This is a genomic window from SAR324 cluster bacterium (genome assembly GCA_015232315.1).
Lineage (GTDB): Bacteria > SAR324 > SAR324 > SAR324 > NAC60-12 > JADFZZ01.
In genome coordinates this window covers 57672-173014 of the sequence record JADFZZ010000003.1, presented here as the reverse complement: position 1 = coordinate 173014, position 115343 = coordinate 57672, and the positions used below count along the sequence as shown (strand labels likewise).

90 protein-coding genes and 1 pseudogene (2 of these 91 cut by a window edge) are annotated in these 115343 nt (G+C 45.2%); 50 read left to right on the top strand and 41 right to left on the bottom strand.

All coding sequences use genetic code 11. From position 1 onward, the window contains the following. Together HQM11_03705 and HQM11_03700 are read left to right on the top strand one after the other, a co-directional pair. Nucleotides 1-575: the 3' portion of a rod shape-determining protein gene (locus tag HQM11_03705; protein MBF0350106.1), read on the top strand. It extends 463 nt beyond the left edge of the window; 575 of the gene's 1038 nt are visible here — the last part of the coding sequence; the start codon falls outside the window, past its left edge; its stop codon occupies nt 573-575. Then, a complete protein-coding gene (locus tag HQM11_03700; GenBank protein MBF0350105.1) occupies nt 568-1002 on the top strand; it encodes a hypothetical protein in 435 nt (144 codons plus the stop codon). The genes HQM11_03705 and HQM11_03700 overlap by 8 nt, the downstream gene beginning before the upstream one ends. Nucleotides 1003-1337: 335 nt before the next feature. Here HQM11_03700 and HQM11_03695 read toward each other — a convergent pair whose 3' ends face one another. Next, entirely contained in the window at nt 1338-1961 is a 624-nt protein-coding gene (locus HQM11_03695) for a cation transporter (GenBank protein MBF0350104.1), read from the bottom strand. A gap of 269 nt (nt 1962-2230) precedes the next feature. Here HQM11_03695 and HQM11_03690 point away from each other — a divergent pair, with 269 nt between their 5' ends. Genes HQM11_03690 through dmeF form a run of 3 tightly spaced genes read left to right on the top strand, consistent with a single transcriptional unit; the run spans nt 2231 to nt 5935 of the window. Next, complete coding sequence (locus tag HQM11_03690; GenBank protein ID MBF0350103.1) at nt 2231-4231, top strand: ferrous iron transporter B; 2001 nt, start codon at nt 2231-2233, stop codon at nt 4229-4231. Nucleotides 4232-4248: 17 nt separating this feature from the next. Further along, nucleotides 4249-4917, top strand: coding sequence for a metal-dependent transcriptional regulator (locus HQM11_03685; GenBank protein MBF0350102.1), 669 nt, complete (start codon nt 4249-4251; stop codon nt 4915-4917). Between the two features lie 37 nt (nt 4918-4954). Then, nucleotides 4955-5935 (top strand): CDF family Co(II)/Ni(II) efflux transporter DmeF, encoded by a 981-nt coding sequence (gene dmeF, locus HQM11_03680; protein MBF0350101.1) that lies wholly within the window; start codon nt 4955-4957, stop codon nt 5933-5935. A gap of 362 nt (nt 5936-6297) precedes the next feature. On the opposite strand, the gene nth is transcribed toward dmeF, so the two are convergent. Together nth and HQM11_03670 are read right to left on the bottom strand one after the other, a co-directional pair. Continuing rightward, nucleotides 6298-6924 (bottom strand): endonuclease III, encoded by a 627-nt coding sequence (gene nth, locus HQM11_03675; protein MBF0350100.1) that lies wholly within the window; start codon nt 6922-6924, stop codon nt 6298-6300. Next, nucleotides 6921-8315 (bottom strand): aspartate kinase, encoded by a 1395-nt coding sequence (locus HQM11_03670; GenBank protein MBF0350099.1) that lies wholly within the window; start codon nt 8313-8315, stop codon nt 6921-6923. Before HQM11_03670 ends, nth begins: the two co-directional genes overlap by 4 nt. 88 nt (nt 8316-8403) lie before the next feature. Between HQM11_03670 and HQM11_03665 the strand changes: the two genes are divergently transcribed. The 6 genes from HQM11_03665 (at nt 8404) to HQM11_03640 (ending at nt 15135) form a co-directional block, all read left to right on the top strand. Continuing rightward, entirely contained in the window at nt 8404-9015 is a 612-nt protein-coding gene (locus HQM11_03665; GenBank protein ID MBF0350098.1) for a dephospho-CoA kinase, read from the top strand. 7 nt (nt 9016-9022) lie between these two features. Beyond that, on the top strand, nt 9023-9934 hold the full coding sequence (locus tag HQM11_03660; GenBank protein ID MBF0350097.1) for a hypothetical protein: 912 nt from the start codon (nt 9023-9025) through the stop codon (nt 9932-9934). A 58-nt stretch (nt 9935-9992) separates the two neighbouring features. Beyond that, entirely contained in the window at nt 9993-11735 is a 1743-nt protein-coding gene (locus tag HQM11_03655) for an amidohydrolase family protein (GenBank protein MBF0350096.1), read from the top strand. Between the two features lie 327 nt (nt 11736-12062). Further along, nucleotides 12063-13397 (top strand): ergothioneine biosynthesis protein EgtB, encoded by a 1335-nt coding sequence (gene egtB / locus HQM11_03650; GenBank protein ID MBF0350095.1) that lies wholly within the window; start codon nt 12063-12065, stop codon nt 13395-13397. Between the two features lie 2 nt (nt 13398-13399). Further along, nucleotides 13400-14152, top strand: a complete 753-nt coding sequence (locus HQM11_03645; GenBank protein ID MBF0350094.1) for a putative 4-mercaptohistidine N1-methyltransferase — start codon at nt 13400-13402, stop codon at nt 14150-14152. Then, complete coding sequence (locus HQM11_03640; GenBank protein MBF0350093.1) at nt 14137-15135, top strand: TIGR04348 family glycosyltransferase; 999 nt, start codon at nt 14137-14139, stop codon at nt 15133-15135. The genes HQM11_03645 and HQM11_03640 overlap by 16 nt, the downstream gene beginning before the upstream one ends. A 39-nt stretch (nt 15136-15174) precedes the next feature. On the opposite strand, the gene HQM11_03635 is transcribed toward HQM11_03640, so the two are convergent. Next, on the bottom strand, nt 15175-15576 hold the full coding sequence (locus tag HQM11_03635; protein MBF0350092.1) for a hypothetical protein: 402 nt from the start codon (nt 15574-15576) through the stop codon (nt 15175-15177). 351 nt (nt 15577-15927) lie between these two features. Between HQM11_03635 and HQM11_03630 the strand changes: the two genes are divergently transcribed. Then, nucleotides 15928-16833: an EcsC family protein gene (locus HQM11_03630; GenBank protein MBF0350091.1), complete on the top strand. Its 906-nt coding sequence runs from the start codon at nt 15928-15930 to the stop codon at nt 16831-16833. A 211-nt stretch (nt 16834-17044) separates the two neighbouring features. Here the strand turns inward: HQM11_03630 and HQM11_03625 are convergent, their stop codons facing one another. The 5 genes from HQM11_03625 to HQM11_03605 all read right to left on the bottom strand — a co-directional run bounded on the left by HQM11_03625 (nt 17045) and on the right by HQM11_03605 (nt 22622). Further along, nucleotides 17045-17824: a PhzF family phenazine biosynthesis protein gene (locus HQM11_03625; protein MBF0350090.1), complete on the bottom strand. Its 780-nt coding sequence runs from the start codon at nt 17822-17824 to the stop codon at nt 17045-17047. A 30-nt stretch (nt 17825-17854) separates the two neighbouring features. Further along, complete coding sequence (locus tag HQM11_03620; GenBank protein MBF0350089.1) at nt 17855-18934, bottom strand: CofH family radical SAM protein; 1080 nt, start codon at nt 18932-18934, stop codon at nt 17855-17857. A 22-nt stretch (nt 18935-18956) separates the two neighbouring features. Continuing rightward, a complete protein-coding gene (gene mnmG / locus HQM11_03615; protein ID MBF0350088.1) occupies nt 18957-20849 on the bottom strand; it encodes a tRNA uridine-5-carboxymethylaminomethyl(34) synthesis enzyme MnmG in 1893 nt (630 codons plus the stop codon). 207 nt (nt 20850-21056) lie between these two features. Beyond that, the gene (locus HQM11_03610) at nt 21057-22166 is read right to left on the bottom strand and encodes an alpha/beta fold hydrolase (GenBank protein ID MBF0350087.1); all 1110 of its coding nucleotides are present in this window, start codon (nt 22164-22166) and stop codon (nt 21057-21059) included. A gap of 147 nt (nt 22167-22313) precedes the next feature. Beyond that, nucleotides 22314-22622: a DUF1640 domain-containing protein gene (locus HQM11_03605; GenBank protein ID MBF0350086.1), complete on the bottom strand. Its 309-nt coding sequence runs from the start codon at nt 22620-22622 to the stop codon at nt 22314-22316. Between the two features lie 234 nt (nt 22623-22856). Here HQM11_03605 and HQM11_03600 point away from each other — a divergent pair, with 234 nt between their 5' ends. Both HQM11_03600 and HQM11_03595 read left to right on the top strand, forming a co-directional pair. After that, complete coding sequence (locus HQM11_03600) at nt 22857-23288, top strand: hypothetical protein (GenBank protein ID MBF0350085.1); 432 nt, start codon at nt 22857-22859, stop codon at nt 23286-23288. A gap of 484 nt (nt 23289-23772) precedes the next feature. After that, complete coding sequence (locus HQM11_03595) at nt 23773-26583, top strand: Hpt domain-containing protein (GenBank protein MBF0350084.1); 2811 nt, start codon at nt 23773-23775, stop codon at nt 26581-26583. Nucleotides 26584-26639: 56 nt separating this feature from the next. Here HQM11_03595 and HQM11_03590 read toward each other — a convergent pair whose 3' ends face one another. The 4 genes from HQM11_03590 to HQM11_03575 form a co-directional block, all read right to left on the bottom strand. Continuing rightward, nucleotides 26640-28922, bottom strand: coding sequence for a diguanylate cyclase (locus HQM11_03590; protein MBF0350083.1), 2283 nt, complete (start codon nt 28920-28922; stop codon nt 26640-26642). Nucleotides 28923-29044: 122 nt separating this feature from the next. Then, nucleotides 29045-29437: a hypothetical protein gene (locus tag HQM11_03585; GenBank protein ID MBF0350082.1), complete on the bottom strand. Its 393-nt coding sequence runs from the start codon at nt 29435-29437 to the stop codon at nt 29045-29047. 142 nt (nt 29438-29579) lie between these two features. Then, complete coding sequence (locus HQM11_03580) at nt 29580-30353, bottom strand: ribonuclease Z (protein MBF0350081.1); 774 nt, start codon at nt 30351-30353, stop codon at nt 29580-29582. 129 nt (nt 30354-30482) lie between these two features. Then, entirely contained in the window at nt 30483-30938 is a 456-nt protein-coding gene (locus HQM11_03575) for a hypothetical protein (GenBank protein ID MBF0350080.1), read from the bottom strand. A 103-nt stretch (nt 30939-31041) separates the two neighbouring features. On the opposite strand from HQM11_03575, the gene HQM11_03570 reads away from it, so the two are divergent. From HQM11_03570 to HQM11_03560, 3 genes are all read left to right on the top strand, one after another. Continuing rightward, complete coding sequence (locus tag HQM11_03570) at nt 31042-31509, top strand: hypothetical protein (protein MBF0350079.1); 468 nt, start codon at nt 31042-31044, stop codon at nt 31507-31509. 14 nt (nt 31510-31523) lie between these two features. Next, nucleotides 31524-32960 (top strand): dihydrolipoyl dehydrogenase, encoded by a 1437-nt coding sequence (locus HQM11_03565; GenBank protein MBF0350078.1) that lies wholly within the window; start codon nt 31524-31526, stop codon nt 32958-32960. A 338-nt stretch (nt 32961-33298) separates the two neighbouring features. Then, entirely contained in the window at nt 33299-37810 is a 4512-nt protein-coding gene (locus HQM11_03560) for a GAF domain-containing protein (protein ID MBF0350077.1), read from the top strand. 136 nt (nt 37811-37946) lie between these two features. On the opposite strand, the pseudogene HQM11_03555 reads toward HQM11_03560, so the two are convergent. From HQM11_03555 to HQM11_03520, 8 genes and pseudogenes are all read right to left on the bottom strand, one after another. Beyond that, a pseudogene (locus tag HQM11_03555) lies at nt 37947-38084 on the bottom strand (acyl-CoA dehydrogenase). Between the two features lie 66 nt (nt 38085-38150). Beyond that, nucleotides 38151-40658 (bottom strand): response regulator, encoded by a 2508-nt coding sequence (locus HQM11_03550; GenBank protein MBF0350076.1) that lies wholly within the window; start codon nt 40656-40658, stop codon nt 38151-38153. Continuing rightward, complete coding sequence (locus tag HQM11_03545; GenBank protein ID MBF0350075.1) at nt 40651-42678, bottom strand: response regulator; 2028 nt, start codon at nt 42676-42678, stop codon at nt 40651-40653. The genes HQM11_03550 and HQM11_03545 overlap by 8 nt, the downstream gene beginning before the upstream one ends. A gap of 66 nt (nt 42679-42744) precedes the next feature. Further along, on the bottom strand, nt 42745-43107 hold the full coding sequence (locus tag HQM11_03540) for an STAS domain-containing protein (protein ID MBF0350074.1): 363 nt from the start codon (nt 43105-43107) through the stop codon (nt 42745-42747). Nucleotides 43108-43186: 79 nt separating this feature from the next. Then, on the bottom strand, nt 43187-43705 hold the full coding sequence (locus HQM11_03535) for a hypothetical protein (GenBank protein MBF0350073.1): 519 nt from the start codon (nt 43703-43705) through the stop codon (nt 43187-43189). Nucleotides 43706-43809: 104 nt separating this feature from the next. Further along, nucleotides 43810-44058, bottom strand: coding sequence for a hypothetical protein (locus HQM11_03530; GenBank protein MBF0350072.1), 249 nt, complete (start codon nt 44056-44058; stop codon nt 43810-43812). A gap of 179 nt (nt 44059-44237) precedes the next feature. Next, nucleotides 44238-45107: an OmpA family protein gene (locus tag HQM11_03525; GenBank protein MBF0350071.1), complete on the bottom strand. Its 870-nt coding sequence runs from the start codon at nt 45105-45107 to the stop codon at nt 44238-44240. Between the two features lie 316 nt (nt 45108-45423). Further along, nucleotides 45424-49491 carry a diguanylate cyclase gene (locus HQM11_03520; GenBank protein ID MBF0350070.1) on the bottom strand — a complete coding sequence of 1356 codons (4068 nt, stop codon included), beginning with the start codon at nt 49489-49491 and terminating at the stop codon, nt 45424-45426. Between the two features lie 172 nt (nt 49492-49663). On the opposite strand from HQM11_03520, the gene HQM11_03515 reads away from it, so the two are divergent. The 3 genes from HQM11_03515 to HQM11_03505 all read left to right on the top strand — a co-directional run bounded on the left by HQM11_03515 (nt 49664) and on the right by HQM11_03505 (nt 52214). After that, on the top strand, nt 49664-51139 hold the full coding sequence (locus HQM11_03515) for a DUF3336 domain-containing protein (GenBank protein ID MBF0350069.1): 1476 nt from the start codon (nt 49664-49666) through the stop codon (nt 51137-51139). Nucleotides 51140-51442: 303 nt separating this feature from the next. Continuing rightward, the gene (locus HQM11_03510; protein ID MBF0350068.1) at nt 51443-51715 is read left to right on the top strand and encodes a hypothetical protein; all 273 of its coding nucleotides are present in this window, start codon (nt 51443-51445) and stop codon (nt 51713-51715) included. Further along, a complete protein-coding gene (locus tag HQM11_03505) occupies nt 51708-52214 on the top strand; it encodes a GNAT family N-acetyltransferase (GenBank protein MBF0350067.1) in 507 nt (168 codons plus the stop codon). Before HQM11_03510 ends, HQM11_03505 begins: the two co-directional genes overlap by 8 nt. A gap of 42 nt (nt 52215-52256) precedes the next feature. Here the strand turns inward: HQM11_03505 and HQM11_03500 are convergent, their stop codons facing one another. Further along, entirely contained in the window at nt 52257-57308 is a 5052-nt protein-coding gene (locus tag HQM11_03500) for a hypothetical protein (protein MBF0350066.1), read from the bottom strand. A 728-nt stretch (nt 57309-58036) separates the two neighbouring features. Here HQM11_03500 and HQM11_03495 point away from each other — a divergent pair. From HQM11_03495 to HQM11_03485, 3 genes are all read left to right on the top strand, one after another. Beyond that, the gene (locus HQM11_03495) at nt 58037-60628 is read left to right on the top strand and encodes an MMPL family transporter (protein MBF0350065.1); all 2592 of its coding nucleotides are present in this window, start codon (nt 58037-58039) and stop codon (nt 60626-60628) included. A gap of 127 nt (nt 60629-60755) precedes the next feature. Then, entirely contained in the window at nt 60756-61574 is an 819-nt protein-coding gene (locus HQM11_03490; protein ID MBF0350064.1) for an outer membrane lipoprotein-sorting protein, read from the top strand. A gap of 35 nt (nt 61575-61609) precedes the next feature. Beyond that, nucleotides 61610-63238 (top strand): hypothetical protein, encoded by a 1629-nt coding sequence (locus HQM11_03485; GenBank protein ID MBF0350063.1) that lies wholly within the window; start codon nt 61610-61612, stop codon nt 63236-63238. Between the two features lie 82 nt (nt 63239-63320). Here the strand turns inward: HQM11_03485 and HQM11_03480 are convergent, their stop codons facing one another. Then, complete coding sequence (locus HQM11_03480; protein MBF0350062.1) at nt 63321-65771, bottom strand: heavy metal translocating P-type ATPase; 2451 nt, start codon at nt 65769-65771, stop codon at nt 63321-63323. Nucleotides 65772-66311: 540 nt separating this feature from the next. Here HQM11_03480 and HQM11_03475 point away from each other — a divergent pair. After that, nucleotides 66312-67265 (top strand): SPFH/Band 7/PHB domain protein, encoded by a 954-nt coding sequence (locus HQM11_03475; GenBank protein ID MBF0350061.1) that lies wholly within the window; start codon nt 66312-66314, stop codon nt 67263-67265. Then, complete coding sequence (locus HQM11_03470) at nt 67262-67765, top strand: NfeD family protein (GenBank protein MBF0350060.1); 504 nt, start codon at nt 67262-67264, stop codon at nt 67763-67765. The genes HQM11_03475 and HQM11_03470 overlap by 4 nt, the downstream gene beginning before the upstream one ends. A gap of 41 nt (nt 67766-67806) precedes the next feature. Here HQM11_03470 and HQM11_03465 read toward each other — a convergent pair whose 3' ends face one another. Continuing rightward, nucleotides 67807-68625 carry an acyltransferase family protein gene (locus tag HQM11_03465; GenBank protein ID MBF0350059.1) on the bottom strand — a complete coding sequence of 273 codons (819 nt, stop codon included), beginning with the start codon at nt 68623-68625 and terminating at the stop codon, nt 67807-67809. A gap of 303 nt (nt 68626-68928) precedes the next feature. Here HQM11_03465 and HQM11_03460 point away from each other — a divergent pair, with 303 nt between their 5' ends. Beyond that, nucleotides 68929-70356 carry a serine/threonine-protein phosphatase gene (locus HQM11_03460; protein MBF0350058.1) on the top strand — a complete coding sequence of 476 codons (1428 nt, stop codon included), beginning with the start codon at nt 68929-68931 and terminating at the stop codon, nt 70354-70356. A gap of 20 nt (nt 70357-70376) precedes the next feature. Next, nucleotides 70377-70745, top strand: coding sequence for a response regulator (locus HQM11_03455; protein MBF0350057.1), 369 nt, complete (start codon nt 70377-70379; stop codon nt 70743-70745). A 257-nt stretch (nt 70746-71002) separates the two neighbouring features. On the opposite strand, the gene HQM11_03450 is transcribed toward HQM11_03455, so the two are convergent. The 5 genes from HQM11_03450 to HQM11_03430 form a co-directional block, all read right to left on the bottom strand. After that, complete coding sequence (locus HQM11_03450) at nt 71003-73540, bottom strand: response regulator (GenBank protein MBF0350056.1); 2538 nt, start codon at nt 73538-73540, stop codon at nt 71003-71005. A gap of 521 nt (nt 73541-74061) precedes the next feature. After that, complete coding sequence (locus tag HQM11_03445) at nt 74062-75261, bottom strand: phosphoglycerate kinase (protein ID MBF0350055.1); 1200 nt, start codon at nt 75259-75261, stop codon at nt 74062-74064. A gap of 115 nt (nt 75262-75376) precedes the next feature. Beyond that, nucleotides 75377-75520, bottom strand: coding sequence for a hypothetical protein (locus HQM11_03440; protein ID MBF0350054.1), 144 nt, complete (start codon nt 75518-75520; stop codon nt 75377-75379). Further along, a complete protein-coding gene (locus HQM11_03435) occupies nt 75517-77169 on the bottom strand; it encodes an alpha-D-glucose phosphate-specific phosphoglucomutase (GenBank protein MBF0350053.1) in 1653 nt (550 codons plus the stop codon). The genes HQM11_03440 and HQM11_03435 overlap by 4 nt, the downstream gene beginning before the upstream one ends. 238 nt (nt 77170-77407) lie before the next feature. Beyond that, a complete protein-coding gene (locus HQM11_03430; protein ID MBF0350052.1) occupies nt 77408-78739 on the bottom strand; it encodes a bifunctional folylpolyglutamate synthase/ dihydrofolate synthase in 1332 nt (443 codons plus the stop codon). A gap of 232 nt (nt 78740-78971) precedes the next feature. Between HQM11_03430 and HQM11_03425 the strand changes: the two genes are divergently transcribed. The 3 genes from HQM11_03425 to mqnE are packed head-to-tail and all read left to right on the top strand — an operon-like array spanning nt 78972 to nt 83336. After that, the gene (locus HQM11_03425) at nt 78972-79955 is read left to right on the top strand and encodes a CPBP family intramembrane metalloprotease (GenBank protein MBF0350051.1); all 984 of its coding nucleotides are present in this window, start codon (nt 78972-78974) and stop codon (nt 79953-79955) included. Nucleotides 79956-79992: 37 nt separating this feature from the next. Further along, nucleotides 79993-82215, top strand: coding sequence for a hypothetical protein (locus tag HQM11_03420; GenBank protein MBF0350050.1), 2223 nt, complete (start codon nt 79993-79995; stop codon nt 82213-82215). Nucleotides 82216-82217: 2 nt separating this feature from the next. Next, nucleotides 82218-83336, top strand: a complete 1119-nt coding sequence (gene mqnE / locus HQM11_03415) for an aminofutalosine synthase MqnE (GenBank protein MBF0350049.1) — start codon at nt 82218-82220, stop codon at nt 83334-83336. A 25-nt stretch (nt 83337-83361) separates the two neighbouring features. Here mqnE and HQM11_03410 read toward each other — a convergent pair whose 3' ends face one another. Beyond that, nucleotides 83362-83946: a hypothetical protein gene (locus HQM11_03410; GenBank protein ID MBF0350048.1), complete on the bottom strand. Its 585-nt coding sequence runs from the start codon at nt 83944-83946 to the stop codon at nt 83362-83364. Between the two features lie 355 nt (nt 83947-84301). Between HQM11_03410 and HQM11_03405 the strand changes: the two genes are divergently transcribed. Next, complete coding sequence (locus HQM11_03405; GenBank protein ID MBF0350047.1) at nt 84302-85510, top strand: adenylate/guanylate cyclase domain-containing protein; 1209 nt, start codon at nt 84302-84304, stop codon at nt 85508-85510. A gap of 21 nt (nt 85511-85531) precedes the next feature. Here the strand turns inward: HQM11_03405 and HQM11_03400 are convergent, their stop codons facing one another. Further along, nucleotides 85532-85930, bottom strand: coding sequence for a helix-turn-helix transcriptional regulator (locus HQM11_03400; GenBank protein ID MBF0350046.1), 399 nt, complete (start codon nt 85928-85930; stop codon nt 85532-85534). Nucleotides 85931-86294: 364 nt separating this feature from the next. Here HQM11_03400 and HQM11_03395 point away from each other — a divergent pair, with 364 nt between their 5' ends. From HQM11_03395 to HQM11_03325, 15 genes are all read left to right on the top strand, one after another. Then, nucleotides 86295-87422, top strand: a complete 1128-nt coding sequence (locus HQM11_03395; GenBank protein MBF0350045.1) for a cytochrome b/b6 domain-containing protein — start codon at nt 86295-86297, stop codon at nt 87420-87422. 60 nt (nt 87423-87482) lie between these two features. Further along, nucleotides 87483-87875 carry a DUF1924 domain-containing protein gene (locus HQM11_03390; protein ID MBF0350044.1) on the top strand — a complete coding sequence of 131 codons (393 nt, stop codon included), beginning with the start codon at nt 87483-87485 and terminating at the stop codon, nt 87873-87875. A gap of 154 nt (nt 87876-88029) precedes the next feature. Then, a complete protein-coding gene (locus HQM11_03385) occupies nt 88030-88578 on the top strand; it encodes a diheme cytochrome c (GenBank protein ID MBF0350043.1) in 549 nt (182 codons plus the stop codon). A gap of 128 nt (nt 88579-88706) precedes the next feature. After that, nucleotides 88707-90047, top strand: a complete 1341-nt coding sequence (ffh, locus tag HQM11_03380; protein MBF0350042.1) for a signal recognition particle protein — start codon at nt 88707-88709, stop codon at nt 90045-90047. A gap of 72 nt (nt 90048-90119) precedes the next feature. Then, nucleotides 90120-90365, top strand: a complete 246-nt coding sequence (gene rpsP / locus HQM11_03375) for a 30S ribosomal protein S16 (GenBank protein MBF0350041.1) — start codon at nt 90120-90122, stop codon at nt 90363-90365. A gap of 1 nt (nt 90366) precedes the next feature. Next, nucleotides 90367-90936: a 16S rRNA processing protein RimM gene (rimM, locus tag HQM11_03370; protein ID MBF0350040.1), complete on the top strand. Its 570-nt coding sequence runs from the start codon at nt 90367-90369 to the stop codon at nt 90934-90936. After that, nucleotides 90926-91612 carry a tRNA (guanosine(37)-N1)-methyltransferase TrmD gene (trmD, locus tag HQM11_03365; protein ID MBF0350039.1) on the top strand — a complete coding sequence of 229 codons (687 nt, stop codon included), beginning with the start codon at nt 90926-90928 and terminating at the stop codon, nt 91610-91612. The genes rimM and trmD overlap by 11 nt, the downstream gene beginning before the upstream one ends. 48 nt (nt 91613-91660) lie before the next feature. Beyond that, nucleotides 91661-92044, top strand: a complete 384-nt coding sequence (rplS, locus tag HQM11_03360) for a 50S ribosomal protein L19 (protein MBF0350038.1) — start codon at nt 91661-91663, stop codon at nt 92042-92044. Continuing rightward, on the top strand, nt 92007-92657 hold the full coding sequence (locus tag HQM11_03355; GenBank protein ID MBF0350037.1) for a ribonuclease HII: 651 nt from the start codon (nt 92007-92009) through the stop codon (nt 92655-92657). The genes rplS and HQM11_03355 overlap by 38 nt, the downstream gene beginning before the upstream one ends. Nucleotides 92658-92695: 38 nt before the next feature. Beyond that, nucleotides 92696-93007 (top strand): YraN family protein, encoded by a 312-nt coding sequence (locus HQM11_03350; protein MBF0350036.1) that lies wholly within the window; start codon nt 92696-92698, stop codon nt 93005-93007. An 11-nt stretch (nt 93008-93018) separates the two neighbouring features. Further along, nucleotides 93019-93306 carry a 30S ribosomal protein S20 gene (gene rpsT / locus HQM11_03345; GenBank protein MBF0350035.1) on the top strand — a complete coding sequence of 96 codons (288 nt, stop codon included), beginning with the start codon at nt 93019-93021 and terminating at the stop codon, nt 93304-93306. 261 nt (nt 93307-93567) lie between these two features. Further along, complete coding sequence (locus HQM11_03340; GenBank protein ID MBF0350034.1) at nt 93568-95712, top strand: nitrite/sulfite reductase; 2145 nt, start codon at nt 93568-93570, stop codon at nt 95710-95712. Nucleotides 95713-95768: 56 nt separating this feature from the next. Continuing rightward, nucleotides 95769-96317 carry a hypothetical protein gene (locus HQM11_03335; protein ID MBF0350033.1) on the top strand — a complete coding sequence of 183 codons (549 nt, stop codon included), beginning with the start codon at nt 95769-95771 and terminating at the stop codon, nt 96315-96317. Nucleotides 96318-96373: 56 nt separating this feature from the next. Beyond that, nucleotides 96374-96727: a DMT family protein gene (locus tag HQM11_03330; protein MBF0350032.1), complete on the top strand. Its 354-nt coding sequence runs from the start codon at nt 96374-96376 to the stop codon at nt 96725-96727. Between the two features lie 4 nt (nt 96728-96731). Then, entirely contained in the window at nt 96732-97469 is a 738-nt protein-coding gene (locus tag HQM11_03325; GenBank protein ID MBF0350031.1) for a hypothetical protein, read from the top strand. Nucleotides 97470-97711: 242 nt separating this feature from the next. On the opposite strand, the gene HQM11_03320 is transcribed toward HQM11_03325, so the two are convergent. Then, complete coding sequence (locus tag HQM11_03320) at nt 97712-101905, bottom strand: DEAD/DEAH box helicase (GenBank protein ID MBF0350030.1); 4194 nt, start codon at nt 101903-101905, stop codon at nt 97712-97714. A 231-nt stretch (nt 101906-102136) separates the two neighbouring features. Between HQM11_03320 and HQM11_03315 the strand changes: the two genes are divergently transcribed. Together HQM11_03315 and HQM11_03310 are read left to right on the top strand one after the other, a co-directional pair. Further along, nucleotides 102137-102952 carry an SDR family oxidoreductase gene (locus HQM11_03315; GenBank protein ID MBF0350029.1) on the top strand — a complete coding sequence of 272 codons (816 nt, stop codon included), beginning with the start codon at nt 102137-102139 and terminating at the stop codon, nt 102950-102952. Beyond that, nucleotides 102949-103695, top strand: coding sequence for a helix-turn-helix transcriptional regulator (locus HQM11_03310; protein MBF0350028.1), 747 nt, complete (start codon nt 102949-102951; stop codon nt 103693-103695). Before HQM11_03315 ends, HQM11_03310 begins: the two co-directional genes overlap by 4 nt. Before the next feature lie 44 nt (nt 103696-103739). Here HQM11_03310 and HQM11_03305 read toward each other — a convergent pair whose 3' ends face one another. The 5 genes from HQM11_03305 to HQM11_03285 form a co-directional block, all read right to left on the bottom strand. Then, complete coding sequence (locus HQM11_03305) at nt 103740-104276, bottom strand: DUF3015 family protein (protein MBF0350027.1); 537 nt, start codon at nt 104274-104276, stop codon at nt 103740-103742. Then, nucleotides 104251-106155, bottom strand: a complete 1905-nt coding sequence (locus HQM11_03300; protein MBF0350026.1) for a DUF4105 domain-containing protein — start codon at nt 106153-106155, stop codon at nt 104251-104253. Before HQM11_03300 ends, HQM11_03305 begins: the two co-directional genes overlap by 26 nt. Nucleotides 106156-106291: 136 nt before the next feature. Continuing rightward, nucleotides 106292-106645, bottom strand: a complete 354-nt coding sequence (locus HQM11_03295) for a four helix bundle protein (GenBank protein MBF0350025.1) — start codon at nt 106643-106645, stop codon at nt 106292-106294. A gap of 135 nt (nt 106646-106780) precedes the next feature. After that, nucleotides 106781-107893, bottom strand: a complete 1113-nt coding sequence (locus tag HQM11_03290) for an NAD(P)/FAD-dependent oxidoreductase (protein MBF0350024.1) — start codon at nt 107891-107893, stop codon at nt 106781-106783. A 69-nt stretch (nt 107894-107962) separates the two neighbouring features. Continuing rightward, nucleotides 107963-108895, bottom strand: coding sequence for a response regulator (locus HQM11_03285; protein ID MBF0350023.1), 933 nt, complete (start codon nt 108893-108895; stop codon nt 107963-107965). A 226-nt stretch (nt 108896-109121) separates the two neighbouring features. Here HQM11_03285 and HQM11_03280 point away from each other — a divergent pair, with 226 nt between their 5' ends. Beyond that, complete coding sequence (locus tag HQM11_03280) at nt 109122-110543, top strand: hypothetical protein (protein MBF0350022.1); 1422 nt, start codon at nt 109122-109124, stop codon at nt 110541-110543. 217 nt (nt 110544-110760) lie between these two features. Continuing rightward, nucleotides 110761-111012: a type II toxin-antitoxin system prevent-host-death family antitoxin gene (locus HQM11_03275; GenBank protein MBF0350021.1), complete on the top strand. Its 252-nt coding sequence runs from the start codon at nt 110761-110763 to the stop codon at nt 111010-111012. 170 nt (nt 111013-111182) lie between these two features. Here HQM11_03275 and HQM11_03270 read toward each other — a convergent pair whose 3' ends face one another. The 4 genes from HQM11_03270 to HQM11_03255 form a co-directional block, all read right to left on the bottom strand. Then, a complete protein-coding gene (locus HQM11_03270) occupies nt 111183-113291 on the bottom strand; it encodes a hypothetical protein (protein MBF0350020.1) in 2109 nt (702 codons plus the stop codon). Between the two features lie 71 nt (nt 113292-113362). Continuing rightward, entirely contained in the window at nt 113363-113626 is a 264-nt protein-coding gene (locus HQM11_03265; protein ID MBF0350019.1) for a hypothetical protein, read from the bottom strand. A 9-nt stretch (nt 113627-113635) separates the two neighbouring features. Then, nucleotides 113636-114037 carry a response regulator gene (locus HQM11_03260; GenBank protein MBF0350018.1) on the bottom strand — a complete coding sequence of 134 codons (402 nt, stop codon included), beginning with the start codon at nt 114035-114037 and terminating at the stop codon, nt 113636-113638. Nucleotides 114038-114183: 146 nt separating this feature from the next. Further along, on the bottom strand, nt 114184-115343 hold the 3' portion of the coding sequence (locus HQM11_03255) for a hypothetical protein (GenBank protein ID MBF0350017.1). The gene runs 544 nt beyond the window's last position; only the last 1160 of its 1704 coding nucleotides appear in the window; its start codon lies beyond the right edge, outside the window — the gene reads right to left on this strand; it ends in the stop codon at nt 114184-114186.

The window sequence follows — 115343 nt, the reverse complement described above, 5'->3', positions numbered from 1 at the left end:
ATATTGGTGCCGGCACGACGGATATCTGTGTTTTGACAGGAAAAATTCCTGAAGACGAGGAGCAATTAACGATTGCCCAGGGAGGGGATTATATTGATCACATATTAAAAAAATTGATTTCAGAACACTTTCCCGAAGTTCAAATTTCAAAAAAACAGGTACAATCGATCAAAGAGCAGCATGCCTTTGTCGGTAAACCCGAAAAATCGGTGATTGTGACGTTAAGGGTAGCGGGGAAACCTCAACAGTTTGACCTTACCAGAGAAATCAGAACAGCCTGTGAAACCTTGATCGAACCGATCCTGGATTGTATGGAAACACTGCTACAACGGATTGATCCGGAAGATCAGGATGATACCTTGAATAACATCTATCTTTCAGGACGTTGTTCCAGGATAAAAGGGCTGGATAAAGTTTTGCAGGAACATCTGAGGGATTATGGGTCGGTCTATGTGACAGGTGTTGAAGATCCTGATTTTGCGGGATGTCATGGAGCTTTGAAAATTGCGATGGAGGTTCCAGTTGAAAACTGGAATGAATTAGGCGAAGTCATTGAAGGAGGAGTTAATGCATAAAAAATTCAAAAAATTGCCGGAAAATTCAAAAATGAATAGAAAACTGATTGCTGTTTCTACAGTGGGGAAAAACGCTCAGCGGCAGGAAAAAATTGAAACTGTGCCAATTGTCATTACACAAAAAACGCATAAAACAAATGAGCTTGAACAAGCAAAACCAATCGTCATCACAGAAGAAACCTTTAAGCGGAAACGTAAGCAGATTCCAGTCTCTTCCTTAGGTTTCTCCCTTAAAAAGATGACTCAGGTCGATGAAGAATTCAAAATTGAGTGGACCAGCCCCGATTATAAAAAAGTTGAACTGTTGTGGGGCTTGTTTACACATGAAAAAGGAGAGCGTAAAACCTTTCTTATCAGAGGAAAACAAGGGTTTTGCCAAACGGTCCTCAGGGATTTGGAGGCCAAAGGACATGTTCATTTCGTATAAAACCCATCATCGCCTCAGGCCTCTGGATTTTTAAGCAGAGGCGCCCCTTTCATTAATGGCCCGGATTTTATCTTCCAAATAAATCAATGTCACAACCCGAAATACCTTGCTGAAGAACTGAGACACTTTTGTGAAAAAAATGTATCCAAAATAGATTGTCGCAATAACAATTATTATTTCCGAAATCATAAACCCCTGCCTTTCAAGTTGTTTCATTTGGAGATGTGTCGTCTCCTGTTAATAAAAAATTACCTTATGAAGTGAATAATCTTCTTATATACGAATTAAATTACTTTTCAAGAGGTAATTTTTATATTTATAGTCCAAATAAAACATCATGCATTTTGGCTTTCGGGGACTACAGCCAGGGCTTCTTTAATGACATGAAACGAAGTTTGTAAAAAGAGGGTCGCAATTCCAAGCCCCACAACAATATCGGGCCACTGTTCGTGAGTCAGCCAAACACCCACCCCGGAAGCTAAAACTGATACATTGGCAATGATATCATTTCGGGAGCAAAGCCAAACAGAACGCATGTTGATGTCTTCAGATCTATGTTGCCACAAAAGGAACAGACAATAAGCATTTGCGACCAGAGCTAGAAGACCAATCGCACCAACGGTTTCATAGGTTGGAACGGTTGGATACAAAATCTTGTAGACGGCTTCTCCCAACACAAACACTCCGAAGCTGGCCATGATCCCGCCTTTCAATAGCGAGGCTTTTGCTTTCCACAGCATTGATCGGTTGACCACATACAAGCTGAAACCATAGGTAATGGCATCACCCAACATGTCCAATGAATCGGCAAGGAGGGCTGTCGAATGAGCCATGATTCCCGCGGTCATTTCCACCAGAAACATGGTTGCGTTGATGATCAATACCCATTTTAAAGTTCCATATTGCCGCTCTCTGAGTTTTTCAATTTCGCATCCCGCGTTACTGCAACAATCGCCCATAATGTTCCTTTTATTGAAGTGTCATGTTGTCCAAAAAACAAATTACCAAAGCTCTGGCAATTCTCAAATTTCTCAATTTAACCAATTGACTTTGCACAATATTAACCATATACGAAATGACCAATTTGCTATTGGTGAGCATTAGTTTTCCCCTACACAATAGCAAGATAATTTGTGCTTTGGAACGTTGAACGTATCACCTGTAAAGTTCTGGCGAACACACGTTTCCGCAAGCCAGTCAATCCGTTGAACCCCTGAGTTTGTGATTTATGACTAAATGTAAAAAATGCCATTCTGATCAACACGATGCCTGCGAAACGTCGACCCTGGCTGCGTCTAACGCGGTCATCATTGGAAACATGAATGTTGGTAAATCAACCTTGTTTTCCAGACTGTCTGGTTCTCAGAATTTGAGTGTTAACATTCCCGGAACAACCGTTTCAGTGTCGAGGGGGCAGATAAAAGGTCTGGACAGTTCCATTTATGACACGCCGGGCATTTATTCTCTTTTTTCGCAAAATGAAGATGAACGCGCCTCACGAGATGTGTTCTTAATGCCTGGAATTGAAGACCATCAGCCTTGCATCATATTGTTAGCAGACGCTAAAAAATTGAAACAATCACTGGCCCTCACATTACAGTATGCGGAGTATGGTCTGCCGATGGTGTTTGTAGTGAACATGGTGGATGAAGCACCCTCGAGAGGCATTTCGATCAATTATCACAAACTTTCAGAAAAATTAGGGATACCTGTTTTCACCACCATTGCCCGGGAAGGCATCGGAGTTCCGGAATTAGTCGCAGGATTAGGACACGCCAGAAAACCGAAGGCTTTACTCCACTATTCCGATAAGGTTGAACAGTACCTGGAGTTGGTAGAAAAACTGCTATCGCCGCAACAACTGTCATCCCGTGCGATTGGCCTGCTTCTGCTGTCAGGAGACATCGGGATTGAAACCTATGTTGAACGAAAATACGGATCCGGAATGCTACTACAGTTACAACAGTTGGCTGAAGAATACCGGCAAGAATCCCCAACCACCTTTGAAATTCCCCTCAGTAACCTTTACAACAAAGAAGCAACAAAACTTGCTGAAGAGGTGCAAACCAAAGAACCCCCTTCAGAAAATCCCTTGGTTTTACGCTTTGGTGACTGGTGTACCCAGCTCAGCACTGGTATTCCCATTGCGTTTGGGGTGGTGACCCTGATGTATTATTTTGTGGGGGCGTTTGGCGCGACGTTTCTGGTGGATACCATCAATGGCACCCTGTTTGATGGATTCCTGATCCCCTGGACAACACAACTTGTTTCTTACCTTCCCAGTGAATTTTTCAGAGATATGCTGGTTGACCCGGATTTTGGCGTGTTGCCCACAGGGGTTTTTCTGGCGTTAGGGTTGGTATTGCCCGTCATATTCTGCTTTTACATCGCCTTCGGGATTTTGGAAGATTCCGGATATTTACCTCGTATTGCCATTTTGCTGGATCGCATTTTCAGAAAAATGGGACTCAACGGTAAGGGCGTCATTCCATTAACCATGGGTTTTTCCTGTGTCACCATGGCAATCCTGACAACCCGAGTCCTGAATACCGATAAAGAAAAGAACATTGCTTCTTTTTTACTTTTTCTCTGTATGCCCTGTGCCCCATTGATCGCGGTGATGTTTATTATTCTGGACAGCCTGCCGGTCTCAGCGACAATTACAGTGTTTTTCTTCATTTTTTCACAACTGATTTTCGCGGGGATGGTGGCCAATAAAATCATGGTTGGCGGCAGCAGTTCCATGGTGTTTGAAATACCAACCATGCGTGTTCCCAAATTGATGGATGTAGTCAAGATGTCAGCCATCAAAACTTATTTTTTCATGAAAGAAGCCGTCCCGGTTTTCATATTTGCCGCGATTGTTGTTTTTCTGTTTCAGCGATTTGGGGGATTGAGATTTGTTGAGACAGCCTTTGGGCCAATGATCGACAGTGCTTTGGGGTTGCCTGAGCAAAGTATCCAGGTTTTTATCAAAACAATGATTCGTAGAGAAAGTGGTGCCGCTGAGCTTGAACACCTGCGAGGACTTTATACCAACCTTCAGTTGGTTGTGAATCTGTTACTGATGATTTTTCTGGCTCCTTGCATCAACGCGATCATTGTTCTGTTCAAGGAAAGAGGTAACCGCGCCGCCTCTACGATTATGATTGCTGTCGTGGCGTATGCCATTATCCTGTGTAGTATCGTGAATCATGTTTGCCGTTGGCTGGGCGTAACGTTTGTCTAAAAAAAAGGAGTTTCTTAATGACTGAGATGCAATTGAGAATCAATGAGCGACAGGAAGAAGTCCTGGAAGCCATTTGGTGTGCGGGAGAAAATAAAAAATATTCTTTAACCGACATTCAAAAAAAATGTTCCACAGACATCATTGCTGAGGATCTGTTAGCCTTAGAACAACAAGGCATGATTGTGAAGACGACCGACAAGGTGGTTTTTTCGAGCAAGGGAAAAGAACACGCGGAGGCCATTATCCGACGGCACCGGCTGGCGGAAGTGCTGGTTACCAGCATCCTGAAACTGAAAAAAACGGAAATGGAAAGAATCGCATGCCAGGTTGAACACAGTCTGCTTCCTGAAGTCGAAGAATCCATTTGTACCCTGCTGGGACATCCCGAAGTTTGCCCTGATGGAAGGCCGATCCCCCAAGGCCCCTGCTGTAAAAATGGTCATCGGACTGTCAATAAAACCGTGACACCGTTGAATGAACTTGAGCCAGGTGAGCAAGGGAAAATTACCTACATCAAACCCGGAAGTCACTCGAATTGGCACCAGTTGATGTCTTTTGGACTCATGCCGGGTGTGGTGGTCGCGATGCATCGTAAAAAACCCGCTTTCTGTATCAAGTTTGAACAAATGGAACTGGCGCTGGACGAAGAAATTGTCAAAAATATCTTTGTCTGGAAAATTGGATAATTTTTCATTGATGAACCCCTGTTGAAGGATGAGAAAAATGCACACTCAAACGCTTGAAAAATGGCAGCACTCCCATGATTTTGCATCCATCCAGGAACAGGGAGAAAAAAGAACGAAACAGGTTCTGTTCCTGACCGCCACGACCATGGTTCTTGAAATCACCGCCGGTATCGCTTTTGGCTCCATGGCACTGTTGGCAGATGGGTGGCATATGGGCACCCATGCGGCCGCGTTTTCGATCACCATCTTCGCCTATCAATATGCGGCCAGGAACGCTCAAAATCCCCAATTTACTTTTGGAAGCGGAAAAGTCAGCGTCCTTGGCGGATTTGCCAGCGCTGTCGCCCTGGCAGTTGTCGCCCTGATCATGGCAATCGAATCGGTGCAACGTCTATTCACGCCTCAGGAGATCCATTTCAATGAAGCCATCGGAGTCGCTTTTTTTGGTCTGTTGATCAATCTCTTCAGCGCCTTTCTGTTGCGGGGACACCATGGCCATCATGAACACGGGCACCACCACCACCACGATCATGATGCCCACCACCATGACGATGACGATGACCATGACCACCACGACCACAATCTCAAGGCCGCATACCTCCATGTGCTTGCGGATATGATGACCTCCCTGCTGGCGATGATCGCTCTGTTGTTCGCAAAATACCTTGGCTGGAACTGGCTGGATCCCGTCATCGGAATCGCCGGTGCCGGCGTTATCACCGTTTGGGCTGTTGGATTGTTGAAAGAAACAAGCCCCATCCTGTTGGACAGCACTATGGAAGAAGGTCAAAAAATTGAAATAAAAAAGACAATTGAGGCGGACTCGGATAACCGGATTTCTGATCTGCATTTATGGAAAGTAGGGCCTGAACACTGCGGATCGATCATCTCGCTTGTCACCCATTTTCCCAAACAGCCTGAGTATTATAAATCACTATTGAGTCACATGAAAAATTTGTCCCATCTGACTGTTGAGGTCTACACTTGTTTTGATGATCCTTGTATCAAGAATGAGTAGACAGTTTTCCGCGATATCCGGCACAGCGTCTTCGGAGGGAAGCATTGAACGCTTCGACATGATTGGCATGAATTTGCTGGGAATCCAGGTTCTGTTGGGTCTGAGGATGCTCTGGTTACAGATTTCAAACAGTAAATTGCCACAACGTCGCTCTCCGTCCGTTAACAGGGACAAATCTCCTGTTTTTCGGATCATTTGTTTGAGTTTTTTCTTTGCTTTCTTGAATAGTTTCCGATCTTTGCGGCCACATTCCAGGGCCCACAAAAAGTGCGAAGATCGTTCCCTCAGGACCAACGTCCAACCCAGAGATTCCACGGGGAGCGTGTTTTTTCCAATTTTAGTATACAGTTCATCCCCTTCGATCAAATCTCATGATGTTCACATTCCAGCGAAACAGCGCAGGTGTCACATGTGGGATTTCTGGCTTTGCAGACATAACGTCCGTGAAGGATCAGGTAATGGTGGGCATCTTGTTTCCAGCGTTCGGGAACAAACTTCATCAGGTTTTCTTCTACCTCCAGCGGCGTTTTTCCGGGGGCCAGTCCGGTTCGGTTTGAGACCCTGAAAACATGGGTGTCCACCGCGATCACTGGTACATGAAACGCTGTGTTCAGAATCACGTTGGCTGTTTTTCGACCCACACCGGGAAGGGCTTCCAAGGCGTCACGGTCTGCCGGCACTTCTCCCTGATGTTTTTCTACAAGAATCCGGCAGGTTTTTATAATATTTCGGGCCTTGGTTTTTGCCAATCCAATGGTTTTTATTTTTTCCAGAAGGGCGTGTTCGCCTGCCTCTGCCATCAAAGCCGGTGTTGGAAAACTCGCAAAGAGCGCTGGCGTGACCTGATTGACGGACTTGTCTGTTGCCTGGGCACTCAACATGACAGCGACCAGCAATTCAAAATGATTGTTATGAACCAATTCCGTGGTCGGATCTGGAATGGCTTCGCTCAGTTTTATGAATAGCTGGTCAATCTGTTGTTGTTTCATCCGTTATTTTCCAGAAATGTCTTATGGATCACATTCAACGCTTTCTCAGCATCTTCCTGACGGATGACACAGGAAATATTGATTTCAGACGCGCCCTGGGAAATCATTTCAATATTGATGTTATGTTGCGCCAGCGCCGTGAACATTTTACCAGCCGTTCCGGGAACATATTTCATGCGTTCGCCCACCAGACTTAGAATAGCTTTGTTCCTGGAAATCGTAACATCGGCCAGTCCCTCCAGATCCCTGATCACCTCTTCCAGATGGTCCGCGTCATCTAAAGTGCAGGAGATATTGACTTCGGAAGTCGCGATCAGATCCACGATCACTCCGAATTTCTGAAAAGTGCTGAACACTTTGGACATGAATCCTGACGCATGCAGCATCCGGTTGGAGTGAATGTTGATAATCACTACGTCTTTTTTTGTGGTCACAGCGACAGCGGTTTGTTTCTGGTTCGTCTGTGCAACAGTTTGAGAAGACGGTAAAATAACGGTTCCCGGTTTTTCAGGCGTGAAGGTGTTTTTGATTCGAATCGGCACAGACGCTTCAATAGCCCGTTCCATGGTGAAGGGATGCAACACTTCCGAACCGAAATAGGTCAATTCAGCAGCCTCTGCCGGAGTGATGTAATCCAGAACTGTGGCGGTGGGTACTTTTCTGGGATCCGCGGTGAAGATTCCATCCACTTCTTTCCAGATTTGTAATTCCTCAGCCTTGAGTTCCGCGGCGATCAGTGCGGCTGTCAGGTCTGAATAGCCACGTCCGATACTGGCAACGATGCCACCATAAACAAAACCAAAAAAACCTGTGACAATGGCTACAGTTTTCCGATTTTCGGGAAGATGTTCTACAATCAGTTTCTGCAGATCTCTGTAATAGCTTTTATCCAGCACGTTGCGGGTTCCCGGTAAAATCTCGGAAAGATCAACATACACCGCATCCACATTCTGATCTCTCAACACCCCTGACATCAGCCTGGCAGACAGCCGTTCGCCGGTTCCGACAATCACGTCATGCGATCTGGGTGAAATTTCCCGAATCACATGGATCGCTTCGAGAAAAGACTTGAGAGATCGAAGTTCATGATGAATATATTCCTTGATTTCTTCGCGGATCATCGGATTTTTGATGGATTGTGTCAATGCCGTCAAATGGGTGTCTTCAATCAGATCAATCACCTTGGAAAAATCTCCGCCCTGAATGGCAAGTTGTCCTGCCTGCAATAACCGGTTGGTGGTTCCTTCCGCTTTGGTATAACTGCTCAGCGCTGAAACTACCACAACCAGATCCCGGGAGGTGATGGTATTTTTGATAATTCCCGCGACATTCTTCAATCGGTCACTGTTTCCCAGACTGGTTCCTCCAAATTTTTGAACAACGATACTCATGGTCTCTCTCATAACAGGTTTATCATAAAAAAATTCAGCGCATTATGCTGTTGCTTTATTAAAATTCAAGTCGGCTGATAAAAACAATATGCTCCCTCATCCCTCAAGCCCTAAAATTATTGGCATCACAGGAAGTATCGCCTCAGGCAAGAGCGCGGTTACACAATATTTAAAACAAAAAAATCTGCCTGTCATTGACGCGGACCAGTTGGGACATCGGGTATTGCACCCCGAACACGAAGGCTACAGAAAAATAGTAGCAATATTTGGGCCGGATATCTTGAATGAAGACCAGACCATCAACCGCAAGGCACTTGGAAATGTAGTGTTTGCCGATCCGGAAAAACTGAAACAGCTCAATGCTATTTCCCGTCCGCAGATTGCCCGGATGTTTGCTGAAGAAATAAAACAACTTTCCGGGCAGAAAATTGTTTTTCTTGAAGCCGCGATACTGATTGAAGCCGGATGGCATAAGTCCTGTCATGAAGTGTGGGTGGTGACCACGGATGAGAATCATGCCATTAGACGTCTGGTTGACTATAAGAATTATACTGAAGATCAGGCAAGAGCCCGCTTGCAGGCTCAGCTAACCCATGAAGAACGGAAGGCTTACGCTCATTGTGTGATTACCAACAATGGCTCACTGGAAGAACTTCATGATCAGGTGGAACAGGCGCTTCAGCCATTGACGCAATCTTGAGAATGCCATGAAACTTTCTACGTGCTTCATCATCGACAGTTTTGACAATCAGCCGATTTCGCTGTTTTGGAAACAGCACCAGTCGCTGTTTGAAGAACACTGTGTGCCTCTCACCTTTGTGTGCACAACACCTCAACTGTCGATTGCTGACCTGACGTCCCAGATGATCTCTGACGGGTGGAAAAAAATCATTTATCTGGGCAATTCTCTCACCATGTTCCATGCGCTGAACGCATTGATGAAATGCCCTGATGAGTTGCGGCAAAACCTGAGTCCGGGATTCTGGCCCTTGAGTCATTTTGAAATTTTTGGCTCTTTGATCCGTCCGCAATCCCTGAATCATGCCATGCAGGTTTTCAAGGCAGGCCATACTTTTACCTTTGATCTGGCTCGTGCTGATTATGAATATCGTTCCAGAGAAACAATCTATTTCTGGAAAGATGCCCTGATCACAATTCCAGAGGGGGAACGCCGGTTTTCAGTTTGCCTGGACCATCAACCACTACCCGATCGGACTTATTGCCACAAAGTGTATTTGCATCCCACGTCACTGAATTCCATGAGCATGACACTGAATGAAATCCACAATGACAGCAGATTACGCCTGCAACCTGCAAAAAACGGATTAAAAAACTGGAAACCCTGGTTGGAATCCTTATACAAAAAGCGGCCGAAAACAGTGGGGAACTCTGAAGAAGTGATGGCTGAATCACTGATCAACCCGTTGGAGTTTTCCATTCTGGATTTTCATACCAAAGCACAAAAAGTATCTGTCAGCATTGTGAGACATGCCCTGCCGGTGATCATTCCCCTTGCGACAGAGCGTTCTTCCGAAGCAGTAAACGGAACACTCCGTTCTCTCAATGCGGGAAAAATAGTGCCAACCCCCACATCCTCCTCATCACTGCGTGAAGAATGAGTATTCTTTGAAGCGATCTTCATGCACTATTCCTTGAACCCTGGTGGAAATACCCTTTATGGAATTTGATATCATTCTGGAAAATGGACTCATTCATGACGGCAGTGGGAAAGCACCTTATGTCGCTGATGTTGGCATACGTGATGACCGGATCGTGGATATTGGCGATTTACGGCATGCCGAAGCGGCACAACGCATCAACACCGGCGGAAATGTCGTGTGTCCCGGATTCATTGATGTGCACAGCCATGCGGATCTGGTAATTCACATGCCGCATCATCCGGATATTCTTGAACCGCTTTTGCGTCAGGGAATCACGACCTTCGTGGGTGGCAATTGCGGAATGGGAATGGCTCCTCTGTCAAAAAATCATGTTGCTGCCGCCTTCACCTACATGGAAGCGATGATCAGTCAGGATGCCAATTCGTTCATCCGTTGGGAAAAATTCGGGGAGTTTATTCAGGCCCTGGATGCGGATGGTGGACTTGCCCTGAACTGCGGTTTGCTGGTTCCTCATGGAATGTTGCGGATTGCCGCGCAGGGATTAAAAAATGAACTGCCATCTCCTGACGCCATGAAGACCATGCGCTATGACCTCGAAGAAGGACTGGAAGCCGGAGCACTGGGAATGAGCACGGGACTCATGTATTTCCCGGGGGTCTCTTCCGACGAACAGGAGTTGGAAAACCTGGCTGAAATTCTGGTACGCAATGACGCGGTTTTCACCAGTCATTTGAGAAGCTATTCCAACACATTGCCCCAAGCCATTGAAGAAGTGCTTGAGATCAGCCGGAAAACCAATGTCAAAGTCCAGATTTCGCATTTTTTCTGGTTGCCGCATGTCAGTCAAATGGTTGATGCTGTCACCAATTCCGCCGCTCGGGCCATGGCGCAGTTGTATAAAAAAGTTAAAGTTCCGCTACCACTTGATCTGCCGCTCAAAAAACAATTGAAGACCATCACCCGTGAAATTGCCCGGGGACTTCCCCTTGGCATTGACGCCATGCCGACCGGAACAGGATTCACGCATGCCCTGGCGTTTTTTCCTCCGTGGGTGCTCACCGGAGATCAGCAAAAAGTGCTACAACGCATTGCGGACAAGGATATTCGCCGGATCATCTACCGTGCCATTCGTAGTGGAAAATCAGAATGGCCTCATCGTGAGGGAAACACATGGTCCATGAATTTTTTCAAGGTGATGGGATTTAAGTCCATATTTTTAATGAGTGTGGTGAGTGCACAGAACAAACAATATGAAGGCAAACATTTTGTACAGATCGGCAAGGAACGGGGACAACATCCGTTTGATGCCATTTGTGACATTCTGGTTGAAGAAGACGGAAATGTGCTGGTCTTTGAAACCCCGACTTTTCCCGGCGATGAATTCACAGAACGGAGCGTCTATGCGGCCATTCAGGATCCCAACGTGTCCATTGTCACAGATACCATCCTGATGGGCTTCGGGAAACCCAGCCATTTGTTTTATGACACCTATCCCAAAATTCTTTCAAAATATGTCAGGGATGAAAAATTACTGACTCTGCCTGAAGCGATCCGGAAATCGACCAGTTTGCCCGCCAGACAACTTGGCATCAAAAAACGGGGCCTGGTCAGAAAAGGATATTATGCCGATCTGGTGGTGTTTGATCCTGCAACCATCCGCAGTAACAGCACCCCTGAAGTTCCGAATCAATATCCGTCAGGAATTGAGTATGTTCTCGTCAATGGAAAAGTCGCGGTGACACCAGCCGGTTTTTCCAAAAATACGCATTCAGGCAGAGTGGTCAAACGTTGGGATTAGAGCCGTCATTACAACCATTGAAATTGATTCTGGCAATTATTTTCCACCTGTGCAGGTGGTTTGAAAATGAGCCGCTAAGAACGCTAAGAACACGAATAAAAAGGTTTTTATATAAATGAAGACCTCAGTAAAACCCTGATTTTCAAGTTTTCTGGTGCATATTCCCTTTTTTACTTTGTGTTCTTTGTGTACTTCGTGGCAAAAAAGTACCTGCACAGGTGAAAATAATTTGGTCGGAGGGGCACCTTTCAATAAGACTGAATTTTAGTTTTCAGTTTGCCCTGCTCAAATTGCTGTTCAACCCTGTCTTTTAATTCTGGAAATCTGATGGATGATAAAAAAATATTACTGAATGCCTTTGAGCAAACTTTAGAAAGAACACGTTCATTGCTGGACACACTGACGGCACAACAACGGAATGTTCCCTATCATCAGGGAATCAATCCACCTGTCTGGGAATTGGGACATTCCGCGTTTTTTTATGAGGTGTTTATTTTACGCGCACTGGATCATAACCCGCCATTGATGCCCGGGTTTGATAATATCTGGGATTCTTTTGACATTGATCATGAAGATCGATGGATCCCGGGATTGATTCCTTCTCGTGAAACCACAATGTCATACATGGCCGCGGTGTATGAACTCATTCGGAACAGAATTGACCAGAAACCCTTGACGCCGAAAGATCTCTATCTTTATAAATACGCGATTTTTCATCAGAACATGCATATCGAATCCTTGATCTGGTGTCGTCAAACATTGGGATATCCCAAACCGGATTTTTCACAAAATTCTGCTGTTGAATTCCGTTTTGAAACATCAGCAGGAGACACCGAAATCCCCGGAGGCGCCTATCACATTGGTATGCCTGCCGAGCATAAGGATTTTGCCATGGAGTACTTTGCCTTTGATAACGAAAAACCGGGCTTCATTCATCATCTTGAACCGTTCCGCATCTCAAAAACACTGGTCTCCAATCAGCAATATCAGGAGTTTGTCGAAGACAGAGGCTATGAACGTGAAGATCTCTGGAGTTGGGGTGGAAAAAAATGGCTTCAAACCAGACTGAATTCCCCACTCCAGGTGCAGGGTGCGGATATAAAAGTTCCTCATCCTGTCTACTGGAAAAAACAGGAGGGGCGCTGGTGGGAAAAACATTTTGACCAGTGGCTTCCGCTGGAACCTGATTATCCAGTCAGACATGTCAGTTATTGGGAGGCTGAAGCCTGGTGCCAATGGGCCGGTAGACGACTGCCCACCGAATTTGAATGGGAAGCCGCCGCACTGGACAACAGGGAGGCGCCTGCATTTCGCCGATATCCCTGGGGAAATATCATGGATGAAACCAACGTGGATATGGACGCAACCCGGTTGGCAAGACTTCCTGTTTATGCCCTGAATACCAGCCCAAGTCCATTTGGTTGCATTCAGATGATTGGAACTGTCTGGGAATGGACTTCCTCTCAATTCTTACCCTATAACGGTTTCAGTGTGGATATGTATCCCTTCATGTCCACGTTACAGTTCGGTTATCATAAAGTGACCCGTGGAGGCTCCTGTGCGACGTCCTCATCGCTCATTCGGGGCACTTATCGGCAAGCCTATCTTCCTCACCGCAATGATGTTTTTGTGGGATTCCGAACCTGTGCCAGAGAGTCATGAATATGTCTGATTCTGATCAGGTCTATGAAACCTCAGAAACGCTTTCCATGTATCTCGAATTTCATTATGGACCATCCTGTTTGAATGTAGATAATTTTCCTCAACGATGTGTGTCTTATGCACGGAAATATGTTGCTAACGCGGATAAGGGACTTGCGCTTGATCTGGGATGTGCGGTGGGACGTTCCTGCTTTGAGTTGGCTCGTGATTTTAAACATGTAACGGGTGTTGATCTTTCGTGTTCCTTCATTAACACCTGCAAAACCCTGCAAAAAACAGGAACGTTTTCATGGAGTGTTCAGGAGGAAGGTTTGTTGCGGTCACAGCGTTCGATCAACCTTGAAAATCTTGGATTATTTCAAAATAGCGCGGAAATTGATTTCGTTCAGGCAGATGTACAGTTTCTGGAGTTTTTACCGAAAAATTATAATCTGGTTCTTGCCTGTAACCTGATTGACCGGCTTTCGTCTCCAGCGAAGTTTCTTCAACAAATCCAACAACGTCTGGTTTCAGGAGGCATTTTATTCATAACAACCCCCTGCACCTGGCTGGAAGAATTCACTCCACGTGACAAATGGCTTGGAGGTTTTCATGAGGATGGACGATTTTTCAATACGTTCGAGGCGATGTCCCGAATTTTTGAATCATCTTTTCAATTGCTGGCACCACCTGAGCCGCTGGAATTTGTCATACGAGAAACCAGTCGAAAATTTCAACATACTTTTTCAGAGATGACGGTATGGAAAAAGCGCTGAAGGTATTGATCGTCACACCGGCTTCCGCGGGTTCCCGCAAAGGCAACAGGATCACAACGCTCCGCTGGGGCAGAATCCTGCGGGAACTGGGATGCCGGGTTGCGATCTCAGAGCGTTATGAACGGCAATCGTGTGATGTGCTGATTGCCTTGCACGCTTTAAAAAGTCATGAATCCATCCTTAAATTTCAAACCCTGCGTGGAGGTCGTCCGCTTATTCTGGTCTTGACTGGAACCGATCTGCATCATGACATTCACCATTCCGCTGAAGCCAGGCTCTCAATGGAATGGGCTGAACGGATCGTGGTGTTGCATGAATTGGGAATTCCGGCGCTCTCTCCTGAAAATCAGGTCAAAACACGATTGATTTATCAGTCTTGCATCCCCTTGACGCAACAGCCTGTAAAAAACCGTGAGTGGTTTGACATTTGTGTGGTGGGGCACATGAGGGCAGTCAAAGATCCCTTCAGAACAGCGGACGCTTCAAGACTGGTGGCACAGGATATTCCCTTGAGAATTCTTCATGCGGGTGAACCTCTTTCCGCGGACATGGAACAGCGATTGTTTAAGGAAACACAAGAAAATCCCCGCTATCAATGGCTCGGCAATTTACAATCATGGAAAACCCGTCGGTTGATAGCCAAAAGTCAGGCAATGGTGATCTCTTCCTTGATGGAGGGAGGCGCTAATGTGGTGTCGGAAGCATGTGTTCTAGGCACTCCTGTGCTGGCATCCCGCATTGATGGAAATATTGGTTTGCTGGGATCGGATTATCAGGGATATTTCCCCGCACAGGATACGAAGGCTCTGGCCGTTCTGATGGAAAAAATATTCAGGCAACCTGATTTCCTGCAAAACTTGAGAGAACATGTCACCCGCCGGAGTGCATTGTTCACACCCGAAAATGAAAAAAACGCCCTAAAAAATCTCTTGAATGAAGTATACTTCAAACGGGTAAAAAGTTCATTTTTCTCATATTTTTAAAATTCCATGATAACAATGAGTTAATCTTTTTTGAATGGTTTATAGGAGCCTGCTCAATACAGTCATTAATCGCATGAGAAACATCATCAAAATGGTCATAGTATTTGGAATATAAACATTGAATTTGGTTTCATCGAGGTTTTTACCAGGAAAACAACCTGCTTTGCGATAATCAAAGCCTTCTCGATGGAGAAATTCTCTCACTTGAGAGGGACTCCGTTTAATTCCTGTGAGTTCCTCGATTTTTTCCTGGGCTTCTCCACTGGTACGGGGAGGATTATTTTGAAAATAAGTTTTTATATCAGTGGTATGATGATTGAGTTTACTGGGTTGCCCACGCCCTCCAAATTGTTTAAGCCTTGATAATCCACCCGTTTGATACAAATTCAACCATTTACTTAAACTTTTTGTCACTAATTTGACATAATCGACAAATTTCACGGTGAGAAAGATTTTTACTTTTTAGATAGATGGCCTCTATCCTTTGTTGAACTCGGGGATGGGGATAATGGTACCTTTCATATTGAAGTTCTTGAATGTCTTTTTTGCTGAATGCGATAGATATCATAATACTCTCGATGAAGAAGTGGGGTAATTTTTGTCTTCTTCGAGAATACACAAAAAATGAATTTTTCACCCGTTCAAAGTATACGTTTTCTGAAACGACTTAGGGTGTGCCCTCATAAATAAAGCAATATTTTTTACCCGATTTGAGGTGGGTTGTATTTAGCAACCGTTTATGACCAAATCAGTGAATATGACAGTAAACTATTGATTATCAGGAGGTTTATTATGGAAAAGACTGAAAAAAATAAGGGCAATATGCGTAAACAAGTTCCTGTGAGATCCATAGGGGATTTGTTTACTAGAAAGGATAAAAACAAAGATGGCCTGATGATTCGTTCTCTGGAATGGACCTATGCCTTCGCGTTAGAACCTGGAGTGAGCGGATTAAAGTCTGCTGACGATTTAGCCCAAAAATATCTTCAAGGAAATGGAAGCTTAGACCAAAAAATAAATGACCTGATTCTTGCTGAAGATGCCAAAGCCGGTTTTTCAGGCTTTGCGACGGGGTTCGGGGGATTGATTACCTTGCCTATAATGATTTCACTCAACATTGTGAGTGTGTTATTCATTCAAGTCAGAATGATTATTGCCATTGCCCTTATGGCAGGCTTTGATGTTAATGATGAAAAAATAAAAATGCTGATTTTTGCGTGCCTGTTTGATGCCGTGGAAGAACAGGGGGGCGAGGAACCTGAAGAGAAATCTGGAATCACCCTTGAAAACAAAGGGACCGAACTAATAGCTATAGATCTTGCGATTGAACTGGGTCTCACAGGACTTGATCAAGGTGTGAGGTTGGGAGTGAACGAAGGGACAAGACTAGGATTGAAAGAAGGGACAAGACTAGGATTGAAAGAAGGGACAAGACTAGGATTGAAAGAAGGTCTAAAACAATCTGTGAGTCAAGGGGCCAGGCATGGAATGAAGTTCATCAATCAAGATCCCCTGAAAACAACACAAATGACTGTGGGAGGCAATATCGCAACACAAATGGGCAATCGAACAGCGGCGAATTATTCGTCATTGATCCCCGTTCTTGGTGGAATTATCGGCGGTACCATTGACACCTTTTTCACGCACCATATCGGAAAAATCGCAAAAAAAACATTTTTGAGAAAAAAGAGAGACTAAATGCAGAATGCTGGTGATCCTTCCCTGAATATTTTCTATCACCAAAGAGTCGCGTTTTTTCAGGAAAAGAACACAGGCTAAGGATTTTTAGCCAGAACATGAGCGATTACTATAGATTTCGGTTTGCCAAAAATGACTATTTTTGTTGCAGAACCCATAATTTAGTTGCTGTCGCTTGATTATGTTGTAAGTATATCCAGAATCGTGGATTTCAGATACTCAGTGTGCCTTCCAGATATTTCACAGCCTGTCCAGAAATCAAAACACGATCACCATGATCTTCACAAAACAACTCGCCACGACGGTCGGATATCTGAATGGCCTTCAAACGGGTTTTGCCCAGTTTTTTGCTCCAGTATGGTGCCAGGGTGCAATGTGCTGAGCCTGTGACCGGGTCTTCAGGAATGCCATATTTGGGTGCAAAGAACCTCGATACAAAATCACAATCTGTCCCGGGTGCGGAGACAATCACACCACGCAAATCAACCTGGCGCAAGAGTTCCATATCGGGTTCAAAATCAGCCAGTTCTGCCTCGCTGGAAAAAACCAGCAGATAATCGTCAGCTTTCAAAATTTCGAGCGGTGTCACACCAAACGCCTTGATCAATGGTTCCACAGGATGACACGGCACTGGTGGCAACGAAGGAAAATCCATCACGATGAGTCCATTCTGACGCACAACTTTCAGTTTGCCGCTACGGGAATTAAAAATGATTTCGGATTTTTGCAGTTGGAGTTCATTAAAAATCACATACGCAGAAGCCAGCGTCGCATGTCCGCACAGATCAACTTCTGTGACCGGCGTGAACCAGCGAATGTGATATTCATCACCCTGCCGAATAAAAAACGCGGTTTCGGAAAGATTGTTTTCCGCGGCAATTGATTGAAGAATTTCATCCTCCAGCCATTGCTCCAAAGGGCATACCGCCGCAGGATTTCCAGAAAACAAACGGCTGGTAAAGGCACCAATCTGATAGAGAGAAATTTTCATGCGACCTTATGGAAAATTTTAGAGAAACGTTCAAACACCCGCAGGAGATGGTGTTTGGGTCAAGAAAGTACCTTGTATTTGATAGTTGAAATCTCGCCGTTGTGGAATAAAACCCGCTTCACGCAAGTATTGATGCACTTCTGTTTCAGATCTCAAACCATAGGATTTCAAAACATTTTCTTCCAATACCGCGGAACTGACATCATTTGCGCCCATTCGCAAACCAATTTTGCTTAAATCTTTGCCAAGCACCATCACACTGATTTCAATGTTGTCGATATTGTCCAGATACAACCGGGAAAACGCCAGAATCTTTAAAAATTCATCCGGGCGCATTTTAGTAGCTTTGAAGCGTTTGGTCTGTTGCTGATACAACCAAGGAATGAAGGCATGAAACCCGCCGGTGTGATCCTGAATGGTTCTCACCGCATCCAGATGTTGAACCACTTCTTCCAGCGTTTCGCCACCGCCAACCACCATCGTGGCAGTGCCATGCAAGCCGTGACGATGACATTGTTCCATGATCGAACACCATTCCGCCACAGTGCATTTTTCAGGACTCAACAACTGTCTCATCCGTTCCACCAGCAATTCAGCCCCTGCCCCCGGCACAGAATCCAATCCTGCCTGTTTCAGGTGACGCAACAGATCATCAATGCTCAGTCCACTGATTTTGCTCAGCCATAATATTTCCACCGGAGAAAACGCTCTGATATGGATGCCATAAGTCTGTTTCACATGAGACAGGATGTCTGTGTAATATTCTAACGGCAGCTCGGGGTGGACACCGCCCTGAAAAAACAACTGGTCAGCCCCTTGCGCCAGTGCTTCTTCCACTTTTTTTGAAACAGTGTCTTTGTCCAAAACATACACATTGGGATTCTTCAGATCTCGTTGAAAACTGCAAAATTTGCAGTCAATCACGCATGCATTGGTGTAATTCACCACACGGAACATGGTGTAGGACGTGGTTTGATCTCCGTGTTTCTGACAACGAAATTCCCAGGACGCTTTGGCAATATCCAGCCAGTTAAATTTTGTCAGAACTTCAAGACCTTCTTCAACGGACAGCCTTCCGCCATCCAGAACTTTTTTTAAATACGCATGCATGTCATTCCCGGGGAAAAAATATTCAGGAAGCCTTCGCCTGAACAGATGGATGGTTTTTCAAAAAAATTCGTAGCACATTCACCGCGGCCGGAGTGATGCCGCTGATACGACTGGCCTGCCCCAGATTCGCTGGACGGAAATGTTTCAGTTTCTCAATCACTTCGCGCGATAATCCGGAAATGCTACCATAATTGAGTTCAAGAGGAATCCGGATTTTTTCCAGTTCATCAAACTGCTTGAGTTCTTGCTGTTGCCGATTCAGATAACCGTCATACTTGATGGTTATTTCCACCTGACTCAGGACTTCTGGCGCAAAATCATCCCAGGGAATCATGGTTTCCATGAAATTCAATGTTTTCAGACTTTGCAGAGTGAAACCGGGACGTCTGAGCAGATCAGCCAGAGATGCGGTTGTTTTGAGCGGTGTCTCACCAAACGCGATCAATTCGTCATTGATTTCACTTCGAGGGGTGATTCGACTGGTTTCAAAAGTATTGAGCAGACTATGGATATGCTTCTGTTTTTCCTGAACCCGCAGATAATATTCTTCTGGCAACAATCCCAGGCGCCAGCCTTTTTCACTCAAACGCTGATCGGCATTGTCTTCTCTCAGGTGCAGACGGTATTCTGCCCGAGAGGTGAACATCCGGTATGGTTCGCTTGTTCCTTTGGTGATCAGATCATCAATCAGCACACCGATATAGGCTTCATTTCGTTTGAGGATAAACGGCGGTTTTTTCTGGGCTTTCAGGGCCGCGTTGATTCCGGCCATCAGTCCTTGCGCGGCGGCTTCCTCATAGCCGGTGGTGCCATTGATCTGTCCTGCCAGAAACAGATTTTCCACATCCTTGAGTTCCAGGGTTGGTAACAACTGGGTCGGGTCCACAAAATCATATTCAATCGCGTATCCCGCACGGATGATTTCCACGTTATGCAGTCCGGGAATGGTTCGCAGAAATTTTAACTGCACATCAGCGGGCATGCTTGTGGAAAGTCCATTGGGATAAATTTCCAGACTCTCAAGTCCCGTTGGCTCGAGAAAAATCTGGTGCCGGTTTTTATCAGCAAACTTCACAATTTTATCTTCAATCGAAGGACAATACCGGGGGCCAATGCCCTTGATCGCTCCACTGTAAAGTGCGGATTGCTGTAAATTATCCTGAATCACGCGATGAGTGTCTTCATTCGTATACGTCACATAGCATGGAACCTGAGGCAATCGAACGACTGAATCCCGAAATGAAAATTTCTGAATGGGATCATCCCCCCATTGCTCGGCTGTCTGGTCCCAATCAATCGTTCGTTTGTCCAGACGTGCGGGAGTTCCGGTTTTCAAGCGGCCCATTTTCAGTCCGAGGGAGTGCATCGAATGCGTGATTTTTTTGGCTGGAGGCTCATTGATCCTGCCGGCTTCCACCCGTTCAGTCCCTCGATGGATCAAGCCATTGAGAAACGTGCCGGTCGTCATGATGATGGCGGCACCCAGATATTCTGCACCGGCGGCGGTTCTTACGCCGATAACACGCTGTCCTTCAAACAGCAGATCATCCGCCAGACCTTCCGCCAAAGTCAAACAGGACTGTGCTTCCAGAACCTGCCGGATTCTGATTTTGTATTCATACATTTCCGATTGACAGCGGGAACCCCTGGTCGCAGGCCCTTTGGAACTGTTGAGAACCCGAAACTGAATGCCTGTTTCATCGGCGGCCATACCCATTTCACCACCAAGAGCGTCAATTTCTTTAACCAGATGGCCTTTTCCCACACCACCAATGGCCGGGTTGCAGGACATTTGCGCGATGGTATCTTTGGACATGGACAGCAACAGGGTTTCTACGCCCATCCGTGACGCGGCCAATGCCGCCTCATATCCTGCGTGTCCACCGCCAATCACAATCACATCATAGTTTTTCATAGTTTTTCCTCAGTCGAGAGCGTTTATTTGAAGTGGGCCACACTCTAACAGAATCATTCAGGTTTGTCCATGTTCACCATTATTTGAGTTTTTGATATTCCATACTCCTGTTAAATCGTGAGTTCAGCCTCGGGGCATGATGCAATGTCGTCAGTTTAAGCAATTACCACCGAGAAAATCCCCCTTTTCAAAGGGGGCATGGGGGATTTAACGATCAGAATTACATCCCCCAACCCCCTTAAACCAAGGGGGAATTGATACACAGTACCATTCAGAATGCTTAAGTTGATGACATTGTGCATGGTGCCGTTGCAACCAGCGAAGAAGCAAGCCATCCATCCAGCGGAATCCGGAATCATGACCGGAACGCCCCACAAAGCCGACATGACCGCCATGTTTGGTCAGCACCAGATCCAGGCCGGGGATGTCCAGATATTCAAGCATGCTTTCACCATGAATGACCGGATCATCCATGGAACACAAGATCAACGTGGGCACCCGTATTTTTTCCAGTAGAGGTCCGGAACTGGAACGCTGATAATAATCCAGGGCATCGTGAAATCCGTTACGAGGTGCAGTGTAACGGTCGTCAAAGGTATAAACGGTGAGATAGGAAGGCAACTCCGTTTTTGGCAGGTCAGGAAAACACTGCTGAAGTTGATGGACATGTTCACGGAGTTCAGCGACAAAATGCTGATCAAACAACTGATTGCGAGGTTCTCTCAGAATTTCACAACTGAGGGCCAGATTCACCGGAGGCGACACAGCCATCAGACTATCCATATTGCCGGATGGCGAATCACCATCTTCACCGGCCATTTTCAATGAAAGATTGCCTCCCAGAGAAAAACCGATCAGGGTGGTTGGTGAATCAGGAAACATCCCGGCCAGCCAGTTTAATACGGCACGGCTGTCTTCACTGCGTCCGCTGTGATAAATGTTACGGGCCATTCCGGCGCCAGGACCGCATCCTCGAAGATTTACCCGGATAACCAGCCACCCTTCAGCCATGAACAAACGGCAAAGCCTGATCATGTAGCGTGATTGATAACAGCCTGTGAGTCCATGAATCAGAACCACAATCCGGTCGCCCTGTTGCCAGGATACGGGTCGGTTTTCCATGATCATGAGCCGATCGCCATCCGGTAATTCAAGTTCATGGGCGTTGTCATAAGGAATTTCGCTGAACTGGGGCCAATACCGTCCGGCCAATGTCTGTGACCAACCTGTCACAAAGGGCAGAACCGGAGAAAATTCAGGATATTGCAGTTTTTGAAGCAAGGCGGTTGTGTGTTTGGAATAATCAATAGATGACATGGAGATGAACATAAAGATGGATTAAACTTGCTCTGCATCGCCTTTTTTCAGGCTTAGGATATGAATTGGCGTTTCACCATAGAGGATGCACGAATCAAATTGAAAAGACTTTATCCGACAATAGTTGAGTGAATCTGTACAAGTGGTTCAAAGGAGCTTGACGAGTGCCGCGAGGATGCCGGTCTGTGCCAGCAGAAGCGTGACCATCCACTTGATCAGGTCAAATTTGGTTTGATGAATTTCATTCTGAAGTTCCTGTTTCGTTTGCTCAATCCTGAGTTCAAGACGATGTTCAGTTTGCTGTAGTTCCTGTTTGGTAGCGAGGTTTTCACAGGGGGATTCAAAGGATTTTTCCTGAGTTTCCCTAACCAGTTCCGTGACAATCTCAGCCTGGTCTTTGGTGAAACCGGATTTTTCCAGGCGGTGATAAAAAGACAGCGTATCAAAAACAAGCATGGGTCTCCTAGGGGCCAATATGAAATATACTCATGCTTTAACGCATACACGACAAAGTTGAAAGAGGAAACACGCCGATGAACAGTTCGGATTCCCGTGCCATGCTGACTTCCTGAATCCGCTTCTTTAAATCAGCAGGTCATTCATAACCTGTATGTTATCTTCATCAAAAGTGTGTAAGAGACAAAGTTATTGTCCCTTGACAATAATTGTTGCCATCTCATAAGGAGATATTTGGGAAAGAAATGCTCCAAATCCAAAAAAGGCACAGTGATGAAGATGAAAACGTTTATTGGATTAATTACGGCAAGTTTGCTCATATCTTTTTGCACCTGGATAGAGATAGATGCCAATGCCGCGGATGATCATGTGAGGTTTGAACATTTAACTCCTGAGGATGGACTGTCTGGAAAATTTATCCCCTCAATTTTACAAGACAAGCAGGGTTTTATCTGGTTTGCGTCGAATAGTGGATTGAATAAATACGATGGCAATGAATTCACGGTTTACGTCCATAATCCCGAAGACCTTCACAGTTTAAGTTATAGTGAAATTAATACACTATACGAAGATCATAAAGGGACTTTATGGGTTGGTACGACGAACGGACTGAACCGATTGGATCGCGCATCTGACAGATTTTCACGTTATACTTTGAACGGGTGAAAAATTCATTTTTTGTGTATTCTCGAAGAAGACAAAAATTACCTCACTTCTTCATCGAGAGTCTTATGATATCTATCGCATTCAGCAAAAAAGAAATTCAAGAACTTCAATGTGTGGTGTTGTGCCAAACTCTTTTTCCCTTCGGCTTCAGGCAGAAAACGATGGAATGTCCTGGGAGCCTTAAATGCTGTCAGTAAAAAAATGATTACGATTACTAATGACTCCTACATCAATTCTCAAAGTTTTTGTCAACTCTTGGATAAGATTGCTCAAACTTATGTGGATATTCCAATCACTTTATTTTTAAATAACGCTCGCTATCAAAAAAATGCATTTATTTTTTCAAAAACCTTTTCGGCTAAGCTCTAGATAATTTTCAACCACTAATTCGCATTGATACAGAAAATCAAACAGACTGTCGGGGGAGAAGTTTATGATTTTCAGGAAATGTTCACTTCAATTTTTTGTTTGGGGATGTTGTTGTTTGTACATCTCTTTTTCCACCTTCTCCGCTCAGGCCCAATACCAACCGGAAGCGGTGGCTGGAGTTCTGGATCTCCGTGGATGGGACTTTGAGCGACAGCGCGTTGTCAAGCTGAATGGTCAATGGGAACTGTTCTGGAATCAGCGACTCGGACATGATGAGAGCCACAGGGAAATGCCCCTGAGAACAGGTTTCTTCAGGGTACCCGGCTCCTGGAACAAATATGTTCTGGAGTCCGGTCAGGCCATTGGTTCCGAGGGCCTGGGAACCTTCCGTCTGCAAGTTCTGCTTCCTGCCGGAAGTGAACGAATGGCGTTCAAGATTCCTGACCAGGGAACCGCGTATGAGTTATGGATGAATGGACAGCGGATCGCTTCTGCCGGAACAGTGGGAACCTCCAGGCAAAATGCCTCGCCCCAGTTTTACCCACAGATTTTCACTTTCACGCCGCGGAGCCAGATACTGGAATTGGTGCTGGTCATCTCCAATTATCACACCCAGGCAGGCGGACCATGGTATTCCATTCTGCTTGGAAGGGACGATCAGATCCAGACAATCCACAAAAAAGGAATTGCTGTCGATCTGTTTCTGGTCGGAAGTCTTCTGATCATGGGAATGTATCATCTGGGGCTGTTTTCCCTGCGTCCCAAGGATCGCTCCACACTGTATTTTGGCATCTTCTGCATCCTGATCGCATGTAGAACCCTGGTGGTGGGAGAGCGGTTGTTTCAAACATCTTTGCCGTGGATGCCCTGGGAAGTGGGACGCAAGATGGAATATTTGTCGTTTTATATCAGTGGCCCCATGATCACCCTGTTCATGGCTCAATTGTTTCCTCATGAATTCAATAAAAAAATCGATTCCTTACTGGTCGGCATTGCCACGGTGTTTGTTCTGATTGTACTGCTGACATTCAGTCATATCTACACCTACACCCTGTTTTATTACCAGGTTTTCTCCCTGTTCTGGGTCGTGTATTCCTTCCAGGCCATTTCCCGGGCCGTCATCCATAAACGGGAGGGATCCCTGGTGTTCATTTTCGGTTGGTTCCTTCTGGCAGGAGGAATCACCAATGACATTCTGACCTCCATGGAACTCCTCCAGACCCCGCTTCTGATGTCATTTGCCCTGTTCGGTTTCATATTTATTCAAGCCTTTCTGCTTTCCATCCGGTTTTCCAAAGCGTTCCTGACATCGGAACGTCTGCTGGTCGAAAATCAGCGTCTGGTCAGGGATCTCCAGAAACTGAATGAACATCTTGAAGAAATGGTGGACCAGCGCACCGAACAACTACTTGGCAAAACACGGGATATTCAGACCATGCTGGAAAATCTCCCGGAAGGAATCCTGATGATTACCGATGATTATGAGATCCACCATGAATATTCCCAATATCTGGAAACCATTCTCGAAACCAGCGATCTGGCCTATGGAAATATTCGCACGATACTGTTCGAAAACTCCAGCCTGGGAGCCGATGATGTTCATCGTGTGGAAACCGCGATCATTGCCTGTCTTTGTGAAGATCTGAGAAATTATCATATCAATGAACATCTGTTTATCCATGAACTGTCCAAAACATTTCCCGGCAACAGGACCAAGCATCTGGAACTCACCTGGGCTCCCATCATCAATCAGGACGATGAAATCGACAAAATCCTGTTGAGCATACGGGATGTCACAATACTCCGGAGTTTGCAGAAACAGGCGGATCAACATCAGCGCGAATTGCAAATGATCGGACAGATCCTGGCGTTGCCCTTGCCGGATTTCCAGAATTTTCTGGTATCGTCCTTCTGGTTCCTGGAGGAAAACGAACAAATCATCCGTGCCAATGAATCGCCCTCCGCCGAACTGCTGGAAACCCTGTTCCGAAATATGCATACCATCAAGGGCAACGCCCGAACCTATGGCTTTGATCATGTGACTCACATGATTCATGAAACCGAACAGGAATACGATGAATTGCGCAAACATCCTGAACAGGAATGGAATCGGGAATCCTTGCTGGAAAAGATCCGGGTGGCGCATGGTCTGATTCAGGATTACGCCAGACTCAATGATGAAAAACTGGGTCGCAAATCCGGTGAGGATTCCGTGGAACTGATGGTCAGGGAACAGGATATCGCCAGAGTGAATCAGACCCTGGAAAACCTGGATCGCGGGAATCCGCAACAGGTTGAAACCGCTATTCGGTCGGTGCGCTCCTTTCTGTCCAGAATTATGGCGATTTCCCTGAAACGCATCCTGCAAAGCGGAATTCGATCCTTGGAATCATTGGCCAGGGAACTGGAAAAAGCGACACCGGATGTCGTGATTCTGGATCATGATCTGGTTTTGCGCAAGCAGGCCGGTGCATTGCTTCAGAATGTATTCATGCATCTGCTGAGAAACAGCATGGATCATGGAATTGAATCACCGGAGGAACGTACCGCGCTGGGAAAACCCAGGACTGGAACCATACGCATCGAAATGCGCCGGAACCAGGATCATCTGGAAATAGTCTGTCAGGATGATGGCCGGGGACTGGCATTGGAAAAAATATGGAACAAGGCCGTGGAAAATGGATTGGTTGTTTCGCATCAACAATTGTCGCTTCAGTCCGTGGCCGATCTGGTGTTTCTGTCCGGCCTCTCCACACAGAAAACGGTTACGGAAATTTCCGGCAGGGGCGTGGGGATGGATGCCGTCAGGAAATTTTTGAAGGAACATCACGGTGACATCAGGATTCAACTGTTGTCCGACACCCCCGCGCCTTATATTCCCTTCCAGTTTGTCCTATCGCTGCCGCTATCCTTTTGTGTTGACTGAAAACCGCCTCCGCAAGCCCCTCTTCCTCCGTTTGGGCTTAAAAAAAGACCGCCAAACTAACGATAACGGGAGCGTGTTGAATAAAACAGTTCCTTATCCTCATACATGCGAGCATCCGCGATTTTCATGATGTCCTCAGGAGGTGCCTCATCGGAAGAGGAGACACCGATACTCATGTGAATTGGAATCTCCTGTTCACGGTTTTCTTCATCATGAATCCGGAGGATATTTTTCAGTTCATGTTCCCGGATGCGTTGCAATAATACGTTGGCGCCATGATGGTTCGCGCCCAGGCAAAGCACCACAAATTCATCACCGCCCACTCTGGCCACCACTTCAGATTTTCTGCAAACCGATGAGAGCAGATTTGCCACCTGAATGATCATCTGATCGCCCGATTGATGGCCATATTGGTCATTGATTTCTTTGAGACCATTCACATCAATCATGAGAATTGAAAAACTCATTTCCGGAAATTTTTGAGCGGTACGGATGGCTTTGGACAATTCCCGGTCAAAATAGGCCCGGTTGAAGCTTCCGGTCAAACTGTCGGTGTTGGCCATTTTTTCGAGTCTTTTGGTCAACAGTTGATTTTGCGAAATGGCAGTGATCTGGTCGAGAAACAGCATGATTGTGTCCATGACATGTTTTCCCAGTTGTGTGCCTTCAATGATCATTTTTCCAATCACATTGTCATTGATGTCGATCATGGGAATGATGGTCAATTCTGAAAAAAAGTCCTTGTATGGCACCGTTCCGGTTTCAGTATTATCCTGTGATGCCGAGATAATGGATTGAATACAGTACTCAAACAGTTTTTCATTATTTCCGAGCAGTATTTCCTGCTTCTCGGGAGAAATACCCGCGAACACCGCACATTCAATCTGGCTTGAATTAACACCATCCAGAATAATACCGAAGCCAAGGTTTTCATACAGATGAGTCAGTCTGTTCAAAGTCTGGTGATACATATCCTCCAGCTTTTTTGCCTGGGCAATGGAGGCGCTGGTTTCAAGAAGTGAGCGGAAAATCTGGTTGGAATGTGACAATTTCTCATTGGAATTCTGCAATTCCAGGGTTCGTTCCTGCACGTTCATTTCAAGCGTTTCATTGGCGATTTTCTGGTTCAACACCATTTCCTGCTGAGCCTGCTCCTTTTCTCTGCGCATGAGATGGATCCGGTGAGCAAGTCCCAGTGACAACAAGACCACTTCAATCACTGACCCCACCTGTGGCGCGTATTCAGTCCACAAGGATGACGGAACATAGCCCATGACTTTCATCATATAAATGAAGGTTCCCAGAAGAAACATCACCCAGGCGATCAAAAAATAGCGGGCGGTTTCCAGATGTTGTTGCCAGCAACGGATCGCGGTGACGATTCCCAGGATCACAGCGACACTGACCAGCGCCACATTGTATTTGATGGTGACAGTGTAGCCCATCGTGGCCATCAACAGGAGTCCCAGCGCAAATAGCACTTGAAGTATCCTGAGAATTTTATGAATCACAGGCGTATAGAGCGACGTCATCAAAAAGTGCTGCAAAAAAGACAACCCGAAAATACCTGTGCCGATCATGAAAATTGGCAAACTGATGTTGTTCAGTAATGGAAAATCAGGCCAGAGATATTCAAACGCCAAACCATTCGCGCACATCAGACTGACCACCAGAAACAGAATATACATCACATAAAACAGATAGGCCTTGTCGCGGATGGCAAAAAACAGAAAAAGATTATACACGGCCATGACCACCATGATTCCATAATAAAACCCCAGCGCATACTGTTCCTTGTTCACTTTTTCAGTGAAGGCTTCCGGACTCCATAATTTGACAGGAATGGTCATGGCTCCGGCCGTCTGGACTCTGAGGTAATAGGCAATTTCTTCTCCGGTCTGTCCTTCGAGATGAAACAACAGAAATCGGTGTTCGATTTGCCTGTGCGAAAACGGCATCTGATCCCCTGTCTGAAATTTCTCAAAGGTTCCGTTGGTTTGCGGAACAAACAAATCCACATAATCCAGAAAGGGATAACTGATTTCGAGAACCAGACTCTGATTATGCTGAAACCTGACTTTGAAACGTAACCAGTAGGTGGCGTTGGTCAACCCAAGATTGGGCGATGACGTAAGGGCCGGCTTAAATTGCAAAAGACGATCAGGCTGGCTGACCTCCTGAATTGTCCAGGCACCCGCAGGATCTTCCATCAACTCCAGATAGTCACCAATGGATTGGTCAATAGCATCAGGGATATTCAAGGCAGGAGCCGCTGGCAAAAGCGGCGCAAAGACACACCACCACAGCAAGCATATTGAAATATAGACTGTTTTTATCATGGATTCTCATTACAAAGATATGCCAAACCAGCGAACGAAAGACTGGTGCTTCTTTATAACAAGTGTTTGCAGGATAAAAAAGGGGGGATTGCTCATGAAATGAAAAAAAATAAAAAAAGAACTCAATTGGTGTTCCTGGTTGTCATGACAAATTCTTCGAGTTGTTCGTCGACAAAACGCTGGCAGAGATCCCACGACATTTCATGATGTTTGAGTTTTTCATACAAATTAAACAGAATCTGGAGTTGCCATCGACTGTTGAGCGCATATTTTTCCTTGATATGGTCCGGCAGGAATTTATGCCGCAGCATGACCAGCGTATAGACGGTTTCCTCCAGCATTTCGCGGGAAAGAACATCCTGGTTGAGATCATTGATGAGATAACAGAAAATAAAAAAACCTTCCTCATCCAACTCATGAACCCATTTCCAGGAAGGCTCCTGAAATTGAGCCTGGGTTTTGAGTTCTTTTTTGGCAAGTTCGATCATTTCCCAAAAATCATGTTTGTCAGGCATGAGTTCGACTCAATTTGATTAATATTTTCAAGGTAACGGTGCAGTGTAGGTTAAAGTGAACGATTTTTCAATCGTTCTGTCAATGAAGATTAATTATTGAGGCAAATATATGAGACAAAGGCAGGAAAGAATCAGGTTTTTTCTACAAGTCAAACGTCTGTAGCTGTGAAACAAAACCCGCAAACCCTTCATTTTCGGCTTCTGGGCGTGGTTCATCCCCATAATGATAAAGCCACATTTTTTTACGCATGTCGCCTGGAAGAGACCGTAACTGATTGTAGGACGTGTGAACACCGAGATCATTATTGCCTCCCATGTCAAACAACTGACAGTCATGAAAAATATAGGTGCAGCGATCTATGCATTTTTCCAGCAGGGGACGATCGAAGCGAGTGTCTGAGGTATAAAGAACATGTTTGTCACCCTCACGGAGTTCCACCGCATAACTTTCCATCAGTTTCACATGATTCGTTGGATGAAGGTACATTTCCAGAGGAGAGGAATCATCCAGTTTGATCCATTGACTATGTGGCAATGAACGAGGGGTAAAAAAATCTTCCATCACCTGGGGCGTCACGTCATCAGGCGTGAGTTCAATAAATTCCAGACCACCTTTGAGACTGTGATTCCAAAGTCGATGAAGGATCGAGGAGGTTCCCATCACCTGGACACTTTTTTTAAACACCAGACGGGTCATGAACGCAAATTCTTCCAGTCCACCAATATGATCCGCATGCAAATGAGTGATAAAAATATTGGAAATATCAGCAATAGATCTCCCGTGTTGAATCAGGGATGCCGAGGCTGTGTGACCACAGTCCACCAACATATTGATATTGCCACTTTCTACCAAAAGATTGCTGTTCGCGTTGATCTTTGAGAATGCGGAACCCACACCAAGAAAGGTAATTTTCATGGAACCTCATGTATCAGTCATGTTTCGAGATGAATATATGGACTGAGTGTTTGCAAAAATGTAGCCATCCCTGTCAAGTAATAAATTATTTTCTATTGTGAACGGGGTTCCTTTTAGAAAGACTGAATTTTAGTTTACAGTTTGCCCTTCAATGTCAACTACTTTTGAAAGGAACCGATAACGGTCTATGCCACAAAAGATCTGGGTAAGTAGCATGTAAGACGGATAACACAATATAAAAGTCCATGCAAAGAGGTATTTCCCAGAGAAAAATCGGTTTTTAGACCAATCAGGAATGCCATGGGGCAAGGGCACCGCGGAGCGACGGATATGAAACGTCAAATCCAGTCCATCGTCCTCAATCCATGCCGGCCAACCGGAAAGTAAATGAGGTGAGGCCAGTTTCCGATTGAAAGGTGCGGAAGATTTTGCTAAGTCACAAAATGAATCCAGCAATTCCCTTAAAAAAGATTCCTGTTCCCGTGTTTCAGGAATGGTCATTACCATTAAATTCGCAACATGCATGGGGCTTTCATGAGTTTCGATTTCCAGAAATGCCGCATCAATAACACTGAGTCGTTTCATCAGCCAATACAGTTGTTCAATCGTTGTTTATAAGAATAACCATTGAGACAGAGCTGTTTCTGTCTTACATATTCATTACATGACATTTCCGGGAGATTTTGCAATGCCCCCTCGCCATCTTTTTCAACAAATCAAATATTTGTTTGAATGTTTGATAGAATCAGCAGAACAGTCAGAACAGGTTAAAACTATTTTACCTGACATTGTGCTGTGGATTTACACAGCCATTGCCAAGGCCATCACGATTGACGGAATCATTGATGAAAAAGAACGTGAGTTCATTGAAGATGTCCTTCAGCCCTATTCCATGATTCACATGGATGCCTTTCGCAAATTTTCCAGAGATCTGCACAGTCCTGATATCTTTTTGAAAGAATTACCGGGATGCGATTATCTCAACAAGGATTTGAGAGAATTGATCCTAGAGGTGATCAGCGAGATCCTGGCGGTTGATGGTATTCTGGAAGATGAAGAACTTGAATATGTCACGGAACTGGTCGCCTTGATGGGACTGCCTGGATCCTATGTCGCCTGGGTCAATGAAAAACTTCAGGATAAAATCAATCGGTAACGCAAAGGAAACTCATGAAAGAATTGAATGTTGATGTCGCAATAATCGGTGCCGGAACCGCTGGTATGGGCGCTTACCGTGGAGCAAAACGTCATGCGAAAAAAGTGGTGTTGATTGAAGGGGGTGTGTATGGAACCACCTGCGCCCGGGTTGGCTGTATGCCAAGCAAACTGCTGATTTCAGCCGCGGAAGCAGTGCATGCCATTGAACAGGCTCCGGAATTCGGGATTTTCCCTGAAGGCAGAATCAGAATTGATGGTGCCAAAGTAATGCATCGGGTGAAATCGGAACGAGACCGCTTTGTGGGCTTTGTTCTGGAGTCTGTGGCAAATTTCCCGGTGGAAGACAAAATCGTAGGATATGCGACCTTTGTGGATGACCACACCCTCCAGGTGGAGGATCATACCCGGATCACAGCCAACGCCATTGTGATCGCCACCGGTTCCAGTCCGGTGATTCCGCCTGTGCTTCAAGGGCTGGGCGATCGGCTGATCATCAATGATGACGTTTTTGAATGGGACACTCTCCCTGAATCTGTCGCGGTCTTCGGCCCCGGTGTGATCGGACTCGAAATCGGCCAGGCTCTGCACCGGCTTGGCGTGCGAGTCAGCCTTCTCGGGCGTGGCGGCTTCATTGGGCCCTTCACTGATCCTGCGCTCAAGGAATATTCCACCCGATTGTTCCGCAATGAATTCTGTCTGATCACCGAGGCGAATCTGATCGCTATCGAACGACAGGGCAAGCGCGTGCGGATGGTGTATCAGGGCAAACACTGTGAAGAACGGGAAGAATATTTTGATTACATCCTGGCGGCAACTGGCCGCCAGCCCAATCTGGATCGGCTCCATCTGGAAAACACCACCCTCGAACTCAATTCAAGGAACGTTCCTGTCTATGACCATTTCACCATGCAATGCGGCAACAGTTCCATTTTTATAGCGGGGGATGCCAACCATGATCTTCCGCTGTTGCATGAAGCCGCGGATGAAGGCCGGATTGCCGGTGAAAACGCCGGAAAGTTCCCTGATATTCGCTCCGGACATCGCACCAGCCCCTTGGGGATTGTGTTTTGTGATCCACAGATTGCCACCGTGGGAATGCGTTATGATCAACTCCCCGGAGATTGTTTTGTGACCGGCATCGTTTCTTTTGAAGATCAGGGACGCAGTCGTGTGATGCTGAAAAACAAGGGGTTACTGCATCTGTATGCGGAACATGGAACAGGAATTTTCATGGGTGCTGAAATGATAGGCCCCCGTGCTGAAAACATAGGCCATCTGCTGGCATGGGCCCATCAGCAGAAACTCACCATTCCACAAATGCTGGATATGCCGTTTTACCATCCTGTTGTGGAAGAAGGCCTCCGGACCGCCTTGCGTGATGCCAACAGCAAACTCAAAATGGGCCCTGTTTCTGCCAAACGTTGTATTGATTGCGGCCCCGGCGCATGAATCCATCCTTCCGCCATTCCTGATGTACTGTTCAGGAATGGCCCCAAAGTTTTTCCGAACTTTTCCTAAAAAGCCTGTTGTGACCGCTGGGGTGGTGCCAACAGCGAATTTAAAATGGCCCTGATTCCCGCTATAGGCTATAGCAATTGCGGCATCGGAACGAGAAGCACTCCTCACCTGATCAGCTTTTCAGGAACTACCCCCCAAATTTTCCGAATTTTTCCTAAAAAAAAAGCCTGTTATTTTAGAGCTGAATGAGCATGTAACTTGCACTGTTAAATTTCGGCTTCGGGGGATTCCTGTTACTGCATTCATCCAATTTTAGAAATCAAAACATCATGCTTCGTTGGGATTTAATCTTTCCATACACTGTTCCAATCATTTTGACCGTTGTGATAGCTTTTTTTCTGGCATCAATCACGATCAAAACCGGACGACACCGTCGTGACGCGCAGTTATTCACCATCTATTGCATCCTCCAGGGACTCGAGGCGTTCAATGAACTGATTGACACCGTGAGTCTCTCCCCCTCAATGAGTTTGAACCTCCTTCATTTCATCTATCTGCCTTACGTTTTTATCGTCCCGGTGGCACTGCATTTTATTCATGAAATTCTGGCGATAAAACACTGGTTTCTGGTGATCAGGATCAATTACACCATCAGTTTGCTGCTGATGCTGACGGTACCAACCTCCTGGTTTGTCAGAGGAACTTATCAAACGCCGCAGGGTGTAGAATATCTTACTGGTCCCGGATATGATTTTTTTGTGATTTATGCGGGTGTCTCGTTGATTTACGCTATCGCTCTGCTCTGGTCAAAGTTGAAAGCAAGTTCGCATAAAGTCCGTTATGTCTTGCTGGGCATGATTCTGAATGCCGCGTTGACGCTCACCACTGCCATCCCAACCTTTGGTATCAACATTTATCCTCCTGGAAATTTCGGATTTATTCCACTGTTGTTCATCGCCTATGGCATTCTGGAATACAGACTGTTTGCCACCACCAGAAACTGGTTCAATCGAGGACATTACCCCAGATTGATCGTCATGTTCTTCTGGCTTCCAGTTCTGGTATTTGTTCTCTTCATGCTGGCCGCCGCCAACACACACACCAGACCGGAATTCTGGACTGCGGGATGGCGTTATGCGATCCCACCCGTCACTTCCCTGTTTGTCTGTCTGGGACTTGCCAGTTTCTGTTTTCTGAAAATTTACCGTGACCTCTCAGCCTTGTTACTGGGTGTGTTTTTTGCGTTACTGGGATGGCTCAACCTGAATACTCTGTGTGCGTTTATCCTGAAAGATGCCACACTTGTCAATCACATCGCACTCACAACCCATGCGTTTCTGGTTGCGATCCTTCCCATCGGTCTGCACTTTGTTTATCTGTTGCTCAAACGGGATGAACGTCGGCTGATCTATCTGCTGTATGGACTATCCCTGTTGCTCATGTATCTGGTAATGACACCATGGTATGCATGGCCACAGCCTTACACCTATTCGTTTGGTTACTATCTGCATGGAAAATGGCCGTTCAATCTGTTTGGCATCAGTGGCAGTCTGGCCACGCTCTGGGCCTGCTGGTTATTGAGAAAGTCCTGGCTCGTGGAAACAGATTCCCTACAGAAAAAGCGGATCCTGTTTGTATTCCTGGGAAACTCTGTCAGTGCCCTCTTGACCTTGGGAAACATTCCGCTGGTCAACGGAATTGATTTTTATCCGACTGCAACCTGGATCTTCATTCCGGGATTGCTCATGGCTTATGGCATGTTCCATCATGAAATCCTGTCGATGAATCTTTATACCAAAAGAAGACTCAAGGGGCAGATGGTGCGCCTTGGAGTGATTTTGGGGTATTTCGGACTGTTCTTCATTATTTTGTGGGTTGTCCGTGAACACTCCTGGCAACACATGCTGACTCATTTAAACTGGTATGTCCTGCCCCCCTTCATTTCAGTACTGATTTGTGGATTGCTGTCGATACTGGCGCTTTACCTGGGACAGCACACCCAAACATCACAAATTTTCAGCATCATCTGTACGATTTACGCATTTCTTAATACCGAAATTTTCCTGAACAATATGGTAAATTCCGCGGAACAGGCATTGACGCTCAGTCGGCTGAGTCACTTTTTTCTGGTGTTGATTCTGGGGCTGACACTGCATTTTTTATTCATTGTTTTTAGAATAACCACTCATCGCTGGCTCTGGAAAGGTGCCTATCTCGCAGGCCTCATCATGCTACCGCTGACCCAAACCAGTTGGTATTTCGGCACTTCGGTTAAAATGCCCTGGGGGTGGTACCCACAAGGAAATATCGCCTTTTTATTCATGTGTCTGGGCTGGCTGGTTTATACGCCACTCGCCGCATGGCTGATTTATCGGAAATACCACACAATGAAGGTGACGGAGGCAAGTGTTGGTTCCCAATGGATTTTTCCGGGAACCCTGGGAGCTGGCGTGTTCACATTGGGAAATATCCCCGGCACGGTGGGTTATCAGATTTATCCGCTGGGCAGTTTGATTTTCATCCCGTTTTTGTTCATTGCCTATGGGCTGTTCCGCCATAATCTGCAAAACGCTCTACAGATCAGCAGAAAAATTGTGCTGTGGTCTGCAACGCTCAGCGCCCTGGGACTCCTGGGCGTCAGCCTCAAACTTGTTTTTCCAACCAATTGGGGGGTGTTGGCCTATTGGGTGGTCATGGCCATGGTTATACTTGGCTACAAAGTTATTTTTCATGTTCTGAACATGCTTCTCAAATTATTCTGGCAGGGACCTGATCACATCCGGCATAAAATTCCCAAACTCAACCAGGAATTATCACAGTCCCGGTCGCTCAAGGAGCTGGGTTCAGTCCTGGCCAATCACCTGGGGCGCTTATTATCGACCCGGCAATTATCATTTCTGGTATTTGACGCGAAACAACAGGCTTACACCGGCTGGCAACACACCCATGCGGAACATGTCTTTTTTGGCTCAACCAGCACCACTTCAGAGGAATGGTGCTCCATTCCAGCCGATCATGCCCTGCTTGAATTCATGGAAGATCGACATTTGATCCAGCAGGAGGAATGGGAGGAATGGCTACTGACACATCCTGCCAGTGGCGCTGACCAGATGCGCAATGCCTGGCTGATCGTGCCTGTATTTTATCAGGAAACGATTTGTGCGCTGATGTTGCTTGGTGAGAAATTGAATGGCAATTATTACTCGGATGCCGAAAAAAACTTTTTAGCACAAATTGGCTTTGGTTTAGGGGCCCATATTGAAAACACCAGACTCCTTGAGGGACTGGAACACATGGTTGAGGAACGGACCCGTGACCTGGAACAGGCACAGAAACAGGTTATGACGCTGTACGAACAGTCTCATCAGCATGAACTGGAACTCGAGCACATGAATCAGGTCCTGAAAATGGTCAGTTCCACCCTCAATCTGAGGGATGTCATGGACGCTGTTATGGAGGGCCTGCAAACCATTCTGGATTTTAATCAACTCGGCATTTTTCTGGTTGAGCCTGACAAAAAAACAATTCGTCTCGCCGATTACTATGGCAAAGGGGCCTATTCCCGGGAACAGGCTGAGATGATCCGTCAAATTTCGATTCCCCTGGAACAGTACACCAGTTATATCGCCAACACTATTCTGGACAAGGAAACCAAATATATTTCTCCAATCACACCGACATTGAGTGATTATTTTTTCCCCATTGATAAACAGATGTATGATATTCATCCTGTCAAGGCCTACCTGCTGGTTCCCATTTCAGTCCAGCAGGAAGTGATTGGCGTCATGGTTTTTGTGCAGACTATTACCCCGTTTGAACTCAATGAAAGCGACCTTCAACGAATTGAACGCTATGTCCCGCAAGTCGCGATCGCCATTCATAATGCCCATCTTTATCAGGAATTGAAGACCACGCAGATCCAGTTGGCAGGCACTGAAAAAATCGCGGCCATGACCCGCACTTTTGAAAAATTTGTGCCCCGTCAATTTTTGAAACGGCTGGCCGTGGATGGGATGGAAAACATTCAACTGGGTAATGCGGAAAGTGAAGAGCTTTCGATTTTATTTTCTGATATTCGTGATTTCACCTCTTTTTCTGAAACCTTGACCCCCCAGGAATTGCTGAATTTCCTCAATGCCTATTTTAAACGGATGAACAATGCCATTCATGACAATTATGGCTTCATCGACAAATTCATCGGTGATGCCATCATGGCCTTGTTTGACTATCCGGAAAAGGATCCTGTCAACAGCACGCTGAACGCTGTGAATGCCGCCATTGCGATGCAACAGGCTGTGCAACTCTACAACCAGCATCGCGAGTCTGTCGGATATTCTCCGGTTCGTATTGGCATTGGACTGCACCGGGGGCCCGTGGTGATTGGAACTGTGGGAGGACAGGACAGAATGGATTCAACGGTCGTCGGAGATACGGTCAACATCGCCGCACGCATGGAAGGACTCACCAAATATTACGGAGCGTCTATTATTGTCAGTCGGACGGTCCGCTATCTGATGATGGAACAAAAACATCTGTGTTTCAGGGAACTGGACTGGATCCAGGTGAAAGGAAAAACAGAAGCCACAGGTATTTATGAAGTGTTCAATCACGATCCGCCACATATTCTGGAAATGAAAAACGAGACCAGACAATTTTTTTCGGCAGGACTCTTCTTGAGGTATGAACGAAAATGGTGGGATGCGATCAAGATGTTTGAGAAGTCCCTGTCGGTCTTTCCTGAAGATCGGGCGGCCATGCTTCATATTCGGCAGTGTGAGCAGTTACAGGCCCGGATTCTGCCTGAAAACTGGAACGGTGCCGTTATCATGGATATCAAATAATTCGTGACCTTCCGCTGAGGGATGATTGGTAGAACCGGGTTACCGTTAACTGTTATCCCGAGCCTTTGGTAAGGAACGGCAAAAGAATAGACATCTTTCCAAAATAACTCTTGGAATTATGCGGCATATCGAAGGTTTACGATCCCAGCGATGAGATTCCTTCATAGGTCACCACGGTTTCCAGATTGCACAAATGCCTCATGATCGGGTATTCGCTGCTGATTCCATTTGCCCCCAAAATGCTCCGGGCTGAACGTGCCACAGTCAGTGCCATTTGACTATGGCCCATGGATGTTTAGATAAGATAGGCAACACAGCATTTTCTCGGCAGGACTCTGTATTACGCAGTGTCCTGCGCCAGCGGAAACCGCAGGATAAAACTGGTTCCCTGATCAGGGGTGGTTTCAACCTGCATGTTGCCATGCAGTTCGTTGATCGTGTTCTGTACGACATCCAACCCAACCCCTCTACCGGATAAATCAGTGACTTGTTCCGTTGTGCTGAATCCCGGAAGAAACAGAATTTTCCACACAGTGTTCTCGTCAATCAGTTGTTGCACCACGGTCTGGTCCAGCGAAGGATGGTTCTGTGCTTTTTGCAGGATCCGTTCATAATTGATGCCGTTGCCATCGTCAGATATTTCCAGCGTGACCCATTCATTCACCATACTGATTTTCAAGGTGAGACGTCCCCATTCATCCTTGCCTTTTTCAAGTCGTTCTTCCACGGTCTCAAGGCCATGATCCATGCAGTTTCTCAGGAGATGCACCAACGGTCCATCCAGTTTCTGGAACAGTGTTCGGGATACCTGGACATTTTCGCCTTCAATGATCAATTTAACCTGTTTTCCTAAGGCTGTTTCCAGCTTACGGATTTCAGCGGGCCAGTGTTGAGCCAGTTTTTTCAGGGAGACTTTTTCTGCACTCAATACCAGTGTTTCAACACGTCCATAGTCTCGTGACTGAAGGGATTTTTTCAAGTCAGCGAAATCGTCATTGGAAAACACAACGCCTATCAATCGTTTGCGTAAATCAGGGTCAATTTTTTCAAGCAACTCCCGTGCATAATCGCATTGTGCGGTCAAGTCCACAGTACCCTGGATCAACTGGGTTTTCAGAACGCTCGGGGAGTTGATGGAGGAGCGAAGAAATTCTTCAAGTTGGTGCGTGATCGCCTTGGCACGATCCAGACCAAACAGACTGCTGACACCTTTGAGTGTGTGAAGCAGACGCATGAGTTCAACCGTGTCCTCCTTGAGTTGTGCCATAGCGTTTGAGGTCAGTTTTTCAGAAAATTGACGCAGCATGGTCAGGTTGTCTTCCATCAGAAGTAGCATCTGCATGTAGGAATCAGGATCGTTATAGATTTTTTCCACAATATACTGCTCTCTTTTCAAAGCTTCCGTTTCCCGGGATAATTTTCGTTCTTCCGTGATGTCTTCAATTTCAATATCAATCCCGGTGAGGATTTTTTCCGCGTTTCGGCATGGATAATAGGAAAGTTTGTATTCCCTGGGGACACCCTCATGAACAATCACTGTTTCACGAGGCATCATTTCAGCCAGCATCTCATAATCCATCAGGGCATTTTCGAAAAACAGAGGGTATGCCTGCCGCCATCCTTCCTGCACAATGGGATCTTCCGGAAACATTAAATCCTCCAGATTTTTTCCGATCAGTGACTTGGTACCAAATACCTTGATACATGGAGAGGAAAAGTCAGACGTGATTTTGCCTTGAGGATCAATTTTTACAATCCCCTGTGCGGTATGCTGTGAAAGTTCACTGAGACGATGTGACAACTGATTGAGTCGATTGGTTGCCTCCATGAAGACACGTTTCCATAATGGTGGAAGTCGGTTTATCACTTCCATGAACGCTGTTCGTTCAATTCGGAAAACAGTGCCGGCATCAACCATACGGACAGTGGCCGAAGCGTTGGGTTCTGATCGCAAACAGGACATTTCGCCAATGGAATCCCCCGCTTTTCGATGTGCCACTATTTCTCCATTGACCAGGATTTCCGCTATTCCTGAACCAATAAAATAGACCCACCCCGCAGGAGCATTCTGAACCAGAAGTTCCATATCTTCTGTTGCGTCAAGGGCTTCCATTCTTTCAGACAGAATGGCCAGATCAAATACGTTGAGCGATTGAAACAACGGAATATTCTTTAAAAGCGCAACACGGGCATTTCGTTGTTCAATGGTCTGGGCATCCCGTTTTCTGCTTAATTTTAAAAAATTGGACAGATTGTCGCCATATTGCCCGGTCATCTGGATCAGGACAGCAATGAGTTCTTTATCTACGAAATCGGCATTGTTTTCAAAATTATCCAGAGTCTGTTGCAATGAAGACTGAATATCCCCGGGGAGAATCTCCCACTGATGAATCAGTTTTTCGTTTTTCTGAAGCTTGCGTGTTAAATCAATACGTTGCTTCCATTCCTCATGATATTTTTTTTCCAGCCATGTTTCGTATTCTATGGTGCGTAGTGCGGCATTGATTCGTGCTTCCAGTGCCAGTTTGTTAACAGGTTTGTTTATATAATCCATCGCCCCGTTATTCAAACAGGTCACCAGGGACTGGTCATCCGTTTCCATTGTCAGCATGATCACGGGAATTCTTTTATACACGGGATGGGACTTGAGTTGTTTGAGAAGCATGATGCCGTCCATCTCTGGCATATTGATATCCATCAATATAAGATCAAACGTCTCTTTTTCCAGCAGGGGAAGTACAAACGAGGGATTAACCGCGTATTTGGAACTGTAGCCACATTCCGCAATCTGCTGCCGAAGATTCTGTATAAAGAATCTGTCATCATCCACAATCAGAATATTAATCATTCATCCACTCCTTGAGTAATGCCTGAAATTCAGGTTCATTTCCGTGAATGATGCTGTTCATGATTTTATCCAGTGTTGCAGACCATGCAGGCTCAGTCGGGCATATATTATTGATTTTGTTGAGTTGATCTATCAATTCAGCTTCATCAAAAAATGGCATCAATGACAATTTTTTAAACTCCTCCAAGATCTGGCCTCTTAGCTCAGGTGTTAACAAGTTGGCTTGAGATAGGGGAATTGGCACGGATTGTTGTCTTAAAATTTTTGACAGCATCCGCAACAACACGTCCATTCGTAAAGGTTTCCCGAGAAATCCAGCAGCACCGGCTGCAATCGCTTGATCTTGCTGTTCCTTGAAAACATCTGCGGAAAGTACCAAGACAGGAATATGAGCATGTTTGTGTGATGCTTTCAGTTTCCTGATTGCTGAGATGCCATCCATTCCGGGCATATGAACATCCATCAGAATCACTTCAGGTTCAAATTCTTCGATTTTCTGGAAAAATTCATATGCGTTTTTTACAATGATGGCCCGGAGTCCCTTTGATTCAAAATACGCGTTCATCATTTGTCGAGTGGGTGGATTATCTTCTACCACCAGAATTTTACTGTCTGGCGCAAACTGAAAATTTAGTGGTAAGTTCTCATCTGAGGCAATGTCCTGATTGGAGTGACCTTCTTTCAGTGGTAGTTTGACATAAAACTCCGAACCTTTGCCCAGCTCACTTTTGACACCAATCTCTCCTTGCAGCATGTCCACAAGTTGTTTCACAATGGTCAGTCCAAGTCCTGTACCACTATAATTCCGGCTTTGGGTATTATCGACCTGTTCAAAGGGTTCAAAAATTTTCGAATGGAATTCCGGAGCAATGCCAATGCCTTCATCAATGACCTTCAGCAGAAGGTTCTGTTGTTCTCTGAGGGCGTTGATTTTGACAGATTTACCTTCTGATGTGAATTTAATGGCGTTGACTGTGAAATTCATTAAAATCTGCTGGAGTTTGTTGCGATCAGAATAGATGGAGTCAGGCAGGGCTGGATCAACATGATAAGTCAACTGGATATTTTTCTTTAGGGCCTGTGCTTTGTTGATGTGAAAAATACCCTGGATCAAGAGTCGGAGATTGATTGATTCCAGCACGATGTCTATTTTTCCGGATTCAATTTTTGAAAGATCCAGAATGTTTCCGATCAGTTCTGATAAATGATGACCGCTTTGTGTGATGCCATCCAGATATTGAGTGGCTTCAGCGGAGAGATGATACTTTTCAGCCTGGTTCAGAAGCAACTGACTGAAGCCTGTGATCGTGTTCAGCGGAGTCCGGATTTCATGACTCATGTTGGCAAGAAACATTGATTTACTTCTATTAGCTGATTCGGCTTCGTGTTTGGCAATCCTTAATTGTTGTTCTGTGTTTTTTCTTCGATCAATTTCCTCGTGAAGATGCTGATTGCTTTGTTCCAGTTGTTTCTCAGCATGCTGGCGTTCCTGAATTTCCTCTGTTAGTTGCAGGTTACTGCGGTGCAGTAGTCTGTTGGTTTCCTCAAACTTTTTGGCTTTTTCAGTAGTCAGTGACAATTTATCGGTCAGGATCATCGCAAATAGCCGATACAAGGTGTTTTGCAGGATTGAAGCATCAAAATCCGTGATGTCTCCAATATTATTGGCTTTGATGCTGAAGGTGTCTACCATCGTGTGGGCAATGACTGTTGCCGCACAAGTTTTATGACTAATGATGCTCATTTCACCAAAGATATCCCCTTTACGTTTCAGGGACAAAATGTGTTCATTCCCGGCAACCACATCCACTTCCCCGCGAATCAGAAAATATACACGGTCATTGGGGGCGCCTTCCTGTAAAATGGTACTTTGCGGGGAATATTTCCTGAATTCAGAGAGGGGAACCAACTGAAGCAGCAAGTCTTTGGGCCAATGGGTGAACAAACGGGAATTTTTTAAATAATCCAGAATTTGCTCATTTTCATCAAACAGATGAGTTGTGCTCTGTTGGTTGTCCATAAAGGATCTGTAGGAAGTTTGTTGAAACGAAATTCATCAGGCATTTCCATTCATGTATGGATCTGACTACTTTCCGGTAGCAATATAATTGATCGCGTCCTGTTCTGTGGAAAAGATGGCTAAAATTTTGTCCAGCATCAAAACCATCTCAAACATTTCCAGCAGATCTTTATTCAAGCCGAATAATGCCAATCTGGCACCCCGCCTGGACAGTTGATGATAGATCGAAATCATGGTTCCAACGCCACTTGAATCAATGTATTGCAGATCAGAGTAGTCCAGTACAATTCCCGCTATAGTTTTGTCGTCAAGAAAAACCTGAATCTCATTTCTGAAGTGTTTGATATCTTCTTCTAAAAATTTTCCAACTAAATGTAAAATTGGAACATTCGGATCTGTCTGCTGTGTAATTTCAATGATCAATGCCATATGCCTCTTATTCTAAAAAACGTTGCGTCCGCTAATTCTCAAACAGTGTCAAAAATACATTTCTGAAACGCTATATCCATCAATGGGTTTCAAACGCATTGGGCCGTGGAAGCGGTTTGATGTCGCTTTGCGGGTTCTTTCGGATGGCGTTATTCAAGTTCTGATCCATTGTCCGGGATGGTGGCTTTATGTCGGCGGAACCGTTTGTTTCCTGCGAGGATGTTTGTGAATCCTTTTGTCCTGCGGGAGCTGAACGTTCAAAATTCAGTACCCGTTCAGGGATTGGTGGAAACGGCTCTGTTTTTGCCGAACAATGGATTTCAATCGTTCTGGGCGTGTAGATGCCAAGAGTGACAACACTCAGAATCACTTGAGACGCCGAGGAAAAAACAGAAATATCGGACACCCGACCATAGGGACATTTTTCATAAACTTCGATACTGGTACCTCCTGAGAGACCCCAGAAAAGAAAGAGTTGTTGCTGTGTGATGACTGTTTTTGATGGCGTTTCTTCGGGATACCGGATCATCACACTGCATCCCGCAAGGGTTGTCATTCCAAGAAAAACTATCATGAAAAAATGAAGGCACCTTTTCATTCTCTTCCTATATTTTTTGGGGAAAATGCATCAGATGTGTTTTGCTGTAAAGGTTGGCTGATGAATGGGGGATTTTCCGCCCTCAGAATTTTTTTCAAAAGCACTCACATTCCGATAAAGATCATACGAATGGCCTGGGCCAGTTCCAGCAGAAATTTTGAAAAACTGAGCAGAATCAGAATTCCACCTACAAAAATGTCGCCCTCACCTTTCCATGGATCAAAGAACATGGTGATATTGGAAAATTCTACATCCAGATTGCTACCGCGTTCACTTTTTCGTTGATGGAAATAAAACAAGCCCACGCTCAACCCTATAGTGGTCAGCAACCATAATATTAAATCGCTGGACATGATGATTCTCCTTTTGACAAGGTTTTAGAATTTCGGACACCTTTCAGATTTCAGTTTGTCTCTTGACGAAGGAGAGATCTTGAACACTACGCTTTAAGATCCCTCGTCACTCGCTCTGTCGGGATGGCACATTCAAACGGTCGACCACTTCTCACCGTTTCTGAAGGGAGCCTCTATTCCTACATGATTTTTTTACTGGACTCAGGAATCACAATGATGAGTTCCACGCGCCGGTTCTTTTGTCGGCCTTTTGCGGTACGGTTTGACGCCACCGGTTGGGATGATCCGAAACCCGCAACTGAAATCTGCTGTGAGGGAACTTGTGCTTCTTTTATCAGATAATGCGCCACATTGGAGGCTCGAGCCAGGGACAGGTCCAGATTGCTTTTGTACTGCTTTTTGACTTCTTCTTTCAGCAGACGGAGTGTGTCTGAGTGCCCTTCAATCTGAATCGACCGTTTTTTCAAAAGTTTTAGACTTTTTCCGATCTGACTCAGAACGGTCTTTCCTGAATCGCTCAGTTGTGCGTTACCCACCTGGAATAACACGTTGTCTTCCAAATGAACCACGAGACGGTTGGATTGTCTCGAAATCTTGAGTTGATGTTTGGTGAGTTCACTGGTCAGTGAATCCAGTTCTGCACTAGACTGTTCTGAGGGTGCCGCTTTTTTGAGTTTTGTCAGTTCCTCAGACAAGGACTGATTTTTATTTTTAAGTTCGATATTGCCTGTTTTCAACTGATTTTCTGAATCAGATAATTCTTTCAGTTGCGTTTGCAATTGAATGTTCTGATTCTCAAGACTGGCGATTGTTTCCTTGAGTTTTCCCATGCTATCACTGGCTTCCGAAGCCTCTTTCAGTTGCGTTTCCAGTGATTTTATCCTGATTCGGAAGGCATTGACTTCTTTCAGCGCGTCTTCGGCGGTTTGCTGATATTGCAGAGCCTCAGCTTCTTTGGCTTTGTAATCAGCTTCTGAATAACAGCCTGACACGAACATGGCCAGCAATACGATTGGGAGTATGTGTTTGAATAAATGTGATCTCTTCATCTTTTTTTCCTAATCAGGGGTTCATCAATATAACAAAATTAAACATCCAGATGGCCGTAACCAATTTTGTAAGCGTTCAGCCGTCAGCTATCAGTTTTCAAGAATTCTAAAGGCTTGGAAGCCAAACGATAGTTTCTGCTATTGAGTCCTAATGCTTCTGAAGCGCATAAACACTGAAAGCTGAATACTGAAAACTGAACGCTTACCCAATTTTTTTAGAACAAAATGAGTTTATATGGAAAATTCATTCCAAAGGCAATGGTTGCTTCGATATTTTTGTGAGGTAACGGGATTGACCGATGAAACGGCCCGATTGTCAACGATAGCGGTTTTGCTTGGCATAAAAGGCTTCTTTATCAGCATACATCCGTTGATCGGCTTTTTTCAGGACGGCATCAGCAGGGGTGTCCTCTGTGCAGGCAACGCCCAGACTCATGCGGATGGGAATGATATCCTCATGTCCTTCCGCGTTTTTGCAGGTCAGTGTGCTCTGCTGTTCAGCTTCACGGATTCGCTCAACCAGGATTTGCACCTGTTCATAGCCGGATGCGGGGCAGACCACCACAAATTCATCGCCTCCCAGACGAACCACGATATCTGATTTCCGGCAGACCTGAACGAGTAAATCAGCAACGGTCACAATCATGGCATCCCCATCCTGATGCCCATACACGTCATTCACCCGTTTCAAACCATTGACGTCAATGAGTATGACTGAAAAATGAATATTGGAAAACTGCCGGTTCTGTTGGATCAACCGGTTCATCTCTCTATCAAAATACAGACGATTATAAACACCGGTAAGACCGTCGGTGTTGGCAATTTTTTCCAACTGTCGGGTGAGAATCTTGTTTTCTGCCACGGCTGTGACCTGTTCCAGAAACAGCGTGATGGTTCGCAGGGAGCCGTTGTCCAATTGAGGGCCTTTGACAATCAGATTCCCGCTCAGGTTCTGTTCACGACCCCTGAGGGGCAGAAGTGTCCAGTGATGTCCGTGAGTCAGATCACGGATACGTTCCGCGGCAGAGGCCGCATGAGAACTCCGCATTGTCTGTATAAATTCATGGCGGTCATCACCCAGTAGTCTTCCCGCATGTTGCAACAGATAATCCTGCTCAAGTTCCTCAATTCCGTCAAACGTAGCCATTTCCACAATTTCCGGACGTTCTCCATGCAGGATAATGGCAAACCCGGAATCCGTGAATAATTGACGAAGCTGATTGAGCGTGTATTGAAAAAATTCTTCCAGTTCATTCATCTGGTGCATGGTCGCACTGGTTTGAAGCAGTGACTGAAAGATCCTGTTCTGGTTGCCCGCGATTTCATTGGAACGTGTGAGATCTCTTGTCCGTTGCGCGACCTGACGTTCCAGTCCCTGCAAGAGTTTGGCGTGTTCAATGTGCGGTCCCAGTACCAGCCCCAGTTGTTGCAGAAAAACCTTATCATTCCGACTGTAGGGGATGCCGTTGATTTTCTGGTCAAGCAGAATGAGCGCGGTCAGACGATCCTGAAAAAAAACGGCAAGGGTCAATTCGGTATTGAGTATTTTTTCAGTCACAGTTGGCGGAAGATGCTGTTCAAGCACCCAACTTTCCATATCCTCCAGTGCGATCAGTGTGTTTTCTACATTGAAGATGGACAGGAATGGATAATACGGTTCCATGAAGGCTGTTTTATCTTCAATGTTTTCCTGAATTTTATCTTCAAAAACCGGGGAATGTTTGTTCCAGCGTTGCCAACCCATCAGTTTTTTGTCTTCCCTGGAATAAAATAAAATTTCGCTGCGGCTGCACTTCAGATTTTCCATGAGTGCGCCGCTGATTTGCTGATGAATTTCCTGGAGGCGATGCACGTGTGAAAGGTTTTCTGTCAGCGAGTAAAACAATTGACGGAGTTCTTCAGCCTGATTGCAGATAAACAAGTCCAGCACGGTTTGCCAACTTTTAGTAAGGATCGGAAAGGTCATGAGCGCAGTCACAGTGACCGCCATGAGTGCCAGTTGCGCAGGAAGAAAATCGAACAGTTCACGTGTGAAAAACAGTAAAAATCCCATCGCCAGCCCTACGACCCCCCAAAATAAAACGCCTCTGAGGTTTTGAACCAGTTCTTTCAGACTGTGTTTGAACAGCCCATACGCCAAAACAGTCAAGGGAATGAAACTGAAACTGCCAATCGGGTAGACGTCATAGCCATAAATTGCGGGCATATCCCCCAGAGTCAGCACAGCAATGCCCATAAACCCCAGCAGCAGATGCTTCACTGTGTTTTTGAAGATCGGATTCCGGGTTTCACGCCAGGTCACTGAAAGCAGATATGCGGAATAGGATGCGGAAAGAACGATGAGCAGTGCAAAGACATCAAAGAAAAATCCGTTTCGGGGAAACATTCCCCAGAAATGCATCTGCATGGTTCTGAAATAATAATCGGTCTGTGTGATCGGAATGTACACAATACACACTCCGTAGGCCAGATACACCAGACGCCAGCCGGTTTCTTTTTTGGTGATCAGATAGGTCATGTGTGGAATCAGGGCCATGACAAACACAAACAGCGGTTGATCCCAGCGGGTCAGTCTTAAACCGATGGCCGGATCATCAATGATGCTGTTTAAAAAAATATCAGCATTGATCAATCCGAACAAACAGCACAGCAGACTGAATAATTGCGCGGCTTTCTGATTTTGTGCCATCCTGAGTGAGAGCCATGACAGAAACAGGCAAGAGAGCCAGGACAACGATTGTGGCAAACTGCTCCAGCCAAGTCTGCTGGTGATCTGAGCCCATGAGTAATCCTGCAAAGCCCATGACCCTGCCATGAAAACTCCGGCATTGATTGCGATCACCAGAAATTTTACCAGCACAAACGAAAATCTTTTTTTGGAAGAAACATTGATGTGCAGGACATCATGCACCAGAATCCCATAGGCCAGAATTCCAATCGGAATGAAGGTGAAATCTCCCAGCGGATAAAACTCAATCCCCTGCAACGCGGGAACAGTAAACAGATTCAGAATCCCGGTCAGAATCAAACCGATGAACAAATAATGCAGATTCCGCTTTTTTCGCGGATTTGTTTCCTTTTGTTGAGCGGACAACAGCAGATAGCCTCCCCGGAGCAACCCGAAAAAACCGAGCAGTCCCACGGTGGCAAAGCCCCAGCTACCACTGAGATACACCCCGTAATAATAGTGGTAGAGCGTTGAGTTGAAATATAAATTGGCCTGAGGAAGAAACATCAGGATCGTGCCGCAGATATAGTAAAAAATAACAAGTTTGCGTTCAGGGCGATGGCTGACTCTGTGGATAAAATGCAGATAGACACCCAACTGATTCACAAAAAAGAAATGCGCGGTGTTCGCAATCTGGTATTGCAACGCGGGACTGCCGACAGAAACCAGAAAAATCAGGACTCGACTGAAGCTGAGCAAGCCCCACAGCAGGCAGATGATGCCCAGCAGAATGGTGTTCAGTTGCCGGATTCCTTTTCTCAGGCACCATGCGGCGAGTCCGAGACAGACGATGGCTGACAGGAGTGGTGGAAATCCAAACGGCCAGAGCACTTCAACAAGGGATTGGTCTTCGGTAATGCTGAGGGATTCTGACATTTCCAGAAATAAACCCGCGGCCAGTAACGGAAGCAAGGTCACATACGACAGCCATTTTCCCAGATAGCCTTTTTTGAGGAAGGATTCACTGGTATCCAGCAACGCGTGACGCAGTACGCCATAGACCATGAGTGACAGTGGGATGAACGCAAACGCGCCTGGCGGATAAAGTTCGATGCCTGAATAGGGAATCATGTTGAAACCGATCATCAGCCACCCGCCTGGAAATCCAATCAGGATGTAGAGCATTTTCCGCCGAAGATTGGGATCTGTTTCAGCCCGCCAGTTTTTTCCAAGCAGAAACAGGTAATAGCTCCCCCCGAGAACACTCAGCACCGCAAACAGATATAACCCTGTATTCGCGCGTGGATACATCCCGAAATAATACTCAAAACCTTCCGTGAAATAAAAATCTGTGAGCGTGATCCATGGAAGTGAGACAAAACAAAACCCATACAATCCCCACTCGATCCACTTCCGGTTGTGAAGTCCAAGCATCTGATGAATGAACTGGATGCTGACTGGCAGGGAAAAGACAAAAAACACAAAACTCCAGCGCGTCACATTCACGGTGTCAGACTGAGAGGTCATGAGAATGTAAAGTAGAAAATTCACATTGTAGAGCAACAGCATCAGGCTGAGGAGCGTGAATAATTTATTTTCCCGATTGTTTCTTCCTGATTTTATTGTTAGTAACGCAAGAAACAGACAGGCGAGGATGGTGAGTAGCGGTGGCATGGCATAGGGGAAAACCCGGTCAAATCTTAGCATTGATTCCATTACAGGCTCTCCAAAAAGCGACATTCCGGGGTTAAGAGGAAATGGGTTTGTGTTTTTTCGCAGATAGCACCGAAACTATCTGACGAACAAATAAGTTGTATAAAAATTCATAGCTTTTCCATAAACTGCTTGTCAAGCAGGACATCGAGCAAAACAAATTTCAGGGGGACTTATGCAAAGACGTAATGCGGTAGAACTGAAGCAGGCCATGGCTCAATCCACAGATTATCAATCCTGGTACACCACCGCTGTGGAATATGACTGGCTTAAGGGGCATGAAGCATGGAAAGTTGAAAATGAATCACCGGATTATCTCTACAAACTGATTCTGAAGCGTCTCAACCACCTGCGTGCCTGCTACAAAGCCAAGGACATCCCCCAACTTGTGTACAGTCTTCGGGAAGGACTCAAACGCAACATCGGCAACATCGCGAATCCTGTGTTGTATAACCACGCCAGGGTTGGTACAAAATATCTGATTGATGACTACATTCATGAAGTTTCTACGTTGCTCAAGTACCTCGCCGAAGAAGATCTCAAACAGTTTTCCTTGAAAGATAAACTTAAATTTTTTCGTCAGAGTTACCAGGGCTATGGACGTTCAGCACTGTTGCTCAGTGGTGGCAGCACGATGGGGATGTTCCATGTGGGTGTTTTTCGGGCGCTGTTTGAACAAGGCTTATTGCCGCGTGTGATCTCCGGTTCCAGTGCGGGGTCCATCATGACCTCCGTGTTTGGTGTGAAGACCGAAGAGGAAATGTGGACATTGCATCGGGAACCTGAGCAAATGCTGGCAAAAAATATTTTTCAGCGTTTACCCTGGGCTGAAATCGCGCAGGGCAAAGGAATTTTAAGTTCCAAAGCTCTGGAAAACTTTCTGAGAGATACCATTGGGGAATATACGTTTGAAGAAGCCTTTGAGAGAACCGGGCGCATGATCAATATCAGCATCTCTCCACTCTATCAGAGTCAGCATCCCCGGTTGGCCAATTATCTGACCACACCGCATGTGCTGATCTGGAGCGCCTGTCTGGCGTCCTGCACTGTTCCCGGCGTGTTCGCACCGGTTGAACTGACCGCCAAGAACATTCATGGCGAATATGTGACACACATGAAAGGCGTTCGGTGGGTTGATGGCAGTGTGACCAATGACATTCCGATCAAACGTCTCAGTGAGTTATTCAATGTGAATCATTACATTGTCAGTCAGGTCAATCCACACATCACGCCCTTCATGGAACAACGCTGGCACACCAAGGACATCCGCTGGAACATGCGCGATCTGTTTAAGTCTGAGGCCAAACACCGTGGCTTGCAGTTGTTGAAACTATTTGGCGCACCCAAATATGGCAATCGACTTTCCATGCTGGGAATGCTCAACAGTGTGCTGGATCAGCAATATCAGGGCGATATCAATATTTTCCCCAAGCTTGGAGTGAAGAAATATTTGAGATTGTTTGCCAATCCCGACGTACAGGAATTCAGAGCCGCACTTCTGGAAGGCGAACGGGCCACCTGGCCGCATATTGCCATGATCAAAAACGAAACACTGGTGGGACTGACCCTGGAAAAATGCCTGCTCGATCTGGAACAACAGGAGCGTCAACCTGTTCAAATTCAAGGACCCCGATTGTATGCCGCCAGTTAAAAAATAACAATTTCCGCCAAAACTCTGGTTCCCGACCTTCTTGGGTGGTGGGGAACCAGACCTTCCGTTTTATCAATCCCGATGTGTTGTTTGCAGGCAGGGTCGTTTAATTTTCCAAAAAAGGATGCGTAATAGGTAGAGCCTTTGCGAAACCCATCGAGTTTTGTTGGGTTTCACTTCGTTCTACCCAACCTACCCACCATGCCAAACTGAAAATTAAACAACCCTGGTTTGCAGGTGTTATTCTTGACAGATGATTTAGAACGATCTACATTTTTGTAGAATTCTCTACAGGAGGGTAATATGAAAACAATCAGTCCACAAATTACAGCACATATATCATCAGAGACCCAAGCTCTTTTAGAAACTTATATTCAAAACCACGGTGTGAAAAAAGGTTTCTTTGTTGAGAGTGCCATTCTACATTATCTACAAGCATTGAATGAGATCCCTTTTGGTGTGATTATACCTCCCAAAATTGTCGTATCCAAAGATTCAGGAGAATATATTGTGGATAAACTGGAAAACCCACCTCCACCGACGCCATCAATGCAATCACTATACAGCAATGATTGAAATTCGGCCCTTACGTCCAATGGATGATAGAACTCGTTTTCAATCAGGCAATCCAGATCTCGATCGCTTCTTCAAACTGTATGCGGGGCAAAATCAATTTAGACATCATGTTGGAACAACTTATGTAGCCGTTGAGGACCAGGAAATAAAAGGTTATGCAACCATTTCAGCCTCTCACATAGAAATTGAATTCCTCAAAGAGCCACAAAAGAAGAAATTGCCTCAATATCCCCTTCCAGTTTTACGCTTGGCACGTTTAGCCATAAGTGAGCATTCTCAAGGGCAAGGGATTGGTTTACAGTTATTGAAAACGGTATTTGATTTAGCTAAAGAAATGAGACAAAAATTTGGTTGTGTGGGAATTGTCGTTGATGCAAAACCTGAGGCGGTTGAGTTCTATTCGCGTTATGGGTTTGAACGTATTGATGTCAAACAAGGAAAGTTGGCAGATCGTCCGGAGCCAATTCAGATGTTTCTTGCCTTAAAATCTATTCCATGAACTGTACAAGGATCAGCTCATACAAATGGATGAAGAAAGAGATTATTTGCTATCCAGCGACACCGCCCCATCCCAATTTTCAGGAAGATCGGCATTCTGGAGCATCAGACAACGCTCTATGTGGATTTTCGGGGTTTTGTCTTCCGGGTAAACTTGCAGAGCTTCCCGGAACGCTTCAATTGCGGCATCCCACTGTCGGAACATTCTTCTGACGAGACCTTTCTTGATCAACTTTCCAGACCTGCGTTTGAGTTCTTGAATTTCTTTGGGAACATGATCAAACACTTCATATATCCCTACTGGTTCTTTTTTGCCTTTGACTTTGACCCAATCAATTTCCCGAACAAGAAAATTTTCTTCATTGGGAATCAACTCAAAGGTTTCGTTGCTGATCAGGATATTCACTCCATATTGTTTGGTGAGGCTCTCCAGTCTGGACGCAAGATTGACGGTATCTCCCAAAACGGTTGAATCCATCCGGTCTGAGGAGCCAACAGTTCCAATGACGACCGGTCCACTATGGATGCCGATCCCGATCTCGATAGGGGCATATCCAACCTTCTGGCGGTGTCGATTGTAACGTTGCAAAACTTTATGCATGTCAATCGCGGCAGTAACACTCCGCAGGGCCTCTTCTGAGTGGGTTTCATCGGGAAGATCAAAGAGCGCCATGATCGCGTCCCCAATGAACTTGTCAATATAACCTTTTTGAGCATGGATTGGTTTGGCCATCCGTTTTAGATAGGCATTCAGGAAGTTCATCAATTCCTGTGGCGGCAGGGTTTCTGACAAGGTGGTGAAGGAGCGAATATCAGAAAACAGGATGGTGATAAAAGCGCTTTCAGCTTTGCCCAGCTCAATCTTTTCCAGCCCTTCTCTGGCAATACGACTCAGAAATTGTTGAGGCACAAATTTTTCAAAGGTCAGAGTCATTGCCGCGATTTTTTCTGACTCTGCCAATTGAACCCTCGTTGTTTTCAATTCATCATGGACCTGGGCATTGTGGATGGCAGTCGCAACCTGAGCGACATAACGCTGGATTTTATAGATCGTATCTTCTTCCAAATCAAAAAAATCATGATAGTTGGCAAAGCCAAGTGTTCCAATGACATTCTCCTGAACTTCCAGAGGATACATTAAAATGGCGGTTATTGGATTAATGTCATAAGCTTTTTTATCACTTTCGCAGAACAATTCAGCTAACTCAGGAGTGATCCGGGGAATGTAGTTCAGATCGTTATACACCACTGTTTTGACATAAAAACTATTGATATTCTCGAGAGGAAAGATCAATTGTTTCAGCTTCAGAACCAGTTCGTCAGAAGATGTTCCATAGATCTTTTCGAATCTCATCGTTTGGGTAGCTTCATCAACCAGCATGATCGCGATATGATCGAACGGAAACACCTGTTTCAAGGCCTCCATCACCGATTGCATGACCTGTGACAAATCCAGAGTGGAATTCACGGTTTGAACGACCTGATTGATATGGGTGATTTCCTGTTCCTTGATTTGAGCTTTCAAGAGGGCTTTATGCGTTTCTTCTGAGAGGTGAGCATTGTTTAACGCAGAAGAAACCTGGGATACGTAACGTTGAATTTGTTCCATATCCGATTCCATCAATTGAAAAGCTGTCTTGCTATTGGCAAAAACAATCGTTCCAACCGGTTGATTCTGCCTTAACAGCGGAAACAGAAGGTAGGACTGGACAGGATTCGCATCATAAATTTGTTTATCTGCCGGAAAGAAATATTGGACCAGTTCTTCTGTAACCGGAGAAAAATAATAGGGGCTATTGTTCAAAAACGGTTCGCACACATAACTTACATTACTTTTCAATGGAAGATAAACGCTTTTCACGATGTTCAGGTTCTCTTCATTAATATCCTCACCAAAATACTCGATAAGGAGCAACTCCTGACCAGAGGGATCCGCCATGAAGATTCCCAATTGATTAAAATCAAAGATTTCCTGCAGAAATCCCATGATGGTTAAAATGATTTCGTCCAGTTCCAGCGTGGAATTGACGGCCTGAATCACCTGATTGAGATGATGGATCTCACTGGTGCGCTCCTGTACTTTTGTCTCCAGTCCCTGTAACAGCTCCAGACTCTGGATGTAAGATCCCAACGCCATCCCCAATTGAAAGAGGAATTCCTTTTCTTCATGGGTATAAGCGGAGTTGTTTGTTTTTTCATGGAGCAGTACCAAACCTTTGAGTCGATTTTCGAAAAAAACGGGTTGAATCCACTCTGCGGACACCAAGGCATTTCCCGGTTCAAAGGAAACATCGTTGAGGAGTGCCCACTCTATCATTTCTTCGTGACTGGCCCCACGCCCTAACGTGTTGAACCACTGGATTACCTGATTTTCCAGCTTCAGGGAGACGGGCAGTTCACTGTTTTCAATGGGATGCGCCTTCTCAAAAAATGTGTCTTGCATGCTTTGATAGGACCAGCCTTCAAAATCCTGATCCGGAGCATGTTGAATCAACAGAATACAACGACGGGCGGACAGAGTGCGAAACAATGAATAGCTGACAAACTGATACAGTTCCCTGAAACGGGTGGCTTGTGAAAACAATTCCATCATGAAGTTGAAGGCTTTCTGCAGGGATTCTTTTTCCTCAATAAAAAACAGTCTCAAGATAATGTTCCAGCTTTTGGCAAAGGCCAGCAGGCAGAGTACGCCGAAAATAAATCCCAAGAGATAGCCCTGAAAATTTTCTGTGAAAAGATCAATCTGCCAAAATATGCCTGTGAGGAGAATCATGAAGCCGGCCAATCCAGCCCTGTACAGGGTGGTCCGAACCAGTTGCGTGAGTTCTTTCACGTTGTGAATCAGCATCCCGTAAGCCAGGAACAGCATGGGAATGAAGATGAAATTACATAAAGGGTAGATTTCATAGCCATTCAACGCCGGTATGTTTCCCAGTGACAGCAAGCCGATAATGAGAAATCCATTGAACAGATAGAACAAACGGTGTTTTTCGAAGGCGTCACGGCTTTTTTGATAATATCTGAAATAAACCAGGCAGGTGTAAACAATGACAGTCATCCAGAACAGACTCATGACATCGAAAAGTACGGCTTTTTTGCCAAAAAAACCCCAGTAATAGGTGTACATTTCGTCTTGCAGGTAAAAGGTGGTTTGGGTCAGCGGAGCCATGATTGCCCCAAAGCCATAACAGGTTGGGATCAACCATCGGAGCTTTTCATAGCGGGTGATTCGATAGAGTAAATGAATGGAGAACCCTCCCAGAAAAGCCAATTGAAAATGATCCCAGCGATTGAGTCGCAATCCTATGGAGACATCTGTGACAATGCCATTCAACAGGATATCCATATTCAAAAACGCATAACTCAGACATAAAAGGTTGAACACATAGATTTCTTTTTGATTGTGGCTGGCCATTCCCAATAGAATTTTTGATAGAAAAATACAGACGAGGAGGGAGAGGAGCGGTGGAATTCCATAGGGCCAGATTCGATTCAGGAGGTGTTCGCCTGTCAAACCCTGTAAGGCCCATAGCGACACAGGAATCATGAGAAAATAACCGGCAAAAATGGTGCCTCTATAAATATTACGAACCAACCGTTTTTTTGTATAGGGATTGAGCTTGAGCGCATCATGGTAGAAAATCCCATACGCTGTTATTGCAATGGCAATAAATGAAAATCCGCCCAATGGATAGAAATCAATGCCCAACGTCGCGGGAACCATTCCGATATTGAGTGTGGCCGTAATCACCACTCCAATAAAAATAAACAGGATTTGTTTTTTTTGAAACGCATCCTGTTCATGCCGCATCTTCTGGAACAACAACCAGAACGCCCAGATCATTGCGACAGCACTAAAAACTCCATATACAAGAAGGGCCCAGTTTGCTTTGGGGAACAACCCCCAGGAATAAAGATACATCGTATCCTGGTAATAATACGATGTATGCGTCAAAAACATCAGACAGACGCCAAAAGCGTAATAGAAATAAATCAGTTTCCGTTGGGGGCGATGGACAATCCGGTAAATTAAATGCAGTGAAATCGCCAATTGATTGACCAGATGAAAATGATCAATTCGGGTGATCCACAAAGCAATATTTTGATCCAGCACATTGCCTGTAAACAATAATTCAATGGCCACGCCCCCCCACAGCCAGCAAATGAGTCCAAACAGCAGATTTTCCAGTTTTGCGCCTCCTGAGGTGAAACAGAAGGTTGCCAGACCATAACAGGTCAATACGGTTAGTAGTGGAGGAATGGAGTAGTGTAAAAAATGCTCATAACCATTAGAACGAAACATCTCTGCGGGTGCAAAAAACCAGAACACAAGGCTGAGTACCAAAGGAGCCCAGATGAGTCCCACCACCAATCTGGTAAACGCTGTTTGGGAGAACCAGCTTTTGGTTGTGTCCAGAAACTGATGTTGAAGGATTCCGTAGCCCATTAGGGCCAGAGGGATGAAACCAAAGTTTCCCAGGGGATACAGTTCAATGTCTAAAAGCGGCAGAATATTGAACAAGGTTAAAAACGCGTTGAGCAAAATCCCGGAGGTCACATAGCGGATTTTCTGCTTTTTTTCAGAATCTGTTGTCTGTCGGAATCCTTTCCACAAAATTATTGCATTATAAATAATGGAACCCAACGCGTATAAGGAGAATAGGTGAAACCCAATTCCAGGAACCGGAACCTTTCCATAAAAGACATCCCGGTAGTCACTGAAAAAATAGGAGGTGGGAACAATAATGAGAAAAATAGCACTGAACGCATAGAATCCGCGAATGATCCGCAAAGACCCTTTTATCCCAAAAATGGTATGAACAAAGTGAACACCTACCGGAACAATAAAGATATAAAACATAAAAATGACGCGTCCGAAGGTCAACGCCGCCACTTTGGAAATCCACAGAGTTTCCAGGATCACATCAAGATAGAGCAGTCCCTGAAGCAAACAGTAAAGGGTGAATAACTGATTTGCGCGTTTCTCTCGTCCAGCCTGAATCGTGATGGATGCCAGAAAAAAGGCGGTCACCATCGTCAAAAACGGTGGAATCGCATACGGAAACAGGTGATCAGCGTGAAATATGTTGTCCATCAATCAAAGGCTCAAAGGAATACAGAAATATTTTATCCACGTTAAATCGTGCATTTCGTTATTCTAATGCCATTTTCATTCCCGAATATCAATAGTTTTTCATGTTCTTTACGAGAACCTCCGATAAGTTGAGTTAAATTCCTGTTTTGGGACATCAAAATAAATAAGTACCCGATCAACAGTTTTTTAACATTAATCTGGTTCCTGACGTCTCGTCGGGAACCATTCCATAATGTACCTCTGGTGCTCTTCCACGGCTTGTTGGCAAGCCACCGGAAGTGGGACAAGGAGGGTTCCCCACCAGAGGTCCACGACTGTTAAGTTAAGAAATTACGAGCGAGAAAATCCCCCTTTTCAAAGGGGGCATGGGGGATTTAACGCTCAGAATAACATCCCCCTAACCCCCTTAAACCAAGGGGGAATTGGTGCCGGGACCTTTAGAGTGCTTAACTTAACAGCCTTGCACCAGAGGTAGGGAACCAGAAAAAATGTTTAATTATTTTTGGTCGGGTACTTACCATACCAATTTTCAGGTATCCCAGTCATACCTGCGTTTGCTTTGTCCTTGAGATTGAGAAACATCACATAGTTCTGGAATAACAGAATCAAATTCGAAAAACTGATTTTTAAACTGGACCTATCATTTTTTTAAAGTAATTTAGGTGAAACTATATATGAATATGTGAATATTCATTTCTTATTATTAACCCTGTCATCAAAAAAAAAACATGAAATCATTCAAAAAAAATATCATTGAGTTTGGAATAGAACGACCAAAAACGGTTATCATGATTTGTGTCATGCTGACTCTGGTCTCCCTGTTTGCGTTACCCAGCATCAAGACCGATACCGATCCGGTTCACATGCTGAACCAGAACAACCCGGCCATCACGCTCTACAGCCAGATCAAGGACGAATTCAATACCCGCGATATGATTGTGGTGGGTGTGATGAGCCATGATGGTTCTTCGGTATTCACCCCGGAACGTCTGGCCCGTATCCATGCGGTTACCCGGGAAATCCTGACGGTTGAAGATGAAAGGTCTGATCCGGATCATTGGTTCTCGAAGCTGGTAAATATCCTGAGTGTTCATCCGGAAGATGACGCGAAAAATTTGCGATTGTTTGTGAAAGAGGATGTGTTTTCACTGTCTACGGTGGATGATATAATTTTGAACGCGTCCGGCGAATTGTTGTTGAAACCGTTGATGGACACCCCGCCTGAAAATCAGCAAGAGGCCGATCAACTGCTGGCCGCGCTCAATAATAATCCACTGTTTATGAACAAACTTGCCGCGGCTGATGGGACGATTGCCGGCATTTATATTCCCTTGGAAAAAGGGAAAAAAGATCGGAGTTATTTCCTGAGCAAAAAAATTGAAGACATCGCAAACAAACATTTCACTGACGATGATCGGTTTTTCATCTCGGGACTTCCTGTCGCGGAAAACACGTTCGGCAATGAGATGTTCATTCAAATGGCGGTTTATGCACCGGGAGCGGGACTGGTGATCTTTATACTGCTGTATTTCTTTTTTAGAAATCTGGCCCTGATTGCCGCCCCTATGATATTGGCCCTGCTCACGGTTACATGGTCCATGGCCGCACTCATTTTTTCCGGGCAGAGCATTCACATCATGAGTTCGATGATCCCCATATTTCTGATGCCGATTGCGGTGCTGGATTCGGTGCACATCCTGAGCACACTGCATGATCAAATGAACCGTTACAGTGATCGTAAGGATGCCCTTCGACATGTCATGGACGAGTTGTTTCTCCCGATGCTGTTTACTTCCGTGACAACCGTTGTCGGGTTTGCGTCACTGGCAACAACCGGGATTCCACCCGTGGTTGTGTTTGGCGTGACCATTGCGTTTGGGGTTGCGTTAGCCTGGATTTTGTCCATGGTTTTTATTCCCGCATACAGCATGCTGCTCTCTGAAAAAACAATCATGGGGTTTGGCCGCATTGAAGATGATAAAAAATCGGTTGTGATGGAAGTGGTTCATATGTTCAAAGGGATTGCCAATCAAGCTCCGCATGTGGTCATTGTGGCGGCCCTGGTGACCATGGTTATCTCCATTTTCGGAATCAGGCAGATCATCATCAATGACAATCCTGTACGCTGGTTCAAGGAAGACCATGTGATTCGTAAGGCCGATCGCATCATGAACAAGAAACTGGCCGGAACCTACTGGGCCAATCTGTATTTCAGTTTTCCTGAAGTAAAATCAGAAAAAGCTGAACCGGCGGTCTCCAATGATTCGGATCCGTTTGGTAACGACAAGGGGATGGAAACCGATGAGTTTGCTGATTTTTCGATGGAGGCAAATGCCTTTGCGGATTCTTTGGAAAAACCCTCAGGGCCCTCCATCCGGAATCCGGAAGTAATCCAATACATTGATCAAGCCGCCAATTTTCTGAGAAATCTGAAAAATGAGGAAGGCGATTCCCTGATCGGTGGAATCACAACCATTGCCGATGTTTTACGAAAAGTGGGCATGGTGGCGTTCAACGACAGCAGTCTTCCAGACACAAGAGAAAAGGTTTCACAATACATGTTTCTGTTTGAATCCGGTGATCCGAAAAAAGGCAGTGACATGTGGAAATTGATCAATCCCGGGGATTCCCTGCATGCCCAGGCCTGGATTCAATTCAAAACAGGAGACAACCAGAACATGCAGTTTGTGATTGATCAGTTTGCTGACTACATGAAAACTCATCCTGTTCCAGTTTATGAAGGCGCCAATGGAGAAAAGATCACAATGGAAATACAATGGGCTGGGCTGACCTACATCAACAAGGTCTGGCAGGATGAAATGGTCACTGGTATGGCGATGTCGCTCATTGGCTCCTTTGTGATTGTCTTTGTGATGATGGTTTTCCTGTTCCGAAGTTTCAAATGGGGGGTCGTAGCGATGTTGCCACTGTCTCTCACCATCACAATGATTTACGGCGCCATCGGATTTGCCGGAAAATTTTATGACATACCGATTGCGGTACTTTCCAGTCTGACGCTGGGATTGTCTGTGGATTTTGCGATTCATTTCATTCAGCACGCACGCCAGACGAATGAGAAACTGAACAATGCGGAACAGACTTTTCAGGAAATGTTTGAGGGAACTGCCCAGGCAATCTGGCGAAATGTGCTGGTGATTTCAATCGGATTTTCCCCGTTGTTTTTCGCGCCGTTGGTTCCCTATGTGACAGTGGGTGCCTTTTTCTTTGGAATCATGTTGGTCAGCGGAATCACCACCCTGATTCTGCTCCCTGCGATTCTTAAACTGTTTTCGCCCATGTTGCCGAGTTTTGAAAACTGAGGCTATTTCTAAATTAATTGTCTTTTTTTGCAACAGAGACACGGAGACACAGCGGACTGTTTTATAAAATTCCCTGTGTTTTGCGTGACACTGTGGCCGACTTATAATTTCCAATCTTTGGAGGACTATGAAACAAAAAACATTCAAGAAACTAACAACCCTGTCCCTGTTCTTCTTACTGGCTGGATCTGTCATGCTGGCACATGCGGAAACACCTGAAGAGATCATGAAAAAAGCGCATCTGGTGTCCTATTATCAGGGCAAGGATGGAAAATCACAAATGTTGATGCAGGTCTTTTCCAAATCACGGAAAGAGCCCATTAAAAAGCTGTTCACCATGATCAAATACGATGTGGAAGAGGGCGGCGAACAAATGTTTCTGGTGTATTTCACTCAACCTTCAGACATCCAGCGAACCACCTTTCTTGTGCATAAAAAAATCAATGAAGATGATTATCGAAGGCTTTATATTCCGGCCTCTGACAAAATCCTTGCCATTGCGGGAAGCCGCAAACAAGACCCGTTCATGGGCTCTGATTTTTCCTATGAAGATGTTTCCGGAAGGCATTACACCAAAGACAACCACAAGATCCTTGACGAAACCACCCTGGACAATGTGCCGGTCTATCACATGGAAAGCACCCCCAAAGAAAACGAGGATAAAATCGCGAAAATTGTCTCATGGATTGCCAAAGACACCTTTATTCCCATGAAAGTAGAGTTTTATGGACAGGATGGAAAAATGTTCAAGTATTACAAACCTGGAAAAATCATCAACATTCAGGGCTATCCGACCGTCATCCAGCGATTGATGATATCACCCGACGAAGACACGAAAACCCTTATTTCACTGAATCCGCAACAAACTGCCTATGATATTGGCATGAGTGAAGAAATCTTTTCCGAGCGTTCCCTGAAAAATCCACCTATGGAATTTTTGAAGTGATTTTCGGTAACATTGACTCAACAGGAACTTTTTTTATGAAAACATCTACAAGAATAGGGCTGGGATTTACTTTGTTTTTTCTGATTCTGAATCAGCAGGCTTTCAGCCAGTCGGACGAGGATCTATTTCAGTCAGATAACAGTTTCGGGATTTCTTCAGAGGCCTCTCCGGAAGCCACAAAAACGGAATCCTCCGCAAATGAATTTGACGCGATTGATTCATCCCCGGACTTTACAGACTTTGGCACGTCAGATTCCGCAAATGATTTGTCTGGAGGCTTCAAAGCTCAAAGCTCTGCCCCCAGGTTTGAACTCGCGGGAATGCTTGAAATTGAACGGGGAGGGCGTGTTGACGTGGATGAAGATCGTGACCAGGACTGGACTCTGGACAATATCCGGGTTCGCGTCAAATCAAACGGTAGCAGTCAATCCGCCAGGTATTATCTAAAACTGGATTTTGTGCAGGATTCCGTGATCCGGGAAACTCATGTGGATATCCGGGAAGCACGGATTTTATTCACTCCACTGAACTGGATGGATATCAGTGTGGGAAAACAGGTTTCAACATGGGGTGTGGGCGACATGCTGTTCATCAATGACCTGTTCCCCAAAAACTGGGTGGCCAATTTTGCGGGACAAGAAATGGAATATCTGAAAGATGGTTCCAACTCGATCCGGATGACTTCCTATTTTGGCATGTCTGGCGGAGTGGACATCGTGTTTCATCCACAATTCGCACCGGACACCACACCAGATGGATGCCGCTTTTCCATTTATAATCCCAATTCCATGCTGGATCCCACCCAACCCGAGTTAATGGCATCCGCTGAATATTGTGATCTTGATTCCACAACCGGCAAAAACAAAATGACCGACAGTGAGCTGGCAACACGCTGGTTTTTCAAAGTATCTGATTTTGAGGTGAGTTTTTATACTTACAGCGGTTTTTATAAAAATCCCAAAGGCCTTCAATGGCTGGATGCAGAGGGAAAAGCCTCCGGCAATTCCGATCCATTTCAAACGCATGGATACACGGCTCTCACCAGTGATTATCCCGGCTTGAACGTCCTTGGATTTTCGTTGGAAGGACAGTTGGGCAACGGAATACTTTCATGGGAAAGCGGGTTTTATCAATCCAAAGATGATCTGGATGGAGAGGAGTTATTCATTGAAAATTCTTCTGTGAAAAACCTGATTGGCTATCGACTGGATCTCAGTGCCTCAGTCTTTATCGGATTCCAATGGTATGCGGAATTGATGCAGAATTATGACAGCTATGAAGAATCCATTCTGGCACTCTATCAGACGCAATACCAGGCGATCATGGCCGCACAGGGACAGACTGTTTCTGCTCAGGAAGCCATGGATTGGGCCCGGGAACAGGAACTTTTCAAATATCGCCGGGAAGAAATTCAAAACACCTATACATTGCGATTGACTCTGAAATTCATGCAGGAAACCCTGTTTCTGAATACTTTTGTGTATGAACGGCCTGAGGATCATGACCGATTCGTCAAACTGGACATCAAAAAACAAATGGACAATGCCTTGTCGTTTGCGTTGGGAGTGAATCTCTTTGAAGGCGATGATCATTATTTGAGCCGCGAGTTTGCCATGCTCAAACAGGATGACAACGCGTTTGTCAGGATGAATTACCAATTTTAACGCATTCAGTCAGAATATTTGTCGTCCATTCTTCCCACAGTTTTGGTGGTGTTGAAGTCTGATTTGATGGTAAGCCTCACATTCACTGGTCAAAAGATTTGAGCCGAAGTGCATTGAGGGTGACAAACAGGGAACTGAACGCCATGGTTAACGCGGAAAACAACGGATTGATCCAGCCCATCATCGCCAGGGGAATGGTTAAGGCGTTATACATCAGGGAAATGGCCAGATTCTGGCGGATAATCCTTCGGGTTTTTCTGGCAAGCAACAAGGTTTCGCAGACGCCATCAAGATGCGATCGGGTCAACACTACGTTTGCCGCATCGACAGAAATATCCGTTCCACTGGCCATGGCAATTCCCATGTTGGATTGCTTCAGGGAGGGAGCGTCATTGATGCCATCACCCACCATCACCACCACCCGGTGGTCTTTTTGCAGGGACTCGATATATTCCAGTTTTTTGTCAGGTAGCAGTTCTCCATGATTTTTTTGGATGCCCAACGTCCATGCCAGTTGATCTACCGCAAGCTGACGGTCCCCGGAAAGAATATGCACGTCCAGTCCCATTTTCTTCAACCGTGCCACCGCTGAGGGGGCTTCGGATTTGATCTTATCCCGTAAAATCAGTCGCCCGGCCAATTGGCCATTCAGTGCCACGAGCACTTCAATTTCAGGAAACATCACAGGGATTGTATCCGTTGGAAAAGTAAGATCGACCTGACGTTCCACCATGAGGCGCTGGTTGCCGATCAATACCTGTTGCTGTTCAAACAGCCCGGATATTCCACGACCTGGAAAATTTTTGAACGACACGTCGGTCTCGCCTCCTCGATCCAACTCAGGGAAATGTTGTCGGAGGTAAGCACTCAACGCTTTGGCGACTGGATGATTGGAACAAGCTTCCATCTGAAAAACCGCCGAGAGCCATTCCTCCTGATGTTCGGTAAAACTATCCAGATGGATTACCTGCATTTGTCCAGTGGTCAACGTCCCGGTTTTATCAAAAATAATATCGCTCGTCAGAGCCGCCTGTTCCAAAGCATCTCCGTCCTTGACCAGAATTCCCCGACGAATCGCGGAACCCACTGCCACCAGGATCGCCGCTGGCGTCGCCAATCCCAGCGCGCAGGGACAGGCAATGATGATCACTGAAACAGCAATCATCCAGGGGTGGGAACCTTCTGTGCCCTTCCATGTCCAGAATACCCAGGTTCCTGTTGTCAGTGCCAGCACCATCCAGACAAATTTGGACGCCAGTCTGTCTGCCATGGATTGGAGCCTTGTTTTACGGGCAGTGGCTTTTTCTACCAGATCCACAATCCTGTGGAGCAGAGATTCATGTCCCACAGCCGTGGTCTTGATGGAGATATTTCCTGATCGGCATGTACTTCCGCCAATCACAGTATCGTTGACTTTGACATACCGCCATTGAGGTTCGCCGGTAATGGCTGATTCATCCAGTTCCGATTCTCCTGTGACCACCTTCCCGTCCACCGGAAGCTGTTCACCTTCCCGGACAAACAGGATATCGCCATGTTTGACTTCTTGCTGTGGAATCACAACCTGCGTTCCATCCTGTTCCAGCCTTGTCACAAATCTGGGCGAAAGTGTCAGCAGACGTTCTGTCAGGTTCACCACCTGTGATCGTGTCAACCGTTCCAGGGTGCGTCCGATCAGCAGGAAAAAGATGATCATGACGCAGGAATCAAAATAGGGGTTTTGTGTGGGATCTGTGAGTAAAATCACCAGCGAAGAAGAAAACGTGATGCTGATCCCGGCGGCAATCAGAAAATCCATGTTGGGTTGTCGAAACCGGATCGCATGCCATGCCCCCTGCCAGAAAGGCAGTGCGCTGTAACAGATTGCCGGCAACGACAATACCAGCGAAATCCATTCAAAAAACACTTTGAATTCCTGTTCAATCCCACTGAAATATCCAGCATACAGCGCAAAACTCAGCATCATGATATTCCCTGCGCTGAAAGCCGCCACTGCCAGTTTCAGTAAAAATGATCGCAAGATGAATTGCCGTTGATGCTCAACCAGAAATGGATCATAGGGGGCCGCCTGATACCCGATTTCAGCGAAATACCGAATCACCCCTGAAAGTGGCACAACCGAGCCATCCCACACCACACGAACCCGTTCTGTTCCCAGATTCACAGAAACCTGTTTGATCCCATTGTGTTGTAGCAGATAGCGTTCAATCAGCCAGATACAGGCCGAGCAGTGGATTCCCTGTAACACCAGATGTACTTCCTTGCCATCCGCATGATTTTTGACAAAACGTTCCTGAATACCTGGACTGTCATATTGTTCATAATTCCGTGAGCTGATACCCACAGGAATTTCATTGCCGGTCAATTCCCTACGTTCATAATAGGAATCCAATCCCTGCCCATGAATGATCTGCCAGACAGACAGACAGCCTATACAGCAAAATGAGTGGGTTGCGGAGCCTTCCTGAAGCTCATAAGCTTTCTCCGCTTGAGGAATAGGCGTTTTGCAATGAAAGCAGGTTTGGGAATTCATGAGATCTTGAGGAAAAAAAGTTGGACCTGAAGGTCATAAAGTGAAGAATCAGAGTATGCACACTGTCTGGAATGGCTATAATTAATACCTCATAAATCCTCATGAGGAACATCAACTACCCAATTTTTTCGAATTTCATCAAGAGGCGGATGGATAGGGGCCTCGGCAGTCTACTGTTTCCTGTTTCATTTCATTCAATAAAAAGATTGTCAAGGCTGGATTATATACTTGCTCGGGTTTTCAAAAAAAAGTTCCTTGACAATTCAATACACTGGCATGGATTATGCGTTATGCTCTTTTTTCCAAAGAGAGCTCATCAACTGGTTCTAAATTGACCAATTCACAGGAACATTTTCGAGCGTGGTTGATATTGTCATTGGTGACTTGGATCCAAGTTTGTACAAACTCCTCATCATTTTGGATTTTGTCAATGAAGGCCACCATATTGTCTGCTTGAGCTTGGCGAACGATGGAATGAATCGATAGGGATTTCTCATTACGCGACAGCAACTGATTAATCTGAAAAAGAAGGGAGACACTATGGAATTGATGAGCGTGGGTTTTTTTCTGGTAATACTGGTGATCATTTTGCTGGCAAAAGGTTTATTGATCGTGAAACAGGGAGAAGCACTGGTGATTGAGCGGCTTGGGACGTACCATTCCACGCTCAACTCGGGACTCAACGTGATCATTCCTTTTTTAGACAATCCCCGTTCCATCATCTGGCAACGCGATGGTAAAGTGGGTGTTTATTCACGGATAGACATCCGTGAGATGGTGCTGGACGTGTCCAAACAAACTGTCATCACCAAAGATAATGTGGGCCTGACCGTGGATGCGATCATGTATGTCCAGATCACAGATGCCAAACGCGCGGTTTATGAAGTGGCCAATTTACCGATCGCGGTGTCTCAACTGGCACAGACTACCTTGCGTTCGGTCATTGGTGAACTGGAACTGGATGAAACGTTGGCCTCCCGGGACAGAATCAATGCCGGTCTGAAAAGCGTACTGGATGAGGCAACTGATAAATGGGGTGTCAAGGTCAGTCGAGTGGAAATCAGGGACATCTCACCACCAAGGGATGTGCAGGAAGCGATGGAAAAGCAGATGCAGGCAGAGCGACAGCGCAGAGCCCGTGTTCTGGAAGCCGAGGGTGACAAACAATCAAGAATCGCACGGTCTGAAGGAGAAAAGCAGGAAAATATCAACAATGCTGTGGGGGAGCGTGAGGCCATCATTCAAAAGGCGGATGGAGAGGCCCAAAGCATCATGATGGTCGCGGAAGCCCAGAAACAAGCCATGCAGAAAATTGTGGACGCCTGTCAGGGAAATGTGGAACTCGCGGTCAAATACATGCTCGCCCAATCCTATATTTCAGGATTTCAACGTTTCACGCAGGGGGACGGCGACAAGGTTTTTATCCCGTTTGAAGCCAGTGCCACGCTCGGGGCAATGGGCAGTATCGCTGATTTATTCAAGGACAAGACATGAACGATTTGCTGAATCTGTTGAGCCAGATTGATTTATGGTTTTATTATTTTGCGGGAAGCATCGTGCTGTCGGCATTAGAACTTTTTTTGCCCGGTTTTGTTTGTCTGCCTCTCGGACTGGGTGCCTTGTTGACAGTTCCCTTCGCCATGTTCCTGCCTGCTTGGGCCACATTGCTTGTCTGGACTGCTGGAACCTGTGTGTCCTGGGTTGGATTTCATAAATTTTTTCCAGCCAAAGCTTCACACAAATATGTTTCCAATGTCGATGGCATGGTTGGACAACAGGCCCGTGTGATTGAAGCGATTGATCCACAAAGTGGAAGCGGGGTTGTCAAACTGTTTGGGGAAGAATGGAAAGTTTTTCAACCATCAGAAGCAGTTGCCATGGGACAGATGGTTACAATACTTCAAGTGATAGGCAATCAGGTCCGTGTGGAACCGACCATAGATCCCGATGAAATTTTGGGGAAAAAATTTGATTCACTGCTTCATCAATCATGAGTCACACGAAAAGATACCGCCAGAACAGGAATTGAATCCTTTCATTTTCGAAATTTATGCGATAAACGTTTTGTAAAATCACGGTCAGGATCATTGGCTCTTAATTCAAGTTGTTCCCGGAGCATTTGTTCAATGGCTTGTCGGACCGTTTCTCTCAGTTCAACGCAATAATCCCTGTTTTGATAATCCTTGTGGTAGTTGTCGACCTGGATGGGCTTGCCAAATTTAAAATAAAATCGTTCAGGTCTGGGGAAAAGGGTTCCCCCCCACCCTTTCACCAGGGGAATCGTTTCATCCCTTGGAATGATTTTTCTGAGTAGTGGTCCAAGTGGCGATGAAAAAATATCATCCGCATCAATCACGATATCGTAACATTCTTCTGCACCTACCGCGGCAAACGGGACTATAGGGCAGGCAAACTCAATAGCCATCCTCGCAAACCCTAAACGTTCCTTCCAGATCAACTGATATTTTTCATTTTTCCGTTTATTCACTTCCCGGGATCCTCCGGGAAATACCAGAATATGCTCTCCGTTTCGCATCAACTCCGCACAATTGGCACGGGTTCCCTCGACCGCGCCAAATGTTTTGAGCATATCGCGCCATCCGGGAACTTTAAAATGAAGACGATCCCCCAACGAACGCACAAACAGATGTTTACGCTGATAAAGTTCACACCACATCAAGGGCGCATCCAGCAAGCCCAGCACTGTGTGATTGCCAACAAACAGCACCGGTCCTTTTTCAGGAATATGCTCAAGTCCTGAAATGACAGGGTCCGTAGCCCATTTCCATGGATCCAGCAATTTAATAGCCTGTCGAATGATCGGATCTGATGGTTTTTTCAGCGATATCTGCATAACAACCTTCTTGTAAATTGTGAGTTAAACATTAATTGAAGCGCTCCTTCCTTTGAAAACACTGTTATTCGTTGGGAATAATTGTTCGTAACAAACTTTTGTTGAAAAATACAAAAAATTTTCATTCGGGCACAACAAACTCTTTCCTTATGCCTGTATAAATTATATTGACAGATCAATCCCAGTTCATCTATAGAAAATCAGTACCTGGATCAGTGCTGAATGACAGGGTGGATTTCCCGGGTTTTGACAAAAGTCGAAATCATCCCACTTGAGATATATTCACTTTTATTGAGGATTCCCATGAGTGAGGAATTAATTGAGATAAGAAAGTCTATCAAAAGTATTGTTGGCTGGATGGAAAAACTGACAACCTACTCCCTTGAACAGATGAAGCTGAACCCCATTCCTCCAACGAAAGATCTTGTTGTGAATGAACTTTCTGATGCGGTTCATATCATGAACATCAATCTTAAAAAAAAGGAGGAAAAGCTACAGTGCTTCAATGATCTGTTCAAAAATTTCAGCTCTTTCCGGGAAGCACGGGATATTATCCTGCATGCCTTCGAATTGTTGACGGATTATATCTACAACAGTGATACGATCCTGTTTGAAAAAGAAGAAGACCTGTATCGTCCGGCTGAGGATTCCTTATTCATGTTTCTCAATAAAACACTGGATGAAGATTTCATTGCCAATCTTTTTCCGGAGAGTGAGACCGAAATCTGTTATTTCAATTATATCAAGGAAGACAGTTTCTTTTACGAATATTTTTTTGAACCCGGTGCCATGATCATCGGCTCACACGCATTATTTCTGAGAGTCAGGGGCATCAATGAAATGATCTGTGTATTCAGAGGACCCGGCAGCACAGAATTCGACCGATTTGAACTGGATTTTGTGGAAGGTCTGTGTGAGCAGATCCGAATCCTCAAAAAGAATCTGGAACTGATCCAGAATGAAATGAGACTCTCCCATGAACTGGAAGTGGCGGCCCTTGTGCAGCAGGAATTATTCCCCAAATCAGTTCCAAAAATTTCCAACATAGATATTGCGGCATTCTACAAATCAGCAACAGAAACTGGTGGGGACTGGCATGGATTTTTGCAGGTTGAGAATCTGCTGTATGTTTTGATCGGTGATGTCACAGGGCATGGCGTGCCTGCGGCGTTAGTAACCGCAACGGTCTGTGGGGCATCCCAGATGTTTACTGATCAATTGATGAAAAATATCAGCCTGACTCCCAATGAAATTCTTGACTACCTCAACAGGGTTGTGTGCTATTCAGGAAATCATCAGTTTGCCATGACTTTTTTTGTGGCCTGTATTGATTTGAACACGGGTGAAATGGATTTTTCCAATGCCGGACATAATTTCCCGATCATTTTGAGTGAAGACGGCTCCATTAACAGCCTTCTTGATCGAAACACACCCTTGGGTTATCAGGATAATCCAGTGTTTTATTCCAAGAAAGGCTTCCTTAAAAAAGGCGATTTACTGGTATTTTATACGGATGGTTTGATTGAAAATCCATTTCCCAATGGAGAGGACCTTGGTGAAAAAAATCTCAAACGGATGATCAAACAATATCAGGATGAACATGGGGGAGTGAGTGCGTCAGGGATATTAAACACGATCAACGTTAAAACGGGTGAGTGCAAAATGGAAGACGATGTGACACTCATTTGTATGCATATTAGAGATAACTGGCCAGGTGTGGCTAAAAGCTAACAGTATTCAGGAGGGGATTTATGTCACAAGTACTTGTTGTTGATGATTCCAGTGTTGTACGTATGAATGTGGAAGGTTTTCTGACTGAAAACGGATTTACAGTAACAACGGCCATCAATGGATTAGATGGCTTGTCCAAACTTCAGGCGGACAAGGATATCAAACTGGTAATTACCGATATTTCCATGCCGGAAATGGATGGGATCACCATGGTTGAAAAAATTCGGACCGAACTCAATGATGACCATGTCAATATTCTGGTGTTTACCAATGAAAATGACATGGAACTGAAAAAACGCTGTAAAAAATTCAAGATCAAAGGCTGGATTGTCAAACCGTTCAATGGTCCAAGCGCACTTCCGGTTGTTCAACATCTGGTCAATAATTGATACCGCTATTCCGGGAAGTTCCCGGAATGCGTGTTCTCAAAGCACTCTCATCAACACAAACCTATCTCCCGGTCATGGTTGTTCACTTCTCTGATAGAACGGAACTACGCGCCCGTCAAATATACGATTTGTGGAATTGGCGGTGCCATCCCCACCTACCGTTCGATTGACGCTCGATACAATGAACGGAATAATCCTGCCCGACAACGAACCGCATACCTTCCGTCGCAATCCTTTGTGTCTGTTTCTTAGCCATTTCAGGCTTTGGTCAACGGGACTTGGAATTCCTGTTTGTTTGCTTTTAAGGAGGGCTCCTGGCGCAAGTATTTCTCTAACACAGGCAAAAGTTTATTCATGAGAACTGGTTTGATGAGATAATCAGTCATGCCTGCTCGATAGGCCTCTTCTTGTTGTTCTTTATAGGCGTCAGCGGAAAGAGCGACAATGGGAATATTTCTACAATCAGGAATGCTTCGAATTTGTTGTGTAACCTCGATCCCGCTCATTCCGGGCATGTGTATGTCCATCAAAATCAGATCCGGCATAAAGCTTAAAGATTGTTCGATGCCTTCTTTCCCATTCACCACCAATTTTATTTCCAGGCCTAATTCATTAAACAAAATTTTGATCATTTCCTGATTTTCAAGATTATCTTCAACGACCAGAATTTTATTGTCTCTGGAAAAACAATAGTCATCCCAATGGATATTTTCTTGTTTCTGGTCATTAGATTCCACCTCAACAAGAGGTATTTTTACGGTGAAGGTTGAACCTTGGCCGGGGACGCTATCCAGGCTAATCGAGCCGCCTAATAATTCTGCCAGGGATTTAGTAATCGCCAACCCCAACCCGGTTCCGCCATATTGACGGGTTGTTGATTTTTCAGCTTGTTCAAAGGCTTCAAAAATCGTTGTCTGCTTTTCTTTAGAGATCCCAATGCCTTGGTCTTCAACCCGCAAAAGAATCCACGCACCATCCCGTTCTGCTTTAAGTTGGATTTGCTTCCCTTCAGGGGTGAACTTGATAGCGTTTCCCAACAGATTCGTACAAATTTGATTCAGTTTTGTGCGGTCGGAAACAACATATACAGGCAACTTGTCAGAAATGTTATAGTTGAAATGTATTCGTTTTTTGTCTGCGGACGCTTTGTAGATATGAAATATTCCCTGTACCAATAATTTCAGATTAAGGGTTTCCATTTCAACCACAGTTTTACCCGCTTCAATCTTTGATAAATCAAGAACATTGTTTATCATTTCAGACAAATTAGTTCCACTTTGTTGAATAATCCCGAGATATTTTTGAAACTCAGGCGGAACGGCTAATTTCCGGGACTGCATTGATAAAATCTGGCTAAAACCTAAAATCGCATTGAGCGGTGTGCGGATTTCATGACTCATGTTGGCTAAAAAACGGCTTTTTGCCTGATTGGCCGCATCAGCCTGAATCCTGGCATTCCGCAGATCTTCTTCTATCATTTTTATGTAGGTTATGTCAGTCGCAATGGACATGCGAACAACACGTCCATCAATCCACTTGATGGCACGGTCAAACATCAGATACCAACTGTTTGTGACCGTGTTTCTGGATTCCCAACGAAGCCCTTCATTTGGAATTCCTCCGGACGTCAACAGTTTTTTGTTTGTACAAAAAGCACATGGTCCAGATTGTCCATTTTGAATCTTTTCCCAACAGGCACCGCCTACAATATTACCAAATAAATTGGTTGTATACTTATTGGCAAAGATGATTTCATAGGTGGTCATGTCCGCAACATAGACAATTGTTTCAAGACTATCCATGACGGTAATAAAACGCTCGTGTGCTTCTCTCAATTGTTGTGCGATGCCATTAAAAACGCCAATAGCCCTTGCCATTTCACCGATTTCATCCCGGTTTTTCTCAAAGGGAACCTCTACAGTCACATCGTTCCTGGCTAATCGCATAACCACTGCTGTGATTTGAGTGATTGGTCTGACAACTCTGAAATTCAAATATAAAAAAATTAACAGGATGAAAATGAGTGAGCCAATGGAAGTGGATAACAAAATTATAATTTGCTGTTTGCTATGATTGACCTTCGTCTCAGCATAGTCATGTGTGACCTCAATCACAGTTTTCATAAAAGAGGAAATTTGATAAAGCGCTGTGACTCCCTGGTTCAAAAACTCTTGTTGCGAATAAGGATAAGGTCCGCCTGTTAACGCTAACGGAAACAATGCGTCTCTATAGGGACGATATTCCTCAAAATAGGTTGTTTTGAGTGTAGCCAGGGCTTCAGGAATTCTTGAATCTGTTAAGGGTTGAATCAAATCCGAAAGTCGGTCAAAATAATGTTCAGTACTGATTTGAAGTTTCAGTATTTTTTGGGCTAATGGCGCCTGAACAGGTTTCTGGGATAACATGGTCGCTGAGAGAATTGATATTTCGGGTCCTGCGGTATTTCTCAACGATAGAGTGGTATGTTTTATTGAAGAATAGCGACTGATCATTCCATCCTCATCACTGATATCACTTGAAATACTGATGAGCAGGGATTCAATGCGTTCAATGTATTGGGTCATGGTGCCAAACCAGATTTCAGCAAGTCCCTGTTTTCGTTCTTGTACTGGCACAAGGAGGTCTTTATTTGTTTCTTCCCTCAAACGAGAAATTTTATCACCGATTTGATGGATCACTTCGATCAACGCCGGGATCGTATCCGTTTTTTGCGTGGATAACATTGTCAGTGCTACTTTGAGCGCGTGATCGCCCTCTTCCCGTCTCGCCAGAATGAATTGCCGATTTATTTCCATTTTGTCGACAGGCCCCGTATCGTTCAAAACAACGTTGACACGACCCCGTTCGAAACCATAGTTCTCTACAGCCTTAAATAAGTTGTCGCTGACCTCGTTGAGATAGGAAACGTTTTGAGCTATCTGATAGTTTTTGTATGAACGGGACAAGGCCGGGATTGAGGAACCGAGATGGAAACAGACAACTAAAAACAGTGTGGAAATTATAATGGTTTTGACACTAAAAAATTGATGTGAGGACCGTTGAGTATGTTTATCCGTATCCATTTTACAATACCTTTGCCAAGTGTGATGAAGCGTCATGTGTAATAAATTTTCAACTGCACAGTTCGAGTAGTGTGGTACTGTTTGAGTATTGAAGGAAGTGTCAAACCGAAGGAACCTGAGGGATCTGCACGCATAGAAAGATTTATGGTATCAGAAAGTTGTGGGGGATGAGTTTAACCCGTTTGAGTTCTATCATCCCCCATATCCTCCTATGGAGATCGCTGCCGACATTCCCTGTGGCAGGAATACGAAAATTATTTATCAGCCAGTGCGTCAATTCCGGGAAGAACCTTGCCTTCCAGGAATTCCAGGGACGCGCCCCCACCGGTAGAAATGTGCGTGACCTGATCTTCCAGGTTGAACTGACTCATGGCCGCGGCAGAATCACCGCCACCCACCACTGTCACACTGCCGCTTTTCCGGGTTGCTTCGGCCAGTGCTTCAGCGATTTTTCGTGTGCCTTCTTCAAAATTGGACATTTCAAACGCGCCCATCGGGCCATTCCAGACAACTGTTTTACTTTTAAGGATTTCTGAACAGTATTTTTTAATGGTTTTAGGCCCGATATCCAGTCCCATCCAGCCATCAGGGATATCCTTGATCGAAACCACCTTACGGTTGGCATTGTTGTCAAATTTGTCAGCGATCACCACATCATCAGCCAGCAACAGTTTGATATTGCGGGACTTTGCTTCTGCGAGAAGCTGTCCGGCCATTTCAACCCGATCGGCTTCAAGTAAAGAGGAACCGATATTCAGTCCTTGCGCTTTATAGAACGTGAAAATCATGCCACCGCCGATGATCAGGACATCAACCTTGTCAAACAAACTTTTGATGACATCAATTTTTCCGGAAATTTTCGCGCCGCCCAACACTGCGATAAACGGTCGTTTGGGAGCGTTGACCGCGTCACCCAGATATTTCAGTTCTTTTTCAACCAGATAACCAGAAACGGAGATTGGCACAAAACGGGTTACACCTTCTGTGGAAGCATGCGCGCGGTGTGCTGTGCCAAAAGCGTCGTTCACAAAAATATCAATGCCTTTGGCTAATTCCTTAGAAAAGTCATCCTTATTTTTGGTTTCAGCCTTATGGAATCGCAGGTTTTCCAGCAACAGAATTTCTCCGCCTTTCAACTTGCTTTTCAGAGCCTCAACTTCCGCGCCAATGCAGTCACCAGCCATCTGGACAGGTTTGCCGAGCAATTCCTTGAGTCGGGCCGCAACCGGTTTCAGGCTCATTTTCGGGTCAACCGCACCTTCTGGACGTCCCAGGTGGGAACATAAAATGACCGCGGCCCCGGAATCCACTACTTTGCGAATCGTGGGCAATGATTCCTGAATACGTCGATCATCTGAAATATTCTGACTGCCATCCAGAGGCACATTGAAATCACAGCGGATCAATACTTTTTTTCCACTCAACTGTACATCATCAATCGTTTTCTTTGCCATAAACATGCTCCTCACTCATGGTTGTTAATAAAATGTGTGAATTTGATAATCATTGGCATCCGAATATTGGGACGGGGTGCCATTTTCAAGGGCGACCCGCCGGTCGCCCCTACATTTAATTTCCGATATCCACCGTAGGGGCGACCCGCCGGTCGCCCACAGGTTGCACCAAAAACACGTTGATCAAATAATTTCCGATATCCACCGTAGGGGCGACCCGCCGGTCGCCCACAGGTTGCACCAAAAACACGTTGGTCAAACCCCCGCGTTTTTGAAAGCGTTGCTCACAATGGTTTGTGCTTCAAGGAGAATCAACTGAAGGTGCTGATTGTTCATGAAGCTTTCCGCATAAATTTTATAAATTTCCTCAGTTCCGGATGGTCTTGCGGCAAACCAGCCGTTTTCTGTCACAATTTTCAAACCGCCAATAGCCGCCTTGTTGCCTGGCGCATGGGTCAGTTTGGCTTTGATAGGCTCACCTGCCATTTCAGTGGCAGACACCATGTCCGGTGAAAGATTCTGCAAAACTTTCTTCTGGGCATGAGACGCCTGCGCGTCAATTCGTTGATACACAGGACAACCAAACATGGATTCCAGATGTTGATAATGTTCTCCGGGATCCTTGCCGGTTTGCGCGGTGATTTCAGCCGCCAGCAGATCCAGAATGATGCCATCTTTATCGGTGGTCCAGACAGTTCCGTTTTTCCGGAGAAAAGAGGCTCCCGCACTTTCTTCTCCGCCAAAACCGAAGGAGCCATCCATCAATCCGTCCACAAACCATTTGAAGCCTACAGGAACCTCACACAGTTTTTTGCCCAGATGATTGGCGACCCGATCAATCATGGCACTGGAAACCAGTGTTTTGCCAATGGTGGTGTCCGGTTTCCACTCAGGGCGGTTCTGAAAAAGATACCAGATGGCAACGGACAGATAATGGTTGGGGTTCATCAATCCCGCACTGCGCGTCACAATGCCATGCCGGTCATAATCCGGATCATTGCCAAAGCAAATATCAAATTTGTCTTTATAGGCAATCAGACTGGCCATTGCGCTGGGAGAGGAACAATCCATCCGGATTTTTCCGTCTTTATCCACGGTCATGAAGGAAAAAGTCGGATCAATCACCGGATTGACCACTTTGAGATTCAGTTTGTAGGTTTCAGCAATCGGTTCCCAGAAACCAATCCCGGAACCTCCCAGCGGGTCCACTCCGATCTGAATCCCCGATTTTGAGACGACCTCCAGATTCACCACATGTTTCAGATCATCCACATAGGGTTTGACATAATCATGCTCTTTGGTGGTGGAAGCCTGGAGCGCCCGGGCAAAAGGCATACGCTTCACGGCTTTCAGCCCACCACGCATGATTTCATTGGCCCGGTCCTGAATGATTTTGGTGGTGCTGGTGTCAGCAGGTCCGCCATTGACTGGATTGTATTTGAAACCACCATCTTCGGGAGGATTGTGCGACGGAGTGATGACAACGCCATCAGCCAATCCTGTTGTTCGTCCCTGATTGTACGTCAATATCGCATGAGAAATCACGGGAGTGGGTGTGTATCCACGTCCTGTCTGGATTCTGATTTCTACCCCATTGGCGGCGAACACTTCCACCGCTGTAATGAAGGATGATTCTGACAAGGCGTGGGTGTCCATACCAATGAATAACGGACCATCGTAGCCCTGTTGTTTACGGTATTCACACAGAGCCTGGGAAATTGCCAGAATATGCGCTTCATTGAAACTGTTCTTGAAGGAACACCCACGATGCCCAGAGGTGCCGAAAGAAACCTGTTCTTCCATACGTGAAGGATCAGGCTGGTTGGTATAATAGGACGAAATCAACCTGGGAATATTGACCAGCAATTCTCTGGGTGCCGGTTTTCCTGCCAATGCGTGTAATCCCATAAAATTTTCTCCATTAAATCGTTGAAATCATTGAGCACTGTTCAGATGACTTGTGTGCCTTTTTTGTACTTAATGTTTTCGTGTAAAATTTTATTCAGCACTTCACTGCGCCGGATTTGTCCGACAATTTTTTTTCATCTCAAGGTTAAAAGTGAAATCAACAACCCGTTAAAGCTCCTTTAATAAAAGGGCGATCCAGATTGTTCATTCAGGTTGTAACAAAAGTAGGGAGCCTGTTTCAATAGTAAATTTGCTCTAGGATTTCTCCGGCAACATAAAAAGAACCTGCCACAATCACTGTGTGAAACGCAAACGATTTTGCGGCATTCAAGGCTTCGTCAACAGTCATTGTTTTAACAGGCCGCTCAATAAAAGGATAATTATCCATAAATTCAAGCAGATCCTCATAACTTGCCGCTCTTGAAGAATGGGATCTGGTGAAAATCAACGGCTTCGCAGAACTGAACAAACGCTGGAGTACAGGTTTGAGTTCGGGAATCAGTTTATCTTTCTGAATACCGAAAATTAAAACACAGGAATCCAGTTGCCAGGAATCCAGTTGGTGCTGGAGCATTTGAAGAGCCATCGGGTTGTGTCCGCCATCCAGAATCATCTGGTCAAAGGTTGTGTTTCCAGCAGACCATGTCACCCTGGAAAGGCGTTGGATTCTTCCGGGAAGTTGCACCGAAAGCAAGGCCTCACTGGCCTGTTTTCTGGAAAAACCTTCAGGAAGCAGGTGATCTACCGAAACCAGCGCTGTCCGGATGCACTCCAGACGGGAGTGAGGCATTGTTTCAGGAGCACTGAGTTCATAAGAATTGCCATCCATCCAGTCAAACCGCAGATTACCTGACTTTGAAGGATGAAAAACATTCAGTATGGATTCGGCTTTGAGGGTTGGACTTTGATGTTTTGCCAGTTCTGGCAGAAGTTCAGCATAGACCTGTTCCGTCTGGGCAGAAAGCACCGTTGGGATTCCTTTGCGGGCAATTCCGGCTTTTTCCCGGGAAATCTGGCCGATCGAATGGCCTAAAACGCCAACGTGATCCAACCCGATGGGCGTCAGCACAGCCAGTTTTTTTTCGACAGCGTTGGTTGAATCCGCAGTACCGCCCAAGCCTGTTTCCAGCACCACCCAGTCTGCTCGAAGTTTTGCGAAAATGTCCAGAGCGATTGCTGTGACAATATCAAACCAGGAAATGTAAAGCTCGGGATGTTGCTCAACGAAGGTGAGAACTTTTTCTCCTGAATCAGTCCATAACGCTGTTTCCACCCATTGTCCATTGATCACGATGCGTTCTCTGATATCCATGACATGCGGTGAGGTGTAACAACCGGTTCGGAAACCAAGGGTTTCCAGCAACCGGGAAATCATCATAGCGGTTGTTCCTTTGCCGTTGGTTCCTGCGACATGAATCACCTGATAATGAGTTTGAGGATGATCCAGCGCCTTAAGCAAGGTACGGATTCCTTCCAGTTTGCTGATATCCCGTGGAACCGCAGTGCGCTCATAATTTCCCCGTTGATCCAGTTTTTGTAAAAGTTGCGGCCAGGACAAAGGTCTGTGCATATACACTCAGTGATTTTCATGAAATGATTATTGGATGCCACACGCATTGAACAATAAAATCCGTTTATAGAAATAGACACAGCGAGGATCAACTCATTTTTTTTTATAATCGCATTTCCCTCGTACAATAGCCTTGAAAAGATTTTCTAAAACTCACATAAATTACTTAATTTTACTAAGTGTTGACTTCAAACAAGGTTCAGACAATGCGCAAAGAACTGAATTGGTCCTCATGATCCGACGTTTTATATTGGTGATAGGGGTGATGGTTTCCCTCATGGTCCTGCCGGGAATCACCTTGGCTCGTAACACCACAGGCTGTTTTCTGGCGGGCTTGGGAGAGGTGATTTTTCCTGGAATCGGATATATGTTTCTAGGCGACTGGGACAAGATGCTAATCATGGGTGGACTTCGCTGGGGGGCAATCAACAAGGTGATCACTTATTCTGACAGCCCGGATTATCAGGACAATGCGGATCAGATCTATTTGACCCGCACCGCAGAGGATGGAACCGAATACACGGATATTTTTTTATCACGGGAAACATTTTATACCGATGTTTATTCTTCCCTCTACAATAATCTGACCTTTGCCAGTGTTTATGATCTTTATGACAAAGGGTGCGAGGAAAACAATGAAACTTACGGGCTGATGTTTTCATCGCTTCAGTTCTGGCATTATGGCGCGGAGTGGACGTTCTGGTTGCCCATCGCCGCCAATGTCGCCTCAGCATCGCCGGGAACCAATGTCACCTATCATATCGACGAGGATCTGACCAAAAATGAGATGCGGGACTGGTCCTTTGTGCAATATCAACTGGTGGGTGTCGGTGAAGAAATGTTATTCAGGGGCGTGATCCAGCGCGGACTGTTCAATGGATTTTCCTCGTTCCTCAGTAAAGGGGTTGCGCGCTGGAGCAGCATTTTGCTTGGAAGCGCGATTTTTGGAGCGGCGCATAGCGGGGAAGGCTTCACAGCCAACACTCAAACGGCTTTTTTATATGGTGTGTATCTCGGGTGGGTTTATCATCCCGCAGAAGGAGATTTTGATCTCAAACAAGCCATTGCGATTCATTCATGGTGGGATACGCTCATTACATACCGCTTGCTCAATGATGCGGAATTCGTGGAACGAAACAATGGAGAAACGGCCCAAACTTACCAAACCACTTCAGCTCGTGTGATTCCCCTGTTTGCGGTTTCCATGAAGTTTTAGGATCATTTCAACAGAACATTCAGGAGTTATTATATCCATGCAAAGTGAAATATCCGCAATTGAGCAAGTATTGTCACAAAATATTGTGGGACATCAGTTTCTGGGAACCCTGTTTGCTCACCTGAGAAAAATTGAGCCTGCCATAGCCAAAATTTTAAGGATCAATCTGGAACGTTACCGAATGGTGGATGGCGTCAAATTGTTCATGGAGGACACGCCGGATCTGGCCCAGCAATTTTCCATTCTCAACGAAATTTTTCCAACGTTTCTGTTTCAAACAGCCGCACAGCTCAACAGCATCCCCAAACTGGCGCCAGTAGCCCGTGAATTATACATCGGAACTATCGGAAATCTCTGCTTCAACAACATTCCCCGTCAGACCCATGTGGAATTTTTTCTGAGAAGCATCAAGACGGATGATACGCTCGAACAGCTCAATGCCAGGGTTTTTGACCGGAGCAATTTGCACAGCACCTCCTATTTCCCCCGTGTGGTCAACTGGGATATGTTTCTGATTGCCAAAAACTATTATCCCCTGGCCACCACAAATAATCGCAATCTGCTCATTGAACACATGTTTTTTGCCGAAGGGATATTTCAGATCCTGTATCGATATTACTTTGATCTGATGGCCTTGGCACGCAATGATCTGGTTGCCAGTCATATTCATGAAATTTTTTATCAATTTTTCAAATTCATGAGTGTGAATGAAGCCAACTATTGGCGACAATATCCGGGAAATAATGACATACGCCGTAAAATCAAACGTATTGTAGAAGCAGACCTTCCTTCCAATTGCCACCTTTCCATTCGACAGAAAGTGTTTGATCAGATCATGGATTATAATCCTTTCGTGCATGAAGGAACACCCAGGAAAATGTCAGCGGAAACCCGGAAATATTTCAAGGAACAACTGCTGTCCTTCAATGTGCTGCCTGCCACTCGTCTTTCACGCGTTCTCAGAGTGCTTCAGGAATGCAAGGGCAATCAGTATGTTTCTTATCTGTTTTCACAAATTGTGGCGTTCAATCCCAAAAAACTGGAGGAATTGAAAGAATATCTGCTCACAACGCCGCTGGATGAACAATGGCTGCCGCTGACTCAACTTGTCGTGCAAATCGCCAAAAACCTGTCTGCGCCTCCTGAAATTTTTCTTTCGGAACATACCCGCAAGAAGCGGGAAGCCATAAAAAAACAGAAAGAACGTCAGAATCAGAAAATGATGACGGAAGGGGATGCTTCCCAGCATATCTCACAATACCTGCAGAAATTGTATGAACGGGTCCGCAAGGAAGGCGCACTCACCCAGGAAAATATCAATGAATATCTGACACGGTTCAGGAATGCCTCAGGAAATTTTCTCAAGGATAATGTCACTGAAGAAACCAGGGAAGAATTTGAAAATTCTGTCAACGGCATGTTTCAGGAAATTTATAAAGAAGGCGGCATGAATGCCAGAGAACTCCGCGAATATCAGGGCGGAGTGCATAAGGAACTGGAGGGCATTGAGGTGGCAACCCCGCAGGAACGTGAGGAAAAAGTTGAAAATATCGGTATCGTCATTGTGGAGGCGGCCAGTTATGCCGAACGAAATACTGAAGCCAAGAACACTGAAAAATTGTTTAACGAGTCCCTTGACCTCAAACTGACTTTTGAAGAAAAAGGAACATCTTATGAGACAACCGTCGATAAAGTGCTTAAACTGCCTGTTTCACACCGTCATAAAATCCATTTGTTGACAACTTTTTCGCCAAAACCCATCAGCCCCAAAATGCTCAAGGCGATTGAATCCGTACAATTCAGAATTGGCATCAGTTCCCCCAACCCTGAGCCTATTTTTACTCCGGAAGGTGTGTTGCTCAAAAAAAAACTGCTTCAATTGCTGTTTCCTGATGCCATCCTGCCCACATATTTAACAGATGCCGTGATACCCATGGATCTGGATCAAAAATCATACACACCCAAGGCATCCGCACTGGATTTTTTCGGTTTTCCCTTGTCCGATGGTCCTCCCAGGGATGAAAACTGGTATGATCAGCATTTGCGCTATCTCGAAATGTTGCTCGACCACAACCAGTTTGATATTGGGCTTTACCAGAAAATCACCGCGAATATCGGTAAAATGAAAAAAATGAAGTATAAAAAATATTATAACATTTTCACAAACGCCCAGTTTGAAGAAACCATATTCAGCGTGGTGGTGAATATGTGGCAGAACAATGCGCTGAGCGGATTACGTATTGAAGAACCCAAGGAATGAACATGCCTGATGCCCTGAAATCCTGGTTTTCCAGCTATCCAGATCTGGCAAGACTGGCGGATGCCGTTGTTGCCCTGAAACCGTTGAGCATTGAAGATGGACTGGATTTATATCAAAAATATCCGCTGGAAGTGGTGCGACTTCTGGCGGATGCCAGAAAACATCAATTGCATGGCAAGCAGGTGTTTTATAATCACAATATCCACATTGAACCCACCAACAAATGTGTCTATTCCTGTAAATTCTGTGCGTTTTATCGAACACCGAAAGCCTCCGAAGCAGAGGGTGCCTGGGATTATAGCCATGAAGAAATTGAGCATATCATGGAAAGCCATACGGACAGTAAACTGACCGAAGTGCATATTACCGGAGGTGTGCATCGGGACCATGAACTTGAGTGGTGGGCTGAGTTGATCCGAAAGATTAAACGAAAACGTCCCGGAATTCATGTGAAAGCCTATACCGCTGTGGAAATTGCCTATATGGCTCGCAAATCAGAAAAATCACTGAAAGACGTTTTGCAATATCTGAAGGATGCAGGACTGGATTCACTTCCTGGTGGCGGAGCTGAAATATTCAATACAGAGGTTCGCAGAAAAATCGCTGGAGGCAAGGCCCCCGCGCATCAATGGCTGGAAGTGCATGAAACCGCGCATCAACTGGGATTATTTTCCAATGCCACCATGCTTTATGGTCATGTGGAATCCTTGCGGGACCGGTGTGAACACATGATTTTGCTCAGAGATCTTCAGGAGCGGACAGGCGGATTCAAATCGTTCATCCCGCTCAAATTCCGGAATGAGAACAACGCGCTGTCTGGATTGCAGGAAATCACAATGGAGGAAGATTTGAGGAATTACGCAGTCTCAAGATTGATGCTGCATAATATTCCACACCTGAAAGCGTACTGGGTCATGATTGGCATGGAAACCGCTCAAAAAAGCCTGAATTATGGTGTGGATGATATGGACGGAACGATCAATGATTCAACCAGAATCTATTCCATGGCTGGTTCCATGAAGCACCCCTCCCTGACCACCGACCAACTCCAGTCCTTGATAAAACAGGTTGGACTGACTCCCGTGGAGCGGGATTCGCAATATAACCCGCTTTCAGGCTGAAGGCTGAAATTCCCTGACATCCAAATCAGGGCTGTTCCATCGGTGTCGCATCAACCTTGAGAATGAATGGTTTGTTGAAGGACCCCGTTAAGGACAACGCGTGAACCTTGCCAAGGTTCTCCAGGATCGGACTTTTAAGGTAAAAGCCATCGTCAGTCGCCATGACATTCCAACCGGGTTGTTTTTCTGTGTCTGCCTGACATTTTTCACATTCCCAGCCTTCCAATCCTGATAAAAATCTGAAATTTTGTAGTTCCTGATTGTTGTCCCCGATGAGCGTGATCTGGTTCAGATGCAGGGTCAGTGAACTTGTTGAATCGGGAATCAGTTTTAGTTGTTTCAAGGACACCGGAACCGGGAAATGAAGAGTATGGACGGTATTTTCCAGGCTTTCAGCAACGGGCATAAACAACATCTCAGATTTTTTTTCAGCGCTCATCAGGGGAACTGTGACAGGAATCGGATCCTCAATGACGCTTTGGTTTTTGCTATACCAGAAGCCGGTAAAACCTGTGACACTGGTAATCAGAGAAATTAAAAAAATTGCGATCCAGCGATTCAAGGGCTGTTTTTGTGATGGATTCCTGGTTGTTTGCGTTTTAGATGCCATGGAAATAACCTTTAATGTAAGAAGTCCTGGAAAAAATACTGACAGAGAAAAATCAATAAAACGGGTGTTACTGAGTCGATCTTATCTATTCAGTTTGGCTGTTGCAATGTTTTCCTGACTCGATTTTACTGAGGCAAGAACAGCCGAACATTCGGGATCTTGATGTAGTTGCGGCAAATGAAAACAATATATTGAAATTATTATAATTTATTTCAATAATATCATACTCGAACCTATGTCGGATTGCGGGTTTTATTGAAATGATGCCAGTATTCATCAATTGACACACGATGTGGCACAATACCTTGATCATGAGAAATTGAATCATCATGAAAAAATATTACAGGAGATTTTTATGCAATTGGATGAACGTTTAAAAGGCAGTTATCGAAGCCATGTGGTGCAGGAATTATTGAATAACAGCCTTCATTTTCCATTGGCAAATATCATTCTGGAAATGCTTCTGACTGGCGTATTCCATTATTGGGAAGAACCGGGCGGTTACATTTTGCTGATGGTGGCAACGATTCAGGCAATGATTCTGGCTTTCTTTCAGTTTCACGGCATGGGGTATCGGTTGATTGGAAACCTCTTTGCGCCTGCCGCTTACACATTGATTGAGTATTTTCTTGAAGGGCATGAATTTTTTAGCACTCCTTATCATGGCGCATTCTGGACTATGGCCTTTATCATTGGACTGCTTCAGGAAGGTGTTTATTATACGAATGGCACATTGCGGAATATATTCACTGTTCTCGAAAATATCTGCCGAACCAGTATTATTCTGGTGATGTATCTGATTTTTGAAAGGCTCTCAAGTCCTGACTATGCAACGCTTGCGACTTATTTTGCGGATACGAGCCACACCTATATTACGATCACAATTGTGTTACTGGGCTTTATCGTAGGCTTTGCCAAAGTCATGATGAACCAATACTATGTGATTTTGCAGGAAACCGCCCAGGAATTGAAGCGCTATTCAGAGTGGTTTCTGGGGAAAGATCTGCTGTCCAGAGCCATGAATGACACTGCGATCCTTGGTCTTCAACGTCGCCACCGCACCGTGTTGTTTATGGATATCAGGGGCTTTACTTCCTGGAGTGAAAAAAATACACCTGATATCGTAGTTGCCATGCTGAATAATTATTTTGAAGAAGCAGAAAAGATCTGGAAAATTTACAATATCGTAAAAATCAAACACACTGGTGACGAAATCATGGCGGTGTTTGAAACGCCCTCCGACGCTTTAGCCGCAGCGATTCAATTGCAGGATACCATCTACGACTTGCTTGCCGGATATGAACTTGGAATGGGCATAGGAATCCATGCGGGTGAATTGGTGGAAGGCATGATTGGTAGTGAGAATACGAAAATCTTTGATATCATCGGCGACACGGTGAATACCGCAAAACGCTTGTGTGATAACGCCAAAAAAGGAGAAACCCTGATTTCAGAAGTCGCATGGAATCTGTCGGATCCCTCCGGAGATTATACTGAAAAACGACAGATAACCGCCAAAGGAAAGCAAGCGTTGATTGATGTGATCGTGATTGGACGAAGCTGATCAAATTGATTTTGAATCATGTCAGGTGGCAGGTTCCATATTTTGAGGCAACAACAGATCTTCCAGGAAAAACGCTGAAAATTCATTACGTCCCCGAACTCCTGACTTTTTGTAGATTTCAGAGGCTTGTTGCCTGACTGTTCGTTCACTGGTATTTCTGACATCGGCAATTTCCTTGAAGCCCAGGCCTTTGAGCATCAGCAGACCAATTTCTTTTTCAGCGGGGCTCAGATGCCATTGATCAAATTGCTGATCAATCATCACTCCCAAGCCCTCCATCACTATTTTAGTCTGATCGCGCCAGCGTTGAGCTTCTTCTTCTTTTTGCGCGGTTTCCTGCTTCCATAATTCCAGATCCGCATGGCTTTTTTCCGCTTTTTTCCGCCAGAGTTCAGAGTCTTTACTGGATTTTTCTGCCATTGATTTCCATGAAAATGTTTCAAGACGCAATTGAATCAGTTTCCAGAACAGCCATGAAATCAAACCGAACAATAAAGTCAATGACAGCACTTCAATGAAAAAATGGGAGATGTTGAACCAGCCGACATAATCAGAAAAAATATCGAGCATCAGAAGCGTGGCAATGCCAGTGAGCGCCAGCAGTATTCTGAAATAATAGTTTCTTTGATTCAGGTCGTTTGTCATAGCCCTCTTGTTTAGTGCTTTAATATCAGTAAAAAACACTATACCAACGAATGTCGGATAGCGTTTGATAAGGCAATGGTGTTAACTTTTTTTCTTAGAAACATGGGACTGTATATACCTGTCATAGAGGATTCAAAAGATGAAAATAGTGGAGGCTAAAATATGGCCGGCGGTGATCCGTCTCTTTCACTTGGGATTGACCGGCCTGATCATTGGATTATTTGTCACTTCCTTTAGAGATGGCCAACTCAGGCTCCATATCTATCTGGGATACAGTTTGCTGATTGTGGTGCTGTGGCGAATTTTTTATGGATTTTATGGAAGTTATTATGCGCAATTCAGAAATTTTCTGGTGTCACCGAACAAAATGATAGAACACCTACGTCTGATTTTTTTACACAAACCACCGCTTTATCCCGGGCATCCCCCACCTGCAGGATGGATGACAGTGATTATGCTTTTGCTGTTGGGAATCCTATGTCTTTCAGGTATAGGCGTTTTTCTGGGAGAAGAACGGTACCTGATTTTGGGATATTCAATCAGTAATGATGCGGGTGAGCAATTTCACCTTATTCATCAATGGAGTTCCTGGAGTCTGGTGGGACTGATTGTGCTTCACATCATCGGTGTCATGCTGGACTCATGGCATCACCACATGAATTTACCGAAAAGCATGGTGACCGGCTATAAAAATATTCCGGCGGACTTGATTATATCGGAACCTCTTCTGCTGAACCGTGGCATTCGCAAAATACCCGGCCTGTTATTCCTGATGATGGCTGGAGCCGTGTTGATGCTGATGAACCATACGATGTCCTCTCCACAAGCGTCCCCAGGGCTGGAGAAGGCTGGAGCTGAAGTATGGGCCAGAGAATGCGGGAGTTGTCATCAATTATTTCATCCATCCCTGTTACCGGAACGTTCCTGGCGACGGATGATGGGGCAACTGGATCAGCATTTTGGTGACAATGCGTCTCTTGATCCTGACACAGAAAAATTGATCACTGATTTTATGTCAAGCTATGCGGCCGATGGTTCAACGCTGGAAGTATCCTATAAAATAAGGAAATCTCTCGACCATAATGAGGTTCCGCTGGCAATCACGGAAACACTTTTCTGGAGGATCAAACATGAAAAACTTCATCCCGATCTCTACCGTCATCCTGAAATCGCAAGCAAGGCCAACTGTCTTGCCTGTCATGCGGATGCGTTGAATGGCCGGTATGATGATCATCAAATTAAAATGCCCGTTTCAGAATTTTTTTAATAACCAACCACCGGAGATTTTATGACAAAACGCTGGATAACCAGCATTGCAGGATTCGTGATGAGCACTTCTGCACTTTTTGCGGCAGAACCGATTGACCTGCTGATTCAGGAATACATGAAAAATCTTGAACATCTGGCACAACAGTCCAATCCTTCTTTTTCGGAGTTCTCGGCTGAAACAGGCAAAAGGTTCTACTTTGAGGAACATTCCCATCCTGAGGCGCCCAACCAACGAAATTGCGCTTCATGCCACAGTAGCAATCCGGCAAATCCCGGAAAAACACAGGTGGGCAAGCCGATTGATCCATTGCAACCATCGGTCAATGTGAAACGTTTCAAGGACGTTCGTGAAATAGAAAAGTGGTTTGGCCGAAATTGCAAATGGGTCCTCCAACGGGAATGTACCGCTCAGGAAAAAGGTGATTTTATCTATTATCTCCATTCCTTGTGAGCGTTATAATTGTTAAATGACTCACCTCGAATTTTTATAACCTGTATCCTCCACGGTTCATATGCAACGATGTTTATTTTTTATAATATTTTGTTTGCCTGTCATGGCTTTAGCTCAAACACAGTTCAACGATCTAACACAGAAGGATGATAGATTGTTTGAGTTTCAGAACATCAAACAGCCTCGTCTTTATGCTGAACGAGAACAGGAAGAACATGACGAGCATGAAGAACATGAAGGTGGTCGGGGTTGGTTTTTCTTTGGAGGTGATCATAAAAACAAGCAAGTGCCTGTTCCCCCAAATCCAACATATCAGAAGGAATGTGGTTCCTGCCATTGGGCCTTTTTACCGGGACTACTTCCAGTCAATTCATGGAAAAAACTTATGTCAGGTTTAAACAGTCACTTTGGTGATGATGCATCGCTGGATGCAGAAACTGAAGGGCTGATCAGTCAATATTTGCTGAACAATGCGGCTGAAACCTCAAAAGCCAGGTTGTCACAAAAATTATTCAGGGGGATTTCTAACGAAAATCCACCCCTTCGGATCACCGAATTACCGTATATCGTCAAAGAACACCGGGAAATACGTCCAGCGATCTATGAACGACCCGCGATAAAATCTTTCTCCAATTGCATTGCCTGCCATACCGGTGCGGATCAGGGAATTTTTAATGAACATCAAATCCGGATTCCCAAATGATTACAAGGATTGACGCCTAAATGAATCAGGCAAATGTTGTAAATGAAATTCATCTTGACAGATCATCGGATTTACAGCAGATATACGGCTTTTATTTTGTAATTTAAATTATTTTTGCTGTTTGCAGTATGTTTGAAAATCTTTCCCAGAAATTAACGACGACCTTTAAGCGCCTCAAGGGACATGGTCGACTCAACGAAAGCAACATTGAAGATGCCCTGACTGAAGTCAAAATGGCGCTCCTTGAAGCGGATGTGAATTTCAGGGTGGTGAAAGCTTTTCTGAAATCCATCAAAACCAGAGCTCTGGGTACTGAGGTCCAGGGAAGTCTGACGCCCGGACAACAGTTTATCAAAATTGTTAATGATGAACTCACTGAACTCATGGGGAAGGAAAACATCTCTTTAGGGAAATCAGAACATCCTCCCACCCTGGTGATGGTTGTCGGATTGCAGGGGTCTGGAAAGACCTCAACTATTGGCAAATTGGCAAAACGGTTCAAGGAATCAGGACAAACCCCCTATCTCATTCCCGCTGATGTTTATCGTCCGGCCGCTATCGATCAGTTGACCATTCTCGCAGAAACGATCGGAGTTCCAGTCTTTCCATCGACGACTGCACAAAAGCCTGTGGACATTGTGAATCTTGGTGTGTCTGAAGCCAGAAAAAGAGGCTGTTCGCATGTGTTTGTGGATACCGCGGGCCGCTTGCATATTGATGAGCCGCTCATGGATGAACTCGATCAGATCAAACAAGCCATTCATCCCCATGAGATTCTGTTTGTCGCGGATGCCATGACAGGGCAGGATGCGGTCAATATGGCCAAATCATTCAATGATCGGTTGGATCTGAGCGGAATTATCCTTACAAAAATGGATGGGGATGCCAGAGGTGGGGCGGCGCTGTCAATTAGGGCCATTACCCAGAAACCCATCAAATTCATTACAGTTGGTGAAAAACTGGATAACCTGGAACCATTTTTTCCAGACCGTATCGCGTCAAGAATATTAGGCATGGGGGATATTTTATCCCTGATTGAAAAAGCCCAGGACAATATTTCAGAGCGAGAAGCTCTGGAAATGCAGAGTAAATTCAGAAAAAATGAATTTACGCTGGAAGATTTTCAGAATCAATTGAAGATGATGCGCAAAATGGGTTCCATCAAGGATCTGATGGGGATGATACCCGGTGCCAATTCCCATATGATGAAAAACGCGAATGTGGATGAAAAACAGTTGTTGCATATTGATGCCATTATCTCATCCATGACAAATGCTGAACGGCAGAATCACAATATGATCAATGGCTCCCGACGCACAAGGATTGCCAAGGGGAGTGGCACAAAAGTTCAGGATGTCAATAAATTATTGAAGCAGTTTGTGCAGATGAAATCCATGATGAATAAACTTACAAAAATGAACAATCCTCGAAAAGCCATGCAGATGATGCAGCAGATGATGCCTCGCTAGTTCATTGATTTCATTTAAAACCTGCTACGCTGATGTAGCATATTCTCAACAAGTACATTAAGGAGGTTTCCTTTGGTCAAGATTCGTTTGGCACGTGGTGGAGCAAAAAAAAGTCCCTATTATCATGTGGTTGTTATTGATAGTCATAAAAAACGTGAAGGACTTTATATTGAAAAAATTGGTTTTTATAATCCTATGGTTCAGGAAAACCGTTGCAGTATCGACGCAGACAGGGTTAAACACTGGATCTCTGTTGGTGCCCAACCCACAGAACGTGTTAAAAAACTGATGAAAAACCTTAATATCGAAGTCGCCTGATTTGAAGAAAAAAAGGTTTTCCACAAATTATCCGGATTTTACCTGGATTGGAACCATTGTAGCACCTCATGGGGTGCAGGGTGAACTGCGTATTTCTCCTCTCACAGACACACCAGAATATTATCTGGATGCTGAATCATTCTGGATTGAAACTTCCCAAGGTTTGCAAGCCCATGAAATTCGGAGAATACGAACTCATAAAAACATGTGGTTGGTACAGTTCAGTGATCTGGAATCACGGAATGCTGTAGAGTCATGTCTGAGAAGCAGAGTTTTTCTTCCTGACAAGGCATTGCGACCATTGGCTGACGATGAGGTTTTTCTTCATGAACTTATCGGTTGTAGGGTTGAAGACATGGAAGGTCATCTGCTGGGCCTGTTGACTGATGTGTTTGAAACAGGTGCCAATGATGTGTATGTCGTGAAGAAACAGGAACGGGAAATCCTGATCCCCGTGACTAAAGATGTGGTCAAAAGCGTGAATATTGATCAGAAATTAATCTTGGTCCAGCCCTTGGACGGCATGTTTGATAATGCGAATGATCCGTCTTCCGGTACAGATGCATTTTGAAGTATTGACGCTGTTTCCAGAGATTTTTAAGTCTTTTCTGTCAGAAAGTTTGATTTGTAAAGCACTGGAAAAACAAATATTTTCCATTGGTTTTTACAATTTCAGAGAACATGGCCTGGGAAAACATCACAAGGTTGACGATCTTCCCTATGGTGGCGGACCTGGAATGGTTTTGAGACCTGAACCTGTCATTCACGCTATTGAAAGCTGCCAGAAAAGGTTGGAAACAAACTACTCCTCTGTGGGAAAAGTTTTGCTGACGCCACAGGGCGAGCGTTTTTCCCAGAAAACCGCTGGAAGATTACTGGATCAATACCCTGCAATCATGCTGATTTGTGGACGATATGAAGGATTTGATGAACGTATCCGCACCCAGGTTGATGAAGAAATTTCAGGTGGCGATTTTATCACTTTAGGTGGTGAAGTGATTGCCATGCTGATGATAGAAGTGATCAGTCGTTTAATTCCCGGAGTGTTGGGAAATCAAAGTTCTCTGGAGCAGGAATCCTTTGCGGAAGGGTATCTGGAATATCCTCAGTACACTCGTCCTGAAACATTCAGGGGGATGACCGTCCCGGACGTGTTGTTGTCAGGGCATCACCAAAATATTCATGAATGGCGTCAGGATCAGATTCGTCTCAGAACGTTGAAACGGCGTCCGGATTTACTCCATTAGGCAAGAATCATTCTTGCGTGTCTTGCAACATCTTAATTGAGATTAAACATGTCAGATCTTATGAAAATAGTTGAGAAATCACAGGTTCGCAAAACCATTCCTGAGTTTCAGGTAGGTTCCACTGTGAAAGTCCTGTACCGCATTGTTGAAGGTGAAAAAGAACGAATTCAGCCATTTGTTGGCGTCGTGATCAGTAAACATCGCGGCAAAAATAACGCCAATGCGACATTCACTGTACGTAAAGTCACCCAGGGTCATGGTGTAGAGCGAACTTTTCCACTTCATTCCCCCAGGGTTGAAAATGTGGAAGTGATGAAGGTTGGTGCTGTTCGCCAGGCAAAATTGTATTATTTGAGAGAATTGAGTGGAAAAGCGGCACGGATCAAAGAGAGACTTGGCGTCTCCACAAAATCTTCCAAATCTTCAAATTGAGCAACAGGCGGTTTCAGAAGGATTCCGCTGTATCGCCGGAGTGGATGAAGCGGGTCGTGGTCCTCTGGCTGGACCTGTGGTGGTTGCGGCGGTGATACTGGGTGCGCATTGGGATATCTCACATCCGCTCAATGATTCCAAGAAACTCTCAGAAAAACAAAGAGAATTATTATTCAATATTATCCGGACTCAGGCTCAAAGCTATTCGATACAAGTGATGAGTCCCGCTGAAATTGACAAGATCAACATTTTGCAGGCGACTTTGACCGGGATGAAGCTGGCTGTTGATAAATTGAGAGTTCATCCTGATTATGTGTTGGTGGATGGAAATCAGTATCCTCCTCTTTCAATCAAGGGAAAAACTGTTGTCAGGGGTGATGCCATCTCCATGAGTATTGCGGCGGCCTCGGTGCTGGCCAAAGTTGCGAGAGACCGGATTATGAAAGGCTGGTCAAAACGCTATCCTGAATGGGATTTTGAACAGCACAAGGGATATCCCACGGCCAAGCATAGACAGGCTATACAAATTCATGGCTTGAGTCCAATACATCGTCGTTCTTTTTGTCGTTCAGTGTTGTCTCAAACACAATTATCTCTTTTCCCAACGCCATGACTCAGCAAAGTAAGAGCCTTGGACAAAAGGGAGAAGCTTTGGCTGTAATGCATCTGGAACAGAAGCATTATCAAATTATTGAAACAAATTTTCGATGTGTATTGGGCGAAATTGATATTATTGCCGCCCACGAAGAATATCTGATTTTTTGTGAGGTCAAAACCCGTTCAGGGAGGGAAATTCATCCATCGTTGTCGGTGACCCGTAAAAAACAGACAAAACTGCATCAACTGGGATTGTATTTTATAAATCAGCGCAAGTTGTTTCAGTTGCAACCCAGATTTGATGTCATAAGTGTTCAGTATTCCGGGAATTCACCTGTCATTGAGCATTTTATTAACGCCTTTTGAGGATCAAACCTATGCCAAGTCATAAATCAGCGATCAAACGAGTGGAACAAACTAAAAAAAGATATGAAAGAAATCGTTCTCTGCGTTCAGCCTTGAGAACCAGTATTAAAAAATTCCGAACATTGCTTGAAAAAGGTGATGTAGGCGAAGCACAAACATCATTTCCATCCATTCAGAAAACAATCGACAAAGCTGTGACCAAGGGCATTCTGCAACATGGAACTGCCGCACGCTATAAGTCAAGGCTTGCGAATGCGTTGCAAAAGCTCTCCGCATCCAAGGAAACAGCGTCTGCCTGATCAGAATTGTAAGTCATGTTTTCCATCCTGATTGTTTCCCTGTAAAATGCAGGGAAACAAAACTTTGTATCCCGTCAAATTTCAAAATAAAAATTATCCTGATTATTCCATTTTAAGCGGGTTGCAAAACCTCAAGGCCGCATTCTCATAAATAATCAGAACAGAACATATCCTGTCTTTATTTTTTTCTAATTTGATTTACGGTACCCCATCCAAATTGATTCTTTTACCCTTCTTTAACCCGTTTTCCAGGATTGTCTTATGCAAACCCAAGTCACATCAACGCAAGAGTGGCAGAATGTCGCGCAATTCCATAACATTCAGCAAACGATTGACCTCTATGAAACAGAGCTGAACCGATGGCTCAAAGGGGATGTTCCAGAGCTTATCTTCACGGAGTTCCGCTTGCGTTATGGGGTTTATGGACAACGCCAGAGCGGAGTTCAGATGATCAGAATCAAACTCCCTCTGGGAATGGTGTCTGTCAGGCAACTGGAAACGCTAGCTGATCTTTCTGAAGAAATCGCGGATGGTGTGTCTCATGTCACAACCAGACAGGATATTCAGTATCATAACGTGGATATTCGCAACACACCTGAAATGATGCGCCGTTTGGCCGAAGTGGGTATTACAACACGTGAAGCCTGTGGCAACGTGGTCAGAAATGTGTGTGCCTGTCCCAAAACCGGAGCTTGTGCCACTGAATCGTTCGATGTGACTCCCGATGCACTGGCTATGGCGGATTTTCTGCTGGAACATCCTGAAGCCCAGGATTTCAGTAGAAAATTTAAAATTGCCTATTCCGGTTGCGCGGGTGAAATGTGTGGACTCGCCAGAATGCATGATATGGGGGCTATCGCCAAAATAAAAATGGTAGACGGTATTCCAGTCAAAGGGTTTGAAATGTACATTGGTGGCGGGTTGGGCGCGGTTCCCCGGCAAGGTCGTCTGTTGTATGATTTTATTCCGAGAAATGAGATCTTTGCTGTTATTCAGGCAATTGCCCGCGTGTTTACACGGCATGGCGAACGAAAAAACAGAAATAAGGCAAGATTCAAATTTGTGGTTGACAAATTCGGTATCGAGGAAACCTTCAAAATGATTGAAGTGGAACGATCTAAATTGCCCAAAGCAGACAGTTTTAGAGATACGGTCCTTTCACGCTATGCGGAATATTCTGAGGCACCTTTGAAAGCCCCGTCAACGCTTGATCTGGATTCGCAGAGTGCTGAATTCAAACGCTGGTACAAGGCCAATGTGGAACATCAGAAAGAAACGGGATATTCAGTGGTTCATGTGTTTTTACCCTTGGGCGACATTGGTGCGACCTCTCTCAGATCTCTGGCTGATATTTCCCGAAAATACATCAAGGACAGCATCCGTTTCAGTGTGGAGCAGAATCTTCTTTTTCGTTGGGTTGCTGATGGCGACCTTCCCGCTTTGTTTGCAGATCTCAAACAGCTTGGATACCATGGTCTGGCGAATACCCTGGGGGATATTACCTCTTGTCCCGGCAGTGAATCTTGCAAACTTGGTATTGCGGCATCCAGAGGACTGGCCTCTGTGCTTAATGATAAATTCCAGAATGAAATGAGCGATCTGGCTGAAAGCAAAGATATGAAAATCAAAATCAGCGGTTGCCCCAATTCCTGTGGCCAGCACCACATCGCGGATCTGGGATTCTTTGGTTCTGCACAATCCAAACAGGGAAAAACAGCGCCTGTCTTTCAAATGATTTTGGGTGGAACAACCACTGAAAACGCAAAATCTTATGGTTTGGCCGTTGGAAAAATTTCCCCACATAATATTCCGGAGGCCATCCAACGCATTGAACAATTATTTAAGAATGAACGTCAACAGGATGAAGTTTTTTCCGGCTTCATGCAACGTGTTGGAAAACAACGTGTTAAACAGGAACTGGAAGATTTAATGAGTCTGCCATCCTTTGAGGAACACCCTGAGTTTTTTACTGATTCCCGAAGAACCCGTGAATTCAAGGTGGTTACCGGGCAGGGCGAATGCGCTGGGGAAATGGTGCCTCGTACAGAATTTTTGCTGGAAGAATGTGACCGACAAAACGCACAGGCAACCTTGTGTCTGGAAAGCGGACGTTTTCAGGATGCTTTTGACCTGTCCACCTCCGCCATGGAAAAATCCGCAAAAGCGTTGTTGCTTACACAGGGATTTGAGGAATTTGGTGATTACAGTACTGTTGAAAAATTTCGTGAAAAATTTGTCAGCACCAGTATATTTTTCATTAAATACGCAGAATATTTCTTTTCATCGGTGGATGGTTCCACAGTCGTTGTGAACGAAGAAAACGCCCGTTTCCGTGTCGAACATTCGACGTTATTTGTTGAAGAAGCCAATGTCGTTTACAGTAGAATCGCGCAGAAAGCGCAGTAATCCTTATTTCTGGAATTAAACCATTTTTATCACACAAATATTGTGAAACAGGAGCTATGGAAAATATTCAACGAATCAATGTAAAACTGTATACGGAAACCGCACAAAAAACCAAACTGGAACCCCTGCTTGATATTTTTCAAACATGGAAAGAACAGGACGCACAATGGCTGGATCTTGCGGACTATCTGCATATGCCTTATGGTCCCGGAGTCGTTTTGTTTGGCACTGTCAGAATTTTCAGTTTTGATCTGACGGACAACAAACCGGGAATTCTCTATGCTCATCGCAGTGGTCTGGAGGGAACGCTTTCTGAAAAGCTTAAATCGGTTTTAAAACAATCATGGGAATATTCCAAAAAACTGGCGGTTGATTCAAAATTTCCAGCATCAATTTCTAAAAATGTGCAACAACTTCAGTTGATGATTAATGATCGAACGCAGATGCCTGTTTCAGTGGCTCATCAACAAGCCCTGCAACAAGCCCTGATTTCTGCTTTGACAGAACTATTGGGACATGAAAAATTTCAATTATCACCACTGACTGAAACTGCCAGAGCCTGCGGATTCGAAATTCAATTAGGCAATCCTCTTCAACTTCATTAATTTTTTCATGAATACGAAACCCAAGTATTTGATAACTCTGTGAAGGTGTAAAAAATATGCGGTCGTATTTATTGACAATAGGGTTGCTTTGTTGCTCCAATGTGTTCATGACCTTTGCCTGGTATGGGCATTTGAAAAATATGGCCGAAAAACCCTGGATCTTTGCGGCTCTGGTCAGTTGGGGCATCGCATTGTTTGAGTATCTCATCCAGGTTCCGGCAAACCGTATTGGTCATGAGGTCATGAATGTCGGTCAGTTAAAAATTGTGCAGGAAGTGATTACCCTCAGTATTTTTGTTCCTTTTTCGGTATTTTATCTGCGAGAAAAACTCACATGGAATTATTTGTGGGCCGCATTTTGTCTGATGGGAGCTGTGTTTTTTATTTTTAGAGAAAAATGGAGCGGGTGATTGGATGAACATCCTGTTTGTCACATCCCGTGCAACATTTGTTCGGGATAATTATCAGTTTCTGTTTCAAACCTTGACTCAACAGCTTGCTTCAGAGCATCAACTCACATTACTCATCATTGATAATCTCACCGTTGGTGTATTGAAAAAAATTTTCAGATTCATTCTGATTGGTGGATGGCGAACTGGATGTATCATGTTGAAAAACATGGTGACATCCTTTTTGAAACAACGGGATCGCTGTTTTGCATCAGTTCATTATGTCAAAAACATCAATCATCCAGATTCAACTCAGTTGCTCAAAAGCCTCAATCCGGATCTGATTTTTAATTTAAGAACCAGAAATATATACTCTCCGGAAGTTCTCCGTATTCCCACTGTCGGTTGTCTTAATGTTCACCATGGGCTTCTTCCTGAAAATCGAGGAACCATGTGTAATTTGTGGGAATTGCTGAATAATCAGCCCACAGGTTTTTCAATTCACTGGATGATCACCAAAGTGGATGCGGGAGATATACTGGTACGCTATGAATTGAATGGCATACCGGGCAAGAATTTTGTGGAGTTGACTTATCAATCCAGTCTCTATGAAGCGGAGGCGTTGATTACTCTGATCCGTCAATTTGAAAACAAACAACTGCCTGTTCCCATAAAAAATCATAAACTTCCTCATACCCGGTTCTATAAAGATCCCGATTTTCAACAAATCAGACACATGAAAAAACAGGGATTGGTACTGTAAGGTTCATGTTCCATAAATTGCAGTCAAATGTTGCATAAAGCCTCACCGATTGGTCAATAAAAGCAGATAATTGCTTAATTTAATATCAACACAAATCAGTAGCTTATGAACCAGTTCCATGTTGAATCATATGTTCAATCCATTGTATCGCAATATGATTGTAATCCATGTTAAAGTATTAAATTGCTTAACTGTTAAAGCAAAAAACTATTTACAGTGGACAATTTCCCCAAGGCCGACTCTTAATTTTCCCTGATCAGCTTCAGCAATTCATCCGCTGACAGCTTGCCGCTCATTTCTGTTCCATCCAGCAGACTGTTGGCCAGTTCACGTTTATGCTGATGCAAAGTCACAATTTTTTCTTCAATGGTTTCCCGTGTCACCAACCGGTAAATGGTGACAGGTCGTGTCTGCCCGATCCGATGTGCCCGATCTGAAGCCTGGTCTTCCACGGCGGGATTCCACCAGGGATCCATGTGAATCACATAATCCGCGGCTGTCAGGTTCAGTCCTGTGCCACCGGCCTTGAGGCTGATCAGGAACAGGTCCGTTTTTCCCGTCTGAAACCGGTTGATTTCTTCCTGACGTTTTTTCTGTGGTGTGCTGCCATCCAGATAGCAGTAGCTGAATTTGTGTTGATCCAGGTATTCCCTGATGATGGACAGATGATCCACAAACTGGCTGAAGACCAGAGCCTTGTGTTTGTTTTCCCGCAATTCTGCCACCACTTCCCCGAACAATTCCAGCTTGGACGCGGCCAGAGGCATCTCAGGCAGAATCAATCGTGGATGACAGCAGATTCTGCGCAGTTTCATGATTTCTGCCAGAATCTGCAAATGTCTCGCGCCTTCAGGTCCCTTGAAATTTGCCAGGGATTCAATGGTTTTTTGTCTCAGGGCTTCATACATCGCCCGTTCTTCCCGGGTGAGTTCCACATGCAGTACAATTTCAGTTTTGGGTGGCAATTCCTGCAGAACCTGGCTTTTAATGCGGCGCAAGATGAACGGCTGAATGAGTTTTCTAAGGCGTTGGCGGGCATTGTTATCCTGATCCCGCTCGATGGGATATGCATAACGCTGGTTGTATTTTTCCATGGATCCCAGCAGTCCGGGATTGATGAATTGAAACAGATTCCAGAGTTCACCCAGATGATTTTCCAGCGGAGTTCCTGTGGTGATGATCTTGAATTCTCCTTGCAGACTCATTGCGGCCTGAGACCGTTTGGTATCCCGATTCTTGATGGCCTGGCCTTCATCCAGAACAATGGTGCGAAATTTCACGGGTTCCAGCAAGGCAATATCCTGTTGTAGCAGAGTATAACTGCATATGAGCATGTCGAACGGCCCAATGCCGCTGATGAGCGATTCACGATCTTTTCCACCCCAGATCACAGGCCGAAGGGTCGGTGCGAAGCGTGTTGCCTCGTTAATCCAGTTAAGACAGACGGAGGTGGGAGCAACCACCAGAGAGGGCCCTTCAGTGGCACGATCCAGCATGATGGTCATGGCTTGCAGGGTTTTGCCCAACCCCATGTCATCGGCCAGACAGGCACCGACACCCCAGTTTGCCAGACGAGCCAGCCACTCAAATCCCTCAAGCTGATATTCGCGCAATTCCGCCTGCAATGTCGGGGGCACTTCGGGCTGAATTTTCCGGGCTTTCTCCAGACGACTGAGCTGGCTGGACCAGGCTCGTTCGCCCTCAACGGCACCCACTTCATCGGTCAGATCGGGCAGAGCCATGGTTGTCAGTTTATGAAATTTCAAACCCTCTTTGGTATTGTCACCAAACGCCAGCATATCATCCAGACGTTTTCGGAAGGACTCGGTGAGTGCCATGAATTCCCCGTCACCCAGGGGAAGGAATTTGCCGGAGTGACTCTGTGCCAGTGTCAGCAATTCCTTGAGATCCATCACCAACTGGTCATCAACCTGAATATTTCCAGAAATGCCAAACCAGTCATTCTGATGCTTGATCGTCATGTGAACATGCTTCAGCGAGGTACGATGCCTGATCGCAAATTTTTCACCTTCCGGCCATTCCAGCACCACATGATCCTTGATATCGTCCAGTTGCAGTAGCAATTCCAGACAGGCTTCAGGATCCTCAATCAACCATTCCCGATCCTGTTCAGGAAAATAATTCAGCACCTCACAGGATTTCAACACTTTTGCCACATTGGCTTCTTCCCCGGACAAGGACCGTTTGGCCTGGATGCGTTTTCCTTCGATCTCAGTGATCACATGCTCTCCGCCCTTGCCGGCCTTGATCAGCAAACTACCCAATGGAAACGGTTTGACCATCAGATTCACACGCAGACCGGAACCGTAGGGATTCAAATTGACATGACAACGGGAATCCCCATCCACCGTTTCAACGCCTTCCAGATGTCCTTCCAGCGAAGAGTGGACTCTGATCATTGAGGAAAGTCCGGCAACAGCACGGGATAACTGTTCCTGGGCTTGTGCCGGAATACGGATCGGTTTGTTGTTGAATAGTCCTGCCAAACGCTGATGTTCCTGTTTGATTTGGATGACCTTGAACCGGGAGGCTGTTTCTTTGATAAGGATAACTCTGGCATTATTAAATTTTCCTATATCAATGGAAAACCTGAGATTGAATTCCTTGCCAACCTGTTCCACCCATAATTCAGGTTCATCCAGGATCACTTCCAGCAGAATCCCTGTGTTTCCCTGGAAAATCAGCGGGTGCCCGGCCAGGCTGTTCAAGACTCTGGACACAACTTCAGAATAATTTTCGGAATGGGGATAGGTGTTTTTCAGAACTTCCACCACACTGAGGATCTGTTCATCCTGCGCTGTCAGCAGGGATTTGAGGTTGTCATCTTCCCGCAGTTGTTTTACGGTCACGATTTTACTTCGGCTCCAAACGCCACTTTTGAGAATACTCTGAAGTTTCGGTGCGACTTCAAGGGAGTGGTCTTCCAATAGATTCAGCGGTTCGTCTTTTGCGGGGGCATTTCCCACATAATAGACAGGACGTTTAGACAAAGTGAAGGACCAGATCAGACGTTCCTGTTTGTCAACAGAGGCTTTCGTTGATTGTTCGCTCATTTGCGACAAGGCATCCAGCATGATCTTCCAGTATTCCACTTTGGGAATGTTGTGAATCAGACTTTTGAGTTTTAGTTTGTGGTCCAGGCGTTCCGTGCCTTCTTTAAAATGACGGTCGGAGGGTTCAACCTCATTCAGCAGTACAGAATATTCCATGGAGAACCATTCAAAGCCAAAGCGTTCCGCCTCATTTTTCCAGCGATTCAGAAATGTGAGCATTTTGGGAAGTATGTCAGGATCAATCCATGCTGTGACCAGAGCCGTGACCAGCATGCTGATGCTGGAATTTAAATGGCTATGAGCCCGGTTCAGCCAGTAGTTTGTATGGGGAATCTGGTTTTTTAACGAAAAAACCAGGGCTTTCAATGCGCTATGTGCGCCTTGAAACTGAGGTGACTCTTGTTTTAACGCGGCATCAAGATAGTTTTCAGCAACAGATACATTCTGAATATTTCGGTTTTTTAGCAGAGCCAGCACATAAAAGACTCCCAGAAAAGGGTCCAGGAGGACGAGTTTTTTTTTCCCTGTCAGTTTTTTAAGATAGGCAAGTGCACTTTCAAACTCGGTCAAAGCCCCGCTATTGTCATCTTTCAGAAATTTTATAAGCCCCCGCACCCCATGAAAAGGACTGAATTTTTCCTGTTTGATGAGCGTATCTGCCTTTTCCCAATTCCCCCGCAACAGATACAGGATAACCAGAAGTTGCCTGTATACTCCCTGTTCCTCTTCCTTGAGTTGGTTCAGACGCTGTTCTATGCGTACCATGAATGGTAAAACCTGGCTGTTCATTGTCATCAGAAGGTAGTCCGCCTGATAAAACGAAAGGTGTAGGCTCACTTGATTGGGCAGTAAATCCATCCAGTCGGAGAGGGTGCGTTTTCCACACAGATATTCCAGCACAGGCTTTGTGAGCCTATGGCCAAAGTCATTATTAATAGTGTGCATTGTGCTTATCGCGGAATTTATATTGCCTGAATATAATTCACTTCTGAATACACTGAGATGACGTTCCAGCGACTTATCGAAATAGGTTATTGACATGTGCCGACGAATCGCCCAGAGAATGTTTCTAAAACTTTCTTTTTGACATGCTATGGAGGTCAACTCTTCCACATAATCCGGATTGCATTCAAACTTCGCGTTGATCAAACCTTTTTTGATGAATTGTTTCAGGATGAGGGTCAGGGAATTTTCGTTGAGGGGAGTGCCTGACTGGAGTTTCGCCGCTATAATTATTTGCAACAAGATATGTTTTTGAGGCGCTTCATAGATGATGGAAAACAGTTCCAACAATTCTTGTTCCTGTGTAGTGAGTGTTGAGTAGATTTTTTGTAATTTGGGATGAATTTTGATTTCCGACATTCCGTTCTCTCAGTAGATATTCTGACTCAGGTGACAGAAGACGAGGACGACAATTGATCCTCAATATTTCGTGGTTACAATACATTTCAGCATGATTCTGCTACGGTTTTATGCGCCTCAACTTAAAAAAAGTAAAATCTGAAATGCAAAGTATTTCCATTCGTCCGCAAGTTTGTTACAACAATTTAAAATGTCTGTTTCTTATCCTGAACACTCTCACCGGAGATGACTATGTCACAAACCATCCTGATCACAGGGACATCCAGCGGGATCGGCAAAGCCGCCGTTCGACATTTTCAGTCAAAAGGCTGGAATGTCGCTGCCACCATGCGGACGCCTGAAAAAGAAACCGAACTCACCACACTGCCTAATGTGGAATGTATTCATCTGGATGTGACCGTTCCTGAATCTGTAAGAGACGGCATTGCCCGGGCGATCAAACGGTTTGGTAAAATTGACGCAGTGGTGAATAATGCGGGCTACGGCCTGATCGGCGCCTTTGAACTGGCAACCCATGAGCAGATCAAGCGGCAGTTTGAAACCAATGTGCTGGGTGTGATGGATGTAACACAGGCGATTCTGCCTCATTTTCGCGAGAATCGTTCAGGAACCATTGTCAATGTGGCCTCGCTCAGCGGTCGGGTGTCTTTTCCCCTGTTCAGTCTGTATCATGCAACGAAATGGGCCGTTGAAGGTTTTTCCGAATCGTTGCAACATGAACTGAAACCCTTCAATATCCACATGAAAATCATTGAACCGGGAATCGTTAAAACAGAATTTGATGGAAGTTCGAAAGACATGACGCATAGTGACACCCTCCAGGCCTATGACAAATACGTCAACAAAATCATCAAGCGGATCATGGGCTTTTACCGTTGGGGAACCACCGCGGAACATGTGGCGGAAGTGATTTTCAAAGCGACCACCGATTCCAGTTCCCGTTTGCGCTATTCTGTCGGGATTGATGCCAATATGCTGTTGTTGTTGCGACGGTTTGTGCCTGACAGCATTTTCAATGGAACCATCAACAAGAGCCTGACATTATGAGCCAGACCGCAAAACTGGTGGATACCCTGAAAAAGTATCTGAGAGCCAGGGGCATCACCTATAAAAAACTCGCTGGCGATCTCGGGCTGAGTGAGGCCAGTGTCAAACGGCTGTTTGCGGAACACAGTTTTTCCCTGAAACGTCTGGAAGAAATCTGCAAACTGATTGATCTGGATTTTTTTGAACTGGCCAAAATGAGCAAGCTTCATGATGATGGCCGAACCCATTCCCTGACGGTTGAGCAGGAACGAGAGTTGGCGGATAGCCCCAAATTGCTGGTGTATCTATACATGATCATCATCGGCTGGTCCCCCAAACTCATCATGGAAGAGTTTCATATCACGGAACTGGAACTTTCCAAAATTCTGCTGAAGCTGGATAAAATCGGGGTCCTTGAACTGCACCCCGGCAATAAGATCAAATTGCTGATTTCAGACAATGTTTTCTGGCGGAAGGATGGCCCGATCTGGAATTTGTATCGACCCAAAATTCAGCAGGAATTTCTGGATTATCCCTTCAATATGAGCAATGAACGGCTGGTGTTTATTCCGGGAAAATTATCAGAAGAGTCGATCAAAATCATCAATCAGCAAATTGACAAACTGGTGAAAATGCTCAAGGAATTGAACAACAATGATTCCACGCATCCGCCGGAAGACCGTCACAGCACCGCGTTTCTGATAGCGTTCAGACCCTGGGTATTGTCCCTGCTTTCCAGCATGAAACGACGTCCCGCTGAATGAACCGGGAATCCACGGAGGTGACGAAAATAAGGAATGGCTCCCAACTAGGATTCTTCTTCGGCGCAGGAATGATACAACTCATGGTTGTGGAAAACCACTTCCAGCAATTCATCGGTGATGCGGGCATGTGGATCAGGATCATTGGAGGGGGTGAATATCCTGGAATAGGCATTGTGCATGGTTTGGGCAAATACAGGATACACCTGACGGGAACAACCCACCACCACCGACAGGGCTTCCAGATGTTGGCCCTCGCCTGTTGACACCTCTTCTTTGACATACTCCAGATTTTCCTGCAGATATTGGTAAACCTGATTTCTGGGTTTGGGCTTGTAAAACGATTTGGAAGGGTGCCCATCCTGACATCCCAGCGTATTCATGGACTTGGTGGATGCCATGGAACTCGCTATCGGCAGATAGGTGGTGGTGAAAAACAGGCCAAACCCGCTGGAAACCACCGGTGGTTTCGGACATTTATGGGTTGCGTGCAGGGGATTCGGGTTTGATGCCAATAAACAGAGCAGACCCAAACCACTCATGAACCAACGAAGGCTTCTACCAATAATAATTTGCCGCCACATGATATTCTCTCCCATGATAAACCATTGTTTCCAGTCGGAAATCCCAATTTTTTGAGGGAAACAAACTGGTTATCGTTTCTATTTTGCAATCTTCAAGAGTTGGTCCAGCAAAACTCCTGAAACATTGACTCCTGAACATTAATTTCAGCCATGAGCCGCTCCACAGTCCGCCAATCTGCGGTGCGAGTCCTGTTGAAATTCTTGAAAGATTCGCCTGATCTCCCAGGATAAATCCATCAAACAGCGCAAAGCCAAGCCATTGACGATCTGTCGTACTCCACGATTTTCCTATGCCACCACTGGAATTCAATACTCGACACGTTCTGCATTTCATGGTGGAACGTTCCACACGGGCGGAAATATCCCATGACATTCCAGCATTTCCCGGCAATGATACCGGAAATGTGTTCAAGGCCATGATATCCACCAGAGTCAATTGGTCAAGAACCACTTCCTGATCCGGGTAAATTCTTAATCTCAAATCCAGCGTGACCAGTTGAGAATGAGGCAAATGTCCGGCATCATTCGCACCAAGATCATGATAGGAAGTCCAAAGTCCAATTTCTGTCGAGGCCCCCAGAGCGTCATTATATCCCACCCCCAACCTTATTTTTTGCGGAGGAGAACCTGCTGTCGGTGGCTCGGGGTTTTCGATTTTCCCGGGGCGGGTTATCATGGGGTAACGACTTCTTGCCAGCAGTATTTTATGTTTTTGCGCCACCAGGAGGTCTGCTGGTTTTTGTGACAACTGATACTGAAAATAATCAATCAGCGCATCCAGAATTTCCGTTTGCTGTTCCAGGGAAAGCTTCAGAAATTCAGGATCGTTTTCAATATTAGGGTTTTGAGACGCACCATTCAGGATTGCTTTTTGTGTTTCAGTGAGATTGTTGAATTTTTGCTGTAACCGACGCTGTCTTGAGGGCAACAGTGCTATTTTTCCCAACAGGGGGTTTTCATCCACACGGATCTGAGCGGCCCGATGAAAAATGCTCACAGGAATGCGCCACAAGGCAAAGGGCGGATTCAGTCGTTCGGTATCCCATGCCATTTCCAGAAGTTCACCCATGCGATAGGCACAGTTATCAAGAAAAAAGTAATATTGAAATTCGACCCCCTGAAGCAACTCCCACGCATGGTACACAAGTCGCTTTTTTTGAGTGTCATCGAGATTCAGAAAATATTCCCACAAATCTCTCAATTCTGATTCCCCATACAGATGATTGTAATTATAAAACCGTTCATCTGTGAAGCGGCCCGTGTATCCGCCGAAGATCCCTTTGAGCGCATACATGAGAGGATGGTCAGCCGGATCGACAATCGCTCCAAAATTAAGGGTCGGACTCAGAAGCGTGTGTCCGAACAACGGATGTCTGGAATTCACTTTAAGCAAGATATGACCGTAAATGGACGCCGGATTATCCATGTATGCTGAAACATAAACCAGGCTGATCGAATCCAGATGTTCCAGACTGATCCATTGTTCAAACCGTGGGCATGGAAGTTTTTTCAGCGTGGTCTTTGAAAAATCAAGTTGGGATTTCAGCCATTGAAACCGGGCCATGAACCGGCATTGTGCATGTTGGTCAGGATCTTCCGGAAGGTCTTCGAGCAAGGCGGAAAGCGTGGCAATCAATTCCGCTTCAGGATCTGACCGCCCGGAGGAGGATAAAAAAAATGAAGGTGAAATCACATCACTTTCTGTGTGCCACTGCCCCGGAGATTCCACAGGAAAATGATAATGCAGAAGTCGTAACCAGTAAGGATGCTCCGCCAGATTTTTGGAATGTGCCTGATTCCAGAGTTGTTGCAGATCTATTGGCTCAGTGGCGAAACAAGGTGCCCCGGCCAACAGCAGAATCAGGAAGAAAAAAAGCATCATTTCTAAAGGTTAAAGGTTAAAGGTTAAAGGTTAAAGGTTAAAGGTTAAAGGTTAAAGGGGGAAGGTTAAAGGTTAAAGGGGGAAGGTTAAAGGGGGAGGTTAAAGGTTAAAGGGGGAAGGGTTATGAGCTGTTTTAAGAATTTAGGCGTTTGCGTTTGGTTTTGATGAGGCCAGTGATCATGGAAGAGATTTCACGAGTTTCCCGGATCCATTGTAATCCAGTATCTTTGTCAATATAGTCGATATCGATTCCGATATAGATTTGGGTTCGTAATTCGCCACAGGATCCTTTGGCATAAGACAGAAAATTCACGCCATCTTTTTCTGACTCACGTTCAAAACCCTCAGCGATATTACTCGGAACAGAAAGCCCTGAACGGGTAATTTGATCCTTGAATCCAAAATCTTTGAGATCACGTAAGTGTTTATAAACTTCTGCACTCAATCGTGCCGATCTTTTCCACACCTCCAAATCCTCAAATCCCATGAACCTATCTTTCACCTTTCCCCTTTCACCTTTCACCTTTCACCTTTCACCTTTCACCTTTCACCTTTCACCTTTCACCTTTCACCTTTCACCTTTCACCTTTCACCTTTTACCTTTTTTAACCTTTAACCTTTTTTAACCTTTAACCTGATTAAAAACATGCTTTCCAATAGCGAGACAGGAAGTCAAACCAGGTGATTCAATGCCAAACAGATGAACCAGTCCCGGAATGTGGTGAACCGAGGAATCCTGAATTACAAAGTCATGGAAGGTACTGGTCGGTGATTGCAGTTTGGGACGAACTCCAACATATCCCGGATTCAGTTTCATGGATCCCAGAGCTGGATAATAACGTCGAATGGCTTCTTCAAACAGGGGCCTCCGCTCTTCCATGACATCATAATTTTCCGCTGAAATATATTCCGTGTCCGGACCGAAACGGGTTTGACCGGCAAGATCCAGAGTGGCATGAATGCCGAGTCCCGCGCCGCTTTTTTCCGGAACAGGATAGATGAGATGATTGAAGGGACTTTTTCCGGACAGGGTGAAATAGTTGCCTTTGCACAAATACAGAGGAGGGATCAGCGCTGGATCAAAGCCGTTGATGGAATGAGCGACGGTCTGAGCACCAAGTCCAGCCGCATTGACCAGGATCTGGCTTTCGAAGCTATAGAGTTCGCCCTCATTGTCGGCTTCAATCAAAAATCCGTCGGGAACCAGACTGACTCGTTCCAGACGTGTTTTTGCCGATAAAAAGCCTCCATGATTTTCCAGGGATCTTAAAAAGGAACGCATCAGGCTGTGAGTATCAATGATGCCGGTAGAAGGTGAAAACAGGGCTTTGGTCGCTTTGACCAGTGGTTCTTTGTTTTGTAAATCTTCTTTGGATTGCCAGATCAAATCGTGAACACCATTGTTCTGTGCTTTTTTGAGAATTCCATCCAGAACATCCTCTTCCTCTTCACAAGTCGCGACAATCATTTTGCCGATCCGTTGATGAGGGATGCTGAATTTTTCACAATAGGCATACAGCAGTTCTTTTCCTTCGACACACAGTTTTGCTTTGAGCGATCCTGCGGGATAATAAATTCCGGCATGAATCACTTCACTGTTACGACTGCTGACTTCCTGCCCGAAGGAAGCGTTTCGTTCCAGAACAACGACAGATTGACCTGCATTGGCAAAGGTATGAGCAACAGCAAGCCCCACCACACCGGCACCAACAATGGTGACATCAACTTTTTCCATGAATCAGTCCTTTGAATTTGGATTTTTGTACGGTCACAGTGAAGTCCGTGACACAGAGGATGTAAATAGTCATTCCCCTCGGGGAATTCTCAATCTTTTTTTCAAATGCATCCGATTTCCTTTTTCGTTCCAGGAAACTTCATCCATGAACATCTGGATCATCATGATGCCACGACCACTGGCCGTCAATAGATCCATGGGATCCCTTGCTTTGAGAAGTTTTGCGGTATCAAAACCTTTGCCTTCATCTTCCACATCAAACGTAACACCCACAATAACATGCGTAGGATCTTCTGTGGAAATCCCCTCCGGTGCCACATGACAGTGGGCATGAACCTTGCGGGTTCCGAAAATCGGATCAACTTCACGCAGTCGAACCATATTTTCAAACTTATCCCAAGATTCTTCCTTCAATCTGGAATCCACTTCCAGGCTTCCATGAATGAACGCGTTGCTCAGTAATTCATAAAGCGACGTGGTGATTTCCTGAAAGCCCTCATTGGCCATACGACACAGGGGCGCATAAATTTGCTGAAAGTGGGAAACCGCGACACTGATCCAGCGTGTCTGGCAAGGCAGAGTGAGCGTGGTTGAACTTTCCATAAAGGGCAGAAGGGCTGGTAACTCCTGATGGAGCTGACAGACTGCGGCAATTTTCTCAAGAACTTGCTGTAAACTGGCAAGATTCAGCGGTTTGAGCATGTAATCAAAGGCACTCAACCGCAACGCCTGAATGGAAAGATCCAGATCCCCATGTCCGGTCATGATCACAACCGGTATTTCAGGATCCAGATTCCTGATCTGTTTTAGCAGAGACAAACCATCCATTTCCGGCATTTTAATATCGGTCAGCACCGCGTCAAAACCGGGTTTGGTCTTGGAAAACAAATCCAGGGCGATTTTACCATTGACGGCCGTCACGACGTCATGCCCTTCGTGGCTGATGGTTTCAGCCAACAACTCCAATAATAAATGTTCATCATCCACGAGCAAAATTTTCATAAGCCTCTATTGTTCATTGGTTGGTGGTTGTTCTGCCAGCAACAGCGGGAGTTTCTGTTTTGTTGAAATTTTTATTTCGGCCACCCATTCATTAAGCTGGTTCATGAACATTTTTTCATCAAATGTCGATGTTTTTTTAACCTGGAATCAGCTATTGCCAAGTTGGAGCACAATGGTTATATAAAATGACAGCGTTCCCGATTTTACTCCATGGAGTTCTTGCCTTATGCCCTTTTTTCCAATTCCACGCCGATCCCGTTTTCTACTCCTGCTGATTCTGGTGTCACTGGGACTCGGTCTGATTCCAACAGCATGGTCCGTCTATGTGATTTTTCCGGAGTTTATGGAACAACTCACCCGAAATACTGAAGATGAGGCCATACGAGTGGGCAATCACCTTTCGCATTTAATTTATTCCGGAGATCTAAAGACACTGGAATCCATGGCAATCACCTCCCTAATGCGTGAGGAAGTCAAAATGCTGAAAGCGGACCTTCAATTGATGAAACTCAAGTTGTTCTCAGCTTCTGGCAAAGTACTGTTTTCAACAGAGGCTCTTGATATCGGCCAACTCAATGAGAATGCGTATTTTCATGAAATTGTCGCAAAAAAGCAGGTTTACAGCAAAGTGGTTCAGAAAAATTCCCCCTCGATGGAAAATCAGATTGTGACAGTGGATGTGGTAGAAACCTACGTACCGCTGGTACATGATGGTGAATTTGTCGGTGCAATCGAAATCTATTATGACATCACGAATAAACGGGAAAATTTGAAACACCTGGTTCAACGCTCCGCTTTGATTTTATGGGTCATGGCATCTGGAATGTTGGGGATCATTCTGTTTTCACTGGCTCTCATCAACAAATATATCCGCGAACGAGAAACCCGTGAAGAAACACTCAAACGGGTGAACATGGAACTGGAGAAGGTCAATCATGAAATGAGCCAGATTCAAGGGCAGTTGATTCAAACGGCCAAGCTGATTTCTCTGGGAGAAATGGCTTCCGGCATTGCCCATGAAATCAACCAACCCCTGAGCATCATTAGTTTGGCGGCTGAAAATTCCTTGATGCATCTTCCTGAGGATGCCGTGAAAGCAAGAGATTATGTGCATAAAATCACCCAGCAGGTTGAGCGTTGCGCACAAATCACCAACCATTTAAGGACCTTCGGGATGGAATCGAAAATCCAGAAAAACGAGCATTTTTTACAAAAAATTCTGGAAGACGCCATGTTGTTCACAGGCGCTCAACTCCGAAACAGGGGCATTGACATCCAGCTTCAGAACGATAAGGGGCAACCGACCATTCTTTGCAATAATATCCAGATTGAACAGGTTCTGATCAATTTAATCAGCAATGCCCGGGATGCCATGGAATCCGCACCTGTCAAACGGCTACAGATCCATACTTTTTTTCAGAAACCGTGGGTGGTGATGGATATTTCAGACACAGGAAGCGGAATTCCAGAAGCAGTGCAACACAAAATCTTTGATCCGTTTTTCACCACCAAACCCCCGGGAAAAGGCACAGGCTTGGGCCTGTCCATGAGCTATGGAATCATGAAGGAACATGAGGGAGAAATCAGGATTTTCAATACCGGGAAAGAGGGAACGACCATCCGGTTGCAATTTCCTGTAGCAGGATGAGACACTTCTCACTAGGAAATAATCACCCGGACCATAAACATAAGCCGATACAATTTATAAATTTAATGGATTAGAACAGGCTCTTTTTTGAGAATTTCGAGGTCAAGGCAATCCCCCATGATCCACCAACCAGGAAAACAAATCAGGAAATGATGTTCCAATTTTAATACGATAGTACTATCAATAGTGCTATGAATAACCTTTCAAAGAGACTCATATGAATTCTATAACAGCCAATCAATTAAAAACAAAAGGCATCTCCGCGATAGAGAGCAATCTTGATGACGAACATGAATTAGTAATCACTGTCCATGGAAAAGAAAAATTTGTTGTAATGGATCTGCATCATTATAACTACCTCCGTGATTGTGAACTTGATGCGGCATTACATGAAACAAAATCTGACTACCAATCTGGAAAGTTTGTTACCGAAAGTGTTGAACAGCATATTCAGCGAGTAACAAAATGAATTATACGCTCATATACACAGACAGTTATGTTAAACGAGCAACTAAATTCTTAAAATTTAACAATGGTCTCTCATGATTATCCTCTCATCCGTATAAAGGCGAAAGGGGGACAGGGGGGGAAGGTTAAAGGGAGAGAGCATGCCATGAGACATGCTCTATGTAGAGTCTGTTAGAATTTTACAATGAATTCCATGGCGGTTCGGCTGACGGATTCCAGTTTGACGCTGCCGGCATCCACGCCGGTATAGGCTGAAGCCAGTTCTTTCATGCCGCCTCCGGGAATAAACTGGGTATAGGCAAACATGACCATGACGTTCCAGTTGACCAGATAGGAAATTTCAGTGTTGATTTCATTTCCCATATCCAGCGTGGTGACCGGTTTTCCACGGGTTTGATAGTTTCCACCAATCCCGGGACTCAGGTAAGGATAGAACGATTCATTCAACGACAAAAGTTTCAGGCTGCTTTTTAATAACCAATGTTGATCAAACCGGACATCCAGCCGGATATTCTGCATGGTCAAACCGGGGTTGTCTCCCCGTCCACCCTGGCTTTCGACATCCCGGGTGTCCATGCCGCCTGCAAGACCGCCTGTGACAACACCCTGCTGAGCAAAAACACCACGACTTCCGTGATACTCAGGAATATATCCAAAGAACTGGGTTCCCATTCCAAAGGGATTCTGCTCACCCATGTAGCTGTGCTCTGATCCGATCTGTTGTGAGAAACGCTGTCCCGGAAACGCACCGGTAAAGCCGTTGAGCGTATTGTCATCCTTGGCATCCCCGCTGGTTTTCAGATAATCATATCCCACCCTTGCGCCCGACCCCTGAATCGCGCCTCGCCAGATCCCTGAAGTCACACCGAAATATTGGAGATTGGCATCAATGGTATAGTCATCACTTTCACCGTTGATACAGGCGCCTGTTGGATCGGTGGCTGTGACAGGGCATTTTTCAGCATTGACCACGGTTCCGCTCTGCATCGCGTATTCAGCCACCATTTCGAGCACGCCCTCAATAAAGACACCGTGATACATGAGTCCCATATAATTTGAATTCACTCGCATGGCTTCCTGATTGGCGTCAATCATGTCCTGTTCATCCCGTCCTGAATAAATCGCGGTGGTTCGGGCAACTTCATCCGTCGCATAGCGGATGTTGTCCTGAACGTAGATGAATTTAACAGCATTGCCTGTTTCCGCGAAATTATAGCCCAGTGTGATATCGCTCACACCACGATCCGGATCAATGCTCATCGGATCAGGATGTCGGGCAAAGCCATCCACTTCAGAAGATCTTGTATTGGCTCCCTGAGTGGAATTTCGCTCGAATTTTTTGTGATACCCCATCTGCCAGTTGTAGCCGCCAGCCGAACCCTGAAGCCAGATACCCGGATCATCTCCCGCATAAATACTGATGGGGCCACCCGCCACAAAGCCGGCGCCCTCACGCAGGATAAAATCGGTGTAGTACACATCCCAGCCAAGGTGCAGTTTTGAATTGATGCCGGGCATGGCCATGATGCTGTGCAAGCGTTCCAGTCCAAAGTTACCGCACCGATTGTTCATCTGTTCAAAATCCATGATAGAATCACATTCAAACGCCATGAACAGATTCCATTTTTTATCCTGTGGATCAAACTCAAAACTCAAGCGTGACTCAGCTCGCCAATGTTCACCGGAAACCCGTCCTGATTCATCGGAATGGATTCTTGGATCGACATCCGTTCCCTTGGCCAGACGCAGCACTGCGAGCACTGACGCGCCGGAAGCGGCGGCGGCTTCAGCCAGGGTGACGGTACTAGTACTCAGTTCACCATTGGCTTTTGCCGTAGCGACGGTTGCCGCGGCGGCCTGAATCGCGGCCTGTTGACCTGCCAGCGCGGCCTGTGTCGCGGATCCGCCACTGGTAAGCACAGCGACCGCAGCGGTTTGAGCCGCTGTTGCCGCGGCTGTTTGAGCTTTGGTGTCTACGGCGGCCTGCTGAGCGTTTGCCAGAGCGTTGATGCCATCCATGGTCATGGTCCAAGTGGCTTTATTTTTTGCGATTTCCTCATCAATATATTTCATGATTCCCATATCCCAATTCTGCTCAATCGTGGGAATGATTCGCACCTGCGCGCCGATATACCAGTCCACGACGGAGGCGTCCTCAGGAGCCAGCGGATCCGGAAGTCCATTGATAAAAATTCTTTGGGCATAAAGCGGTTGTCCCAACCAGAACAGGCCGAGCAACAGAAAACAGATGGATCGTTTTAACAGACTGGAATTTTTCATGCTGATTTCCTCCCTCATCAGGTTAATAGGCGTACCGAATTGACGGCACATACATTGAAAAATGAGGCATCTCACGGATCCTCAGGCGGTTTATGCAGTTCATAGGGCATGTCTTGATCAGAATTTCTGACCGGTCGTTTCGGCTTATAAAACAAGGGCGTAGTTCTTTGACAAAGAGCCGGATCATTATAATTCACAACACGCCGTAAGGGTTCCTCACCGGATTCATACACACAACTGTCGCCGGTTTTTTTCCATAAGGTTTTGCCACAGGCTCCCACCAAAAACATCAAGCAAAGTCCAGTGCCCCCCATTACAAAGCGTGTATGACGCATGATTGATCCTTATTCAGGTCTCATCAGGATTTTCGCCCATTTTTGAATACGGTAAATAGCCGCATGCATGGAGAGCACAATATCTTCAGCACGGAACGGTTTTTCAAAATAATCCGTGGCACCTGAAGACAGGCATTCAACAATCGTTGCCTTGTTGCTATGAGCTGTCATGATGAATACCTGGATCATGCTGTTGAATTCCTTGATCCATTTGAGCAATTCTATGCCGGAAATAACAGGCATGTGAATATCGGCAATCACAATAAAAAATTCTTCGGTTTTGATCAGCGTCATGGCCTCTTCAGCATTGTGAGCTGTTGAAACATCATGTCCCAGTTGCTTGAGGATTTCCCCCAAAATCATGGTCATGTCCTGATCATCATCCACTATCAATATTTTGGTATATTCCAAAGGACTCCTTATCTGGTTGGGGTTTGATTGAATATTTCTTAATTCTTTGTTTAAAGCTACTGTAGTCCCCTGTAGCAAATTTGATTTTGCTTTGAAAAGTGAAAAATCACTTTTTCAGTTATTTCTCTTAAATTTTCAACCACCAGCTATTCCATGGTGATTCTGAAATTGATACCTTCCGGGCTTTTTCTGTTGCTTTCCACCAGTTTCTTTTCCTTAAACGATTCAATTTTTGCCAGAGCGTTTTTCATTAACTGAAGATTGTCGTAACTGTTGATGTTTCCGGTGATGGCAAAACGATCATGGGTCATTTCCAGACGATCAATCTGAAAGGGCACATCACTGCCAACCAGTGTGGATAAAGAATTCAGGAACTGCATGTGGAAATAGTCACGTTTCGCGAATTTTTTACTCACTTCAATTTCCTGTTTTTTCCTGGCAATCTGTTCTTCCAGCGAAGTCATCATGCTTTTGACACTACTGCTTTCGGCATCAGGCAGAAAATAACGGATCTGTGCTTTGATCTGATCGTCCATCCGGGAGATTTCCTGTTTGAGCAGATTGAGTTTGATCACATAATTTGAAATGGTGATTCCCAACAGCAATACCAGCAGACATGATCCCAAAATCACCATCGGCCTGTATTTCCGGATAAACCGGGTCAGGGGCGCGCCTTCCGAAAAAAAGCTCAGATTGCCGCCTTCCAGATAATTCATTCCATATTGACACAAATCGCCCAATATTCCCCATTGCGTGCGCTCCAGACCTAGAGCGATGCTTTGTCGATTAGACGTCATCAAGGCTGTTTCATAGGCATCACCGGAAATCACAGTGGGGGGGGGTGTGGGCAAGTGTTCTGCTTTTTCTGTTTTTTCCGGTTCCTGAGCCGGTTTTGTTTCTTTTTCATTTTGAACTATGGTGCTTTCCGGCAAGGGCGACGTCAACAAGGGTTCATCCGCCCTGACTTCTTCCAGCGGAAAAGTTTTCATGCGAAATTCAGAATTGTTCCATTCGATGAAGGGGCCAAACATGCCATACAGAAAAATCTGACACTCACCAATAAAATGATGGGTTCTTAAAAACAGGTTGAATTGACTGCAAAGCCATTGCAGTTCTTTTTTAATGGCCTTGAACAGTTGTAATTCTTTAAGCAACGTCTTGTCATCTGTTTGTTCATTGCCTGTATGCCGCGCAAAACGTTGCAGGAACACCGCCAGATCCATGGAGGAAAAATTCCAGTATTCGCTCAGAAAATCTGAAATGCGGGTGGCGAATATCTTGACGCCACGAAGCTGACTTTCATGGA

Coding starts and splice junctions, on each gene's coding strand:
- HQM11_03700 (MBF0350105.1), top strand. CDS start 568: ATGCATAAAAAATTCAAAAAATTGCCGGAAAATTCAAAAATGAATAGA.
- HQM11_03695 (MBF0350104.1), bottom strand. CDS start 1,961: ATGGGCGATTGTTGCAGTAACGCGGGATGCGAAATTGAAAAACTCAGA.
- HQM11_03690 (MBF0350103.1), top strand. CDS start 2,231: ATGACTAAATGTAAAAAATGCCATTCTGATCAACACGATGCCTGCGAA.
- HQM11_03685 (MBF0350102.1), top strand. CDS start 4,249: ATGACTGAGATGCAATTGAGAATCAATGAGCGACAGGAAGAAGTCCTG.
- dmeF (MBF0350101.1), top strand. CDS start 4,955: ATGCACACTCAAACGCTTGAAAAATGGCAGCACTCCCATGATTTTGCA.
- nth (MBF0350100.1), bottom strand. CDS start 6,924: ATGAAACAACAACAGATTGACCAGCTATTCATAAAACTGAGCGAAGCC.
- HQM11_03670 (MBF0350099.1), bottom strand. CDS start 8,315: ATGAGTATCGTTGTTCAAAAATTTGGAGGAACCAGTCTGGGAAACAGT.
- HQM11_03665 (MBF0350098.1), top strand. CDS start 8,404: ATGCTCCCTCATCCCTCAAGCCCTAAAATTATTGGCATCACAGGAAGT.
- HQM11_03660 (MBF0350097.1), top strand. CDS start 9,023: ATGAAACTTTCTACGTGCTTCATCATCGACAGTTTTGACAATCAGCCG.
- HQM11_03655 (MBF0350096.1), top strand. CDS start 9,993: ATGGAATTTGATATCATTCTGGAAAATGGACTCATTCATGACGGCAGT.
- egtB (MBF0350095.1), top strand. CDS start 12,063: ATGGATGATAAAAAAATATTACTGAATGCCTTTGAGCAAACTTTAGAA.
- HQM11_03645 (MBF0350094.1), top strand. CDS start 13,400: ATGTCTGATTCTGATCAGGTCTATGAAACCTCAGAAACGCTTTCCATG.
- HQM11_03640 (MBF0350093.1), top strand. CDS start 14,137: ATGGAAAAAGCGCTGAAGGTATTGATCGTCACACCGGCTTCCGCGGGT.
- HQM11_03630 (MBF0350091.1), top strand. CDS start 15,928: ATGGAAAAGACTGAAAAAAATAAGGGCAATATGCGTAAACAAGTTCCT.
- HQM11_03625 (MBF0350090.1), bottom strand. CDS start 17,824: ATGAAAATTTCTCTCTATCAGATTGGTGCCTTTACCAGCCGTTTGTTT.
- HQM11_03620 (MBF0350089.1), bottom strand. CDS start 18,934: ATGCATGCGTATTTAAAAAAAGTTCTGGATGGCGGAAGGCTGTCCGTT.
- mnmG (MBF0350088.1), bottom strand. CDS start 20,849: ATGAAAAACTATGATGTGATTGTGATTGGCGGTGGACACGCAGGATAT.
- HQM11_03610 (MBF0350087.1), bottom strand. CDS start 22,166: ATGTCATCTATTGATTATTCCAAACACACAACCGCCTTGCTTCAAAAA.
- HQM11_03605 (MBF0350086.1), bottom strand. CDS start 22,622: ATGCTTGTTTTTGATACGCTGTCTTTTTATCACCGCCTGGAAAAATCC.
- HQM11_03590 (MBF0350083.1), bottom strand. CDS start 28,922: ATGATAAAAACAGTCTATATTTCAATATGCTTGCTGTGGTGGTGTGTC.
- HQM11_03585 (MBF0350082.1), bottom strand. CDS start 29,437: ATGCCTGACAAACATGATTTTTGGGAAATGATCGAACTTGCCAAAAAA.
- HQM11_03580 (MBF0350081.1), bottom strand. CDS start 30,353: ATGAAAATTACCTTTCTTGGTGTGGGTTCCGCATTCTCAAAGATCAAC.
- HQM11_03575 (MBF0350080.1), bottom strand. CDS start 30,938: ATGAAACGACTCAGTGTTATTGATGCGGCATTTCTGGAAATCGAAACT.
- HQM11_03570 (MBF0350079.1), top strand. CDS start 31,042: ATGCCCCCTCGCCATCTTTTTCAACAAATCAAATATTTGTTTGAATGT.
- HQM11_03565 (MBF0350078.1), top strand. CDS start 31,524: ATGAAAGAATTGAATGTTGATGTCGCAATAATCGGTGCCGGAACCGCT.
- HQM11_03560 (MBF0350077.1), top strand. CDS start 33,299: ATGCTTCGTTGGGATTTAATCTTTCCATACACTGTTCCAATCATTTTG.
- HQM11_03550 (MBF0350076.1), bottom strand. CDS start 40,658: ATGATTAATATTCTGATTGTGGATGATGACAGATTCTTTATACAGAAT.
- HQM11_03545 (MBF0350075.1), bottom strand. CDS start 42,678: ATGGACAACCAACAGAGCACAACTCATCTGTTTGATGAAAATGAGCAA.
- HQM11_03540 (MBF0350074.1), bottom strand. CDS start 43,107: ATGGCATTGATCATTGAAATTACACAGCAGACAGATCCGAATGTTCCA.
- HQM11_03535 (MBF0350073.1), bottom strand. CDS start 43,705: ATGAAAAGGTGCCTTCATTTTTTCATGATAGTTTTTCTTGGAATGACA.
- HQM11_03530 (MBF0350072.1), bottom strand. CDS start 44,058: ATGTCCAGCGATTTAATATTATGGTTGCTGACCACTATAGGGTTGAGC.
- HQM11_03525 (MBF0350071.1), bottom strand. CDS start 45,107: ATGAAGAGATCACATTTATTCAAACACATACTCCCAATCGTATTGCTG.
- HQM11_03520 (MBF0350070.1), bottom strand. CDS start 49,491: ATGGAATCAATGCTAAGATTTGACCGGGTTTTCCCCTATGCCATGCCA.
- HQM11_03515 (MBF0350069.1), top strand. CDS start 49,664: ATGCAAAGACGTAATGCGGTAGAACTGAAGCAGGCCATGGCTCAATCC.
- HQM11_03510 (MBF0350068.1), top strand. CDS start 51,443: ATGAAAACAATCAGTCCACAAATTACAGCACATATATCATCAGAGACC.
- HQM11_03505 (MBF0350067.1), top strand. CDS start 51,708: ATGATTGAAATTCGGCCCTTACGTCCAATGGATGATAGAACTCGTTTT.
- HQM11_03500 (MBF0350066.1), bottom strand. CDS start 57,308: ATGGACAACATATTTCACGCTGATCACCTGTTTCCGTATGCGATTCCA.
- HQM11_03495 (MBF0350065.1), top strand. CDS start 58,037: ATGAAATCATTCAAAAAAAATATCATTGAGTTTGGAATAGAACGACCA.
- HQM11_03490 (MBF0350064.1), top strand. CDS start 60,756: ATGAAACAAAAAACATTCAAGAAACTAACAACCCTGTCCCTGTTCTTC.
- HQM11_03485 (MBF0350063.1), top strand. CDS start 61,610: ATGAAAACATCTACAAGAATAGGGCTGGGATTTACTTTGTTTTTTCTG.
- HQM11_03480 (MBF0350062.1), bottom strand. CDS start 65,771: ATGAATTCCCAAACCTGCTTTCATTGCAAAACGCCTATTCCTCAAGCG.
- HQM11_03475 (MBF0350061.1), top strand. CDS start 66,312: ATGGAATTGATGAGCGTGGGTTTTTTTCTGGTAATACTGGTGATCATT.
- HQM11_03470 (MBF0350060.1), top strand. CDS start 67,262: ATGAACGATTTGCTGAATCTGTTGAGCCAGATTGATTTATGGTTTTAT.
- HQM11_03465 (MBF0350059.1), bottom strand. CDS start 68,625: ATGCAGATATCGCTGAAAAAACCATCAGATCCGATCATTCGACAGGCT.
- HQM11_03460 (MBF0350058.1), top strand. CDS start 68,929: ATGAGTGAGGAATTAATTGAGATAAGAAAGTCTATCAAAAGTATTGTT.
- HQM11_03455 (MBF0350057.1), top strand. CDS start 70,377: ATGTCACAAGTACTTGTTGTTGATGATTCCAGTGTTGTACGTATGAAT.
- HQM11_03450 (MBF0350056.1), bottom strand. CDS start 73,540: ATGGAAATAAATCGGCAATTCATTCTGGCGAGACGGGAAGAGGGCGAT.
- HQM11_03445 (MBF0350055.1), bottom strand. CDS start 75,261: ATGGCAAAGAAAACGATTGATGATGTACAGTTGAGTGGAAAAAAAGTA.
- HQM11_03435 (MBF0350053.1), bottom strand. CDS start 77,169: ATGGGATTACACGCATTGGCAGGAAAACCGGCACCCAGAGAATTGCTG.
- HQM11_03430 (MBF0350052.1), bottom strand. CDS start 78,739: ATGCACAGACCTTTGTCCTGGCCGCAACTTTTACAAAAACTGGATCAA.
- HQM11_03425 (MBF0350051.1), top strand. CDS start 78,972: ATGATCCGACGTTTTATATTGGTGATAGGGGTGATGGTTTCCCTCATG.
- HQM11_03420 (MBF0350050.1), top strand. CDS start 79,993: ATGCAAAGTGAAATATCCGCAATTGAGCAAGTATTGTCACAAAATATT.
- mqnE (MBF0350049.1), top strand. CDS start 82,218: ATGCCTGATGCCCTGAAATCCTGGTTTTCCAGCTATCCAGATCTGGCA.
- HQM11_03410 (MBF0350048.1), bottom strand. CDS start 83,946: ATGGCATCTAAAACGCAAACAACCAGGAATCCATCACAAAAACAGCCC.
- HQM11_03405 (MBF0350047.1), top strand. CDS start 84,302: ATGCAATTGGATGAACGTTTAAAAGGCAGTTATCGAAGCCATGTGGTG.
- HQM11_03400 (MBF0350046.1), bottom strand. CDS start 85,930: ATGGCAGAAAAATCCAGTAAAGACTCTGAACTCTGGCGGAAAAAAGCG.
- HQM11_03395 (MBF0350045.1), top strand. CDS start 86,295: ATGAAAATAGTGGAGGCTAAAATATGGCCGGCGGTGATCCGTCTCTTT.
- HQM11_03390 (MBF0350044.1), top strand. CDS start 87,483: ATGAGCACTTCTGCACTTTTTGCGGCAGAACCGATTGACCTGCTGATT.
- ffh (MBF0350042.1), top strand. CDS start 88,707: ATGTTTGAAAATCTTTCCCAGAAATTAACGACGACCTTTAAGCGCCTC.
- trmD (MBF0350039.1), top strand. CDS start 90,926: ATGCATTTTGAAGTATTGACGCTGTTTCCAGAGATTTTTAAGTCTTTT.
- rplS (MBF0350038.1), top strand. CDS start 91,661: ATGTCAGATCTTATGAAAATAGTTGAGAAATCACAGGTTCGCAAAACC.
- rpsT (MBF0350035.1), top strand. CDS start 93,019: ATGCCAAGTCATAAATCAGCGATCAAACGAGTGGAACAAACTAAAAAA.
- HQM11_03340 (MBF0350034.1), top strand. CDS start 93,568: ATGCAAACCCAAGTCACATCAACGCAAGAGTGGCAGAATGTCGCGCAA.
- HQM11_03335 (MBF0350033.1), top strand. CDS start 95,769: ATGGAAAATATTCAACGAATCAATGTAAAACTGTATACGGAAACCGCA.
- HQM11_03330 (MBF0350032.1), top strand. CDS start 96,374: ATGCGGTCGTATTTATTGACAATAGGGTTGCTTTGTTGCTCCAATGTG.
- HQM11_03325 (MBF0350031.1), top strand. CDS start 96,732: ATGAACATCCTGTTTGTCACATCCCGTGCAACATTTGTTCGGGATAAT.
- HQM11_03320 (MBF0350030.1), bottom strand. CDS start 101,905: ATGTCGGAAATCAAAATTCATCCCAAATTACAAAAAATCTACTCAACA.
- HQM11_03315 (MBF0350029.1), top strand. CDS start 102,137: ATGTCACAAACCATCCTGATCACAGGGACATCCAGCGGGATCGGCAAA.
- HQM11_03310 (MBF0350028.1), top strand. CDS start 102,949: ATGAGCCAGACCGCAAAACTGGTGGATACCCTGAAAAAGTATCTGAGA.
- HQM11_03305 (MBF0350027.1), bottom strand. CDS start 104,276: ATGTGGCGGCAAATTATTATTGGTAGAAGCCTTCGTTGGTTCATGAGT.
- HQM11_03300 (MBF0350026.1), bottom strand. CDS start 106,155: ATGCTTTTTTTCTTCCTGATTCTGCTGTTGGCCGGGGCACCTTGTTTC.
- HQM11_03295 (MBF0350025.1), bottom strand. CDS start 106,645: ATGGGATTTGAGGATTTGGAGGTGTGGAAAAGATCGGCACGATTGAGT.
- HQM11_03290 (MBF0350024.1), bottom strand. CDS start 107,893: ATGGAAAAAGTTGATGTCACCATTGTTGGTGCCGGTGTGGTGGGGCTT.
- HQM11_03285 (MBF0350023.1), bottom strand. CDS start 108,895: ATGAAAATTTTGCTCGTGGATGATGAACATTTATTATTGGAGTTGTTG.
- HQM11_03280 (MBF0350022.1), top strand. CDS start 109,122: ATGCCCTTTTTTCCAATTCCACGCCGATCCCGTTTTCTACTCCTGCTG.
- HQM11_03275 (MBF0350021.1), top strand. CDS start 110,761: ATGAATTCTATAACAGCCAATCAATTAAAAACAAAAGGCATCTCCGCG.
- HQM11_03270 (MBF0350020.1), bottom strand. CDS start 113,291: ATGAAAAATTCCAGTCTGTTAAAACGATCCATCTGTTTTCTGTTGCTC.
- HQM11_03265 (MBF0350019.1), bottom strand. CDS start 113,626: ATGCGTCATACACGCTTTGTAATGGGGGGCACTGGACTTTGCTTGATG.